This is a genomic window from Adlercreutzia equolifaciens, assembly GCF_029076695.1.
GTDB classification, from domain to species: domain Bacteria; phylum Actinomycetota; class Coriobacteriia; order Coriobacteriales; family Eggerthellaceae; genus Adlercreutzia; species Adlercreutzia equolifaciens_A.
This window is the reverse complement of sequence record NZ_JARFIK010000001.1, coordinates 115,344-230,686: the sequence shown is the minus strand read 5'-3', so window position 1 is coordinate 230,686 and position 115,343 is coordinate 115,344. Positions and strand designations below refer to the sequence as shown.

Genomic DNA, 115,343 nt, shown 5'->3' with positions numbered 1-115,343 from the left:
ACAAGAAGCCTGCCGTCGAGGCTCCCGACTACGGGGCCGCGGCAGTGCCAGGATATCGGGAGTCGGCACGCGATCGGGCGGCTCAAAAAGAGCAAGCCGGGCTTACCGAGGGCCAGGGCGCGTTATTCGCGGCACCCGATGTGATCGATCGCGGACCTGATTACGGGTATCGACGCTTGCGACTTCATCGCAAGGATGAGGTGGACGTGTACAGCGCCCAGCGCGATCGCGATCACCGCATGAGTTCCCAGGGGCGCATCTGCCTTGGGCTCGCCGTGCTCCTGGTGGTGGTGTTTCTCTTGGCCATGGCGCTGCCTCCCGGAGTCTTCGCCTTCAGCGCCTCCGAGACGTCTTTGGCTACTTGGTTCGCCTCGGTGCAGCATCGTCTGGGTGCGTTCTTCTCCTATATAACGTTCCAGGGTGCTTCTTATTCCATCGACTATACGGCCAACCGCTACCTTATTATTGCCCTGGGGGGAGCCGCCCTGGCAGTGTCGGGCGCGGTGTACCAGGGTGCGCTGAAGAACTCCCTGGCCTCTCCCTCGACGCTTGGTGTCATGCAGGGAGCCAATGCCGGGCGCATTGTGTACGTGCTGTTCTTCTACGGCTCGTCTTACGCGGGCATGAACGAGCTGGTGCGCGCTTCGGAGATTCGGGAGTACCTGTCAACGCTCAGCGTGGGTGAGTATCTGATGACCGTCTACGGCGATTCGCTGTGCTGCCTGGTGGGCAGTGCCGTTGTTGTGGTGTTCGTGCTGCTGGTCTCCCACGTGTCGAGTCAGCGGGGCGTGTCGAGCATTGTCATGGTCATCACGGGCCAGATTGTGGCCACGCTTATCGGCGCGGTTATCGCGATGCTCCAGTACTTCTTCAGCGAGACGGGTGATTCTCGTCTCGAGGTTATTCGCTCGCTGCAAGTGGAGGCGTTCTCGGACACCTTTACCATGCTGGACGTGGTGCTGGCCGGTATCCCGGTCCTCCTGTGCCTGGTGCTGGTGCTCTTCTTGGGGCAGCGTTTGAATATTCTGGCCTTCTCCGAGGAGGAGGCGCGGTCCATGGGCGCCAATACCACCGCACTGCGCTGGGGCATGGTGGGCCTCTGCACCTTGCTGACGGCAGTGGTGGTTGCCTTCTGCGGCAATGTGGGCATGGTGGGTTTCGTTGTGCCCCATGTGGTGCGGCGCATTGTCGGTCCCAACTTCAAGTACCTGCTGCCTGCTTCGATGCTGGCCGGCGCGGTGTTCTTGGTGGCCATCTATTGCGCCCTCTCGATGTTCGGCGACGGCGTGGCCACCAATATCGGCGTCTTCACGTCGCTGTTGGGCGGAGTGTTCTTTATTATCGTGGCCCTTCGTCAGAAAGGGGATGCCCGTGGCGCTTGGCTTTAAAGGTGAGCAGAGTATTCTTGAGCGCTATGAGCGCGACCGCGCTTCCCTGCGGCTCAAGACCATGGTTGCCCTGGGCGTTCTACTGGTGCTGGTGCTCTTCTCGTTGTGCACGGGCACCTCGCGCTTCGGCCTGTTGTACAGCCCGTTGGAGGTGGTGGGCTGCTACGGCACGTGGCTGCAGCTGAATGTCGTGGCGCTTATCGACCCCTCGGTGCTGCTTCATAAAACGGAGCTGCTCGAGCAGTACCCCATGTACTACGAAGTTATTGCTCGTTTGGCCTATACCTTCATTACGGTGGTGTGCGGCATGCTGCTGGCCGTGGCGGGCATGTTGTACCAGAACGTGTTTCGCAACCCTATTGCAGCCCCGTCCATGCTGGGCGTCACCAGCGGCATCTCCTTCGGCTGCATGATGATGGTATGGGTGTTCGGGCAGGCCGCCGCCTCGGCGACGTTCTACGATCTGCGTTTTGCCTTCTGCTTTGTGGGGGGTGTGGTGGTCCTGCTGATCGTGCTTGCTCTGGGCGGTTTGGTCAGCGGTAAGCGTACCCTGAACATGCTCGACGTCATGCTGGTGGCCACTATTCTCACGGGCATTTTGAACGCCGTTATCAACTACGTGGTGAACAGCGTCTTTTCCGATACGGAATGGACGGCGTACTTCGAGGTGTCCAATGTTACCGACCTTACCTTTACGCCCTTGTCTCTGGGGGTGTTGGTGGTGGTGTCGCTGCTCTGCTGCATTCCGGTGTTCTGGACGCGTTTCCAGATGAATGCGGTGGCCTTCAGCGACCAGGAGATGCGGCTTCTGGGCGTGAGCCCCGTGAAGCTGCGCCTCATCGCCTTGGCCTGCGGATCGCTGATGATCGTGGTGGCGCAAACCTACGTGGGAACGGCGGCCATGATCTCGCTGGTGGTGCCCTTCGTATCCCGCGGAATCTTCGGTGCCGAGTTTCGTCGGCAGGCTATTGGCAACGTGCTCATTGGAGCCATTGTCCTTTTGGCCTGTCGTATTCTCATTTCGTTCATTCCCTTTGTGGGCGATGGCGTGCCCCTGGGCACTATGGTGTCGCTGGTGACGCTGCCGGCCTTTGCGTGGGTCATGGTGGTGGCCCAGCGGCAATGGAACAACAACTAGTCGGGGCGACGAGGAGACGATAGGACAAAGCGCGCAGCGCGCAAGCACCGGGCACACCGGTGGAGTTTGAAAAGCAAGAACGAGAAAGGATGCCCGTCGATGATTAACGAGAGCCTCGTCCGTGAGGCGAGCGAGCGCATGGAGGCCATTACGGCAAACATCTGCAAAGTGATGTACGGCAAGGACGAGCAGGTGCGCCTGGTGGTGATGGCTCTGGCGGCCGACGGCCATGTACTGCTGGAAGATGTGCCGGGCACGGGCAAGACCTCCTTGGTGTCTGCCTTGGCCGCCTCCATCGACAGCTCGTTCAAGCGCATCCAGTTCACCCCCGACGTTATGCCGTCGGACGTGACCGGCTTTTCGGTGTTCAACCAGAAAACCCAGGAGTTCGAGTTCCGTCCGGGCGGCGTGATGAGCAATATCGTCCTGGCCGACGAGATCAACCGTGCAAGCGCCAAGACCCAGTCCGCGCTGCTGGAGGCTATGGAGGAGCGTCAGGTAACGGTGGACTCCCAAACGTTCACGCTGCCGTCGCCGTTCATGGTGCTCGCCACGCAGAACCCTATTGAGCAGTATGGCACCTATCCGCTGCCCGAAGCTCAGATCGACCGCTTTCTGATCAAGCTTTCGTTGGGGTACCCCGAGTTCAGCCAAGAGCTGAAGGTACTGAAGCGTCGCCCCGAGGACAAGACGTCTCTGGGCGCCGTGGCCAACGGGGGGGATGTCGTCAAGCTGCGCGCGGCGGTGCAGGATGTTCACGTGAGCGACGATGTGTACGTCTATATCCAAGAGATTGTGACGGCCACGCGCAATCATCCCGATGTGCTGCTGGGCTCTTCGACTCGCGGCGGCATTGCCTTGGTGGCCATGGCGAAGGCCTATGCTCTTATGCAGGGTCGCGGCTATGTGCGTCCCGAGGATGTGAAGTATGTTGCGGACTACACCTTGGCCCATCGTATCCAGCTGGGTCATGAGGCACGGGTGAAGGGCATCGATGAGCATGGCGTCATCGCCGACATTCTGGGCTCCATTGCGGTGCCCGTGAGCGCGGGCGAGTAGGAGCCCGCGGTGCCAGTGTTCCGACGGAAAGGAAAAGAGCGCAGGGCCGCCGCGCGCATACCGGTGGCGCCCGTGGCTCCCCGCGTCGCCTTCGCAGTGGTGGCGGGGCTGATTTGCATTGTGCCGCCTCTGTTCGTGAGCGATCTTATCGGGTACCTGCCGCTGCTGCTTCTGCTGTGCGCAGTGGGAGCGGCCGCGGCGTACCTGCGTTTGGTGGGAAAAAGCGTGGCCATTGAGCAGCGCGCCAGCCACTACGAGTGGATGCGTGAAGAACAGGGCAGCGTGACCGTGCGGCTGACGAATGGCTCGGCGCTTCCGCTGGTTCGCGTCGACGCGGTGTTCGCTGTAGCCGACTCGGACGGTCTCGACGTGTCCTATCTGGCGACATCTGCCGTTTTGGGCAGTCATCAAAGCGAGGAGATCGGTATCGATCTGTCTTTCGACCACGTGGGCATCCATCAGGTGGGTCTGGTGCAAGTGCAGGTATTCGATTTCCTCGGCCTGTTCTCCCGCACGCTGCGCACCACCAAGATGGTCACGCTGCGCGTGGTGCCGCGCGTCTACGAGATTGAGCGCATGCGCCTCTCGGAGAATTTGTCGGCCGACGCCAAGCGCAACGCCAAGAGCGTTCTGAGCGACGACGTCGACTACGCCTATGTGCGCGAGTATGAAATGGGCGACCCTATGAAGAAAGTGCACTGGAAGCTTTCTGCGCGCAATGGCCGCCAGTTGTTCACAAAGCTCTTCGAGGCGCACAACAATCCCGGCATCGCCATCCTCCTTGACTTCTACAGTGCCGAGAAGGATCCGGAGACCCTGCTCACCGGGTTCGATGTCATGCTGGAGGGTGCGTTCACACTGGCCAACCATGCTCAGAAGAACGGCGTGGATGTGTCCTTGGCGTTCCGGGACACCCGGGGAGAAGTGCAGATAACCCACCGTTGCACGCCGCACGAGCTGGACCTGCTCATCGGCGATATGCCGCGCCTGTCTGACAAGCCGAACCCCGGGGATGCGGCGCACATGATGACGTCGCTGGCATCCAACCCCAACCTCCAGACGGATTTCTATCTTTTCACCACCGACTTCTCGGCGTCGAATGTCCAGGCGCTTGAAAGCCTGAAGCGCGAAAAGCGCGGCGTGGCAGCAGTGGCCATTATGCCTCCTAACTTGACCGAGGTGGAGCGGGCCCAGCGTCTGGGCGCGTTCAAAGAGCTGTCGACCCACGCCATACCTTGCGTGTGGATCGACCGCGGTGACGAGGTGTGGAAGGTGGGCGTGCAATGAGACGGCATGTGATAGCGGTTGCGCCCGACTACCTGCTGTGCGTGGTCATGAGCTTTTGCTTGACGGTGGTGGCCCTTATGGGGTTCATGATCGATCCGGCGCTCCAGTTCAACGGGCCTGTCAACGGGGGTCTGTGCGCCCTGCTCCAGCTGGTGCTCTTCGCGACCAGCGCCTCGGGCGCGAAGCGCAAGGGCTTCGTCGCCCTGTACGTGGCGCTGTGTATTTTGGTTTTGGGGGTGGGCCTGGGCACGTCCACGGTGCCCGTGGCCGTTGACGAGGAGGGAAACCACTTTACCTATGCCAGCACGCTGGTGGTGGTCAATACGTTGGTCTACCTGCTCTCGCGCTCGCGAGCTCGTTTCTGTGCGCTGTGGGTGGCCGGCGTCTTGGTGGTGGCCTACGTGCAGTTCGTATTCCACAGCAACCTGTACAGCTACTCCGTGGGCTTTCTCGTGGCGGCGGTGCTGCTGTTCGCCTATCGCTCCTATCAGCTGACCTTGCAGGCGGCCTCGGCGAAGAGCGAGTCTGCCAAGGTGGAGGGCGCCGTGCTGGTCACCCAGGTGGTGGCCGTGGCGGCTGCCCTGGCGGTGGCGGCGGCGCTGTTCTTCGGCATTGTGGCGCCTTTGAATCCGGGCCATCTGACCCTCAAGCTGTTCGTGGTCGATGAGGCTCTTGAGACCGTGGAGGTCAACCATCCCGTGCGTATCGAGAAAGTGGAGGACGAGGAGCAGTGGACGGAGAACATCACCGACGAGTCGCTGTCGGGCAACAAGTCGCGCCCCGTGGAGATGAGCAGCTCCAGCAGCGCCCAGTCGCAGGCTTACATGGAGGATTCTCTGAACTTCTCCGGCTCGCAGGACACCTATAGCCTTGATGCCGAAGAGGAGTCGGAGGAGAGCCTGGTCACGTATGACATCATCTCGTGGTTGCCGGCCATTATCGTGGCTGCCGTGCTGCTGGCTTTAGTGCTGGCGGTTATCGGGCGTTTGGTGGCCCGCTGGATTCATAAGCGCACGCTGGCCAGCCTGCCCCCGCGTCAGCAGGTGGGGGCCATCTATCGCGAGATGTTGTCCAAGCTGGGAAAGGCCGGAGTGGTAAAGCCGGACTCCTCGGCCCCCATGGAGTTCGCCAAAGACTCGGTGAGCCGCGCCGCGGCCTTCAGTGTGCCGTTTTCCCAGAGCAACTGGGCCAAAGTATCCACGGCCTACGATGTGGTGCACTACGGCGGCCAAGAGCCCACGGCGCAGCAGCTCGATGAGTGCTGGGCGTTCTACAACGGCTTTGCTGACAACATGAGGCGTCAGGTAGGCGCGCTCAAGTACGCTTTCAAGTATTTCTGGGTGATCAAATGACAGACATGTTGCAAAAAATCCGCGCGGCTCGCGCAGGGTATCCGATCAAGAGGGGCGCTTGGACGCAGAGCTTGAAGAAAAAGGGCGGCCAGCTTGCGGCGGTCGTGGCGGCCGGACTTCTGGCGGCGAGCCTGCTGAGCGCCTGCTCGTCCAATGACGAGCGCTTGGCCATGAAGGTCAACGGCGAAGGACTGCCCGCGGCGGTGCTGGAGGGCTATGTCGACTCCATCAAGGAGGGCATCGAGGCCACGAGCGACGAGGCCTTCGAGGCCTATGTGGACCTCCAGGGAACGACGATGGAGGAGTACTGGACGTCGCTGCTGGACTTCTACGGAACGGAGATGGTGGTTACCCAGCGCTGCGAAGAGCTGGGCATCGATGCGTCGCCCGAGGAGATCGAGGAAGCGCAGCAGAACTACTGGCAGTTTTTGGGCGTGTCTTCCGAAGAGGGCTATGTCCAGGCCCTGGAGGCGCTGGGGACGACGGTGGACGAGATGAGCGTCTCGCTCAGCTACGGTATTCGCCAGAAGAAGCTGTTCGAGGAAGAGGTGCCTCGCGAGGCGCCATCCCAGGAGTTCATCGATGCCTATGCCGATGAGCACGGCCAAGAGTACGAGGCGGTGGACTTCTCGTATATCTACATGCCAGCGGGCAATTTGGCGAAGATGCAGGAAATTCTCAAGGAGCTGCAGGCCGACTCCGACGCCGATTTCGCTGCCCTTGCCCGCGAGTACTCGCAAAGCACCACGGTGGAAGAGAACGGCGGTGATTTCGGCTGGATTACCACGGCGGCGCTGGGCGAGCAGTTCTCCGAGCCTTTGGCAACCCTGGCGCCCGGGCAGTTGCTCGATGAGGTGCTCCTTATCGACGATGGCCTCTATATCCTCAAGAAGACCGGCGAGTATACGCCAGGGGACCCCATCGACCTGGATGCCATGCCCGACCCTATTCGCCAGCAGCTTGAGGAAAGCGCCGAGGCAAGTTACTGGGACGATCTGTGCCAGGCCTACCTTGAGGACTTGTACGACGCTGCTGATGTCGAGATTCTCATTCCCACCTACTACGACTTATAGGATGCGGCGTTGCCGTCATCTTGCGACTAAGGAGTTTCTTCCATGCGTCATTTCGTTGCCCCCTGCTTGTCTGGCTTCGCGAAGCTTTGCCTGAGTCTCGCCCTGATGGCGACAGGCTTTTCCTTTGCGCTTGGCATGATGCCTGCTGCTTTGGCCCATGCCGCCGAGGCGGAGGCCCGCGCCGCGAACGAATGGTACGGGCTCATGCTGAACCCTTCGGCGGCCACCATGGAGGACATCCTTGCCCCCTATGCCGACTATCAGGGAGCCGGCGTGGTAGCAAGCGTGGCCAAGCAGGTGGCCAACTGCGAGGCGCTCGAGGGCACGGTGGTGCTGGTCAATCCCTTCGAGCTGAATCCTTATCAGGGCGGTTCCCACAGCTACACGTTCAACGTGACGACGCTTTCCAACAAGGTGGTGAAGCCGAATGCCCAGGTGGTGCTCAAGTACCTGTGCGCCGGGGAAGGATCTTCGGCCGGAGCCGGGGCAGCCGCCGTGGCGGGGACGCGCGAGGAGCTGACGGTGACGGCCGAGGGCGACGTGACCTTCAGTCTGCAGGGCGGCGGCGTATACGCACTGGGCCCTGCGGCCGTGGTCGATGCCATCGCCATTGACCCCAGCGTGCCGGCTCAGGACGTACCGACGGTAACCGAGCCCTCCAACGTGCCCAATGATGTGACGGTGGGGGCGGGCAGTGGCTCAGCGTCGGCGGGCAGTTCAGGGTTGTCGGGAGGCTCGATCTCGACGCCGGGCACCCTGCCGCCCATTGGCGGGCGCGGTTTGGGTGCCGGCGTTGGCGCGGCCGGAGCTTTGGGTGCCGATGGGGCCGCCGATGCTGCGGCTGGTGCCCCTATGGAGGGTGCCTTGATCGGCGATACGCCGGTTGGTGATGCCGATGCGCCGCTTGGCGAGCCGGGTGAAGAAGCGGGCGACGCTGTGCCCAGTTTGTTCGAGCGTCTGTTCCTTCAGGGCGGCGGGCTCAACAAGGAGTTCGTCACCTTCCTTGTCCTGGTGGTTCTGCTGCTCTGCAGCCTGCTGGGCCTGTTCGCCTACTATTTCATCAAGCGACGGGCCTACGACAAGGCGGTGCGGGCGGCTCAGCGCGCCGAGGCCCTGGCAGCAAGTGGGTCGGATGAGGGCAGCGAGGCTTCGGGGCAAACTAAGGAGGCGACGGCGTGAAGCTCGAGATACGTGACATCGCCTGCGGCTATGGGGCTGAAAAGCCTGTTCTGGAGCATATAACGTTCTCGGTGCAAAGCGGAGAGGTGTGCTGCGTGTTGGGCCCGAACGGCGTGGGCAAATCGACGCTGTTCCGCTCCATTCTGGGCACCCAGCCCTTGAAGTCGGGCAAGGTGCTCATCGACGGCGAGGACGCGACGAAGTGGGGGCCGACGCGGCTGGCTAAACAGATTGCCTACGTGTCCCAGGCTCACATACCGCCCTTCCCCTACGCCGTCAAAGACGTGGTGATGATGGGGCGCATCGGTCAGATTCCGTCGGGCAGTACCCCGAGCTTCGACGATTTCGCCCTGGTGGAGAACGCCTTGGCGGCGGTGGGCATCGAGCACTTGCGCGACGAGGTGTATACCAACATATCCGGCGGCGAGCTGGAGCTAGTCATGATTGCCCGTGCCTTAGTGCAAGAGCCCCAGCTGCTGGTTCTTGACGAGCCCACGGCGGCCCTCGACTACGGCAATGCTATGCGCGTTATTGGCAAGATCCGCGAATTGGCCAGCAACGGATTGGCCATCCTGATGACCACCCATAGTCCTGATCACGCATTTATGTGCGATTCGAACGTGGTGCTTTTGCAGCGGGAGCTGCCCATGCGCTGGGGTCGGGCCGTTGACGTGATTACCGAGCGCAACATGCAGCAGGCCTTTGGGATTTCCGTCAAGATCGTCGAGTTCGTCGATACCCGCAACGAGATCATGCGGCTCTGCGCGCCGTCCTTCAAGGAATCGGCATAGCGCCGAGACGGTTTGAAGCGGGACAAGGCTCCTTGGTGCGGGCTAGCGGTTGTTCTGCGTGAAGAAGGACGCGATGTTGGACGGCATGGTGTTCATAATATGTTCGCTCATGAAGCTGTCGGTTTCCTGCATGCCCCCGCAGGCCCATTCGCGCACCATGGCAATAGCACTGCGCGCTTCGCGGTCAACGGCGAACTTAATGGCGTCGCCTTCGATGTCGGCCCCCTGAGCGGCTAGGTGTGCGTTAAGGACATCGCGATACAGCTTCACGTTGCACTCTTCCATGGCCACGCTGCGGGCGAACGAGCGGCCGCTGGGAATCGACTGACCGAAGCGGCGCAGGAGGCCGAAGTACTTGGTAAGCTTCTCGTCCCAAGAAGTATTCTTGTCGGAAAAAAGGCGGTAGAGCTCGCGCTCGTAGCATTCTTCCATGAGAGCGTACTTGTCTGTGAAGTAGCGGTAGAACGTCTGCTTGCTAATATCCGCCTGATTGCAAAGATCGAGAATGGTCACGTCTTCGACGGTGCGATCCTCGGTAAGTTTCAGAAAGGCGGCTATAAGCCGTTTCGGCGCGTTCACGAGATCTCTTTCCCTGAGAGGAAGCAGCATGTCTTCGACGGCTGAAGCAGCATCTGCATTCCCTGCTGTTATGTCACTTGCTCTTCAATGAAGGACTGCCGGGTGTGGCGAATAGCTCGTTCGTAGAAGCGTAAAACGCACCTGCTTCGGGAAGGGAAACACGTCGCATGCCGTATTCTCTTGTGCGGGCGGGACAAGAGAAACGTCTCATTCAGTTTGAGCAGAGAAATTATACTCGATGCAGAATAAAAAACCGTCATCTGTAAACTATTTATCAAAGAAGCGGACCACGCAGCGAGACGTGCAGGAGGCGATGCGGCCTTCGTCCTCCTACCCGCGGTCGAAAAACGGGCTCTTGGAGCTGATGCTCACCGGAATGGCGTACACCTGGCCCACGCCTTCGCCGAGGAGGCCCAGCTTCCAGGCGGCTTGGCCGGCGCTGAACATGATGCGGGTGTCCACGCCGTAGGCCTGGGCACGCGACACCGCCGCTCCCAGGGCAATCCCCACGTCCACGGCGTTGATCTCGCAGGGAGCCTCGGCCGGCTTTTCGCCGCAGGTGGCGAAGCCGCAGTAACCGCAGTTCAGCCCCTGCAGTTTGGTGCGCGTGCCCACCAGCACCACGCACTGGCTCTTGCGCACGCAGCCCGCGTCGCGCAGAAAGAACTGGTGGCCGCGCTCTTCGCCGATGCTCTCCATGGCGCATGCGAGCGCCTCTTGCTCGTCGCCGTCGACAACGGCGCACTCGATCACGTCGATGCCCTTGCCCTTAGGTGCCGTTCGGGCGGCTACCAGCATCTTCTGGGCAATGTCTAAGGCCTGGTCGTGGCGCAGCGTGCGTTCGTCGTACAGCATGAGAGCTCCTTTTCGTCGGCTTCCTGCATTCTAGCACCGCCTGCTCCCTACGATGGCACGCAACGGTCTTCCAACGGTGCGGGGCGTGTGGGGCATGCAACGGTGACCTTCCCCGTAAGATGAGCCCAACGACTCATACCCCCGGTCAGGAGGCTTCCATGCTTGAAGGCGATAAAATCCTCGTCGCGCGCGGCGAGAACCCCTGCTATCTTCTGCTCGATCAGGCCAACCGTCACGGTCTTATTGCCGGCGCCTCGGGCACGGGCAAAACCGTTACGTTGAAAGTGCTGGCCGAGGGCTTTGCCCAGGCCGGCGTGCCGGTGTTTCTTGCCGATGTGAAAGGTGACGTCACGGGCATGGCCGAGCCGGCCGACAACGCCGAGGCCATGGCCGAGCGTGCTGCGTCCCTGGGCGCCCAGGGGTGGACGCCCCGCGGCTGCGATGTGCGTCTGTGGGACATGCTCACCGCCGACGGCATCCCCGTGCGCATCACTATCTCCGACATGGGGCCCGACTTGCTCGCTCGCCTGCTTGGCCTTACCGACGTGCAGCGCGGCGTGCTGGCCATCGCCTTCCGCCTGGCCGACGACAACGGCATGCTGCTCATCGACCTGAAAGACCTGCGTGCCATGCTCGCCTACCTGGCCGAACACTCCAGCGAGGTGGAAACGCTCTACGGCCGCGTCTCCTCGCAGTCCATCGGTGCCATTCAGCGCGCCCTGCTCACCCTGGAGGATCAGGGCGGCAACATCTTCTTCGGTGAGCCGAACCTGGACATTACCGACTGGCTGGTCACCGACGACGCCGGCCAGGGCGTGGTCAACATCCTGAACGCCGCGAAGCTCATGGCCAGTCCCCAGGTGTACGCCATGTTCCTGCTGTGGATGCTTGGCGAAATCTACGAGATGCTGCCCGAAGCGGGCGACCTGCCCAAACCGAAGTTCGTCTTCTTCTTCGACGAGGCGCACTTGCTGTTCAACGACATGCCCAAGGAGCTCACGGACAAAATCGTCCAAACGGTGAAGCTCATTCGCTCCAAAGGCGTGGGCGTCTACTTCATCAGCCAATCACCCTCCGACATTCCCGATGAAGTGCTTGCCCAGCTGTCCAACCGCATCCAGCACGGGCTGCGCGCCTACACGCCGGCCGAGCAGAAGGCCGTGAAGGCCGCCGCGGCCTCGTTCCGCGAGAACCCGGCGTTCGATTCCGTGGACGCGCTGCAAGAAGTGGGCACGGGCGAGGCGCTGGTGTCGCTGCTCAACGAGGACGGCCAGCCCTGTGTGGTGGAGCGTGCCAAGGTGTTGCCGCCCGAGTGCAAGATGGGCGCTGCCTCGCCGGAAACCCTTGAGAAAGTCCGGCAGGCTCAGGCTGCCCTCATGGAGAAGTACGGCCAGGCCATTGATCGCGAAAGTGCCTACGAGAAGATAGCCGCTGAGAAGAACGCCGCCGCCGAAGCCGACGAGCTGGCCGCGCAAAAGGCTCAGCTGGAAAAGGAGCGCGCCGAGTTCGAGAAGCAGAAGGCGGCCGAAGAAGCCCGGGCAGCGAAGGCGGCCGAGAAGGAGGCCGAGCGTGCCCAGAAGGCCGCTGAAAAGGAAGCCGAGCGTGCGGCCCGAGCGGCCGAAAAGCAGCGCGAGCAGGCCATGAAGACGGTCAGCTCGGTCATCGGGCAAATTGGCCGCGAAACCAGTCGCCAGCTCCTTCGCGGCATCTTCGGTGGTTTGCGGAAGTAGCGCGACAAAGCGGGCGGCGCGTATGAAGAAAAGGCCCGGTGCGCTTTTCGTGGATGCAGACGAAAGACGTGCCGGGCTACTTCTCGTTTTTCTGCCAGTTTGCGGCAGATTCGATGCAGAAAAATGGTCTCCTATAAAATAAGGAGACGCTGCAGAGTCGTAGCGACGCTCAGATGCCGTTGTCGCGCCTTGTGAGCCCCGCCTGCTCGATGCGAGCCACGGGGTCTGGTGGCTCGCTCATCGTCAGCTATCTGTTCGTTGGCCGATCTTGCCGTCGGCCCTGATCGCCCCATCTGTCAAGGAGGAACTTCCGTGTTCGATCATTCGCCTCTTCTGACGCGTCGGTCTTTTATGGCCGCCAGCGCTTGGACAGCGGCCGCTTTTGCTTGCGGTACCGGAGGCCTTTTGGCAGGATGCAGCGGCGGAGGCACTCAGCAGTCCGCCGCGCCCGAAGAACCGGAGCCCTATGTGAGTCCCTACAACTGGGACAACTTGGTGTGGGACGGCGAAAAGCTGGCCTATTACGAGGATAACCAGGTGCGTTCGCGCTGGGGTATCGACGTGTCCGAGCATCAGGGCGACGCTATCGACTGGGTCCAAGTGGCCGCGGCTGGGGTGCAGTTCGTCTTCGCACGCATCGGCAATCGCGGCGCTACTGAGGGCGCTCTGGGGGCCGACGAGTTCTTCTACCAGAATGCCGTGCGCGCCCACGAGGCAGGGCTCGAGGTGAGCGCCTACTTCTTCTCCCAGGCACTTACCGAGGACGAAGCGCGCGAAGAGGCTGCCTTCGCCATCGACAACCTGCGCGAGACCGAACAGGCCGGGGTCACCTTCGCCACCGTCGCCTACGACCATGAGGCCGTGGAGATCGAAGGAGCCCGTGCGAACAACCTGTCGGCCGAGCAGTTCACCGCTAACGCTTTGGCTTTCTGCGAGGCTATCAAGCAGGCGGGGTATCAGCCCCTCATTTATGGGAACCAGAATGACCTTCTGCGATTGACGGCGGAAGCCCGCGCTGCCTACCCACTGTGGTTGGCGGAATACGGCGTGCCTTCGCCTACGGCTCCCTTCGATTTTGCTCTTTGGCAGTACACCAATGCCGGTGATGTGGCCGGCATCGAGACGCCAGTGGACTTGAACCTGTGGCTCGAGCCGAAATAGCTTCATCGTCAAAATCTCGCAAATTCCCAGTTCACGTTACCCGCAACCATTGGTTGTCGCGGGGAATTTTGCCCGCTTCTGGTAAATTGACCACATAAGGTGCTGGTGCAACTGGTGCGGAAACCATAGGGTGAGAGGCAAGATGTGACGAAGAAGACGCGAAAGGGAACTGTGATGAACGTCGAAATCGCCCAGCGCCTTGCCGAACTGCGCCGCGAGCGCGGGTTCTCCCAAGAGGACCTGGCCACGCAATTGGGATTGTCGCGCCAGGCCGTGTCCAAGTGGGAGCGCGCCGAGTCGGCTCCCGATATGGGCAACCTCATTGCCTTGGCCGATCTGTACGAAGTAACCATTGATGAGCTGTTGCGCGTTAGTCCGGAAGTGGAAGAAGATATGCGCTATGAGGCCCAGGAGCGCGCGACCTCGGCAGAAAACGAGGTGGTCGAAGCGGCCGCTGCGGCTCAAGAGGCCGCGGTGCGCGCTCAGTCGGCGGCGGCCGAGGCGGCTACCGTGGCCACCGCCGCCTCCAAGGAGTCGGTGGAGCCCGCGAAGGTAGTTGTGGAGGTGAACGCGTCTCGTCCGATTGCCCCGTCGATGCCAGGGGCGTCGGCCCAGCAGCCACCTTTCGTGCAGGGGGCGCCTTACGGGGCGCCGCGGCCGGTTCCTCCGATGTCTTCGACTCCCATGACGCCACCTCCCACGCCGATGGCCCCGTCTCCGGCACCAATGCCCGTACCCGCGTCGGCACCGAAGGACCCGCTGCAAAGCTTTCCCTATCCGCTGCTGTGCGCGGTGATCTTCCTACTGGTGGGCTTCTGCTTCGGGTGGTGGCATCCGGGTTGGGTCATTTTCCTGACCATCCCCTTCTATTACTGGGCGGTGAACGTTCTGGAGGCCGATCCGGGATTTCAAGAATGGAAGGCCGAGCGCGCCCAGCGTGCCGCAAGCTTCGGCGGCGCGGCGTCTGCTGAGGGCGTTGGTGCTGTCAGCGCACCCACGGTGCAGGCTGGCAGTTCGTCTGCGGCGGCTTCCGCCGCCGCGCCCGCTGGAAGCACCCCCTCGGCGGTATCGGCCTATGGGTCCCAATCGGCCCCTCCGGCATCATCTGACGCTTCCGAAGAAGAAGGGGGCGACCGATGAAACTGGCGAAGAGCACCTATGTGAAGATCGGCCTCATTGCTTTGCTCTGCCTGCTGGTGTGCGGGTGGCTGGGCGGCTGCCTGCGCGGCAATCGCGGCTGGAGTGATTGGGGAAGTCCCTGGTGGCCGCTGGGCGGCGTGGCGGGCTGCATGGCCTTTGAGCCGCTGTCCGATGTGGTCAAAGACAGTGCTGTCATTGTGACCGACGACTATGAGGGACCGGAAAACGCCCATGCCGATGCCTGGGGGCAAGGCAGCTTCGAGGTGGAGGCGGCGAAGGTGTCGGCCATCGAATTGAACTGGCTGGCTGGTAAGGTGAACGTCCGCGTGGTGCCCGACGAGGAGACCAACGGCGCTATTCGTGCTACGGAAACGTTGAGCGGGCGGGTGCCAGATCTTCTGTGGGAAGTGTCCGAGAGCGGCACGCTTTCCATCGACTACCTGCCAAGTCACGGCGGTTTGTTGGGGTGTTCCAACTCGTGGGGTGCGGGCAAGGAGCTGGAACTGCTCATTCCCGCCTCGCTGCAAGACCATTTGGAGCGCTTCGAGCTCGATGCGGCTTCGGGCGACTACACCATCGACGGCGCTTCGGGCGATGTGCTGTGCTCCCAGTTTGAATTGGATGTGGCCTCGGGATCGGTGGCGGTGAGCAATATCGCGGTCGAATCGCTTGATCTTACCTTGGCCAGCGGGCGCGTTTCCTACGAGGGCACGGTGGCTCAGATCTTGTCCGTCGAGCAGGCCTCCGGCGAGTTTCTTCTGAGCTCGACCCCGGCGCCTCCGGCTGCCATCACGGGTTCGCTGGCATCGGGCCGTATCGTGCTGGAGCTTCCGGCCGATACAGCGTTGACGGCCCAAGTGGATAAAACCACCGGTAGCTTCCGTAATGATTTCGAGGGCGCTCAGAGCGGCGAAGGGGCGGCCTGCAAGCTTGACTTCGATATTCTGAGCGGCTCCCTGGAGCTGATAGCGTCCTAGGGAGCGCAGCCCGCGCTAGCCAACATCAGCCAACAAAAAGAGGGCGACCCCACGGGGTCGCCCTCGGTGCGTTTATGCTGCGAATGAACTGCGTTCGTGCTGCAGGGGCGTTTAGAGCCGTTGGGATGGCTTAGCGCTGACCGAAGAGGTCCTCCAGGCTGCCGCCGTTGCCATAGCCGTAGCCGTTGCCGCCGCCCCAGCCGTAGCCGTAGTCGTTGCCGCCATTGCCCCAGCCATAGCCGTAGTCGTCACCGTAGCCATAACCGTTGCCGTTGCCTCGGTCGTCCTGGCCCCAGCCCTCGTTGCCGCGCTGGTCGCCGTTATCGCGCTGGTCGTTCTCGGGGGCCTGCTGCTCCTGCTGCTTCTCGGCTTCGGCCTTCTCCTGCTGGGTGGCGGAGTCGTCGCCCAGGGTCACTTCCACCTCACGCTCCTTGCCGTCGGTGTTCACGGTCAGCTTCACCGTGTCGCCGGGCTGCTTGCCGCGCACGGCCAGCATGAGGTCGGAAGCGCTTTCCACCTTCTCGCCGTCGAAGGCGGTGATGATGTCGCCGGTCTGGATGCCCGCAGCGGCAGCGCCCGAACCCTCGGAGACGGCGGCCACGTAAGCGCCCTCATCGGCCGACAGCCCGTAAGCAGAAGCGGTCTGGTCGTTCACCGAGGACAGGCTCACGCCCAGCTGCGCATGGGTGGGGTTCTCGCCAGCAATGATCTGGTTGGCCAGGTTCACGGCGTAGTTCACCGGGATGGCGAAGCCGACGCCGGAGTAGTTGCCGGAGTAGGAGGTGATCAGCGTGTTGATGCCAATCAGGCGTCCCTCGCTGTCAACCAGCGCGCCGCCGGAGTTGCCCGGGTTGATGGCCGCGTCGGTCTGGATCATGTTGGGGTAGATGGTGGTCTCACCGGTGCCGCCGGACTGCATGGACTCCTGGGCGTCCATGATCTGGGAGCGGCTGGTGGCCGACACGATGCCCGTGGCCACGGACTGCTCCAGGCCGAAGGGGCTGCCCAGGGTCATAACCCACTCGCCGATGGTCAGGTCGTCGGAGTCGCCCAACTCCATGACCGTCAGGTTCTTAGCGTCCTTCGCCTTCAACACGGCCACGTCGGAGGAGGGGTCGGCGCCCACCAGCTCGGCGTCGTAGGTCTCGCCGGCCACGGTGACCTTGTAGGCGCTACCGCCCTCGACCACGTGGTTGTTGGTGATGATGTAGCCGTCCTGGGAAAGCACCACGCCCGAGCCCTGGGAATAAGCCTGCAGGTTGCTCTCGTCGCCCTGCTGGCCCTGGCTCTGCTGGCCCATGCCGGCGAATTGGCCCATGCCGGCCGAGGCGTCCACGTACACGTCCACGGCCACCACGGAAGGCAGGCACTTGGCGGCCACGGCCTCGGGCAGGGTGACGTCGTCGTTGGTGTTGATGACGGTCTGGGTGAGGGGTGCGGTCTCGCTGCCCGTGGCCTCGGCCGTGGCGGGATTGATGACGGCGCTCTGCACGCCAAAGGCCAGCATGCAGGCCAGGGCCGCGCCGGCAAAGCCGGTCAGGAAGGTACGGCCGCCCATCTTCGCCTTGGCGTTGGGCACGTTGTTCTCCACGCTGGCCACCACGGACTCGTCCAGGTTGAAGGCCGGGGCGCTCGGCGGAGCCATGTCGGCGCTGCCGGAGAGCAGGGGCTGGTTGTTCGGGGTGTTGTTGAGGTTGTTCATTCGTATCTCCTTAAAGGGTCCAATGAGGGGGTTGTCCGTTGTGCCCGAAGGCACGGTGCTTTGTGCTGAAGCGCACACTATCACGCTCCAGCACGGTTTTCGGACGAGGGCAACCCCTTATCACGGACGAGCCACGGAGATACATCAGCGGGAGTAGTCTACCCGTTGTACGCAGGGCTTTTACGGGGCTCCTAGCCCTCGGTGGCCCTAAGAGCCTCGCATTATTGCGCGCCGGCGCGGTGCCGCGGATGCGCGGTTTCCATGGGTCTGCGGCCTCGTGTCGGTGACGACGCAGGTGCGGGTTTCGCGCCCTTACTCCTCTTCAAGAACGATGCGGTTGATACGGTCGGCCAGATCGCTTCCGCGTTCGTAGAACTGCAGGCTCTGGTTGTGGGCGAAGTAGCGGTCGGACCCGTGGTCATTGATGAAGGTCATGCCGGCGCGGCTGACCGACAGGTCCGTCACCAGCATGAGCATCTCTTGGCCTTCGCCGAAGGCGGCCTCGACGAAGCGGAAGACGTTGTCCAGGGCCAGCGAGGCTCCCTCGATGGCCGCATCCAGCTCGTCGAGCATTTCGCCGAACAGTTGCCGCACCAGCGAGAACGTGGTGCCTCCTGGCAGATCGGCTCCCAAGCGCAACGCGGTGTCCAGAAGTGCGATGGTGCGCTCGTAGGAGCGATAGCGCTCCTCGTCCAGCAGGCTGTTGGCGCGCTCGGTGTCGCGGGTGCGGGCCAGGGTTGCTATTGTGGTCTTAACAATTTCGGCAATATCATCACTTTCGGTAAGGCCACAACCGAAAACCCCTTCCTTAAGCTCGCCCAAGGCCTGGTGCGCAAAGGCTGCCGCCTTCTCCTCCAGCACGGCGCCGCGCAGCTGTCCCACCGTAGCGTCCACGATGAGGCCCATAACGGCCACGCGCTCGTCAAAGGGCGCCAGCCGCGCGCGTTCGGCCAGCGCCGCATCGGCGGTGCCGTCCAAGATGCGGTCAATCTGGTAATCCGAACGGTACTTCGTGAACAAGTCGTAGTACAGGGCGAAGCGCTTGGCGATGTCCGGGTTCTGCACGTACTGCTCCACCAGCAGCTCGTCCACTAAAATCCCCTGGGCTTCGTAGAGCTTGATCATGGCGGAAAGGTCGTCCCAGCCGCGGGCCGTCACGAAGGAGGCCCCGTCAGGGGTGGCTTCCACGGCGTAGAAGTGGCTGCGCTCGATATCCAGGTAGGTGATGACGGCCGGATGCACTTCGGCCGACACGGCGTACTCGCGCCACGTCTCGTAATCGGGCTCCACATCAATGCGCTTGAGGCGATCCCAGGTGGCAATGTCGAAGTCGTGGGCGGTGCGGTTGTACTCCGGGGGATTGCCGGCGGTTACCACAATCCAGCCATCGGGCACCTTGTGGCGGCCGAACACCTTGTACTGCAGAAACTGCAGCATGGCCGGAGTCAGGGTCTCGGATACGCAGTTGATCTCGTCCAGGAACAGAATGCCCTCGGTGCGACCCGTTTCCTCCATGGCCTCGTAGACCGAGGCAATGATCTCGCTCATGGTGTACTCCGACACCTGGTACTCCACGCCGCCGTAGTTCTTGCTGGCAATAAAGGGGAGGCCCAGGGCGCTTTGGCGCGTATGGTGCGTCATGGAGTAGGCCACGAATCCCACTTCCAGCTCGCGGGCAATTTGCTCCATGATGGCCGTCTTGCCAATGCCGGGTGCGCCGATGAGGAACACGGGGCGTTGGCGCTCCGGTGGCAGCAAGTAGTTGCCGAATTCGTCCTTGGTGAAGTAGGCCACCATGGCGTTGCGAATTTGCTGCTTGGCTTCACGGATGTTCATAGAGGCTCCTTGCTAACGGGCGTTACAGGGGTTCGTTCTCAAGCACGAAGGTCTCGTCCAGTACTACCTTCATGGCCCACGGGGGCACAGGGGCGCTGTGGGCCGCATCGTCGGAATCTAGGAACACAAAGGCGGTTTCGTAGGCGGGGCGATGCTTGGGGTAGGTGCCCTGGCCGTCGGTAAAGTAAATGAGGCCGCCCAGATCGTCCAGGTCGCCGCGCATCAGGGCCTCGTCCACATAGTCGAACACCGGCCGGAAGTCGGTGCCGCCCAAACCGCGGATTTCCAGATGGTCCAGGTAGCGGTCAAGGTCGCGCAGGCTCTCGATGCGGGCGACGTCGGTCACGGCCGCATCGCACTGGATAACGAGCACGTTCATTTTCGAGAAGAAGCTGGTCTCGTCGGCCAGGATGGCGTAGGTGCGCTCGATGAATTTCCGCACCAGGCCGTCTTTGGTGGACGCCGAGGTGTCGATGGCAATAACGAAATCGCGGATGCGCTTCTCTTCGGCAAATTCCACGGGTTCCACCAGGGGCAAGTTGCCGTAGAGGGAAAGGCCGTAGCAGTAGAACACATAGTCGAACTCGTCGTCGTTCACGCGAATCTGCTCGCCCATGCGGGCGAATTTGCGCAGGAAAGCGCGGTAGTCGTGCTTTTCGCGGGTGACCTTGCGCAGGTTCATGGCCAAGTTCGAGCCCTCGATGCCCCACAAGCGCGCGTAGGCATCCAACTGAATGCCCATTTCTAGGGCGGCGTTTTCCCACTGCTCGCGGGAGCGGTCCAGCTGAACCGTGTCCGCTAGGCGCTCGCCCACGGCGGGCGCAGCGTTTTGGGGTGCCTCTTTCTGGGCGATGTCGGCCGATCCCATGGCCTGCTCAGCCTTGTGAGAGTAGGGGGCCTCTTCGGCTTCTTCGGGCACGTCCATGTCAGTGCCGGAAATGCCGGCTTTGCCTGCGGGCGCCGCGCGGCGGCCTTCGCCCTCGGCGGCGTCGCCCTCTTCGGGGACGCCCGCGGTCCCTTCGCCGATGGCGATGGCGTGCCAGGGGCGGTGATCGTCGACGTAGAAGCGCGCGCCCAGGCGGGCCAGGTCTTCGTCGGTGGCGCCAGCCGCGCGCCGTTCGCGCAGGGCGGCGTACACGCGCTCGGCAGTCATGAGCCCTGCTTCTTCAGTCATGCGCTCCAGCTCGGGGCGGCAGGCTGCGGCCTGGGGCGTGCGCGTAGCGGGTAAGTCCAGCTGGTCGATGACCGATTCCACTACCATGTCGCAGGCGATGTCCCACAAGTCGGGCTCAATGCCGGCACCGGGATACAGGTGTAGGAACACGTTGTGGAGGATGATGTGCAGGTAGGCGCGGGCTGCCGAGGCGCTGTCCGTGGCGTAGAGGCGCGCCCACCAAGCGGGGTCGAAACGCAGGTGCGCGCCGTCGGTGGCGAAGGTGGCTCCCGCTAGGGGCAGGGGCTCCAGGCGCGCGAACGCAGCGCTCATGAAACGCAGGCTGACCAGCAGTTCGTTTTGCACCAAAGCCAGGGCGTCCAAGGCCAGGGGAGTGAGAGAGGAGGCCGCGACGCTGCCGCTAGAGTTGCGCGAAGAAGCCGACGGAGCGGAGGAAGAAGCTGCGGTCGGAGAGGAAGAAACCAGTGCCGGTGAGGAAGGAGCCAACGGCGCGGAAGTAGTGCGTTCCTGCATGGTCCCTCCTTTGCTCGCGCGTCCCCTTGCTTCGCTGCTCGTCCGTAGTGTAGCATGGCGCAGAAAGGCGGTAAACGCGGGGAGAAGCCCAATTTGGGAAGGTGCACAAAAGCTATGAGCGATCACTACCTGGTTAACCGAGACGGCGCCACTGCGTTAAGCGAGATCATTGCGCAGACGCAACAAACACCTCTCACGCTCTCCCTCGACGAGGTAACCGTCGAGATTCCCGGCCATCCCATTGAAGGGGAGAACTGGGCGCCTCAGCTAGCGCCCTTCAAACCTTGGGTGCACGATGCCGCCCTCGATGAGCGCAACGAGCTCGACGGCACCGACGGAGACCTGCTCATTGTGGGCGCGCTCGGCATGGGCATCTCCGATGAGGAGCGCGAGTCTCTGATCGGCGATGCGGTACATGGTGATGGGGTGAAGGTGGCGGCTGAGGGGGGCGATGAGTCGTCACCAACCGCTGGCATGACGCCTCATCAGCTCTGGGAAGCGGGCTTGACGCCGCCCTGGCGTGGTGAAGAGGCTACGACTGGGGTGTGCCCGCCAGCCGAGGGTGGCCAGAGGGAGGATAGCCGCGAAAGGGAGTTGCTTGTTTCGACGGGGGTAGGCACGGCAGCTGATAGAGACCGTGAAACAATGGATTTGAACCGTGAAACACCCATTGCCAGCCGTGAAACACCGAGCGAAATCCGTGAAACAATTTTGCTCAATGGCGTTGCCGGCGAAGGAGAGCGCTTCGCACTCAATGTTCCCGTGAAAGTACGCGAGGATGGCGACGGGTACGCGCTTTCTGCTGTGCATCTTTCGGTGTTGGCTGAGCATGGGCTTCCTGCCGACAACTTGGTGGTTGTCGTGCCGTCGTTCATTGGAGGACGCTCCGTGGTGCGCATTGCCTCCGAGGCCTTTGCGCGCCGTTTCACTAGTGGCGTACGGGTGCGGCTCCTGGTGGTTCCGGATAGTGTAGAGGTGGTAGGAGCCCAAGCCTTCGGCTCGGTGTGTGCCGAGACGATCTACCTGGGTCGCAACGTGCGCACCTACGATCCCGCCCCGCTCGACATGGCGCTTCCCTCGCCGCGCCTGGAAGCCCGTCGCTATCAGGTGCATCCCCAGAATGAGACGTTCTTCGTGCAAGACGGCTGCTTGTTGGAGCGCATGCAAAAGGATACCGGATCGTCGCGGTTGCTCTTCATCGAGGCGCCCTACGAGGAGGAAGTGGCGCTCCCCGCGGGCATCCGCATCATGGGTGCGGCGACTCTTGCGAAAGGCTGTCCGCCGCCACGCGTGCTAGATGCGCCCTTATCGCTTGAGCGCGTTGACGGCTCGGTACCCCCAGAGACCCTATGGCGATCGGACGATCCTGCCGCATTGAAGCACGTTGTCGCCCGCTGCGGCGGTCGCGTTACCGACTACCAAGCGGTTGAGCAGGAGGAATGCTGGTACGGATTCAGTGCGACGCATGAAGAGGATGGTCTGCCCGATGATGTGCGTACGGAAGTGAGCCGGGCGATGGATGGCGACGCTTGCACCGCGTCTGGGGCTGTGGGTTCACCCTCCGTTACCCGTGAGGCCCATCTTGTGGCTGGTCCGCCCGCGCCGGACTCGGTTTCGCGGCGTTTCTCGTCGGCGGCTCACGCGCGTGTGCAGGGGGCTGCCACGCTTTCGCCCCGCGAAATTGCCGCGAATGCAGCCAGCGCCATGGTGGCACCCGTGTCCACGGCCGATCGCCTTGCGCTGCCGCGGGCCGTGGAAGGAGCTGCGCTCACAGCCATAGCCGAGCGCGCCTTGATCACGGCGCCAGCTACCCTTGTCATCCCTGAAACGGTCCGCGCCATTGCCGATGGCAATACCGCGAAGGGAACACGCAAGCTCATGTTGTCCGAGGGGCTGCAAAGCATCGGTGCTCACTGCTTCTGCTCGCGCACGTTGGTGGGGCCCGTGCTCATTCCCTCCAGCGTTACCTCCATCGGCGAGGGCAGTTTCGAGTACGCCGTGGTGCGCTTGGCGGCCGCCGATGCCGTCGTGCACATCACCTCCGATCAGCTGATCAGCTGTTTCTTGACGGATGCGCCAGACGGCATTCCCTTCGACTTCGAGCGCTACGACGCCCAGCTGCTGGCCGGACGCGGTTTGCCCGATCATTTGGGCGCCCTGCTCCATCGTTTGGCGGTACCTTTCCGCTTGGAGTCCGCCATGGCCGCACGTATTGTGGACGCGCTGCGCGAACGAGCGACTGACGCCATGGCCGCCGTGGCTCGCGAGGGGGATATTGCCATGGTGCGCGCCTTGGCCGAAGGGGGCTTTCTTGACGATGAAGCGCTCTTCGAGCGTCAAATCGAGCGCCTGCGCGCCAGCAACCGCACCGACTGCGTGCTCTACCTCATGAACTGGCACCGCGACCGCCAGGAAGCTGCCCGCGCCACCGCAGCCGCCGCCAAGCCCCAACGGGCCCGCGACCGCTTCGCGCTGTAGGAGAATGCGTAGAAGAGTAAGCAAGAGGCGCCGCGCTCGACGTGTCTTCTTGCATTAAAGTTGTCGTATAGCTAAATATATAAAATGATATACTGCTTGAAACGAAAGGAGGGGCCATGGCGTTGTCTCAAATGAACGTGCGCATCGATGAGCAGGTGCGCATTCAGGGCAATCAGGCTCTGGAAAGTGTGGGGCTTACGCCCGCGCGTACGGTGCGCGACCTTTGGGGGTTTGCTGCCCGCAATCGCAACAATCCTGTGCGCCTCAAGCGGGTGTTGCGCTTCCTCGAAGAGGCCGAACGTGACGCTGGGGCACCTCAATCTCGTTTACAGGCAGTCGAAAACGGATGGCGCATGGCGGACGAGGGCTTGGCCGCGTTGGGCATTTCCGTCGCCGACGCTGAACCCATCTCCCTTGATGAGCTTAAAGAGCAGGCTTATCGCGAGCGCTGGGAAGCGAAGGGTCTGCTATGACCCAAGAGCACCCCGTCCTGTTGCTGGACACCAACATTTGGATGGACAACTACTTTGCGCATCGCCCTTTTTGCCAGGAGTCGCGGGAGCTTATCGCTTATGCGATTGAGGAAAATCTCACGCTGGCTTATGCGGCCACTTCGACGAAAGACCTGTTCTTTCTCGCAAGCAGCGAATTGAAGCGTTTGGCACGCCAAGCTGCAGGCTCGTTGTCCGAGGAAAGTGCCCGAGCCTGTTCGTCTCTGGCCTGGGGGTTCCTGCAGAATATGACAGAAATTGCTGTTGCCGTGCCGGTGGGGGAGCCGCAAATTTGGCTCGCCACCCACTACCGCGGCCTGCACGAAGACTACGAGGACGACCTCATTCTGGCGGCAGCCGAATCGTCGAAGGCCGACTATCTTGTCACCAACGATAAGGCCCTCTTCGGCAAAGCGTCGATTCCGACATTTACTAGCCCTGACATGCTCGCGTATTTCGCGATGCAAAATCCAGCGGCAGGGCTTTAGCGAAAAGCCCGCTTAGCACGCCTCGGGGTCCAGGCGGTAGCCGATGCCCCACACGGTTTCGATGATGCGTGGCTCAGTAGGATCGTCCTCGATTTTCGCGCGTAGCTTCTTGATGAACACGGTAATGCTGCTGGTCTCGCCCACGAACTCCCGGCCCCAGGCTTCCTCTACCAACTGCTCTCGCGAAAGCACCATGCCCGGGTTCTCGGCCAAGGCGGCCAGGATCTTGAACTCCTTAGGCGTGAGGGGCACATGAACGCCGTCCTTGGTGAGGCGATGCTGCCCCAGGTCAAGAGAGAGTCGCCCGACAGTTACCACCCCCGTGGCGGCAGGTGCGGCGGCAGGCTGCATGGCGGCGCGCCGTAAGTGGGCCTCGATGTGCATCATCAGCTCGCGGGGGTCGAAGGGCTTGACCATGTAGTCATCACCGCCCGCTGCAAAGCCAACGCCCTTGTCAACGATATCGCCCTTGGCTGAAAGGAAGATGACCGGCGTGGTTATGCCGCGCGCTCGCAGTTCGCGGCAGGCCGTAAAGCCGTCCATGACCGGCATCATGACATCCATGATAATCAGGTCGGGCCGGTCGATGGCTACCTGCTTCAGCGCTTCTACGCCGTTCTCTGCCGAGGCGAACTGATAGCCCGCGCCCTCAATCATGTCGCACACGAGCCGGGCGATGCGCGGCTCGTCATCAACAAGCAGGATCTTCATCGTCTTCCTCCTCATCGACGAGAAGGTAGGGGATGCGCACGGTGAACGTGCTGCCCTCCTTCACTTTGCTTTCAACCTCAACGCTGCCTCCGTGCAACTCGGTGAGGTCGCGCACGACGGCAAGCCCCAGGCCCGTGCCGCGATAGCGACGATTGGCTGATTGACCAGCTTGTTTGTACAGCTCGAATATCTCGTCCAGATCCTCCGGAGCAATGCCCATGCCGTCGTCGGTTACCTGCATCACAATGTCCGCGCCATCGAAGCTGACGGTCAACGTCACGAAGCCGCCTCGGTGCGTGTACTTGATGGCGTTGTCCACCAGGTTTTCCAAGACGCGGCGAAGTTTCTCCCAGTCAGCCATGCTCAACGGCACGTCGGGGTCTACCCGACAAGAAAGCGTCACGTCTTTATTGGCAGCAATGGGATCGAGGGCCTTCTTGATGAAGCAGGCAAGGTCGACGAAATCGACGGGCTCAGAGAGCAGCTCATCTTTGTGCGCGGCATGCTTCGAGATGGCCAGAATGTTGTTCACCATGTTCAGCAAGAGGGTGGCGTTCGTCTCGATTTCGGCAACCGCATCGCGCGTTTTGCCGTCAAGCTGACGGTTGTCGTTCAAGATGCGCGCATAGGCCAAAATGCTGGTCAGAGGAGTGCGCAGCTCGTGGCTCACAATGGCGAAGAACTCGTTTTTGTAGGCCACCTCTTCGCCCAGACGGTCTAGCGCAATCTTGAGTTCCTTTTTCTGGTAATTGAGCAGATCGTTCAGCACCATGAGATCGTCGGTCTTGCTGCGCACCTGTCCCTCTAGGTCCTCGTAGAGAGTTTGAAGATCGCGAGCCATGGAGTCGAAATCGCGGGTCAGGTCAGTCACTTCGTCGCAGCCGCCAATGGTGGGTCGATCGTTGTCAAGGTGGTAGCTGAAATCGCCTTCGCCCACCGAGCGTGCGGCACGGCGGAGCGAGTCAATAGGACGCAGCACCAGGCGACTCGTAACCAGGTACACACCGGCGAAAGCGGCCAGCATCATGCACAGCACCATGATGACCTGCTGCCACACGCTCGATTGAATGCCCTCAGTGTAAATGTCCATGGGCTCGGTGATGGACATAGCACCGCCCACTTCTCCCAGCTGCATGCCCTCCTTGGCGTAGCCGTACTGGTCGGGCTCGCCTACTGGGTCGCCATGGCACTCCAGGCACGATTCCGTCACGTAAAGGGGCTCCAGGTATCGAAACACCATGGTGCCCTCGCTGTCGGTTTCCACACTTGAAAAGGCCTTGAGCTCGGGGTCGGCGTTGAAAGCGTCCAGGGCTTGCTGCTCGAAGGCGTCGGGGGCGTTGGCCACCTGGCGCGGCTGGTTGTTGGTGAAGCGAATAGAGTAGTCGGTTTCCGTGGTGAACAGCATGGAGATGGACTTGGCCGCCACGACGCATACCAGGTGCTTCGTGCGGAACTGCCCGTCTTCCGTGCGATTGATGACGTTCTGATTCATGTCAACGAAGTCCCAGGCCGCGCGCATTTCGGCGGCCAGCACCTCGGCTTTTTCGCGAGCTTCGTTTTCGGCCTGAGTGGTTTGGAGATGCAGGTTCCATGCGGTGTCGATGCCCATGAGCACCACCATGATGGCACCAATGCACAGGGCTATCTTGAAGCGAATGCCGTAGCGAAATGACCGGCTGTGGTTCGCACCCCTCATGATCCCCCTCCGTAGTCGTCCCCCTATTATCGCCCAAGGGTCGAATCGGCAGAAAGCACCGAAAGGGAAGATAATACTTTTTTAATTTTTGTCCCGAATTCTTAATACAAAGTTCCATTGGGGTGCATTGAAGTGGCAGCGCGTTATCGACAAAATTAAAGGCGCCATCGAGGGTTTCGGTTTGAGGAGACCGCCCGATTATGGCCAAGGAGGGTTTTACTTAACGAGGGAGGAGAGTTCTATGAGCCAACGGTTCGAGATCATCGAGAATGAGCCGAAGCTGAGCCGCCGTGCCTTTGTGGGCGCCGCTGCGGCGACGGCTGCGGCGGCAGGCCTGGCTGGCTGCGCGCCGGCAGCGGAGCCTGCCAAGGAGCCGGAGGGGGAGAGCCTGGCCGAGACCGGCGAGGACCCCTTTGCCGACTGCTCGCTGGTGTACGGCTGCTGCTCGCCCGAGTGCCAGCACCACCTGCTGAAGGGCTATGTGCGCGACGGCAAGCTGGTGAAGGTGGAAAGCGGCGAGGTCAACGAGAGCCCCGCCTGCGCCCGCGGTTTTGCCCGCGTGGAGATGTGCAATTCCGAGAAGCGTCTGACCAAGCCCTTGAAGCTGGTGGGCAAGAAGGGCTCCGGCGACTTCGAGGAGATCTCCTGGGACGAGGCCTACGACCTTATCGAGGAGAAGATCAAGTACGCGCTGGACAACGGCGGCAGCCAGTCCATTATTGTGCAGGGCGGCTCGGGCAACTTCAGCTCGCTGACCAGCTCCATGAGTGCTCTTGGTTCCTGGCTCGGTGGCACAACGGCCATTTCCGGCAACTTCTGCTGCGCTGGCATCGATTCCGGCCTGGGCACGGTGCTGGGCAGCCGCACCACGCCGCTGCGCAACGAGCTGGAGAAGGCCGACTACATCATTGCCTGGGGCAACAATCCGGTGGTGACCATGACCAGCTACTTCAACCGCTTCCAGAAGATGATGGACAACGGTGGCACCCTGTGCACCATCGATCCCTTCTACTCCGAGACGGCCGACCAGTCCCAGGAGTGGATCCAGCCGTGGCCTGGCACCGACTCCGCCGTGGCGCTGGCCATGCTGAAGGTGGTCATTGACGAGGGTCTGACTGACGAGGAGTACATCCTGGCCCACACCACGGCTCCCTGCCTGGTGGACAAGAAGACCAACGCTCCGGCGTTTACCGATCCGTCTGATGACACCACCTATCAGGTGTACGATCCGGCAACCAAGAAGCTGGTGGCCCACGACGCCGCTGGCGTGACTCCGGCGCTTTCCGTGGCCGATACCGACATTGCCGATCAGTACGTGACCATTTACGACCTGGTCAAGGCCGAGGCCGACAAGTGGGGCAAGGAGGCCGTCGAGGCTGAGACCGGCGTTGCCTATGACGACATCGCCCGCATTGCCCGCGATTACGCCAAGGCTGACAAGGCTATTATCATTCAGAACATGGGCGGTTATCAGCGTACCGAGAACGGTGCCTATGCTACGGCTACCCAGGTGTACCTGGCGCTGTTCTGCGGCCATATCGGCCACGAGGGCGATGGCATGTACGACGCCGGTGGCTCTGCGGCCCTGGTTCCTTCGGGCGCGGCCTTCGAGACCAACCCGGACGCTGGCCAGTTCGAGGCCATTCCCTTCCCGCACTTCGGCGAGATGGTGCTGCAGGACCAGCCCACGAAGATCAACTTCATGTGGGTGGACTGTGGCAACCCGGTGGCCCAGATGCCCAACACCAACATGTGGAAGCAGGCGCTGGAGCACATTCCCTTTGTCGTGAAGGTTGATCACTTTATGAACTCCACGGGCCTGTGGGCCGACCTGGTGCTGCCGAACACGGCGCTGTTCGAGACGCCCAACATCACCCATTCCGCCCGTTCTGCCGTCATCTCCATTTCTGAGGCCGGCGTGACGCCTCCGGGCGAGGCCAAGACCGACCTGGAGATCACCGCGGAAGTGGCCAAGCGCTTCGGTTTCGAGAAGTACTTCAACGAGGATCCGTCTGTGTACATCTCTCGCGTTCTGGAGGGCTCTGGCGTCACCTATGACGAGCTTGTCGAGAAGAAGGGCGTCAACGCCTGGGATTTGGTACCCGGCTGGATTGCCTACAAGGACGGCAACTTCGACACGTCCACGGGCAAGGCGCATTTGTGGGTGCAGCAGTGGGTCGACGAGGGCTTCCCGCCCATCGCCTGCCACCAGCGCCCGGTGGAGCATCCGCTGAACGCCGACAGCGATCTGGCGAAGAAGTACCCGCTGGCTGCCGTGCAGCGCAAGACACGTCATCAGGTGCACACCATTTTCAACAACCTGGAGCAGATGCTGGCCATGGACGGCCACAAGCCCATCATCGTGCTGAATCCCGAGGATGCGACGGCCCGCTCCATTGCCATGGGCGACGATATCACGGTGTACAACGATCGCGGCGAGCACTCTGGTGTGGCCCTGGTTACTGATCATGTTAAGAAGGGCGTCGTGGTGCTGCAGAACGGCTGGGACGACACCACGGCATCGCCGACGAGCAACGTCACCAACAACGCATGGCCCACGCTGGGCACCATCCATTGCTGCAATTCCACGCTCGTCGAAGTGAAGAAGGGGGCGTAAGTCATGACCCAAGGATTCCATGTTAGCTCCGAAAACTGCTACGGCTGCAAAAGCTGCCAGGTAGCCTGCGCGAACGAGCATCTGCTGACCCCGGGTGTGTTCACCCGCCGCGTGCGTCAGTTCTACACGTCCAACCCCGTAGGCCATGCCTTCGTGTCCATGTCCTGCAACCATTGCGACGAGCCCGCTTGTGTTGAGAACTGCCCGGTGGGCGCTTACGAGAAGCGCGAAAACGGCCTGGTGGTGCAGGACCACAGCAAGTGCATCGGCTGCCAGACCTGCGTGCAGGCCTGTCCGTTCCATGCGCCGTGCTATGACGAGGCCACGTCCACCACGTACAAGTGCGACGGCTGCGTCGAGCGTGTTGCCGCGGGTCTGATGCCGGTGTGCACCATTGTCTGCCCCAGCGCCAACATTTCTATGGGTGAGATGGACGCGCTGCCCGAGGGCACCGACATCAAGGATCAAGTCGAGACAAAGCCGAACCTTCGCGTCGCCTTGGACAAGGATATCGACGCGAGCGTCTTTGCCGACATTGATAATGCGGATAGCCTGGTCGATCCTGGTATGGAGCAGGCCTAAGGCTTAAAGAGGGCGCGCCGGATCTTCCCTCCCAATTTTTCGGCGCGCCCCTTCTTTCTTACAAGGGGGTCTCTTCATGTTCTATCTTGCATGGAGAAACATTACACGCCGCCTGGGCGCTTCGGTGCTGACGGCGTTTATCGCGTTTGTGGCCGTTTTCATGGTGACGGCCTCGCTGCTGGTGGTGTCCTCGCTTGAGAACGGCGTGCGCCTATCGCGCGATCGCTTGGGAGCGGACATTATGGTGCTGCCAGCCGGAGCTTCGGGCAATACCTCCGAGGTGCTTTTCTGTGCGGAACCCGTCAATGTCTACCTGCCGACCGAGGCACTTGATGAGGCTGCTGCCGTGTCTGGAGTGGCCCAAGTGACGCCGCAGTTCTTCACCCAGACCGTTGACGAGAGCTGCTGTTCCGTGGTGGGAGTCACGCGCATTGTGGGCATCGATCCTGCTACCGACTTTGTGCTGGCGCCCTGGATTGTGGGCGCTGGCGAGGGCGGCGGCAGCGGGGAGAGCGCAGAATCGGCAGCCTTTGGGGCCGAGCTGGGCGATCGCGGTATCCTGCTTGGCGCTGCCGCCCCGGCCATCGAAGGCGGCCAAGCTTCCATCCTGGGCGAGGTTTTTCAGGTGGCGGGTGCCCTGGAGCCTACGGGTACCAGCGTGGACGAGACCATCTTCATGGATATCGAAGCGGCTCGCGCTATTGCAGCGCAGAGCCCCTATCTGACGCGCCTTTGGGCCGATGCCGATCCCTTTGAGGCGGTGTCGTGCCTGATGGTGTCTGTGGACGATGGCGCCGATGCCGCCACGGTGGCCCAAGAACTCATGGCCGCCATTCCCGGCTCGGTGGCGGTGCGCACGTCGGACATGGTGGCTTCGGTGTCTTCTCAGCTAACGGTTATCGAAGTGATTGCGCTAGTGTTCCTGGTTATGCTGGTGCTGCTGGCCGTAGTGGCCCTGGCGGGTCGATTTGCCGCCCTGGCATCGAGCCGCATGGGAGAGCTGGGCCTGCTGCGCACCTTGGGCGTGAGCCGCGGGCGTGTCGGCGGCAGCTTCGCCCTGGAAATCGGTTTAGTGACGTTGGCGGCCGCAGTGGTGGCCGTGATGGTGGCGTGCGCGGTTTCCGGTGAAGTGGTCGGGGTGCTCCATCACTCGTTCTCTATGCCTGGTGCTGTGGTGCCCGCGCAAACCTATGGGACCGCGGTGGCAGCAGGGCTTTTGTTTGCCGTGGCCTTGAGCGCCGTGGCGCTGGTGCAGCCCCTGGTGCGCATGATGCGCCACGATCCGCAAGAAATACTGGCGAGAGGGGATTTGTCATGACGGCCCTCATAGAATTGCGCGATGTTGTCAAGGAGTTCCGCTCTGATCCTCCCGTACGACCCTTGGACGGGGTGAGCTTGGCAGTGCAGCCAGGTCAGCTGGTGGCTGTTACGGGCGTGTCCGGCAAGGGCAAATCGACGTTGCTCAATGTTATGGGCGGTCTTTTGCGCTGCGATCAGGGGACGGTGCGCTTCAAGGGCAGGGACATGGGGGAGCTGCGTGTTGAGGAACTCGATGCGCTTCATCGTCGGGGCATCGGCTTCGTCTTCCAGACCCCTTCGCTATTCCAGGCATTGACCGCCCGAGAGAACCTGGTGCTGGCCGCACGAATGGCGGGGAAGGCCAAAGGACAAGGCGCTCAACAGACGATGCGGTTCTTCCACGAAGAGAATGCCGTGGACGCGGCGCTGGCGTTGCTGGGGCTGGCCGATCGTGCCGATCACCTGCCTGCCGAATTGTCCGTGGGCCAGCGACGCCGCTTGGTGCTGGTTCGGGCATTGCTGGCCAACCACGACGTGCTGCTGGCCGATGAGCCCACCAACGATCTGGATGATGCCTGGTCCGAAGCGGTCTTCGATCTTTTCCGCTCTTTTGTGTCTTCGGGCGAGAGAGCGGTGGTCATGGTGACCCACGACCTCTCGTACGCGCGCAAGGCCGATCGTGTTTACGTGCTTGACGATGGCGTGTTGTGGGAAGAAGCGGCTGGCGTGGCTGCGGAGCCCGTGCGGCCAGTGGAGAGCGTGCTGAGCGGCGAGGGCGCCGCTGCGGCTGTGGCAGCGAGCAAGGGCGACGCGACGCCCGGCGAAACCGACGCCGAGTGAGGATGGCGCGGCGGTCGTTTCGGCGGGGGCGTCCGGTGCAGTGGATGTTTCCACAGGGGAAGGCGCGAGGGTTGAGGTGGATGGCAGGGATGGCCGATGAGCGGCATGGGTGCGATGCGCACGAGGGCCGAGATGAATTGGGGGATAGCCGATGAGCGGTAAGAGCACGATGCGCACGAGGAGCAACTCCCCGTTGTCTCGCCGCAGGTTCACGTGCCTTTTGGGCATGGCGTGGGCGAGCGCCGCCCTGGGGGTGGTGCCAGGATGCGGTGGTGCGGGAGCAGGCGACGGTGCGGGTGACGAGCCCGCAGGATCGGCGCCCGTCCCGACGGCCGAAGACGGTCAGGGCTTCAGTCAAGATGAGATGGCGGCGGCCTCCGCAGGACAGGCACCGGAAGCGTTGGCGACGGGGACGGTATGCGTTGCGGAATATGCGGGCAATACGTTGGCGATTATCGATCCCGTCACATGGACGGTGACGGAGCACATTCCTGCTGGCCAGAACCCGGCGACCGCTCTGTTCGCCGCAAGGTCGGTATACGTGGGCAGCTCGGGAGGCGGTGAGCTTGCGGTAGTGCCCGTAGATCATCCCGAGACGGCGACGCATATCCCCGTGGGCCGCCAGCCGTTGGGGCTGTGCTACGACGAGAGCCGCGGCATCCTCTACGTGGGCGATTACTTCAACAACAGCATTCACGAGGTAGACGTGGCCTTGAACTCCCTGGTAGGAACTATTGCTCTGGATGTGTGCGGCTATCACAAGCGTACCGATCCGCCGGATTGCTGCCGCATTGGGCCAGGCGAGGGTCGTCGCACCGTGGCCATGGCGCTGGCGCCTCAGGGCGAGACGCTCTATTGCGCTAATTACGGTACCTATGACGTGGCGCGGATCGACTTGGAGGCCGGCCAGGAAATCGAGGCCTTCGACGGCGTCGTGGGCCCGCGGCAGATGGTGGTGTCCCGTGATGGCGCCACGTTGCTGTTGGCCGGCGTTGGTGGCGAAGAGGAAGAGCAGGTCAATGCCTTGTATGTCATTGACCGTCAGACGGGCAAGCGCGTGCGCGAGGTTCCCGTGGGGCAGTCCGTGGCGGGCGTCGCCCAGTCTTCCGATGGCGCCATCGTGTACGCTTTGGCGCGAGACGATGGGGAGTTGGTAGCCTTCGACGCGGCTCGTTGGAAAGAGCGCGGGCGCCTTACCGTTGGTGCGGGATCCGACACGCTCTTTCTCGATGCGGCCAGCCAGCAGGCCTACGTGGCTAACAGCACCACGGGCGTGTTGACGATAGTGGATGCGGGTGCCCTTGAAGTGGTCGCCCAGGTGGAAGGCCTGGCGAGTCCCAAGGGTATTGCCGTGGTTGGATAGGGGGCCGGTGTGGCCGCAAGGGGCCGACGGACGTTGCGGGGCTCTCATGCCTCCAAAATCGTGGAGGTGCCGAAAGAAAGAGGGGGACTATTCATGAACGTGAGCAAGATACTGCAGGGAGTTTCCCTGGCAGCTGCTTTGGTGGCGGCAGGGGCCGTGCTGGTTTGGGCGCCTGTGTGCTCTGGGTCTTTGGAGTTGGCGAATGGCAATATGGTTCCCATGCGCTGCTTCTACGCGGGCAAGGAAGGATTGCTGTTGGCGGTCCTTCTTGCCGTGGCCTGCATTGCCGAGCTGGCCACCAAGCGTATGTTTACAGTGGTAGTAGTGGCGCTTTCGGTGGCTCTGGTGCTCGTTACGTTTGCGGGGCCGGTTTCGGGCGGCGTCTGCGCCAGTGCCGATATGGCCTGCCAGGCCACGGCCTGGTGGTTCCGCGCCTGCGGCGTCGTGTCGACCGTGGCTGCCTTGGGTGCCTATGCGGTCAACCCCGCTCGCAAGCGCGTAAAAAGCAGCTAGGCGGGGTTATCGCGACAACGAGCGAAAGGGTGCGAGTGGGGATTGGTCGTACCTCCGAGAGTGTTGCAGTCGTGTCGGCCGCCCCTCCGAGAGCGCTGCGGTTGGATTGATGGTGCCTCTGAAGGCGCCGTAGGTGCGTCGGCCGCAGTTCCGAGAGGGCCGTAGCTGAGTGGCCGTGTTTCCGAAGACGCTACGATTGGGTCAGCCGCGCCTCCGAGAGCATCGCGGTTGGATCGACTACGGGCCCGAAGGTGACGTAGGTGGACGCGCCGCGGGCTGGTCAATTAGCGTGCGTTTTCCATCGGAGGTGCGCAAAAGGCCGGTTTTTGGTCAATCGGGGGGCGTTTTCCATCGATTCGCCCGGTTTGTGAAAAACCGTGCTTTTACAGCAAGCTTCTGAACTGGGGAAACACCAACGGGTCGCTCTCTTGATGGAAAACGCCCCCTGATTGACCACCGAATCGATGGAAAACGCGGTCCGATTGACCAAAAAGTTCCTATTGACATCATGTCGATGGAAAACACCCTCGGATTGACCAGCTTGGGGCGCCCGGGCGTACGGCGGCCCGAGGTGGTGCTCCGCTCTCTGGGGGGCCTTCGCGCCGCGATAGCCAGCAAGCCCCCTTTCCTGCCAGCAACGCCCACACGGCGCCCTACCCCTCGGCGGGTTCGAAGCTTTCTACTAGGTCGATCAGTTCCTGACGCTTGTGCACGTCCAGCTTGCTGTAAATGCGTTTCGAATGGGTGCGGATGGTGTTTTCGGACACCACCAGCATCTCGGCAATGCGGGCCACGGAATTGCCGCGGGCAATCAGTTCGGCCACCTCGGTCTCGCGGGCCGACAGGCCGTAGGCCTCGCGCACCATGGCCATTTGCTTGGAGAAGCGGTCGCGGTATTCGCTCTCGGGGTGGTTGTTCGTCTTGCTGGCTAGGTTATCTTGGGCGCCGGCCTCGCGCTGACGTTCGCGGTCTCCCGCAGGTGTTGCGGTTCCCGTTGACCCACTGGAAGTCACTGCGGTCTCGCCTTCGCGAACAGTCGCCGCGCCCGAGCCCGCGCCTGCATCCCCTGCCCCCAGCTGCACGCCCGTCGCGCTCGCTGGCGCCTGCGGGCGGCGCAACGCCATCAGCTCGATCTCGTCGGCGGTGCTCTGGCCCACGGCCGAGCGGAAGCCGCCCTGGCCGATGAAGTACATGATGCCCAAAAGCCAAATGGCCACCACAACCACCAGCACCACCGACGGAATGCCGAACACCATCAGGGACTCTACGTAATGGCCGCCAATGAAACCCACATCGTGCAGGGCGTACACAATGCCCCCGAACAGGCCGTACACGAATACCGGGTTGATGCCGCCGTCGCGGGCCAGCTGGGCGCATTGGATCATCATCAGCATGATAGCCACGCTCCACAGCGCGTACAACACCGCTGCCAGGGTGCGGGCGTACTCGGGCCCTGCCAGGGGCAGCACCAGCAGCGCGGTGGTAACCAGGGGAAAGAACACGCGGTAGGCGGCGCCTACGCTGAAGTGTAGGTTCTTCACGGTCCAGGCGGCCAGCAGCGCCACGGCGGCCACCAGGGTGGCCAGCATCGACAGCACGTTCACCAACGAGCCCACCGAGGGCTCCACCACCGCGAGCGACCGCATGATGCCGGTGCAGAATCCCAGGGCTCCAATGGCCAAAGCGGGGCGCCACAAGTGAGAGGCCACATGGCGATAAGTGCGCGGATGGTCGCGGGGGATGTCCTCGAACATGGGCTGGTCGAGGTCGATGGTGCGGCTCTTCAGCACCACGGCCAGACCGAACAGGGGCAGAAATACCAGCGGAATAAGGTAGGCTGTCACCGCTACGGGAATCAGGTACAGGGCGAAGTACAGCAGCGCGGCCCAAGCGGTGCCCACAATAAGGTTGCGATTGCCCTCCTCGGCCTCTTGGCTGGCGAAGAGACGCTGCCACAGCATATAGAACCCCGCCGACCCTAAGCCCAAAAGACCGCCGCCCACGAAGGCCAAAGGCTGGGCCGCGGAGGGAAAGTAAATGCCGCCAATAAGCAGGCACCAACCAAGAAGGTACGGTGCTACCACTACTTTCACCAAGAAGCGGCGCGTCTGATTGGGGAACCAGTAAGTGCCCGCCGCGCTGGCGAAGAAGCTGAACGTGAACACCACCGACTGCGCCAGGAAGAACCAGAACAAAACCGATGAGGTTTGGAAGTCCATGGGAAGGAACGGGAACGATCCGCCCCACACGCTGGCGGCGTTGATGGCAAGAAACAGACCATAGCCGAGCGAAGCCATATCTGGCTTGAGCATGGTTATAAAAGCCGGTATTTGCACGCGCCGTAGCCCCCTTCTGCGTATCTGATAGTATAGCGGCTTCCGCAGGTGGTGGAGAAGGGGCTCCGAAAAGGGTGACAAGGTGACAACGCTGTGAACTGGGAAAACGTGAAATTCACATGAGTTATGTGACACGGCGTGACCCCTTTGCGGCATACAATGCGAGCCAGCCGGGGCCCGTGGAAGGGCCTGGGCGGAACGTCTCGGAGGCTAATAGAGGAAGCCGCCGAGCGAAGAGGAGACTCGCGGTTCGCCATGGGTGACGGGGCATGAGGAGCCCCGGTTCGCAATCGACCCGGACGCAAGAGGAAGTCTGGGCCTGCGGCGAGCAGCGAGCGAAGAGGAAGCCCCCGGTTGCAATCCGGGGCGAGCGAAACGAGAAAGAGGGAGGGACCATGACGAACTCTGAGAAGAGCGCCCTGTCGCGCCGCACGTTCGTGAAGGGCTCGGCACTCGCTGGGCTGGGAGCTGCGGCTCTTGGCACCACGTCGCTGTTCGGCTGTGCACCGAGCGGCAAGAGCGAGGATCTGGCCGAGACGGGCGAGGAGATCCAGCCCGTCGAGGAGAAGATCTGCTGGGGCCACTGCTCCGTTAACTGCGAGACGCGCTGTGCTCTGCGCTTCCACGTGGTGGACGACGAGGTGAAGTGGGTGGAAACCGACAACACCGGCAACGACGAGTACGGCGCCCACCAGCTGCGCGCTTGCCAACGCGGCCGCTCCATCCGCCGCTGGATCAATCATCCCGATCGCCTGAAGGCCCCCATGAAGCGCGTGGGCACCCGTGGCGAGGGCAAGTTCGAGGAGATCTCTTGGGACGAGGCCATCGACACCATCGCTTCTGAGTACCAGCGCATCCTGGATACCTACGGCCCCGAGGCCGTGTACTGCCACTATGCCACGGGCGTGAACGCCGGCAACATCGGCGGCTTCCTGAGCCGTCTGGTGAACATGAACGGCGGCAGCCTGCGTCGCTACGGCTCCTACAGCTCCGCTCAGATCTCCCAGGCGCTGCCCTGGCTCTACGGCGGTCGTGCCGCCAACGGCAACTCCGACGTGGCCAATTCCAAGCTGGTGGTGCTGTGGGGCGACAACAGCTGCGAGACCAAGCAGTCCGGCGGCGGCCCTACCTATCACTACATGGAGGGTCTGGAGAAGAGCGGCGCGAAGGTCATCGTTATCGACCCGCGCTACTCGGACACGGCCGCGGCCCACGCCGACCAGTGGATTCCCATTCGTCCCGGCACCGATGCCGCCCTGGTGGACGCCTGCGCCTACGTGATGATCACCGAGGATCTGGTGAATCACGACTTCCTGGAGAAGTACTGCATCGGCTTCGACGACAGCACCATGCCCGAGGACAAGAAGGGCAAGGGCCTGTCCTACAGCGACTACATCACCGGCAAGGGCGAGGACAAGACGCCGAAGACGCCGGAATGGGCCTCGGCCATTACCCTTATTCCCGCCGACGTCATCACCCAGCTGGCACGTGACATTGCCACCACGAAGCCCTGCGCTATCTACCAGGGCAAGGGCCCGCAGCGTCGCGGCAACGGCGAGCAGACGGCCCGCGCCATTTGCATGATGGCCGTGCTTACCGGCAACGTGGGCATCAACGGCGGCAACACCGGTTCCGACCTGGACAGCTTCTACATGCCTGCCAGCTACGGCGTGCCCTCCGATGACAACCCAGTGGAAGTGTCCATCGCTACCTTCACCTGGACCGACGCCATCGACCACGGCGAGCAGATGACCGCCACCAAGGACGGCGTCCGCGGGGCCGACAAGCTGAATGTGCCCATCAAGATGATCTGGAACTACGCCGGCAACTGCCTGACCAACCAGCATGGCGACATCAACCATGCCCATGAGATCCTGGCCGACGACACCAAGTGCGAGTTCATCGTGCTGTGGGATACCTTCCTCACCGACTCGGCCAAGTACGCCGACATCCTGCTGCCCGACCTGATGCCCGTGGAGCAGCCCAACATCGTGCAGAGCGAGTACTCGGGCAATGTGGCCTACGCCATTGCCGGCGATGCCATTACCTCTCCGAAGTTCGAGCGCCGTACGCTGTACTCGGTGCTGAGCGACGTGGCCGACAAGCTGGGCCAGAAGGAGGCCTTCACCGAGGGTCGCGACGAGATGGGCTGGCTGCAGTACATCTATGAGGCCGGCGCTGCCGACGACCCCGATCAGCCCAGCTTCGAGCAGCTGATGGAGCAGCACATCTACATGGTGACCTGCCCCGACGGCGAGCACGTGGCCTTCAAGGACTTCCGTGACGACCCCGAGGCCAATCCGCTCGACACGCCCTCCGGCAAGATCGAGATCTACTCCCAGGCCCTTATGGACGCCGTGGCCGACTGGGAGCTTCCCGAGGGAGACTTCATCCACGCGCTGCCCGTGTACTGCCCCGAGGTTGAGGGCTACGACGACCCGCTGACCGAGAAGTATCCGCTGCAGCTGACCGGCTTCCACTACAAGGGCCGCACGCACTCCTCTTACGGCTGCATCGAGGTGCTGAAGAAGGCCAACCCGCAGGAGCTGTGGATCAACCCGCTCGATGCCCAGGAGCGAAACATCGCCGATGGCGACACGGTGCGCGTTACCAACGACCGCGGCATCGTGGAGATTGTGGCCAAGGTCACGCCCCGTATCATCCCCGGCACGGTGGCCATGGGCCAGGGCGCGTGGCACGACGCCGACATGAACGGCGACAAGGTGGATCGCGGCGGTTGCATCAACACGCTGACCAGCCATCGTCCGTCGCCCTACGCGAAGGCCAACCCCCAGCACACCAACCTTGTCGAAGTGGCAAAGGCCTAAGGCCCGGCCCGGATTTGAGGAGAAATCATGACTCAGTACGGATTTCATTTCAACGGCCAGCGCTGCACCGGCTGCAAAGCCTGCGTCATGGCCTGCAAAGATAAGAACGACCTGTCCGAGGACATCAACTTCCGCAATGTCCACGAGTACGGTGGCGGCACCTGGACCCAGGACGAGGCCGGCTGCTGGGTGAGCGACGCCTTCGCCTACCCCGTTTCCATCGCCTGCAACCACTGCGCCAAGCCCATCTGCATGGCGAACTGCCCCCAGGGCGCTATCTCGAAGGACGACGAGACCGGCCAGGTGTGGTCCGATCCCGAGAAGTGCATCGGCTGCGGCACCTGCATGAACTCCTGCCCCTACGGCGCGCCGAAGGTGGACATGGAGCAGATGAAGAGCGTGAAGTGCGACATGTGCGCCGACCAGGTGAAAGAGGGCAACCTGCCCATCTGCGTGGCCGCCTGTCCCCGTCGCGCCCTGGACTTCGGCGAGATCGAGGAGCTGCGCGCCACGTACGGCGACGTGGCCGAGATTGCGCCGCTGCCGGCCGCCAGCGAGACGGAGCCCTGCCTGGTGATCACCATGCCGCGCAACGGCAAGCCCGTCGGCGACACCACGGGAGCTGCCCTGAACGAGCGTGAGATTCTGTAGGGCCTCTCTGGCATCTCGATAAGACCATCCCTCCCATGGTAGGATTGTCGGCGACCTAAGAGCCCCGGCTCTGGGGTCGCCGACGCCTTTCTGGGACGATGGCGCCGCTTGAAGGGGAAGCGGAAAGCGAAGGGGGTGAGTCCATGCCGTATGCGTTTCATACCAATGCTCGCCGCTGCACGGGCTGCAAAGCCTGCGTCATGGCCTGCAAAGATCAGCACGATTTAGGGCCCGACATTGCTTTTCGCCAGGTGTACGAGTACGGCGGCGGCACGTGGGAGCGCCGCGAGGACGGCACGGTAGCCTCCGACGCCTTCGCGTACTACGTGTCGGTGGCCTGCAACCACTGCGCCAATCCCGCCTGCTCCCAGGTGTGCCCTACGGGGGCCATGCACAAGGACGAGCGCGACCTGATGTGCGTGGACGTGCAGCGCTGCATCGGCTGCGGCTACTGCGCGCTGTCCTGTCCCTATCGCGCTCCTAAGGTGGACCGCGATGCCGGCCATAGCGTGAAGTGCGACGGCTGCACTGAGCGCGTAGCGGCGGGAATGAAGCCCGTGTGCGTCGAGGCCTGCCCCCGTCGCGCTCTGGACTTTGGACCTGCGGATGAGATTGTCGAACGCTACGGCATCGAAAGCAACCTGCTGCCCCTGCCGGATGCTACCGCCACCTCTCCGCGGCTGGCCCTTACGCTTCCCACCTGCGTGGAGGCCGACCCCCAGCGCGTGGCGCGCGATGGTGCCGTGCTCAACCTGCGTGAAATCGTATAGATGCGGGTTTGCTGAAGCTCGTCGGGCTGCGAAAAGGTCCGGCGCAGAAAAATGGCTTGGGCTTGCGCCAAAGACGCAGCCCGACGAGCCTCGGCAAGCCCAGAACAGAGAGGAAGAAACGTGACCACGGAGCAAACTTCGAACGGGGACTTTGAGCCCGAAGAGAACGCGGCAGTGGAAGCTGCCGTTGCCGGTACGGATTTGGACGACGTCCTCTTCATTGGTACGGCCCTGGCGCCGTTTTTCCTGGAGGATCCCCATACCGGCGATGCCCGCGCATCCTTCGAGGCCCTGGCAGCGCTGGACGCCGAGGCGGCGGGAGAGGACTGGCCCTTCGTCGATACCGAGGAGGCGCGTTCTGCGCTGCGCCATATGCAGGAAGGGCTGGCTGCCGGCATTGACGACGAGGACCTGATGTGGGCCTATCGCCGCCTGTTTGTGGGGCCGGGCCGTTTGGTGGCACCCCCGTGGGGGTCGGTCTACACCGATCACGAGTGCGTCATCTTCGGCGAGAGCACTCTGGATTTGCGCGCCTGGATGCGCGACCACGGTATCGAGCGCATTACTGACGAGCGCACGCCGGAAGATCACATCGGCCTGATGCTGGCCATGCTGTCCTTTCTGGTCCAAGAGCGTCCCGAGTTGGTGGACGAGTACGCGGCCGATCATCTGCTCACCTGGGCACCTCATTACCTGGAGCAGCTCGAGCAGGCCGCCGAGCACCCTTTCTACGAGGGTTTGGCCCGTTTGACGCGCCGGAGTCTCGAGGGGCTGCAGCAGGAGCGCCAGCTGGACGTAACGGTTCCGCGTTTCTACCGTTAGGTGCGTCGTGGACGGGTTCTCCATTGCCTTCAACGAGATCACCCTGGTGCTGTTCACCACCTTGGCGCCGGCGGGAGCCGTGGGCTATCTGCTCATGAGCCTGCCGGTGCTGCTGGGGCGCGTGAACGAGGACGATCGCCGGCGCCTTGACCAGTACTCGTGCCTGCCGTTGGCCATTGCCATGGTGGGGCTTATTGCCTCGGCCACGCACTTGGGGAATCCGTCCAACGCTCTGTATGTGTTTACCGGGGTGGGGCGCAGCCCGCTTTCCACTGAGGTGTTCTGCGCTGTGGTCTTTTTGGCGCTGGCGGGTATGTACTGGCTCTACGCCTTCGCTGAAACGCCGCGTCGCTGGCTGCAGCGCATACTGGTGGCGGCGGTGGACGTGGCCATTGTGCTGTTTGTGGTGTCGATGGCCTTCGCCTATCAGGTGGACACCATCATTACCTGGAGTTTGCCGCTGACACCGGTGGCGTTGATCTTGAATTCCCTGGTAGGCGGCCCCATTATCACGCTGCTGGGTTTTGCTGCCGCGGGCTATCGGGGCCATGGTCCCGGTCAGGGCCGCTTGCTGGTGGCCGTGGCTGCCGTGGCGCTGGTGGCCAACACGGGTGTGTACCTGGTCATTGGGGCGCAGTTAAGCGGTATGGCTAACGAGCTGGTGTCGGCTTCATCGCTCGTACCTGGTTTCATCCCCTGTGTGGTGGTCTTCGCCTTGCTGGCAGCCGCCGGTTTGGCGGTGGCCTGGCGCTCCGTGGGTCGCGACCTCACGGTGCGCTCCCTGGTGGCAGCGTCGCTGCTGGTGCTGGCGGGCATCTTCGTTATGCGCTTTACCTTTTACATGAGCCATCTCACCGTGGGGCTGGGGGTCTAGCAACCCCGTCGCGCTATTTCTCAAACAGCACCTTGCCGTTGAGGTCCTCGATGACCGTGCGCAGGATGCGGCCGTTCTCCACGTCCATCTTTGCCAGGGTGCGCCCGTACTCGCTGCGGGGGCGGTATACGGCACCGGGGCACAGTAGGATGCTGGCCGGCCGCGCGTCGGGACCGGCTACCAGGCGAGGCACGTGGGTGTGGCCGTGAACGATCACGTCGGGCAGCGGATCGCCGGGGGCCAGCGCCGCCGAGCCCGAGAAGCTGATGCGCACGTCGCCGGGCTTGTGGCCCACCAAAAAGCGCACGCCGTCGATGACGGGGTGGGCGAAATGGCTGACGGCGCTCCCGTATTCGTCGAAGTCGTTGTTCCCTAGCACGGCAGTGACCGGCGCCAAGGTTTCCAGTTCGCGTAAGATGGCGGGCCCGCAAATATCGCCGGCGTGGATGATGGCATCGCAGTCGGCCAGGGCGGCGTAGGCCTTCGGATCCAGGGAACCGTGGGTGTCTGAAAGAATGCCGATGCGCGTCATGGATGCTCCTTCGCCTGGCCCGATGGCCATCCTTTGGTCTTTTGCATAACCGCAGGGCAAAGCCGTCGTTTCGCCTTTGCCGCTTCTCTTTATAATAACGGTTGTATCCAGTCTTGAGGATAGTGGTTGCGTAACGGCCGCCCTGGCCTCAAGGTCTTGGTTTCCCAATTATGTTCGAGAAAGAGAAAGCCGAAGCCCCCCATGAAAACCGTCGCCCAGGTGTTTGAAGACTGCCACGTTTGCGGTACGCTGCCGTTTTCGGTGGAGATGTTTCCGCCCAAAGGACAGCTGACTCTGGATGCGGCGCGCGAGGTAGTGGGCGGCATGGCCCAGGCGCGACCCGACTTCGTGTCGGTGACATGCTCGGCCGGCGGCAGCGGCAACGCGGGGCAGACGGTCCCCATTGCCCAGCTGGTGCAAGACGAGGCCGCGATTCCGTCTGTGGCGCACTTCACCTGTGTCAATGCCACGCGCGAAACAGCCCAGGCGGCCATTGAGGAGCTGCAAGAGGCCGGGGTGCGCACCGTGCTGGCCCTGCGCGGCGATCTGATCGACGGCCAGGAGCCGGCGGATTTCCGCTACGCCTGCGACTTGATTCCCCTGCTGAAGGAGGCCGGCCTTTGCGTGGGCGCGGCGGCTTACCCCGAGGGGCATATCGACTGCTTGGATCCGCGTCAGAACATCGAGCACTTGAAGGCGAAATACGAGGCCGGCGCCGATTTCTTTGTGACACAGCTGTTCTTCACCAACGACGACTTCTATCGTTTCCGCGAGGCGGCCCAGGCGGCCGGCGTGGAGGCGCCCATCACCTGTGGCATTATGCCGTTTTTGGGGAAGTCGCAAATCCAGCGCATGGTGTTCCTGTGCGGAAGCTCGCTGCCGGCGCCTATTATCAAGCTGCTGGCGAAGTATGAGGACGACCCTGTCTCGCTGCGCCAAGCGGGCATCGAGTATGCCTGTCGCCAGCTGGTTGACCTGGGGCGCCACGGCGTGGACGGCCTGCACGTGTACGCCATGAACCAGCCCGACATTGCCCAGGCCGCGGCCGCAGCGGTGGCGGCGGCCGGCCTGCGCCCGGCACTGGCGGATGCCGGCGACGTGGTAGCATTTTCGGGCGCCGCGGCGGTGACCGCCGCAGCGCTGCACGCGACCAAGTAACGGAGGGCCCTCGCCAAGGCGGCCGCCCGTTGTTTTTCCGGCAGCGCGGCAGCACGGCGAAGGCAACCCAAGAAAGGACACCATGGAGCTGACGGCTCAGGTTGATATCGACGAAGCCCTGGCCTTCCTGGGCCATCGCGGTCAGGCGCTCGGGCCCGATTTGGCTGCCCGCATCCAACGAGCAGCCGCCCTCTGCGAGGCCGAGCTAAGGCCGCGCGGCGTGTGGCAGACGCTGCCCTGGGAGGATGCGCGCCTGTTCCTGACGGGCCATGACCTTGCCGCCCACGTGGACGGCTACCCTGAAGTGGTGCTCATGGCCGCTACCCTGGGGCCGGAAAGCGAGCTGATGCTGCGCCGCGAGTCGGCCCTGAGCGCAACGGACGGCCTGCTGGTGGATGCCTGTGCCTCGTCGCTGGTAGAGCAGGCAGCCAACCGTCTGACTTGTCTCATTGTCGAAGAGGCCGCCGCCCGCGGGCTGACCGCCACGAGCCGCTACAGTCCGGGCTATGGCGACTTGCCCCTGACGTGCCAGCCGGCGTTTCTTGCCGCCTGCGGAGCCGATCGCGCCCTGGGCCTGCGCACCACGGCGGCGAACATGCTGGTGCCCACGAAGAGCATCACGGCGGTTATCGGCCTGAAGCCCGTTCTGGACGCGGAAGGGGAAGGCGTCGTCGTTCCGCAGAAGGCTCCCGCGGTGGCGGCCGGCGCGCCGAGCCGTTCTGCCGCAGCGGGAGGCGCTGGCTCCGCGACTCAAGACCGCTGCGCCACCTGCCCCCTCGCCCCCACGTGCTCGCTACGCGCTCAAGGAAGGATCTGCTATGGCAACCCCGCGTAATCTAACCGTGACCAGCGACCATCTGGCAGCTGTGCTGGAGGGCCGCGCCTACTTGCTGTGCGACGGCGGCATGGGCACGCTGGTGCAGGCAGCGGGTCTGCACACCGTTCACGAAGTGCCCGACCTGCTCAACCTCACCCATCCGCAGGACATTGCTGCCATTCAGCGCCGCTATGTCGAGGCGGGGGCCGACTGCATTACCACGAACACCTTCAGCGCCAATCGTTTGAAGCTGAAGGACACGGATGCCACGGTGGCTCAGGTGTACGCTGCGGCGGCGGCTATTGCGCGTGAGGCAGGGGCGCCTCTGGTGGCGGGCGACATCGGCCCCACAGGCGCGCTGCTGGAACCCCTGGGCCCGCTGACCCTCGATGAGGCCTACGACATTTTCGCCGAGCAAGCTTGTGCGGCCGAGGCCGCCGGGTGCGACGTGGTGCTTATCGAGACCATGGCGGATTTGCTGGAGGCGAAGGCCGCGGTGCTGGCGGCCGTGGAGAACACCTCGCTGCCGGTTTTCGCTACCATGACCTTCGGCGAAGACGGACGCACCTTCCTGGGCACCACGCCCGCCATTGCCGCTACCACCTTGTCGGCTCTGGGCGCCCAGGCCGTGGGGCTCAACTGCTCGCTGGGCCCGGTGGAGCTGGCGCCTTTGGTGGACCAGCTGGCGCCGGCCGCGCGTTCGCTGGTGATGGCGCAGCCGAACGCCGGCTTGCCGCGCCTGCAGGACGGCGAAACGGTCTTCGACGTGGGCCCCAAGGAGTTTGCCCAAGCCATGGAGGCCATTCTCGATGCTGGCGCCACCGTGGTGGGCGGCTGCTGCGGCACCACGCCCGAGCATATCCGGGCCTTGCGTGCCGTGCTCGACGGACGCCCCGCGCCTGGTCCGATCGTTGAGGCAGCGGCGCCCATATCGACGGCGCCTTCCAGCACCCCTGCCAGCAAGCTCCCCGTTCCCAATCCACGCTACGAGGCCGCCTTCGCCGTCGCCAGCGCTCAGCGCATGGTGCGCCTTCCCCAGGGGCAGGCAGCCGTGGCCGTTATCGGCGAGCGTATTAACCCCACGGGCAAGAAAAAGCTGAAGGCGGCCTTGCAGGCGGGCGACGTGGACTATCTGGTGGCCGAGGCGGCGGCCCAGCAGCGGGCTCGCGCCGACATCCTGGACGTGAACGTGGGTGTGCCCGGCCTGGATGAGCCGGCGCTGCTCACTCAGGTGGTGTGCACCTTACAGGCCACCGTGCCCCTGCCGCTGCAGCTGGACTCCTCCGATCCGGCGGCTATCGAGGCGGCCGCCCGCATCTACGCGGGGCGTCCGCTGGTGAACTCCGTGAACGGCAAAGCGGCGAACCTGGCGGCGGTGCTGCCTGTGGTGGCGCGCTACGGCTGCACGGTGGTGGGACTCACCCTGGACGAAAACGGCATACCGCCCACGGCTGAAGAGCGCCTGGCCATTGCTCGGCGCATTGTGGAAGCTGCGGCGGACTACGGTATCCCCCGCGAGGACGTGGCCATCGACTGTCTGGTTATGGCGGCGGCCACCAACCAGGCCGAGGTGCGCGAAATTCTGCGCGCAGTGACGCTGGTGAAGCAGGAGCTGGGCGTGCGCACGGTGCTCGGCGTGTCCAACGTCAGCTTCGGGCTGCCCCAGCGTCCGTTGGTAAACGCCACCTTCTTGGCGGCCGCTTTCGGCGCGGGCCTCGATATGCCCATTCTGAATCCGCTCAATGCCCGCTATCGCGACACGGTGGACACCTTCCGCGTGCTCAACGGCCAGGACGAGGGCTGCCGGTACTTCCTCGACACCTATGCAGGTGTGGCCGATCCCTACGACGGGCCCGCGTCGGGCACGGCGGAAGCATCGGCGGCCGCGGCCCCCGGCGAGAGCGCGGGAGCGCCAAGCGCCGCCGGCGGAGCGACCGGCACTGCTTCCAGCCGTCAAGGCGGCGCTGGCGCGCCATCCGCAGCCACTTGCCCCATACCCGTTACACCCACATTCGCCGACGTACCCGAATCCGTAGCCGCTCTGGCCGCGTATGCCCTGGAGGGACGGGGCGCGCCCTTGGCCGAAGCCACGGCCCAGCTGCTGGAGACCCATGATGGCCTGGCCATTATCAATGACATCTTCGTGCCCGTGCTCGATGTGGTCGGGCTCAAATACGATGACGGCACCTTCTTCCTGCCCCAGCTGATGGCCTCGGCCGAGGCAGTCAAAGCCGGCTTCGACGTCATCCGCGCCCAGCAGGAAGCCGCGGGCGCTGCGGGCCGCGATAGCGCAACGGCCGACCCGACATCCGCCGCGCACGATGCCGCGACAACCTCCCCGGACCACGCCGCGCCCTCTCCGTCCAGCCGCGCCATTGTGGTGGCCACCGTGGAGGGGGATATCCATGATATTGGCAAGAACATCGTGAAGATGCTGCTGGAAAACTACGGCTTCCCCGTCATCGACCTGGGGCGCGATGTGGCACCGCAGGCCATTGTGGATGCGGCGCGGGAAGCAGGTGCGCGCCTCATCGGCCTTTCGGCCCTGATGACCACCACTGTGGGCGCCATGGAGCACACCATCCAGCTGGTTCACCAGCAGCTGCCTCAAGCGGCGGTCATGGTGGGCGGCGCCGTCATTACCCAGGAGTTCGCCGACCAGATTGGCGCCGATTTCTACGCCAAGGACGCTGCTGAGTCCACGCGCGTTGCAACGCAGTTCTTCGGTGAAGAGGCCTAGGGGGGCGCGAAACTGTTCCCATGCGGTTATGCGTGAATTCCGCGCAATCGGGTCAGGTATTGCTATCATGGGGCCATCGCATATTGTCCGACTGACGCACAAAGGAGCCTCCATGGGAAAGAAGGACGTCGAAGCTCTGGAAATTACCTTCGAAGAGCTGCCCACGTACCTGCACACCAACCATGCGGTCTATATGGAAGTGGCCGATGGCCTGTACTACCTGACCGATGTCAACGACCGTTACTGGCGCGCCCAGGACACCAACCAGTTCAACGAGAAGGGGCACTATGTCGATTGCAGTGCCCTCGTGCCCACCATCGCCGAGTTTTTGGAGCTGCCCTTCTGCGACGGCAAGTCGGTTCAGGATCTCTTTGCCGAGGCTACTTTCTACGCCTCGGGCGACGGCAAGGACATGCCGGAGGATTTCTAGTTTCCTTTGATGAGCGGCAAGCTTTTCAAAAAGTGAAGAATGTGGTGAACAAGCACAACGGCGCAGAAATGCGTCGTTGTGCTATGATGCCGTCGAATTAACTTCCAGCGGAGCAAACCCGCTGACCAGTAACGAGAAAAGAGGAGAAAACATGGCAGAAGAATGCTCTCACGAGTGCTCCAGCTGCGGCGTTTCCGGCTGCGGCGACCGCACGGCTGAGGCCGGCCCCAGCACCCTTGAGGCCAATAAGCGCTCCAACATCAAGCACGTTATCGGCGTGGTGTCCGGCAAGGGCGGCGTGGGCAAGTCCCTCGTCACCAGCTTGCTGGCTTCCGAGATGCAGAAGCGCGGCCAGAAGGTGGCCATTCTCGACGCCGACATCACCGGTCCTTCCATCCCGAAGTCTTTCGGCGTGGACAGCCGCCTGACCGCCGACGCCGACGGCATCAATCCCGCTAAGACCGCCAGCGGCATCGAGGTCATGTCCGTGAACCTGATGCTGCCCGAGGGCGACATGCCCGTGGCGTGGCGCGGCCCGGTGGTCACCGGCGCCATCAAGCAGTTCTGGCAGGAAGTAAACTGGGGCGACGTGGACTACATGTTCGTGGACATGCCTCCGGGAACTTCCGACGTGTTCCTGACGGTGTTCCAGTCGCTGCCCGTGGACGGCATCGTCACCGTATCGGCCCCGCAGGAACTGGTGGCCATGATTGTGGGCAAGGCCGTGAACCTGGCCCGTTCCATGGACGTGCCGGTGGTGGGTCTGGTGGAGAACATGGCCTACTTCAAGTGCGACGAGTGCGGCAAGGAGCATCACATCTTCGGTGAGCCCCAGGGTGCCGCCGTGGCCGAGAAGTACCAGATTCCCGCCGTGGCCACGCTGCCCATGGACCCGAACTTCGCCCGCCTGGTGGACGAGGGCAAGGTGGAGGCCTACAACGTGGAGGGTGCCCTTGACGGCATCATCGATCAGGTAATCGCCACCGCCGAGGCTGCGGAGTAACCACGCAAAAGCACCAACCGTATCCAACGGTTCGCACAAGAACGCCCGCATTTCCCTGCGGGCGTTCTTTCATTGACGGGACGCATAAGAAGCTGCGAGAAAAATTTCTCAAAAAAGTTCTTGCGCTGCTGTCCCGTTATGCTAATATAGTCCTCGCACTTTTTCGGGGCCTTAGCTCAGCTGGGAGAGCGCATGGCTGGCAGCCATGAGGTCAGGGGTTCGATCCCCCTAGGCTCCACCAAACTTAATCGAGCGCCTACTTCGGTAGGCGCTCGTTTTTTTGTATGCCTACGGAGGATCGAGCCCCGCGAGGGGAGAGCAGCCCTGGGAGCTGTTCTTATCCGAAGGCGCGCCCCCGCAAGCTTTCCCTGATCCTGCCAGTCATTTTCAGGTTCTTTACAGGAATATGTGGGTCATTGCCCAACTCTGTGGAGTCTCTGTGATTTGCGACACCATGTTAATTAGCCGAGGAATAATAGCCCCCTAACCACAGAATGGTTACAATATCCAGTTAGCGCTCAGGTTCTGGTATGGCCCTACGCCCCGTGGGAGGGACGGCGTGTCACCGGCTGGGCAAGGATGCAGGCGCAAAGGGCGCCTACAGGAAGAAAGGTAGAGGGATTCATGAAATTCACCTCGTTTATGAAGGGCGCTGCGGTGAAGCGCGTGGGCGCTCTCTCGCTCGCGCTTGCGCTGGGTGCCGGCCTGGTGGGCTGCGGTGGCGATGGTGCCGGTAGCGGCGCTGTGGCTGCAACGGTCAATGGCCAGGACATCATGGAGCAGACGGTCACCGATTATGTGGCCGACTTCCGTCAGTCTGCCTCGCTGGAGTCTGACGAGGCCTGGGGCCAGTGGCTCGTGGCCAACAGCTACACGCCCGAGTCCGTGCGCGAAGAGGTCATCGACTACTACGTGAACCAGGATCTGTACGAGCAGGCCGCTGCCGAGTACAACGTGACGGTGGAGCAGGCCGACATCGACGAGGCCCTGGAGCAGACCAAGGCCATGTTCGAGAGCGAAGAGGCCTTCCAGCAGGCTCTTGAGGCCAGCAACATGACCGAGGAGTCCTACGTCGAGACGGTCATCCAGCCCAACCTGCTGCAGACCAAGCTGGCCGAGGCCGTGGCCGCTGCTGATTCCAGCGACGAGAACGGCGATGCCTCTCTGCAGGCTGCCCAGGAGATGGCGGATCAGTGGAACGGCTCCAAGCGCTCCAGCCACATTCTGTTCAGCGCCGACGATGAGGCCAAGGCCCAGGAGGTGCTCGACCAGATCAACGCCGGCGAGATCGACTTCGCCGAGGCTGCCAAGCAGTACTCCACTGACACCGGTTCTGCCGAGAACGGCGGCGATGTGGGTTGGGACGCCCTGAACTCCTTCGTAACGGAGTACCAGGAGGCCCTGAACGGCCTGGAGACCGATCAGGTTTCCACCCTGGTGAAGAGCGATTACGGCTACCACATCATCAAGTGCACCGATACCTTCACGGTGCCCGAGGGCGGCATCACCTCCATCGATCAGCTGCCGGCTGAGTTCCAGGACTACATCACCTACATGGAGCAGAACAACGCCTCCTCGAACTTCACCACGTGGTTCGCTGAGTATCGCGAGAACGCCGAGATCACCATTACCCCGATGCCCGAGGGCCTGCCCTACGACATCGACCTGGCTCCCTACGAGGAGCAGGCTGCTCAGGACGAGGCTGCCGCTACGGACGCCAACGTCGACACCGATGCTACGACCACCGAGGGTGACGCTGCTGCCGAGGGCGACGCTGCCACCACCGAGGGCGAGGCTGCCGAGGGCGATGCTGCCACCGCTGAGGGCGACCAGGCTGCGGCTGAGGGCGACCAGGCCGCTGCCGAGGGTGACGCTGCCCAGGGCGAGCAGGGCGATCAGGCTGCTGCCGAGGGCGACGCCGCCGAGGGCGACCAGGCTGCCACCGAGGGCGACCAGGCCGCTGAGGGCGAGCAGACTCAGGAGTAATCTGAATCTCTCTTATGCACCTGCCAAGGACCCGCGCTCAGCGCGGGTCCTTTTTTGTGCTCTTTACTTTTGCGGAATGACCACCGATAATACTGCTCGATATGCAAGAAGCATGGGAAGATACCATCGGAACCGAAGGCGGCGCTCGCGCGTCGTCCCATGATTCCAATGCCCACTGGCACATTGAGGTAGCTTCCTCGTCGGAGGCTGTCAGTTCCTTTTCGCAGCGCGCCTGGACGCTCGTTGTAGCGGCAGTTCTTCTTGGGCTGCTTGTAATCTCCCTGTTCGGCAATGTCTTCAGCGGCACTTCTTCGATGCCCATCAGCGAAAACGCCACGCCTCTTGCGGCTTCGATAGCCGGTGGCGAAGAGGCTGCGGCGTCGGGGGCCGTTATCGCCGACGATCTCACGCCCATGGCTTCGACGCCGGGAGCGTCCCAGGACGATGGGGCGGCACTGGTCATCGCGGCAGTCATGGCTCTGGCGGGAGCGGGCGCCCTGGCAGTTGGTGCCCGAATGGCGCTGAAGCCTGCCAGGAAAGACGAAGCTGAAGAAGGCCATCGTATTCGCATTTAGCTAGGAAGCTTGGGTATATTGCTTCTGTTCACAAGGGCCGAGGGCCCTTTTTTCATGCTTTCAAAGAGTGATTCTTTCGCTGCGCGAGCGCAAGGGCCCAGCGAAGAGCTCTTGACCCTCCATGGGAGGTGCGTCGGAGAAGAGCTTTGGGTTGGCATATAATGCCTGATCAAGTCACCAGTGAAGCTTTTTTCGTCATGAGTAAAGCCGCGGGGAGGGCATCTCGTCCATAAATCCTCAATAAGCGTTTCATAATGCCTCAAAAAAGTATCGAGGAAAGTCCCGCTCAACCGCTGAAAGTAACGGCAAAGTAACGTCGCCGTTTACTTGCCGTTACCTGGTTGGCACGGTGTCGAAAAGTTCTAAAATTCGTTATTAAGTATCACAATGCCCGAATTGGCTTTTCAGGCTTTTTTGGCTTTGAAGGGCTTGGGGGAAGAGGGGATAAAAATGACCTTCTACCTCCGTTTTTGGGTTGAAACGATAGAAAACGAGGAACCTTGCGAAATTCGGCGAAGCAAAAACGGAGCAATGACATGAACCACTTTGCGCAAGATAACCGCGGGAACAACACAACTGCGTCTTCGAACCCGAAGGCGGCGCCCTTCGACTCCGGTGCCCATTGGCACACGGAAGTCCCGGCGGCCCCCGCACCGGTAAATTCCTTTGCGGCTAAAACCTGGACCAAGGTTTTGTCCGTGTGTCTGTCGCTGCTGCTGGCACTGACCATGTTCGACGCCACGGCGCTGACTTCTTATGCTAGCGAGCTTAGTGACGCGGCGACGCCTATGGCTGACATGCCTGAGTCTGAAAGCGGCGATTCTGCGGGAGAGAAGGGCGATTCCGCCGAGACCTCCTTGTGGACGGCGTCGGCCCAAAGCCAGTCTCTGCCGAAGGAGGCCCTTACGGCCCTGCTGCCTCAGGGCCGTGTCTCGGCTGCTGAGGTGCTTCCTGCGGTAACAACGGCTACGGTGGCTGCGGAGGATCGCGAAGCTATCGTCGATGCCGACATTGCCTCCCGAGTGACTCCGAGTGTGCGAGCTTGGGGCTCGCCCTTTAACGTTGAGACTGGCTTTTTCGTCAAAGGCGCTCCGGTCCACGCCGAATATGATTTGGGAAATCTGGCGGACTCCCTCGAGGGCGGCTATGTGGCCGGTTCACAAAAAGGCGACCGCTTCGCGCTGACTCTCGAGGTGCCGTTCCTCTATGTCAATGATGAGGGCACTCTGGGCAAGACGTTCTCCGAGGAGGAGTGGCGTCTGCGCACTGCTCTGGCCGATGAGGTAGCTGCCGCAAAGAACGGCCAGGGCGTCGCCTCTTACGACGAGGCCCTCTCTCGCGCTCGCGAGGCGGCTAAGGCGAAGGGCGCCACCGAGAAAGCTATGCGTGCGGCTATCTTTGCCGAGAAAGTGCCCGAGGGTTGGTCGCTGTGGCAGGAGCACGATGGCTCTTATGTTCGCATGACCGACGCCGATTTGGCTGCGGGTGTGTCTGGACGCCTGGTCTTTATCTACGAGGCCAACGGAGGCAAGTTGTCCGCCGATGCCACGGCTCCCCGTTTCGATATGGGATTTGTGGGCGATGTTCCGTCTGACGAGACCGTGGCTGTTCATTACGGCTACGAGGCCCATTCGTTTACGGCGCGCGCCAATAAAAAGGGCGAAACTCCTGCTGCAGAGTACGGCGATGTAAAGCGTGCCTCCCTGGGTGCATACGGCCTTGTTAACGACGCTAAGAAGATTCGCGCCGAGCTGTCCGCTGAAGTATATGGCAAGCCGGAAATGGAGATTTCCCAGGACGGGTCCTCCTTGGGATATCTCTCGCTCCTTGCTCGGCTTCAAATGAAGGGAACCGAGGCGCGTGCGTGGGCTGTTGGCGCTGCTTTTGATGCCAATTGGCAGGGTCAGGGCGGTTTGAGTCTTCAGGAGCTTGCTGCCTTTGTCGTCGATGATGAGGGCAATGTCTCGGAGAACAAAAAGAAGAACGGAAAGGCTGATGTTAGCGACGAGTTTCTCGCGGAAGCAAAGTTTGCTGGCGTCCCTGGCGAGGGCGGTCTGATCGCTCTTGATGTTACGGGTCTCTCCGAGGAGCAACTGGCTTCTATCGATCCGTCTAAGGCAGAGACGCTGGAGGAACTGGGCCTGATCCCTCTTTCCTATACGGTTGATGCCGACGGTTTGGTGCGCGTTTCTGCCGATGGCGAAAAAGGCCTTATTGAGGCCGAAGGCAGCCGTCTCATCTATTTCGCGGTGCCCTATGCCGAGTCTGCGCTGGTAGCATCCAAGAATCCCGCGCAATCCGAGTCGATCACGGCTCAGCTTGAGATGCAGGTAGGTGTCACGGAAGGAAAGAACTCCTTTGTTTTGACTCAGCCTGAAAATGTAACGGCGGTGTTCGAACTGACGGAGGCGTCCGAAGAAGTACCCGGCAACGAGGGTGATGTGCCGGCCGAGTCCGACGATCCTCTTGGTGTGCAGCATCCTACCACCGTGACACCAGCGGATGAGGAGGATGAGCCGCAACCTGATACCGACGAAGAGGTTGCTGCCATTGAGGACGAGCCTGCGGAAATCGATCCCGAGAGAAGCCAGGCGCTGGTGGATCGCATGAACGAAGTTGGGAGTGGCCCCATCGTCTTTGGCAACGCCTTGAGCCTCAGCAGCATGCCTCTCTTCTCGCGCGGTGCCGGTATTTCTTTGATGGCCGCTACGGGTAATGAGACCATCCTGGTAGGTGGTCTGCCTGGTGGCTATATCGATCCCAACCTGAAGGTTACCCCCGGCGGTGGCACCGCCATGGGTAACAACACCTACATGATCAAGTCCACCGACTCTCCCTTCCTGGACCTCACCGCCGACGTTGGCTACGACTCCGGCTTCATGGGCCTGCCCGCCACTGGCTATGCCGACGGTGAGCGTGAGGATGCGGCACCGGTGTTCGAACTGCAGATTCCCTACTTCGTTCCTTCCGGCTCCGGCGGCCTGACGGAGGAGTATAGCTACAACGAGTGGACCGCCCAGGGCGGCTTCATCGCCAGCGGTAACGACCGCGGCCCGCGCCTGGCCCTGGTGCTGAACTCCGACTGCTTCAACGGCAAGTGGAAGATCTACGACATGGACCGCTCCGGCTCCACCAAAGGCACCGAGCTCACCGAGAGTCGTTACAAGAGCTGGTACAACTCCGAGGGCATCACCGGCACCTTCCGCCTGAAGTACATGGGCAACGCTGCCAACAAATGGCAGCTCATCAAGGACTTCAACCGTCTTTCGCTGGGCGTTACCTTCATCGGCACTATTCCCGAGAACACGGGCGGCACCATCCGATGGGGCGTTACCTACAAAGCTTATACCGACGCCAACGGTAACGTGACCATCGGCAACATCGACACGGTTATCAGCCCCGGCTCCGCTTCCGACTCTTCCACCCAGCGCAACGCCACCTTCATTAAGACGAACCTGGACTGGAACACCAACATCGAGACCATCAAGAGCCCGGTGCTGTGGGACCGCTACAACTATATGGTCTACAAGATCACCACCCGCAACGTTTCCCCCGAAGAAGACTCACAGGTGGACTACCTGTCCTACTTCTTCAAGTTCCCCTCCGCCGAGCTCACCAACACCGGTATCCGCGACGCTGACTTGGTCACATGGATCGTGGAGAACGCCCGGACCGAGAATGAGAACATCACTAAGAACCCCGACCCCCGCGCCACTGTTTCCGGCAAAGAGTACGTGGGTGTTCCGGGACAGGGCGGTGCCCTCATCTACGACATCACTAACAACCAGAACGTGGTGAACGAGCTGGACTTGGACACTTTCGAGAACGCGGAAGAACTGGGGCTGCACGAGTTGCCCTACACCACCGCCGGCATGAATGGCCAGATCTCCTTTACTGTTCCCGAAGTTGACAAGAAAACCGGCACCATCATCGATCCGGACTCGGATGATCCGCAGCCTGAGTACAATCCGCTCATGGGCGGCTCCATGTACTACGGCCCCTTGAAGACGAAGAAGGACACCACCACCAAGTGCGACCGCAAGGTGTTCCTTTTGGCGCTTCCCTACACCACTAATATGAGCCCCGACGAGTACGTGACGCTGGACACCGAGTCCACTGTCCACTTTGGCGGCCGAGGTGTGGACGACTACATGTGGACAAAGACCTACACCACCACCTCCACTTTTGCCAGCCCTTCGGCCGGTACCTCCATTGAGAAGGTGGCCCTGTCCATCGACAGCGGTGCCGAGGCGGAGAAGTGGACGGCACCGTTGGGTCACTCTGTCACCTATCGCCTTAAGAACCTGCGCATTACTGGCAACCAGCCGCTGTTCGGTACCAGTCTGACCGACGAGTTCGGCGCCCAGATTGAGGACACTCTGCCCGATGGCCTCAACTTGCAGCAGATCTCCATCCGCGTGAACAACTCGGTGGCTTCCAACACGCCGCTCACGCTGGAGAACGGTGATATCATGAATGGCCTGGTGGTGGGCACCGACCCCGATGCTCCCGCTGCTGGCACCAATCCCGATCTCAAGATGGGCAACCTTGCCGACTGGTTCGCCGTTAACCGCACTGGCCACGACGAACGCGGCGTGCTGGAGTTCCAGTACCGCGATCGCCTGGGGCAGCTGAAGTGGTACACCATGGACAACGCGCCGATGACCCGCAGCTACACCACTGGCTCCTCGCCCTACACGGTTTATACCTTCGGTAGCGCTGCCGACGAGTCCCAGAACCTCTCCACGTTGCTGGAGGCTGCTGGTATCGGCGCCATCCCGCACGGCAAAGGCGGCGTGACCGCTGGCACCACGGGTACCTTCACTGGTCAGATTCGCTTCCTCATGAAGACCCGCGTGCCCCAGTATAAGGGCCTTACGGTCATTCCCGTCACCTTCGAGGTAACGGGCGCTCTCATCACGGCGAAGTCTAATGGCGCCGGCGGCCTGTTCACTAACAACGCTCGCGTGAACTTCGGCCAGAAGCAGTGGATCACCTCCTCTTCCGAGGGTGGCCAGTACTACACGCTCATCACGCGCCAGACCAACCTGGACCCTGCCTCCTTCGAGGCCACACCCACCAACCCGCAGATTTCCGGTGGTGCTTTCTCTGGCAACAATGGTGGCGTGAACAACGTGTCCACCTTGAAGGAAACGCTGGTGAATGAGCCCAACGCTGGCTGGCGCTTTCACATCAGCAACGCCTCCCGTGCTCCCATGGAGCCAGCTTACTTGTTAGTAGGTGCCGACCAGACGCCCGCGGGCGCCATTACCGGCACCACCTATCACGGTATGTTCTACGAAGGCGTGCGCGGCGTGCGTCGTGGCTTCGAAGCTGAGAAAGTGACCATTGGCGGCAATATGTTCGACTATGGCACCATCGAGAGCGTGGAGATTAACTACTACTCCAAAAACGCCAATGATATGACCATGCGCACAACGAAATTGAGCGCTGCCCAGCTGAAGGCTTACACCAAGGACGACATGGACGGCGATGGTCTCTTGGACTGCGTGCTGCCTTCGAGTTTGTGGGGCGATCAGTACCTTATGAACGTGAAGGTCAACTTCACTTCGTTCAAGCCCGAGTACACTTATGCTGGCACGTCCACCAAGGCGCGTGGCACCATTGAAATTATTGGTACACCCAACCAGGTGCTGTCCATGCCGCTGGTGGCCCGTTTTCAGACAGACTACGATGAGGCCTCCTACAACAAGTCCGCCCAGATGACCGCCACGCTGAAGAGCGCTTACGTGCCCATTAAGCCGGGACTGGCAGTGCAGTACGGCTGGAATGGCAAGGGCTTGGCGGGCGACGGCAGCTCGGGTGGCCAGGGAGCCTATGGCTCTTACAGCCCCAGTGTTCCCTACCGTTGGGGCGACGGTGAAGGGGAGAAGACCTTCTTTAACTACACCTTTACCAACGATTCGTTCTTCACGGCACGTCGCTTGGACTTGGATCTCCAGATCAACGACAATGCAGCAAGCAGTATGCTGAAGACCACTGATGAAGACGGAACGCCGCTGCAGCGAGGTTTTGTTGGTGAAGAGCTGGTTCTTCCTGGCTTCCAGTGGAATACGTACACTACTTCGGTGGAGCGCGCCATGCCCGAAAAGCAGGGCACTACGTCTACGGGCGCTAAGGTTACCCTGAATAAGCGTGACGCGAACGGCAACATTGCCTTTAATATCGACCTGGACAACGATGGCGTCGCCGATGTGCTTATCGACGCTAACAATGACGGCGTGGTAGACGATCCTGATGATGTGTACCAATTTAGCCCCATTTACGACGAAGTTCAGCATTACGGCTGGCTGCACAAGAATGCGGCCATTTCTTCCCTCGATTTCTTCTCTATCAATATCAGTGGCGAGGCTGCCTTGAAGAATGCTAGTTTGGCGGCTACGGAAGCGGCTGCCAAGCTGATGACCTACGATGCGGTCGAGTTGCAGAATTTCCTGTATCTGGATGATGCGGGATTGGGTGACGGGCCTCAAATCAAGGCGAGCCAGGTTAACGCTTCAACGACGAAGGCGGATCGCCTGATCTCTTCCACGGCTTCTGGCGCGAACACCATTGAAGTGTGGGAACATGTGACCACCGATACCTTCACGTATACGGGCCCTGCTATCGCAGGTGAAAAGGTCAGTTTGGCAACCAATGCCACGTTGGGCACGCGCGCTACTACCGTCCGCGAAACGAAGACCATTCGTCCTGACAACACCACGGACTCTTCCGAGGAGACCAAGGTGGAGTATACGGGCAAGACGGCTACGCTGCGTGTTCCGCTGGACAAGGTGTATGCCTTCAAGAAGGATACGTCCAAGACGGTCAATGTGACGGCGCCCGAGGCAAAGAAGGACGCTGATGGTGCGCTTGTCAAGGACGAACAGGGCAATGTGGTCTACGAAAACAAGACCACCAAATTTGCCGTAACTGAGGCAAGTGTGACGGCTGAAGCTCCCGTAGCCGTTGCTGATACTATTGTCTCGGCCCGTGCTCATTTCGATCGTCTCGACGGCAAGACCACTTACAACAACGCCACTATCACTCCCTCTTGGCCGGTCTTTACCGTTTACGGTCGCGCTGATACCCTGTCCAACACGACGGCTCGCGCTGACGTGTACGCCACGACGGAAGAGTACGGCTCGGATTTGCGCGCTAGCGCCAGCCGCACTATGCCGGTGTACACTGCCGAATCGACCATGAGCGCAAAATCGTTCAAGCCCAAGAGCATTCGAAAGTGGGCTACGGGCGATAGCGCGTCAACCTCTGGCGAGACTGCTTTCGGCAACAGCACGACTGACGCTGACAACAACGAGATCGCCAACTATTCCGATGAGGTAGGCTACCGTTTCTGGTTCAACTCCACCAGCTACGCTCGTATGGACAACGCCTCCCTCACCGTTTCGGTGCGCAGCTTGTCGGACAAGCTGCCGGCTCCTATCGATGATGTGCAGGGTTTCCTTACCAAGGAGGTTACCCTGTCGCGCGCTTTGCTGGATATCGGCTCCACTTATCGCAGCGGCAACAAAACACCCGACAAGGACGACACCGCTCTGACGGGTGTCACCTTCTATTTCCGCGATCCCAACGGCACAAGTTTGCCGCTGTACAACGATGTGCTTTCCAAGCCGGGCAAGATTATCAGCCTCACCACCGAAGAAGTGCAGGCGCTGTTCGCTGCCGCTGGTACGGCTGATAAAGAAGCAGCGCAGATTACGCTCGATCTGGAATCTGATACGAAGTTCTCTGAAGCCCAGGGCTTCTATTTAGAGAAGATCGTGGCGAATTACTCCGAGATCGATCCTGTTAATTGGGATAAGACCATCACGAACCCGGAGAACAAGCAGATCTTCGTAGAGTTGAAGGGTAAGGCTAACTGGTGGTACTACCGTCAAAATAACCGCCACCTGCCTGCCCAGGCAGTGTTCAGCCAGCTGGATCGCACCATCGGCGGAACGGCTCAGAAGTCCGCCGGCACCAGCGCCAACGCCTCTATCTACAGCTACCAGACGGTGAACCCGCCGGCATTGGCCGTGTTCACCTACGGCCAGTACGGCAACTATGCCGACCAGTACATGAACCAGAACTCTCCGGGAGAGTCCGGCAACGTGACCGCTGTGCCCTATGACCGCGACTTCAAGATGTGGGTGAACCTGTTCAACGAGCGTTCCATTTCCACTTTGGACGATATCGATGTGGACGTGAACATCCCGCTGAAGTGGGAGAGCTCCGTGCAGCTTGACGGTTCTACCGAGAGCGGTTGGGTGGGCTTCCACACCACCCAGGTGAAGTTCAAGAAGGCTTGGTTCGACACCTTCTACCACGGCGGCACCATTGGCGCTATCCGCTTTAGCGGTTACGACGATTCCGGCGCCAAGACGCTGAAGACCTGGACGCTCCAACCGAACGCCGACTACCAGGGCGGCTCCGAAGAGGCTACGGCGGCGCATCCGCTGACCGGCTTTGTGGACAGCTGTACCGGGGCTGACCAGACGGCTACCACCTACACCGCCACCATCGACGGCGCGGAGTACATCCTTACCAAGAATGATGACGGCACCTACAGCTATATCGACGCTGACGGCGCCATTCAGCCGCTGCCGGAGGGCGTGGAAGTGATCACCAACACCACCACCGTGCCTGGCTCCCTGACCGCCGACCAGCAGCGCCTCCATGAGGGGCTGGCCCTGAACGCTGACGGTGACTTCATCGTAGGCGAGGAAACCCTGCGGGCCCATGGCATCAACAATCTGGTGAAGGTGGAGCTCATCTCGTGGAAGGACATGCAGGAAGACGCCTCCAGCCTGGGTCGCAACAACCAGAACATTGAGTTTTTGGGCTTCCACGACGTGAACTTCGGCGAGTGGTACACCCACTTTACCGCCAATACGCGCAACTACCTGCTGGGCATCCGCCCTGCCAGCGGCGACGTGCCCGGCACGGTGACCGATGCCGTTTGGAAGACCATCTCCTCCAAGATGTACACGCCGGTGGAGCGCAGCGACAGTTCGCAGGTTTACAGCTCGAAGATGTACTTCGACACCGTGAGCCGTGCTGGCCTCTACGACAACACCACTTATACGAGTATCGCCGACAGCCTGATAAGCGACCAGCACTCCGCCAATCCCACCCAGACTCAGAAAGCCAACAGCGCCGGCAATGCGCTGGCGAACCGCTTTACCAAGTACACAGCGGGTAGTTGGGACGGTCACCACTGGGGCCACTCCGGCGGTTCGGGCGGCGAGTCCAACGCCATGTTGGAGGTGGGCTACAAGAGCCAAGTCTCGCTGCTCTCCGACTTCCGCCAGGTGAACAGCCGCTACGATGTGCGCGCGCCGGAATACTCGGGCTGCATCATCAACGGCGGCACCTTGAACGAACAGTCCGGCCTGAGCTACGTGGGCCCGGAAACTTACAACACCGGCATGACGCTGCACGTCACCCAGCAGCTGCCCTCCACCGTGTTCGACGCCTATTACGTGAAGATCCGCTCGGTGGCCATGAAGTACCTGCAGGGTATCGACGTGGCTTACAAGGACGGCAGCGTGCTGTCGCTTTCCGCTGAAGACCTACAGGCCGCCTACGACGCTACCAACACGGTGGACTCTGCGGCTGCCTCTATGGAGAAGGAAACTTCTACGTATAAGGAGCGTAACAACGCCGGCAAGGGAACCGCCTCCACTAACGACGCGGCTGCGACCGACGCCAGCCTGGCCAACAACCGCTACTTCCGCCTGAACCTGCTAAAGACGGACGCTGACGGCAAACCGGTGGCATCCCTCGGCTCCCCTGCCAACAACTACAACAGCACCCACGATACTGGTGTTACCGATGAGGACGGCTACAAGGATCCGGTTTCCGGCTACGAACTGAAGGACGGTACCACTGTCCAGAACCCGGTTCTCTCCATCACCTATCACCTGAAGGTGAACCAGAACCAGTTCCAGGGCGATCAAAAGAATGCCTTCACCGGTCAGACCACAGTGGACAACCACGGCTATGTGGCCAATGAGCTGACTGGCGCCCCCGCTCTGAACACCCCTGACTACGGTACCTGGTACAACTTGAACGAGACCAACGCCGCCGAGTGGGTCAAGAAGATGGCTTTCGAGGTGAACGGCCGCGTGTACCGCACTATTCAGAACATGTCCATCGCCCAGGGCTCCAGCACTCCGGTGGATTACATCTCCAACCTGAGCAACGATTTCTCCAACATGCGCTCGGCGGAGTTCAACACCATCACCGAGTCCGAAGTGGGCGGCGATTACTCCGGCAACAACCGTCCCGGCCACAAAGCCCTCAAGCGTGCCAACAGCCCCTATATGAAGAAGGGCGCTACTGATGCCAATGTGGAATCCAACGGCGTGCTGAACAACGTGACCGACGGCGCCCGCACAACCTTCATTGCGCCGGGCATCCGGAGTCGCCGCAATGCTCCGGCCGGTCGCACCTACTATCCCGGTTACAGTGCGCTGAGTGCCGCCTCTTATGCGCAAGGCGATCTGAATACTGACTATCGCAGTGCTTGGGCCTATCAGGACTACCATTCCGAACACTGTTACTACTATTACGGGGCCCACCACAACCATGGCGTGAACCACCAGCGACACATGGTATCCCGCACCTTCATTACCGCGAGCGACGACGGCGTGTACACCCGTAAGGGCGTGGACACCGGTTTGGTGCTGGGCAACGACCACAACGACAACGCCACCTTCGGCGGCACTCATAACTTCAACGTGTCTCTGTACCGCGTGAACATGCGTAAGCATTACTGGACGGGCGACGACTATCGTTACCCGGACGACTGGTATGATCGCTATCTTTCTCACGCCGACTCCGTCATCCTCACGGATACCTTGCCGGAGGCCTTTAAGGAAGAGCAGCTGAACTACTACGGGTACCTGGCAAAGGGTCTATCCTTCCAAGTGCCCAATGCTAACGGTACTGCCTATAGCCTGCCCGCAGGCAATGACAGCTTGTATGCCCATCTGAAGAACTATCAAGGTGCCCGCATTACGCTGTTCACTCGCAAGACGCCCAAGTGGTCGGCGGGTACTAAGGTGCAATATCGCAAGATTGTTATTAGCCACGAGGGTATCACCGTTTACGAAAAGAACGCCGCTAACGAATGGGTGGAAAACGAAGCCGCCACGGCTCGTTTTGAGGCCCACACGGTGACCGATGCCGATGGTAAGACGGTTGATATTCCTGCCAAGAACCTCACGTACATGCTGGATAAGAATCAGGGCAAGGGTGACTTGTGGTTCCGCACCTATGCCACGGCAGACGAGGCCAAGGCGGCTGCTGTCGACGTGAGCGCCAGGGGCGATGACGGCAATTTGAACGAGGACGAGGTGGATAAGATCTCGGCCCGTACGGCCGCGCCCGAGGCCATTCAAAACCGCTTCAATACGGCTCCCGGCGGAATCGAAGCTTCCGTGTACCTTGATTTTGCCGCCAACGAGTACCTGGACTACTACGAGATCGAGGCGGGACCCTACTACGGCAGCGGCGATATTACTTCCGAGCACATTGGCCACTATGCCGAGCGCGACAACGTGGTGGATACAAAGGACTTCCAACTTATTGGTAGCCCCTACATCTACAAAAAGCAGGTGAACCCGCTTACTGGTCAGGTGACCGACGTCAAGGACGCCACGAACCGTATGGACGTGTACTTTGCTCATGACTATTCGCCTGTGTCTCCGGGGGTGGCTACCAGTGGCACGGGTTTGGATACCGATGGTAACCGCGGTACTGGCCGCCTGAAGTCTCCTGGCTGGCGCAGCGGTTGGTACGACGGCAATAATGCCGTCACCACAGGCTCCCATCGTTATTGGGATGAAGCCTACTATCTAGGCTTCCTCATTCCCTATGGCTACAAGTACAGCTTGCAGGCGGTTACCACGGACGGCAACGCCAACACCGACATGAAGAACGGTAAGCCCTCGGAGAATAGCTCCATTCTTTACGATTACTATCTGGACGAGAATGGCGACACGCCCGAAGCGGCTAACAACGTGCTCCCGAACACGGCAAAGTTCTATGCCTACTTCCAGAATATTTCCGATGGCGGAAGTGCGCCTACTACCGCTTCCCACATCAGCCGTGTGAAGCTGGAGAATACGCTGGATCCGGGCTTCCGTTTGCAGACCATTTACGTACCGCAGCAGTTTGTGGAAGTGGCTGCCAATACCAATCGCTATGCAAACTGGTTCCGAGGCGAGTCCTTCACCTTCCGGGTGTACGATGCAAAGACCGGCGCGCAAAAAGACATTGTCCTTAATTGGAACGAAATGCTGGTATTGGGCATTTTGAACCAGCCTGCGGAAGGCACGGACGACTACACCATCGATCTGGAGAAGTACCTGCGCCTTTGCGCGCGCAAGGCCCAGATGCTGGCCGACGGCAAGTCGGTCAATGACATTGTGAGCGCGTTCGGTCTTCCTGCTACCCGAGACGAGTATCTGAATATTACGGGTCTGAAGCCCAGCATCACCGACCAGAACGCCCAGCTGGCTGCGTTGAATTCGGCGGATCTGGTAGCCAGGATGCCGCAGCTGCGGACCTATAACGCTACCACGAACAACCAGTGGAATACCGACGGTTCCATTGTGACCACCAACACCATCGACGGTTATCAAGGCGATGCCGCGGTGGATTTCAACTACACCGACAGCTACGTCAGCTACTTCTCCTTTGTCTTCAATTCTCCGAATGCCGAGCGCACGAAGCCTTATACGATGCTTGACTCTGCTGAGTTCCTGGGTCGTATCGTGGACAACGATCATCTGTTGGCGCTCAACCAGAACGCAAATAAGTTCGATGTTCCCGATGTGACCAATAAGACTCTTGAAGAGGCCCTTGAGGAGCTGACCAAGGAGCGTCCCGGCACGAACTTCCCCGATGGCTTCTATAAGATGGAGAACATTCGTATTATCGAGCAGGTAATTGCTGATGGGGAAGAGGGGTCCAACACCGATATCGGAGCAATTGTCTCGCAGAGCCCCCTTGCCAAAGATACGTCTGGTAAGCCTATCCAGTCTATTGCCGGTGCCATGATTACTATTACCGTGCGTGTGGAAGAAAAGGTTGAAGAGGATACCTTCGACATCAAGACGCTGCTGGGCATGACGCAGGCTCAGGCTACGCAGGTGGCCAATGAGGCGGGCTACAGCGTGAAGACTCAGCTTACCAATGACGAGATGCTGGAAGACGGCACGCAGGTGGAAGAGGGCTCCGTCCAGAAGGTGGAGAACGTGACGGGCAAGCCGGGCAACGACGGCAAGACAGTGCTGCTCTTTATCCATGCCAAATACGGCAGTGTTCCCAATGTATCTCCGGTTATTCCCACGGGCGGCACATTGGCAGATGCCGAGCGCACGACTCTTGAGGATGCCCAGGCTGCCATGGAGCAGGCGGGCATGGCCACTACCGTTACCTGGGTGCTGCCGGCACGCAGCGACTTGGATGCCAATGACGATCCAAACGTGGACGTAGATTTGTCGCCTCTGTACAACACCGTAAAGAGCCAGTCTATTGCCGGCGGCGAGGCGCAGCTGAAGGGCACGGAAGTGGAACTGGTGGTATTTGCCCAGCCTACGGTGGTAGCCGATGTGGCATCCCAAACCGAGGCCGAGGCGGTTGCCGCTCTGGAGGCCCAGGGTCTTTCCGTGACGGTTAACACGGTGCCCATTCCGACGCCCACGGAGGAGAGTGATCTCACCTCGGAGATTGGCAAAGTGTTCCAGCAAGAACCGGCTGCAGCAGCTGAGGTTCTGCCAGGCTCCACGGTGACTATTTCCGTGTACGGCGAACCTGCTGAGGAGCAGCCGGAGCAGCCGACGGGTACCCGTGAGTTCGTCCTGTACATGCCCGAGGCGGCAGGCTTTAACGCAGACACTTCTACGCCTCTGTTGGCGAAGGTGTCCGGTACCGACTACGAGGGCAATACTGTCAACAACTTCTATCGCGTTGTTCCGGGAACGCCTTTGGCTGCCGTTTTGAACTACCCGGCTCGCGGCACTGCGTACATGGTGGAGTACTTCACTCCCATGAACGCCGACGGAAGCACCTACGCTGTACCTGACAGCCACGAGCTGGAGGTCAAGGCCGACTTTGACCAGGATGCTTGCACGCGCACGCTGGAGCCTATTTCTGCCGACGCGGTAACGCGCGTTCAGGTGGATGGCAAGATCCGTCGCCTTGAATCGATTCGCGACGCCGAAGATCGCGTTCTGTCCGGCGCGCTGTCGGTTGATGTCATCAACGATGCCATTGTCCAACTTGACGAGTACTATCAGAACTCCTTGCAGCACAAGGACTACTCCTTTACCGTGCAGTTGCCGGAGCTTGATTTGGCCAATACGACTGCCATGGGCGCTCGTGTTCAGGGTAGGGACTATCGCGGCAATACGGTGGACTTCACCGTGGCCTTTAACCTGAAAGCAGAAACGACGGGCACGGGCGATACGGCCTCTACCGTATCGGCGGCGACGGTAGGGTTGAATCTGGTGCGAGGCGATTACTCCGTCAGCTTCTTGATGCCGGTATCCAAGCCCGTGCAGAAGACGCAAGAGGTTACGGACGCTGACGGCAAGACGACAACTGAGCTCGTGTATGACGAGAGCAACAATCCCGTGATGAATACCGCTGGCATGTTTGGCAGCACGTTCACGGTGCGCAGCTACTTCGACGACAATGGGGATGCCATCTTTACTCCGGGTGTCGGCGACGCGTCCGGCACTAACTACTCTGACAGTGCCGACCAGGCTCAGCTTCCGTTGAAGGAAGTGCGCGCCGACGGTCAGCGTGTCAATATGGCTATTGTGCAGTCGGCCTTAAGCGAAGCCGATAAGACCCAGGATGTTATCGACGGGTACTTTGCTACCTTGAATGACTGGATCGCTAAGGCGGACAAGAGCGCTTATACCGCCAATCAGGGAACGACGCTGATCGATTTCGATCGTGCCATTGTGGATCAGGCGGGCGGCTATATTCCGGATAATGCCGTGGAGTATTCGCTGTACGTGGATGCTGACGGGTGGTGGTATCAGCAAAACGATCCCACCAACTCTACCCAAGTGGTGGCTCACATTACCGGTACGGACCTGCGCGGCAACGTGGTTGATAAGTATGTGGCTTTTGAGGCGAACAACCAGGTGTTCCTTAATCTGAACAAGGGCACCTACAACGTGCACTACATCACGCCGGTGAACTCCGACGGCAGCCTGTACAAAATGCCTGCCGACCACCAGCTGCTGCTCTCTTCCGAGGACGCTTCCAAGACGCCAAAGACTGCCACCATGGTACTGTTCGAGGACTTGGAGCGCGGCGAGAACGTGGTGCTGCTGCCGGCGTTCTATGAGGAAATCGATGCCATTCCCGCCCATGGTTTGAGTAGCTTGGATGGCACCGAGCTCGACCCTGCCAGCTTCCGCGCCACGGCCCAGAAGCATATGGCGGATGCCCTGAAGCGCTTGAACGATTCCAAGGTGTCTATCGGCAACAGCTCCAATCCCTACGCTTTCGCTTATACCGGCACGTATGTAGATCGCACAACGGAAGACTTCCGCGGTGCTACGGTGACCACTAACGGTACCGACAAGAGCGCCCTGACCGATGCGACAGTGGGCGAGGCGACGGGTAATGGCAATTGGGACGACACCTCCACGCCTGCTTTTGATAAGAAGGGCAATGGCTATTACCAGGTGCTTCACAACAATAAGCTGACGGTAGTAGAGAGCGCCATGCAGACCAAGGACCCCAACCACGATACCCTGCGCTGCAATTACTCTCATCCGGAAGTCGGCTACACCCTGCGCCATCGCCTGGGCATGATGGAGACCAGCTACCTGCGCGGTACCAAGTTGACGATTCCTTACGAGGACGCCAACAAGATCAAGCACAGCTGGATCTTCGCCTACGATCAGGACGACCGTGGTGCCAACTACCCGGCCAGCTTCCGCCAGAATGGCAATGCTACCGACATTCCCAACGGTCAGTTGTACTCTGGCGACTATGTGGAGTACACCTTGAAGATTAAGGCGGGCAAGCGCGATCAGTACGATGGTCTGGCGCTGCCGCTGCAGGCCATCGACGGCCGTTTCCAGACTGGTGCCGGTCAGCGCATCGTGGGCTGGGAGATCGTGGAATGGAACAATGCCGCTGGCGCGAAGGTCACGGGCAACAACGACTCCAACACCGCCAACAAGCTGGGACTGACGGCGCAACTGGTGGCCTCCGATGCCGATGGCAACGCAATTGAAGTGCGCGATGCGGCACCTTGCACCGACCTTTCCAAGTACAGCTACACCAATAGCGACGGTGAGACGCTGGACGACGACGGCGTCAACAATCACCTGCTGCTGTTCAAGCTGCGGGGCGAAGAATCCGATGAGTTGAAACAGGGTGAAGCTGTTACCATCCGCGTTATCACCCAGATGACCGAAGAGAAAGAGACCAGCGACGCCGCGCTTGACGATCCGAACGGCGCCTGGCGCAACGACAAGCCCTCGTATTCCGAGGGGGCCAATCGCGACGTAACCGCCCGCTTCTACGCGGTAGCAGCGCCGCGTCATGGCTACGCCCAGTACAAAGCTGCCTACAACGGCACCGATGTGACGGGCCGCACTTCAGGCAGCTCCATCATGTACGCCAATAGCAACATGGCAAGCCCCAATGTGTTCGGCACCGTGCAAAGTTTCAACGAGACTACGGGCACTGGTTCCATCGGTTCGCCGGAGTGTCCCATTTACTACAGTTTCGCCAACATTGACGTAAACCTGAAGGGCCTTGCCGACGACAGCGTCAAACAGCAATTGGCTGCTTACAACTACTCTAACGTACGTTTCCATACGCATCCGCAGAACAACATTGCCGTCTCCACGGCGTTCACAGGGAAATCGCCCACCAATGCCAACAAAACGGCAGAGGCCGATGGCAATCCTATGCGGGTATCTGTGAGCGGCATCTCTAACACTACCGCCCATACCGGCGACATGACGGTGACGGTGTCCTTCATGCAAGATGTGGCTACGGCTACGGGTGCCGTGACGGGCTATAAGAAGATGTTCGAACTGACTGGCGCTCCTAGGGTAGCCGCCACTGACGGTTTACTAGTAGACGATGGGTACCAGGGCCTGCCCAATTCCAACCTTGATCGCATGTTCCCCGCTACCGCCACGGTGGCCGTGGGCGATGATGCCGCTCAGGTTGGCGCCGGCAATATGCCTTACGATGCCACTAATCGTCCGCGCATCAAAGTGGAGTACTTCGTGCCCCAGACCAAGTTGATGGTTTTGGAGAATGCTTCCACTGGTACCGCCGCTAACCCGGCCAACGGTCAGGCCAACGGTGGCCAGGGCGTTCAGGACGTCGTTACCAATGACTATCTGGACTATCGCCCCACGGTGGGCGGTGTTGCCGGCAGCGAGCCCACGGGCTCTGCCAATGACGGTACGGCTGTTAACCTGCGCGGAAATTGGTACTCGGAGGAAGAGCTGGCAAAGATCTTTGACCCCAGCAGCAGCCTCGAGGCCACCGATGAGGGTCACACCGCCAATGCCAACGTCTTCCGCGACGTAACGGCGGTGCGCTGGACCTATTACGATGTGCCCGGCTACTCGCTCTACAACGGCAGCGGCATCGGCACCGCCTCCGGCTACGCGCTTCCCAACGTCTATCTGGATGGTGTGGCCCGCTACCAGGACATCCGCTTGGACAACACCGGCGCCCTCATTTCCTCTGCCACTGAAGAGGCCAACAAGTGGACGGGCACCATGAAAACGGACTTGGCCTTTACGCATTTCCATAATGAGAACACGGTGCTCTCGTTTATTGAGGATGACGGCAACCGGCCCGACCCCGCCTCCATCACGTACGAAAACGATCCGTTGAACACGCCTGAGGCGTTGGATCACGTGGACACGGCTCTGCGCGGTTCCGAGGATGCTGTGACTCACGGCACTCTGCTTACCAAGCAGGACGAGAACAAGGACACCACCAAGGTGGTTTATCGTCGCACGCCGGTGATGCGTTTCCAGAACCAGGCGTTCCAGAGCGAGGACCTGGTGAACGCCGCTAGTGGCTCGAAGTACCTGCCCTGGTCCGGCAAGAAGGGCTCCAATTCCACCTATTATCCGGAAGCGGCTCAGAAGACCAGTTATGTGCCCGGCGAGACCTTCTGGTACAAGGACACCCTGGTGAACGTGCCCATGGGCACCAACTCCGGCGTGACCGAGCTGGAAGGCGAGCTGTACAATCCGGTCATCTACGAGCGTATCCCCGTGGACTACCTGAAGCAGGCGGCCGTGGAGGCGGGCGTGGCTGGCGAGGAGATTAACGCCGACTACATGGCTCAGCTGCTGGCCACTCGCATCAAGTGGACTAATCGCGACGATGAAGATGTGTACGATTCTCGTACGCGCGGCATGAAACTACAGGTGACCGCCATTGACGAGGGCTCTCAGAAGGATTTGGGCGGCATGATGGTATATCGTGCCAATGGCTCTACGTCTTACAACTACTTCGCCGACATGGATCCGCGCAACTCCAGCTACAACACTCATTTCGTCACCTTCAAGATTGAGTGGGTGCCTGCAGGGGAAGTGGAGCCGGACACCGGTTCCGTAGTTTCTCCGGTGGACCAGGCCTCGCGTCCGGTGGATGAGATTCAGCCAGGTTCCACCCGCATGGAGGTGGGTGACGTCATCGAGCTGTGGTTCCCGGTACAAGCGGCCATCGACGGCCTGCCCCAGGTGTACCAGGGCAAGGGCGTGGTGAATCAGGTGCCGGATCTGCTGAACGCCAACAGCAACTCAGGCATGGAACCGGCCTATTTCCCGCGCGTAGGCGAGTATCACTACAGCAACTACCAGGCCAACAGCTCCAGCTGGGACGGCCGCATTAACCCGCTGAACAACAGTCCGAGCGCCAACTCCTTCAGCAACAATTACTTCGGCCATGCTATGGTCGAGCAGTGGTGGGGTGCGGTGCGCGTGGCCAACGAGTACACCGCTATGGATATGGACTACCTCATGCATGAGGCGGCCTTCAGCGGCGACAAGGCCGAGCAGACCGACCTGTGGGAGATGTTCGACGGTTCGCTCGTCTACATCCCCGGTGTCGAGAACAGCCATGTGGACTACAACGACTGGGGCATCAACGCTGTGGGCGTGAACGGCGGCGGTAACGGTTCTTCCGGTATGTCGCTGGGCGTGTTCCTGGACGAGGATGTGGCGCTCCGTCGCAACAAGCAGATCGTTCGCTATAGCCCCACTATCCCCGCCGGCTCCACAGTGGCGCAGGCCAAGGGCGTGATGCCTGGCACTACCACCGTTACTGGCAACGGTGTGCTGCCCGGGTCTCCGCGCTACGAGACCTGGTGCAACATCGGTGGCACCTGGGGCAACAACGGCAGCTGGTCTGCCGGCATTAACTACGGTAACGGCATGTCCGGTTCTGCGATGGGTAACAACTCGCTGTTCGGCTTGACCAGCGACAACGGCAGCGCATTCACGGTGCGTCGCGTGCGCGACTGGTACCAGTACGTGCTGCAAGGCCGTATTGTGGGTGACACCATCGCTACCGATGGCGGTGATCCCGTGCGCAAGGAAGTGGCCTACGCCGGCAGCGAGGCCGAGGCCACGCCACTTGTGTGGAGCCAGACCCGCGTGCATCTGCAGAAGGCGTGGCTCGCCACCTCTTCGCAGTTCGTGACCAGCCTGGAAGCCAAGGCCAGCCGCCGCTACACCTCCGGCGAGGACGCGACCATTGGCTGGTACCAGGGCGACGAGTACGGCTACGGCTATAACGAGATCGAGAAGGACGTGCGCGGCATTAAGCGCAACCACTCCGTGACCGCCCTTGAGTACAACCAGGACTTCACCAGCCGCCTGACTGCCTACAACTACGGCGATCGCAACCTGGACGGCGTGGAGTTCACCTACATCATGCCCCGTGGCGTGGAGCCGAAGATCGACGTAGCCGACGACCATACCGACCTGTCCGACTTGGCCGCGGTGACCCAGATGATCCGCTCCAAGGTGAAGGCGCAGCTGCTGAACGCTACCACAACGGTGGGCGGCAGCTACACGAGCGATATCTACGCCAACGCTTCCATGGTGGACATCCCCGACAGCGCCATTGAAGTGGAAGTGCTGCAGACCCCTTACAGCGCCTATGCCGGCTATGACGCCCCCAGCACCTGGCAGGACCCCTATCTGAACGGCGGTGGAGTGGTGGCTACCGCCAACACCCAGTTCGGCACGTACACGAATGTGGGCGCCGACGCAACTCAGTTCCTGACGGAGAAGTACATCGCCAGCACCGAGGATCCGCGCGGTTTGCAGCTGGACGTGTCCGCCGAGGCGGGTGCGGACGGTGCCGCTGTGGCTAATCTGAGCCACCAGAGCGAGTCCTACCGCGACTCCTCCCAGCCGTGGGTCATCCGTGTAACGGTTAACCAGGCGCTGGGCAAGTGGTTCGGCCGCAACGCCGACGCCTCTGCCACCAACGCCTCCGACGCCGATGGCGTGAACGTGAACGGCTTGGATTCCGCTTACGCCATGGGTGGCTATCAGATTCGCGTGAACATTGCCTCGCACGTGTTCGGCAACAACGAGTCTGAGAACTGGTACGACCGCGTGCTGGTGCGTCCGGTGGACACCGCGACCGTTTCTGCAGCGGAGAAGCTGAACGCCGGCGAGGAGCCCAGTCGCTCTTCTGCTTACTACAACATTTATGACATCGACCATTTCGAAGGCAAGCACCGCAACGGCACGGCCTATATGCAGGACATGGGAATGGACTACAAGTTCACCATTTCCCAGCTGTATCACCTTCAGGATGTCGATCAGCAGTTGGCGGGTTCTCCCAATATGCCTTCTGTTGACGGCTATACCATTCAGAACAACACAGTGCGTGTTACTAACGATGATGGAACGCTGCCGACGGACGACTCCCGCAACAATGGCGTGCAAGCCACTAACGGCGATGCTGCCAATGGCATGTGGCGCTACGCCTATAAGGTGCCGGAAGCAACCTATGACACCGACGGCAATGCCGACAGTCCGGTGCTCTACGCCCAGACCGGTACCCGCGCTCTGCAGCGCAAGCCGGTGGTGCGCGTATGGAACTCCATTGGCGAGGACGGCGTGGGCCGCGATGTGGATGAGTACTACATGGCCTCCGAGAGCGAGACCCGCCAGCTGAACGTACATGTGGAGAATCGCCATTGGTGGGATTCCGTAGCGGCAGCCGTGGACAACGATTCCTATTACTGGCATAAGGACACCGCCCGCACCCACAACTACACCATGGACGGCGGCCAGAAGGGCTCCCTGCAGCTGCCAGTGGTGACCATTGTGCTGCCGGAGGGCATGATTCCCATGCACCGCAACAAGACCGGCGCCCGCCAGCCCTATGGTATGTGGCCCGGCGTAGTGCAGGAGTTCAAGCTACAAGACTGGGATATTGCCAACACCTACAACGCCACGGCGCTGAACCAGGATGGCACCGCCAACAACACCGACGTTGGCAAGGCTGGCAACGAGACCGACGAGTACAAGCAGCAGAACTTCTACGCCACCGTCACCTACGAGCCCATCATGGGCGACGACCTGACCACCACCTATCGCTTCGTGGTGCGCTTCGAGGCCAAGGCTAACGATCTGAACTGGACCGGCCAGGAGATCGACGGTGTGAACGTGCAGGCCCACACCATTCCGGCGCTGGGCATGGACACCTTCAAGTTCGATATTGCCACCACTAAAGAACCGGAGTGGAGCGAGCAGCCCAACAATATTGAGATGGGCCGCGCCACGGAGTCCATCCGTACCTACGTGTCCTCTAAGATGACCGGCTACAAGTTCATCACCGACGAGGATCTGCGCAGCCCCTTCACCGTGGGGTCCCCCGCTTATTGGGGCGGATTCACCCATGGCGGCAGCGGCACCACCTACCTGGATCAGAATTCCTCTTGGGTGGCGGACGCGCGCCTGGACGGCACCAAGGCCACTTACATTACCCACTGGAACGGCGGCACCAACCAGGGCATGGGCAACATCGCCGACTTCCGCGGCGACACCTATTACTGGCTGGACGCCACCCGCTACCTGGCCTATGGTTTCGACTACGAGAAGAACCTGGCTTGGGACGGCTGGCACTTGCGCGACACGTTCTTCAATGGCATGTACCATGAGTTTGCCTATATGCGCAATTTCCGTACCAGCGCCAATGGCACCTATAACGACACCTTCTCCATCGGCGCGCTGCCCCAGAATTACTACTTCAGCGGTAGCGCGGCAGCTGGTTCCGAGACCATTGACGGCGTTTCCCGGAACCGTTTCGTGGGCTACATGGGCAGCTATACTGAGACCGGCGGCACCACGGTGAACTATCACGAGCTAGACGGCGAAGTCACTATCTCTACAGCTCGCACGCCACTGCTCTCTTACGCCGACGGCAACTCCGTGACCGGGAGCGCCGCTGGCATCAACGTGTCCGAGTACCGCAAGCGCACCCAGTACGCCCTTACCCAGGACACCACTCTGGGCCTGAATGGCAACAACGTGGCCACGGTGACCGAGAAATTCGCCACCAAGAGCAAGGGCACCACCACTAACGAGGCGGGCGAGACCGTGGAAGCGGTGAACGAGAATTACGCCACCCACACCGACGCCGGTGTGTTCGCCGCTATGCGCGTGCGCCTGAAGACCCCGACGCTCTCGAGCGCCTTTGAAGTGGAGAAGACGCCCACCGACATGCCGACCGACGATTTGAGTAGCCCGGCAGCGGCCAACAACTCCACTGCTTCCGCCACGACCGGCAAGGGCGCTACTGACGGCCAGACGCTGGACAACGCCGGCGCGGTTACTGCCACTGGCAAGGAGAACCAGTCCAAGCCCTTCGAGTACGACGACGAACTGTGGTTCGCCTCTACTCTTAAGGTGGGGCCGGAAAGTGCTGCTGACGTGGGCGGCACTGGTGCGCTGAATCATGCCAAGCTGGTCTTCAGCGTGAACCTGCCCAGCCAGGTGACTTTCTACGACAAGCAGAAGCTGCTGAACCTGCTGGATAGTTATCAGTCCACCACCGAGCAGGATGAGAGCCAGCTGCCTGGCAACACCGTGACCACGGTCGAGGGGCCTTTGGCGCTTCTTAACCTGACGAGTGCACTGTACAAGGCCACGCAGCCTTCTGCGGCGGATCAGGCCAAGGCCTTCGAGCGCCTGTTCACCAGCTACGAGGGCGACGACTATCCGTTCTACGTGGAGTATGTCCATACCAACTACACTTATTCCGACGAGATGGCAGACGGCAACATCCCCACCGGTCGCATCCTGCGCACCGCCAACGGCACCAAGTACGAGAAGCTCACTCCCAAGCAGCTGATCGAGAAGGGCTGGACGGTGAACATCCGCGTGCAGCCGGACTACGACGCCAACAACTACAGCGCCAGCGACTACGGCAAGGACGACGTGGACGATCCGACCGATCCGGTAAAGCCTGGCACGAAGGTGGAGAACGAGGACGGTAGCTGGACCACTACGGAAGCCGGCTCCACCTCTAAGGCTCGTTCGCATCAGGGTGAGGTACTGGTATTTGAGCTGGCACCTCCCGATGATGCCCAGGACGATGAGTTTGCTCGTCATCAGTCTCAGCTGGAAGCCTACTGGGACGGCACCCGCGCCGACGGCTGCCTGGAGATGGGCGACTCGGTGACGCTCAAATTGCGTACCCGTATCGACAATTTGGGTGATGAGGACAGCGCCATGGAGGGTCTGGTGACTGACGGTAACGTGGCCAACTACCACGCCCAGGTGAATGCCATCCGCTCTTGGGTGTCCGACAAATCCACTGCCTACATTACCACCGAGGCCCGCGATTTGAGCTTCCTGGATCGCCTCCGGGGCTGGACCCACAAGTTTGCTGAGGACACTCCTAATCCCTACGTCACAACGACTGAGGTTGACGCTGATGGCAATGAGGTAACCGTAGAGGGCAAGAGTGCTGCCGATCCCATTTACCATGTGGTGAAGACCGGCGACGGCACCTGGCGCTATGACCTGTTTACGGGCGACACCTTCAAGGCGGGGGAGACCTATGCCCGTCCCATCGTGGCGTCGGACTCCGAATACCGCTACGGCGTGGGTGACTTCAACAATCAGAACCCCTACTTCTTCAAATACCGCAAGAACGTGAAGCTGAGCTACGACGCCGCCGCCTACGACAACGCTATGACTGGCGACCACGTTGAGATGGTGGACCTGGACCACGACAATTGGTACGAGGATTCTGGCATCATCGAGCGTCACCTCACCAATTCGGCAGGTTTGTTCCGCATTCGCAAGCCTTCCGCCAGCGTTCGCGGCGATACCGCCGTGCTGCGCACCGAGGTAACCAGCTCCGACTTTGCCGGCGTCTCCTTTGCGGACGACGGCCATGACGGCGGCGATAACCAGTTCTACGTCACCCAGGCCATCAACACCGGTGGCCCGGTGAACAGCTTCATCGTAGACTGGCAGGTGCCCTGGTGGTCTACCGGCTCCTCCACGGTCACTGATGCGCCGTTTGGCAACACTGTGGCGGGCCATAGCAAGTTCGCCGTCGGTCGCGTGACGCCGGCTATCCACGAGGTCCAGTCTGGTATCTGGGAAGTGCCTGGCGCCAACAAGTATATGCTGAAAGATCCCGACGCCGAGGATGAAGACGGAAACGTTGTGCCCGGCGCCACCCATGAGGTAACTGCTAACTACGTCGAATATCAGGATCTGAGCGGCGTGACCGTGGACGGCAACAACGTGTCCGAGTGCTACTACAAGGACTATGTGGATGCCGACGGCAAGGCAGTGCGGATCTACCTGGGCTTCGACGCCAACGGCAACCCCAACCGCCTGTTCTTCCTGAAGACTCATGCCAATACCGGTGTGATGAGCGAAATCTCCAGTCTGGCTGCCTTCAACGGCAAGAGCATGGTGGACTACTACGGAAAGGACCCGGCGTTTGCCGACCTGTTCTACAACGCCACGGCTGGCGCCGCTACCGTCGTGCGGGCCAAGAGCGTTGTGTCCAGCAGCCTAAAGGAGAATGGTGACACTGCCACCATCCAGCTGGCGGACGGTGACGGCAATACTACCGCACTCAACCTCACGCACGGCTACATCTATGGCGAGGAGATTCCCTTCGATCCGAAGGAGGAGATCTTCTACCTGCGCTACAAGAAGCAGGACGGCTCTTCTGCTTCTGTGAAGCTGAACCTCTCCGAGGATGAGAAGAACATCTACGACTCCAACGACATCATCTTCTCCACCAGCACTGGCGAGTACAAGTTCCGCGCGAAGGTGGAAATTACCTCCGAAGAGCAGGTGGTGACGGACCAGTGGGGTGTTGAATCCACAGTGACCAAGTGGTATTTCACGCTGCTGGAAATCAAGTGCGTTGCGGGCGATGCCGACGACGTGGAGTTGCCCGAGGGCGGCATCGAGCTTACCGACGACGTGGAGAATCTGTCCCCGAAGCCGGACTATTACATCACTCATACCACCGACTTCGCTAATCCGCCCTCTGATCCGCAGATGACTTACAAAGAAGTGACCGCCAACGAGAGCTTTGAGTACGTGCCCGCGGCCGGCAGCCAAGAGGAAAAGGACATGGCGGAGAAGAAGGCGCTGGAGCAGAAGCTGCGCGTGTTCGTGTACGTGCGCGTGGCCAGTGCCGACATCTCCTCCTTCAACAACGGTTACGAAGAGCAGAACGGCCCGCTGTGCGTGGATCGCGAGAACTACGCGCTGCCCGGCACCGACGCCGACCGCGATTACTGGTACGGCGAAGATGACAAGGTGGCTGGCGACCACAATACCGCCGATGGCGATAAGAGCACGTGGGTGCTGGTGGGTGCCAAGAATGGTTACTCCGTCGCAGACAAGACAAACCATGTCATCGACCTGTACTCCGAGCCGGCGTTGGCCGAGTACGGCCTGGAATCTGGCGTATACGATGTGCGCCAGGTGCGCTGGATCATCAAGGCGGCCGATGGTACCACCGAAGGCGCCGGCAACGACCTGCCCACCTACGAGACACCGGTGCCCCATGGTTTCCGTCTGGCAGTGGACGCCATGCCCTATGACAACTCCAGCGCTACCACCAAGGCGGCGACTGAGGGCATTCAGGAAGCCGACGATATCGATCCCAACCGCATGAACACCGGCTGGGAGTGGCGCAAGAACGACGACGGCAGCTATCGCACCCGCGAGGGCATGACCTGGGTGAAAAAGGCGGACGGCACCTGGGCCTATGAGCACTCCACCGACATCAAGACCACCAAGGCCAAGACCTTCCTGCCGCTCTCTATTACCCAAAATGCCGCCGGCGTGTCTGGATCCGCCTTCGTAGTGGACGACCCGTCGACGGAAACCGATCAGACGACCTACTCCGAGCACGAGGGCAATCCTGCTCATGACCATTCGCTGCGAACAGCCTCGGTATTTGCAGCCGACACTTCCCAAATGAGCACTGCGCGCATGCAGGTAGTTGCGGACGAGAACGTTCCTGCCAGCGTGGCTAACAGCCTCGCCCTGGCTCTGGGCTCAACAAACTCGGTCTCGACTCTTTCTGCGACGGCGGCCTCGGTTAACCCGAGCAACGATGGGGTTGCGCTGCTGGCGGAAGAGGGTCACGATCATGATGAGTGCGATCACCCGAAGGACGAGAACGGGTACTGCGCATATCACCATCCTTCCGACGGCGATCCGAACAACCCGGAAAGCTATTGCGCCAAGTACCACAACGTGAAACTGGATACCAAGACCAACAAACTGGTGTGCCTGGAGCCGGTGTGCGACCACTACGACACCAACCCGGAGACCGGTGAGACTAAGCAGTGGGATTGCTGCCCCATCCGTCCGACTGTAAGCGACGGCAACGGCAATACGTCTGTGTGGTCCACCGCCGCTCACATCAACCACTTCGTTTCCGCGGTGCCGCGCTACGACGACACCAAGTACGTGGAGACGGAACGCGACCGTGTGGGCTTCTACCGCGACCCTGAGTACCCTTATCTGCGTGTGTTTGCCACGCAGGCCTACTACAACGGCACCGGCGAGTCCAGCTATAGCTGGAACACCGGCAAGCCCGCCATCGAGGTGGATAACTCTCGCATGATGCGCTTCACCATCACGCTGAACAATCTGAACAAGGCACAGCTGAAGTACTTGGGCGTGGGCGGCAGCCCGTCGGTTGACTATTGCACTAACCCGCAGATCTCCATGCTGCTGCCCTTCATCGAGGGTTTCGGTGCCGCCGCCGGTATGGATGTGAATAGCTTCCAGTACATTCCGTCGAATGCGGTGGACGCCAAGACACCGGCCGAAGCGCAGGCGGGTACGGGCAGCCTGTCCTCTGCGTGGCTCATGGGCACTGGCATCGAGGTCGACACCAAGAACGACTACGTGTTTGTGAAGGAGCAGGGCACGCCCGGCATGTCGGACTTCGTGGCCGGTTCCATCCAGCCGGTGGCGAAGGGCACTGCGGGTGCCTACGAGAAGTGGGTGTTCGGCAACACCGAGGCCACCAAGACCACGGTGTACGTGTACCGTCACACCGACGAGGACGGCAACGCGGTGACCGATCTGTACATGGGCTCCTACATCGATCGCGACGGTCGCCTGCGTGAGGGCTCGGTGTCCCGTCTGGTAGACCCCACCGCCCTTGAGGACATCAGGCAAAAGGTCGAGGCGGGCTACGTGCTCGACAAGGACAACAACATTGCCCAGGCCACCGACGACAATGGCCGTCCGCTGTTCTACACCGATGCAGAGGGCAACTACACCGATGCCGACGGCAAGCAGCTGGGCCCCAACGACGCGCCCGTGCCCATTCCGGCCACCCGCGTGTACTGCCCGCTGAACTCCAAGTTCTCCAGTGAGTCCATCCGCGTGAACACCTACGAGATGGAGGACGGCGAGATCCTCTACGACGAGGTGGAGCTGAAGGGCAACGGCGACCCTCAGTCCGACGGCCAGGGCGGCTATATTGATGCTGACGGCAAGAAGGTGGACGAGCAGGGCTACTTGCTGGATGAGAACGGTGATCGCATCTGGGGCCAGGAGCCCATCACCAAGTCCGTTACCCTGAAGACCGCCGAGACCATTAACGACGCGGTACCGGTGTGGACCTACCGTGTGGCCACCTTCGACGACCAGCTGAACTTTAAGAGCACCCTGCCCGTGTCCTCCACCACGCCGCAGTTGAACGATCCCTCGCTGTACCATGTCGTGCGCAACGACGATGGCGGCATGCGCGTCGAGGACAAGATCGGCAACGTGGTGTCTGTGAAGGACGAGGACGGCAACGAGATCAAGCAGGTGAACTACAACCGCAAGTTCATCAACTGGCGCTTCACTGGCGAGACACGCCACGGCGCCAACGGCGATTACACCGCCCGCGGCCGCCTGGGCATGGGCCAGGGCATTGTTATCGAGATGCTGATGCCTATCCGCCCCGATGCTGACGCCTCTATCCCGCAGGAGCTTTTGACCACTACCGCCTTCGGCTACAAGGAAGGCAACTTCAACGGCTACGTGCCGGCGAACCAGGATACCACCGACCGCGTGTCGCTCATCCGCGACGACCGCGACGTGAACCTGGACGGCCAGAACGACCAGAAGCAGATTGCCCACCAGCTGACCGCCGTAGGCTTCAAGAGCAACGAGAACATCGCCCAGAAGCACACTTCGACGACCATTCTCGACTCTCTGAAGACTAAGGACGGCGACGGCCCGGCTGCCGTTCCGGAGGGTACCGGCTACACCTACACCATGAGTGCGGTGAATACCGGTACCAGTGAGGAGTCCGCCACGGGCAACATCTGGACCCAGTTCCTGAACGTGTTGCCCTACGAGAACGACATGCTGAATATCCGTAAGCAGCAGCGCTCCAGCACTTGGTCCGGTTGGGTGACCGACCTGGATTCCATCCAGCTGATGCGCTTCGACCCGAAGGACCTCGCGAACCCCGAAGGGCGCATCATCCCGCTGGACGACGAGCGTGCCAGCTGCTGGGTAGGCCCGTTCGCCATTAGCCGCGACGGCAGCTCTATCACCCGTCTCTCCCAGGGTGCCCTCACTTACAAGGTGGACGCCAACGGCAGCGTGACCTTGAAGACCGGCTTGGACGACACGGAGAATCCCACCGTCATCGGCATCGCGCATCCCACCTATCCGCTGGGGGAGAGCTCGGTGAACCGCCTCATTCAGAACTGGATGGACACCAAGAGCGCCAGCGACGAGATGATGGAATCCATCGGTATGGTGAATATCAACGACCTGCGCAACTACATTCAGAATAACCCCGAGGAAGAGGCGGAGCTGCTGAAGGGCATCCAGTTCATCTGGACCAAGGTGATTGACCAGAAGATGTACCTGTCCGCCCTGGGCTGGATTCGCCTGACGGTGGACATGCGGGCGCCGCTGAACCTGCCGAAGTACAACGGCAACATCACCGGCATCCCGGACTTCGACATGAATCTGGACGAGGACGCCAACAACGCTGATGCGGCGGCGCGCCTGGCGGAAGTGACCCAGTGGAACTCCTTCGCTCAGCGCATCACCCGTGACGGCACCCGCGACACCAACCGCTCGTTCATCGAGACCCATCTGGCCGGTACCTTTATCGACGCACCGGACAACAAGGGCTACATTGGCGATTACGTGTGGATCGATCCGAACTGGAACACTGACCTGGACGACGCTGAGGGCACGCTTGTGGGCCTCGATGGCTACGGGCGTCGGGTTCCGCTCGATCGCAAAGGCAACCCGCAATACAGCGCTGATATCGCATTGGATGCCAACGGGGTTCCGATCAACGTACTCGATCGCGTCCAGCGCAAGACTACGTACCACACGGGCTCGAACGGCCGCTCCATGTTGGCCACCGAGAAGAGCTTCACGGTGGTGGACCAGGTGACGGAGCCGTCGCTGGAGGACTTCAACTCCATGAAGCCGCTGTACCGCTACATTGATAGCACGGGCGCTCCGCAGGATGTTAAGACGCTTTACCGCGACGTCGACTTCGACGGCGAGGTCGAAGATCCGGGCGTAAACGGTGTGTATATCGAGCTGCTCAATGAATACGGCAACCCGGTGAACCGCGATGGCGTAGTGGCTGTGCGCGTGTGCGACGAAAAAACGAACAATGAAGAGCGTTGGGTCGAGGGCAACCCGGTAACGGGCGCGCCGGTGCTCAACGAGACGGAGAGCTATACGGCCGCCACGGGTGGTGCTCCCTATACCTATACGACGGAGAGCGACTACTATGACAACGACGGCTACTACATCTTCTCGAGCCTTGAGCCGGGCAAGTATCGCTTGCGCTTCACCTTCCCCGAAGAGTACAAGACTTACGCTCTGACTACGAAGAGCATTGGTCCCGATGAGGATGGCGATGGTGAGCCCGACGTGGCCATGACCATCGATCGCTCTAACAACAAGCTCGTGGCCACGAGTGCCGCTTTCGAGGTTAAGGCCGTGGAGTACGATCCGGATAAGTTCAAGGCAGGCGAGTGGGATCCGGTTCATGCCGCCTATGACGCTGCGGCCACGAGTTACGACGTGGGCATTGCCCGTCCCGTTACCTACACGGGCACGGTGTTCCGTGACGATATGCAGGAGAACCCGGAGAACCCGGAGGTTCCCTACACCGAGGAGGATCCGGCCGACATCAATGGTGTGCTCGACACCTACGGAGTGGACCTGGATCTGGCTGATCCGATCGACGCCATGAATTCTGGCAAGGCCAACAAGGAGCTGCGCCTGGCCAACATGAAGGTCACCCTGTTCGAGTATGAGAAGATCACGGATCCGGTTACTGGCGCCGAGACCGACCGCTACGGATGGGGCCTTGATCCTGAAGATGGCCAGTGGAAGAACGGCGTGGTGCCGGCGAAGGACGCCGATGGCAACGACGCGACAATTGTCACGGGTGCCGATGGCAACTTCTCTTGGACACTTGTGCCCGACAAGCAGTACATCATTGTGGCCGAGGACACTCGCCAGCGCCTCTTGAAGCCGACTATCTACGCGTGGGATGACAGTGCTTTGACTTATCCGACCATTACCTGGAATGGGGCTGCCAAGAAGTGGCAGACGGGCGTGTGGGACAACGACTTGCGCCTTGAGCAGGGCGTGGCACGCACGAAGCCCTTCATGTCGAAGGTTCCCGTGGACGAGAACGGCGTTATGCTGCTCGAGGTTCCCGGCAACGCCAACGAGGGCTATCAGGTTCAGCGCAAGTTCGCTTTGGGCTGGGTGGATGGCACCAAGGGCTATTTGGGCAACTATATCTGGAATGATGCCAACTACGACGGCGCTCAGGGTATGAGCGAAGAGGGCATTGGCTCGATGAAGGTGATGCTGGAGCAGTACTGGTGGAAGCCGAGCAACTACGAGGCCATGCAGGCCGATCCGACGGTGGCACCTTCGGCCGATGGTGCCTGGGAGGCTGTGCCCTCTGCCAAGCAGCCCAAGACCACAGTGGAGACCACCACTCCTTCGGGCCAGTATGTGTTCAAGGGTGTTTCCACCTATGTTACCGACCCGCTGGACAACTCCAATAAGAGCGAGGAAGAGAAGCTGAAGTTCCTGGCTGGCTATCGCTTGCGCATCGATCGCGCTACGCTGGCAACCCATGCGCGCGACTGGGCGCTGACCGTCCATAGCCCCTTCCGCTCCTCGGCGCTGCTTGGCCAAGAAACGGCGGTGGATGACGAGCTCGATTCGGATGCCAGCTTCGCGGTGACGAACAGCATCTTCCCGGGCAACTATGATATGAATAGCGGCGATGAGTACATTCGCTACGATTCCGTGAATGCCACGTGGGCCACTTTCGATCCGACGAACCTGAAAGATCAGGTTGCAGCGGGCAAGGCTACCGGTACCGAGAGCGTGGCCTTTGACCGCGCGAGTGGTGCCTGGTGGTTCGTGGACCGCGATGACAATCGCATTGCGCAGACCACCCGTTTGGGCGCCATGATCGATCTGTCCCTCTCTGCCGACGGCAAGAAGTGGGAGTGGGTTGACGAGACGGGCAACGCCCACAGCAAGTCCGCTAACGCTGCGGGCTATTATCTGAACGAGGATGGCCTGACCGTGGATCAGGACGTGTCGGTGGACTCCATGATTGTGGTTGCGAAGGAGCTCGAGAGTGCTTCAGGGGCTCTGCCGGACGGGGTCTCCGAAGACACCGTGCGCAGTGTGGCTGGCAAGCTTCCCGGTTCTCTGACTGGTCGTGAAATGACCATACGCTACGACCTGGCGACGACCGCCGATCCTATCTGGCATTGGGATGCGGGCCTGGTTGAGGTGCCGCGTTCCAGCGTGGCGGGTCGCGTCTGGCGCGATGACAATTATGACGGCGTTCAGGCGATGACCGGCGACGGCACCTATCGTCTTGCCGATGAGAAGCCCGAGACGACCGATCCCGAGAGCGAGGCCTATGATCCCGACGCGGCGCAGAAGTTCGCTGAGGCCGACGGTACGTTCTCGCCCTGCGAGCCTGGCCTGCCCGACCAGACGGTACTGCTGACACAGTGGTATTGGGTACCTGGTCCTACAACCGAAGACGGCGCGCCGACGGGCAAGTGGGTTCAGAACAAATCCTTCGGCAGCGACTTGCGCACGAAGCCGGTACTCAGTGCGTCCGTGGTGAAAGACGATGACGGAGCGGCTCATAAGGCTACGGCGGTCGGGGGCGGCGTCATCGCTCAGACCACCGGCGCTGACGGATCCTATCGCTTCAATGAACTGCCCACCGCGTATACGGCTTCGGACGGTACGCACTATCTGGCTGCTTATCGCGTGGCCTTGCGAGACACCATTGTCGAGCAGGACGAAATGTCCGATGGCTCTACCGAAGACGTTCCCTGGCTGCTGACGCGCTACCATGTCGACGACAACGAAATGGTGGATGCCGACGTCGCGTCGCTGAAGGGCAACCACACGGCTATGGGCATTGCCATCGAGGGCCGCGAAACCTATCGCGACGCGCAGGGCGTGGAGCACAAGCTGACACGTGCCAATAGCGGCCAGATCATCCTCGCGGACACCACCGATACGGTGTATACCAACGTCAATTCGGTGACGGGCAAGACCCTGAAGAAAGAGTCCCAAGTGGCGCTTCCCGCCAGCGAGGTGGCGGTGGGCCTGGAGGATCTTGCCGGCTATGGCCAGGCGCTCCAGTACGACTGGCTGTTGGCGCGCGAGGGAACCATGGGCGAAAAAGACGATGACGACCAGTTCATCGAGCGCATTGTGGACGGCGGCGACGTAGGCGAGCTGGCTCCGCCGCGCCAGGACATTGTCGGCGTGTTCTGGAACGACGAGAACAACGACGGTGTTCAGACCGAGGGCGAGGAGGGCATCAACGAGGCCCGCGTGACCCTGGAGCGCTACGTGCCCGGCGAGGACGGCCTCTGGATGCAGGATCCCACTTGGGAGACAGGCGAGGGCGGAACGTGGGAGGACTACGAGACGAGTCCGGCCACGACATGGGAAGGCGACAGCCGCCACGTTCAGCGGACGCAGACCCAGGAGGGCCCCGATGGCGAGGTGCAGGACGGTGTGTATCGCTTCGAGAACCTGCCGGCCTACTACATCGACGACAATGGCGATCGCAAGGTGTATGGCTACCGAGTGCGCTATACCGATGCCGGCTACCGTCAGCGTGCCTGGATGATTGCGAAGTACCAGCAGAAAGACGATTTCACCCAGGACTCCGACCTTATCAACACGACGGCCAACCTCATGAAGGACCGGGAGGTCGACGTTTTGGTGAAGCGTGCCGACGAGACTTCGGCCACGAGCAACATCGTGGAAGGCATTGCCTCCAACAACGACAACCAGGATAAGGGTCTGATGGCGCGCGATGAGATTCAGGTTGAGCCGGGCGCCGAGACGGCGGCGAGCACGCCGATGCTGCGCACCCTGTCCGTGGGCGTTGCAAGCGTTCTGGCCACAACGATGGCGGCTACGGTCCAGGCTCTGGACGACGAGCCGGCAGCGGGCGGCGCTGAGCTGTATGACGTGGCTGCCGGTATCGACTGTGGCTATAATGACGCGGCACTGCTGAAGCGCAAGGCGGGCACCATCGAGGGCGTGGTGTTCCGGGATAGCAACTACGACGGCGTTGCCGACGAGAACGATGAGCCGCTGAAGAACAAGCGCGTCTATCTGCGCGCTTGGGGCCTGCAGTTGGTGAAGGACGAGGATTGCAAGTGCGACAGCGATGATCACACGGCGGCCGAGGGCGAACTGCCCGGTTCCTCCGGCGTTGTCGCGGCGCTTACGGTGGCTGGCGAGCTGCTCGAGGGCTATCACTACGAGTGGGTGGCTGAAGACGAGGGCGTGGAAACGACGCTCACGGACGAGGACGGCCACTACGCTTTCAAGAACCTGCCGGCGGCTACGCGCCACGTGAAGACGGGCAATGAGGGTACCTGGCAGGATGATAAGGGCGGTGACCGCGATGTACTGGTGACCGACAACTTCGATGAGTGGTATCTGCTTGGCTACACGCTCGAGGTAGAGGGCGAGGCCAGAGAGAATTTGGATGGCAAAGCCGAAGAAGACTCGGAGGTGGATGAAAAGGACACCACAGTGGTGGGTCTGCCGGTGACCCGTCTAATGGGTGACGGTAGCGAGGAATCGCCGGCTCCGCTGGCTGCCTCCAAGGTGCATCGCACCAAGGATAATGAGACCTTGAACGAGCGCTTGGCCAACAAGCCTGGCTATGCTGACAACCGCTACGTCATTACGACTAACCAGGTGAACAACCAGGGCGAGAACCTGTCGGTATTGGATGGCCGCTTGGTACTGGCTGATCAGGCGACGACCGACGAGGACGCCGTGGGTGCTACCGATCCGACGTACTACGTGAATGCCAACGGCCTGGAGTTCGACCTGTCCACTATTCGCAACGCCGAGAACATGAATGCCGGCTTCGGTCCCTTCGGCACGGCGAGCTTGTCCGGTGTGGTGTGGGTCGACGACAACAATGACGGTATCCGCAACTACACCGTACCGCTGGACGATCCCGAGGACGGCGAGGACGGCGAAGCAACAAAGAAGCCCACTTCGGTGACCGGCATGGAAGCGCCCATGCCTGGACAGTACGTTTACCTGACCCAGGAGTATCTGGATCCGAAAACCAACAAGTGGGTATTCAATCCTGACTTTGGCGATGGCACTAAAAACCCAGAAGTGGGTCATGTGACTGCTACAGAGAACTCGGTGAAGGTAAGCACCGTTTTGGCCAATACTGAGTACAAGATCGGGGGCTTCGTCGATGCCGACGGTAATCCGGTGAGCATTTGGTTCACGAAGGCGGACGACCCGCACGTCGACTACGAGACTGTCTTCCCGTGGCCTGGCGAGGCCGGCATGTTCATCGATGGCATGACCGTGACGGTGGGAGGAAATAAAGAAGAAGGCGACGAGGGCACCGAGGGCGGCGACTCCGAGGGCGATGGTTCCGAAGGCGACGGCGCCGAGGGCGGCGACGGCTCTGAGGGCGGCGACGGTGAAGTGACCGAGCCCGAGCCCGAGCCCGAGAAGCCCGTGGTGACCTACACGCTGTCCATCAAGCCCAATACCGAGTATAGCCTGGTGTGCCGCCAGATGGGCTCCAGCGGCAACTATCTCGAGAGTGCCAAGCCCACCTTTGTGGCCACTAAGGGCGAGTCGAAGCTCGAGAACGTGGTGTTTGCTCAGGGCCCTGTGGTGGCGGCTGCTACGAAGATCACCTTTGCTGAGAAGCCTCTGTGGTGGAACGGCCTGGCCGACCGTCCGGATTTCGAGGGCATCGAGACTATGGAAGAGTGGAACGGCTGGGAGTATGCCGCGGTTCCTAAAGACTACACGGATGACCAAATCGACAACCTGCCGGGTGAGTCCTGGTTCCATAAAGACGGCGCTGGCATGGTGACTATCGCGGGCCTGAGCCAGCACACCCATTACAAGCTGGTGGCTCGTGTGCGCGCCTTTGACGAGTTCGATATTCCCAGTGTGTTGTCCAAGAAGGTTGAGGACGCTCAGGCTGAACTTGAGGCGCTGGGTCTGGTGGTGAGCACTGTCGAGGAGTACTCCGAAACTGTGCCCGCCGGTGCTGTGGTGCGCATGACCCCGGCGGCTGGCAGCATTGGTCGACCTGCTCTGTCGGTGACCCTGGTGGTTTCCACGGGGCCGCGTCCGGAAGTGGTCGTGCCTGATGTGACGGGCTTGAGCCCCGAGGATGCGAAGGCTGCCCTGGAAGAGCTTGGCTTGGTTGTGAGCGATGAGGCTCCTGCGGAGGAGCACGACGAGACCGTCGAGGCTGGCATGGTGCTGCGCACCGAACCTGCGGCTGAGGCCACGATGCTCTTGGGCGACAAGGTGAGCCTGGTGCTGTCGCTGGGCCCGGCCTCGGTGGAGCCCGACGAGGGCGATAACGGCGCCGAGGGCGACAACGGCGGCAACACGGACGGCGATAACGGTGACGGCAACGAGAATGCTGGCTCTGGCACCGGCAACGGTGAAGGCTCCGAGGAAGGTGCAGACAGCACCGAGGGCGGCAGTGACGAAAGCTCCGAGGCCGGTTCCGACAACGGCGAGAATGTGGAAGGCGAGTCGATCGAGGGCATGGCCCTGCTGTTCGGTCTGATGCGCTCGGCGGCCGTGCCGCTCTTCGATGGCGAGGACATCCCGGCCGTGGAAGACGAAGAGGGCACGGACGAAGGCGATGGCGAGGGCAAGGCGCCCAGCATCGCGGAGCATACGTTGTACCAGGAACAGGTGGACGGCCAGGCCCAGATACTGAAGACGCTCCCCAAGGTGCAGGGTGCGGCCAACGGCTACGAGCCCGAAGATGGCAGTGGTGCTCAGAAGATTCTGCCGCCGGCTCCTCCGGGGTCTCAGTCGGATGTGACGAAATCCAACGGCGTATACGAGTTCAAGGATCTGCAGGTCTTCCTGCAGCGGGACAAGGACGGCGCTTTGGTGGATTACAACACCCCCGGAGCCACTGACGAGGTCATCCCGGTGCGCTACATCGCCTACATGGCGGAGTTCTCGGGCGACGACCCCACCCTTGACTACGAAGAGACCATCTTCAACGTGACGGGCCGCCCCGCGGGCAACGACTCCGACGTGACCCGCAATGAGGAAGGCACGCTCACGTTGCGTCAGGCCATCACGTACCAGAAGGGTATGACTATCAACGACGGCTACGTGTACCTGAACCGCGAGAGCACCAACGAAGAGGGCTCGGTCTACGGTTCTCAGTACGACCTGAACGCCACCTGGATGAGCGGTGCGGCGGCGCTGGACGTGTGGGCCGCTGATGAGGCAAGCGCCACTAAGCAGGTGGCCTTGGACGTGCCCGCCCCGATCGGTGCCAATATGGACGCCGGCTCCAAGGGCGACAAGAAGGAGGAGACCTATCCGGGCAGCAGCTTCGATACGCCCGAGCGCGGCTCTATCTCCGGTATTGTCTGGAACGATGCCAACAACAACGGCATCCGCGAGGATGACGAAGAGGGCATCGTCGGCGCCACGGTGCAGCTGACCCGCTACTGGTTCAACACCGATACGAACACCTGGGTGTTCGATGCGGCCTTCAACCGCGCGGTAGACGCCAACGGCTCGGTGACCCGCCCGGGCAACGCCTTGGTGTACCTGCCGGAGGGCAAGCAGGAGCGCACCTGCCAGATGGTGACCACCACGGCCTTCGAAGCCGCGAAGCAGGGCCAGACGGTTACGCGCCCGCAGGGCTCCTACGCCTTCGAGGATCTGGAAGTGGCCGGCGTGCAGGTGGTCGGCAATGTCCAGCGCGACGTGGTGTACGGCTACCGCGTGAACGTCACGGACATTCCGAGCAACTTCGCCGTGGCCAAGCGCGACAGCGGCGACAACACCGCCGTCGACTCCGATCTGGACGAGGCCACGACGCGCCTGGTGCCCGAGGGTGCTCTGGCCGTGGGCGGCCTGATTGTGCTGGCCCAGCCCATGGAGAGCCTGAACGCCTTGGCGGCCGAGGGCCCCGAGGGCACGGCCTGGTCCACCATGGAGGCTCAGGACAGCACCTTCAACGATGCGGGCCTCGTGCCCTTCGACACCGTGGAGGTGGGCGGCCACGTGTGGATCGACGCCGACGGCGACGGTCTGCAGGCCAACGACGACGAGCTTTTGGTGGGCAAGGAGCTGGTGCTCGAGCGCTCGGTGGGCTCCTTCGCCGACGCCCTGGAGACCGGCTGGATGAGCCGCGCCACCGATGGCGCCGCCGGCAGCGATCTGGACGCCGAGGGCAACCCGCTCACTGGCGCCGGTCGCTATGACGACATCCAGTGGGTCCTCGAGGACCTGGAAGCCGAGGCTCAGATTGCCACCATGACGGCCGACGAGCGCCAGAAGCTGGTGGCCTTCGATGAGGAGGATCCGCGCGCCGGTCTGGATCGCGCCGAGGACGACGGCATTCTGTCCGAGGGCGTGTGGGAGGACGTGGCCACTACGACCACCGACCTGCAGGGCTCCTACCTCTTCGGCGAGCTGCCGGTGACGGACGAGTACGGCCGTCCCTATAGCTACCGCGTGCGCATCGTGAAGCCGGACGAGACCGAGTGGACCGTCCTGAACGCGGGGAAGAACGACAACCGCGACAACGACGTGGCACACCTGAACCTGCGCGGCCAGGAGGCCGAGGCCACGGTGGGTATCACCGAGCCTCTGACGGTGGTGCGTACCCTGCCGGCGGCCAATGCTTACGGCTTGGTCTTCCAGGCTCAGGAGGCGTACGATTGGACCCGTGCTGCCGGCCGCGCCGTCGATCCGGGCTTCGAGCCCCAGGAGGGTTGGCTCACCAAGGTGACTACCACCGATTGGCAGACCAACATCCTGAAGCGTCTGCTGCCTCAGACCGGCGACACCACTACGCTGCTGCGTCTGATTCTGGGCGTGATTGCCGGCTTCGCCGCCATCATGCTGCTGCTGTCGCTGCTGAGCCGTCGCAGGGAGGAAGAGCAGGGCTTGGGCACTGTTGACGTGACGGTGTAGGCTACCGTTTAGCTGCACCGTAGACGCTGGCTTCTTCGAAGGGCCCGGAGGAAACTCCGGGCCCTTCGTGTGTCAGAACCGTGCCATGAGGAGGGATAACGTGCCGTCAATACCAGAGAGACGGTGGATACGCCGAACCTGCCCGCACAATGATGCTTATTTACGCTATTCTGGTCATATATAACGCGCAGAGCCTTCGACGGGCTGGGAAGAGGTGCCGACGGTGTATTGCAGCTTTTGCGGGAAAGAGATTCCCGACGAATCGACCTTTTGCGGCTATTGCGGCAAAAAGCTGGTGTACATCGGCGATCGCCCCGATTTCGAAGAAGACGGTTGGATGCCCGACGACGGTGAGGGCGCCCCGTATTTCGTCGTCCCCCATTGGAATTTCTACGGCGCCGCTACGCTGTGGGATGAAGAAGACGCCGAAGAGCCCCGTTCCGAAGAGGAAGCCGAGCCTGAGGGCGCTACGAGTGGAGAAGCGGCCTCTGATGATGCGGCGTCGGATGCCGACGCAGAGGTTGAGGAGATGGATGAGGTCGCTGACGTTGCGGCCGCCGAAGCCGATGCAGAGGTGGAGGAGTCCAAAGAGGGCGACGACGCCGAGGAGACGACCGAGGACGATGCTGACGACGAGGCCTTCGAGGAAGACGTCTTCGAAACCGACCTGGGCCCCGGTCCCGTATTGCCCGCCACCCAACCGCTTTCCAAGGAGGCCTTCCGGAACGCCGCTTCGAGCGGCGTGTACGTGCCCGCGCGGGCTGGTTCGGCGCAAAACGGCAAAGGCCGAGTAGCCGCCCCCGCTGTGGTGGGCATTGCCGTGGCGGCCCTGCTGGTGGGCGCGGTGGGCGCCTTTACCTTGGCAGATCCTCTCATGGAGTCGCTGGGTCTAAAGCAAGCCCCGGCTGCCGAGGCTCCCGCCGATAACGCCTCTGAGCAGGATGGCACAGGCGCCGATGGTGCCGCGGGCGAGACGCCCGAGGCGAACGAAGGAGACGCAAACGTCCCGGCCGAGGGCGATCAGGGCGAAGCCCAGGAGCAGGAACCGGCGGTGGAAACGGGCTTCGGATCCGCCAAGAAGCTGGTAGCTGCTCTGGAAACGCCGCTCTTCGATGCCCTGGGCGAGAATTTCTCCCATACCTCCATGCGCCTGTTGGCCATCGACGAGCTTGACTTTATGGTGCCCGCCTACGCTGAGGCCCTGGCCCGCGAGGCTGGGTATGCCACGGTTTCCGACTACGCGCGCAACGTCGAGGACGGTGACGCCAGCCAGTTCGGCAATTATGCCGGGACCTGGTCGTTCAAGCTCGAGCGCGGCAAGAAGTGCTCGGCGCGCACCATCGAGCGCATGGAGCGTCAGTACCAGCTGGCAGGGCTGGACCTGACCATCACGAAGGCATACAAAATCGAGGCGGTTACGGCCAACTATCCCTCGGACTACCAAAGCGAGAATGTCGACGATGAGGGCCTGTACCACAAAGTGACGCCCTACACGGCCGTACAGGTCGATGGGCGCTGGTATCTCTACACCGATGCCCTGGTGCCCGTTGATAGCGAGAAAGAGGAGTAGGGGGCTTCATGAACTGCCAATATTGCGGTCAGCCGCTTTCCGAGGACATGCTGTTCTGCACTCGCTGCGGTCGCCCTACGCCCTTGGCGGAGGAAACCGAGACGGCGTTCGTAGAGTCTCCCGAAACCACGGGCCCGCTGCCGCGCCTCGACGAGGAGGGCAATCCGGTAGTCGAGGCAGCTGAGGTTGACGAGACTGTTGCCGAGGCGGGCGAGGGCGAAGCGACGGCTGAGGCCGAGTCGGATGACGCTGGCGTGCAGGAAGAGGGCATCGTCGTTGCCGTCAACGGCGACGTTGCCAAGGACACCTCCGACGCCGAGCCCTCCGACGAGGTAGCCGCTGCGACGTTGGCTGACGATGAGGCTGCGGCCGATGTGCACCCTGACGACGGAGGTCAGGACGAGGCGGCTGAGGAATCCGATGATGCCCTGGTAGCCCCGGCGCCCGTTATCGCGGTGCATAAGAGCCGCGTGCCCCTGGTCATCGTCAGCATCATTGTGGCCCTCGTGGTGGGGTGCGCTTGCTTCGTCGGTGGGCTCTATGTGGCGAAGATGGGCCTCATCGAGGGCTTCCAGCCGGCGGCGGAGACGGCTCCAGCGCCGGAGCCGAGCGCTGAGAAAGAGGCCGCGGCCGCAGCGGCTGCCGCGGCTGAAGAGGAGGCAGCGGCCGAGGCCGAGGCCCTTGAGGAGGACGCCCCCGGCGCTGCCACCGCCGAAGAAGTGGCCGTGGCCGTGCAGGAGGGCTGGGAGGCCATGATCGCCGACGACTTCAACGAGGAGGCCTGCAACACCTGGATGCAGACGGTCATTGCCCTGCAGCCAACAGGGGTGGTGGAGGCCTACGATGCCCTGGTGGGCGTCGAGGGTGATTCGCTGCTGCCGCTGTATCTGTACGACGGCTTGCCCGAAGCCAACAAAGACGCCATCGAGGGCTTCCTTCAGGGCGATAGCGCGGCCGTGGCCGTGAAGAGCACCGTGGCCGACAAAACATCGCTGGCGTCGCTGAACGTGTACTTCGGCGATTTGGGCCAGAGCGTGGCCGGCCAGGTTGACGCTCTCGATCTTCCCTTCGACGCTTCCGAGGCCTTTGTGCTGGGTCTGGAGATTGCCCCTACGGGTGAAAGCTCACAGAGCAGTGAGACCCTTGCCATCAATGAGGGCACCCATGGGTACATGATCTACGAGTTCCAGGACCGCTGGTACCTGCTGGCCGCCCAGCTGGAGCGCGTCGACGTCTAGGAGCCGTGCCGCGCGTGAGTTCGGCTGCCCGTTCTGTTGCTGATCGTTCTTTCGGATTTGGCGGTCGAAGCACCCTCGGGTGACTGCGGCTGCCATCTTCCTGCTTCTGCCAGAGGCGTTCCGTGAAAGGAGCCGCTATGCTGTTCGCCGACATTACTCTTCTCGACGAGAACTTCGAGGTGCAGCCCCATCGCTGGGTAGGCGTGCGCGAGGGCCGGGTGGTCTATGTGGGCAGCGTGCCGCCTGCGCCCGATGAGGCGGCATCCTTCGGCGAAACCTATAACGGTGCGGGCAAGCTGCTCATGCCGGCGCTCTACAACGCCCACGCCCATGCACCCATGACCCTTCTGCGCGGCTACGCCGAGAACCTGCCGCTGCAGCGCTGGCTCGAGGAGAAGTGCTTCCCCTTCGAGGACAAAATGACGGCTGACGATTGCTATTGGGGCACCGTGCTGGCCTGCGCGGAAATGGCCCGCTTCGGGGTGGTCAGCTTTTCGGACATGTACTATGCCACGGAAAAGCGCTGCCAGGCGGTGCTTGAGGCGGGCATGAAGGCCAATATGTGCGAGGGCTTGGTGGCCTTCGAGGACAAGCCCTATGTCGACTATCCCATTGCCGCGCAAATGGAGGCGCTGGTACGTGACTGGCACGGAGCGGGGGAGGGCCGCATTCGCATCGACTACAACATTCACTCCGAGTACTTGTCCACCGAGCGCGTGTGCCGCGACATCGTGGATATCGTGCGTGGAACCGACTTGCGCCTTCACATCCACCTGTCGGAAACCCAGAAGGAAGTGGCCGAGTGCCGCGAGCGCCACGGTGGCCTCTCGCCGATGCAGTATTTCGAGGAGCTGGGCTTGTTCGATTTGCCGGTGACGGCGGCCCATTGCGTGTGGGTCGACGAGGACGACTTGGATATCCTGCAGGCCCACGGGGTGTTCGTGGCCAACAATCCTGCGTCCAACATGAAGCTGGGCAGCGGGTTCGCGCCTATTCCCGAGATGCTGCGCCGGGGCATTCCCGTGTGCCTGGGCTCCGATGGCATGGCCTCGAACAACAACCACAACTTGTTCCACGATATGTACCTGCAGGCACTCATCTACAAGGGGGCCAGCCTTGATCCCACGGCCGTCACGCCCCAGCAGGCGCTGGCCGCGGCCACCCGCGTAGGGGCCTTGTCCCAGGGGCGCCAGGATTGCGGTGTGGTGGCCGAGGGCATGCGGGCCGATCTGTGCGTGCTGGACATTACGGGCCCCTCGTGGTGCCCCGCGCCCGATCCGGTGTACAACGTGGTGTACGCCGGCAGCGGCAGCGACGTGGTGCTGACCCTGTGCGACGGGCGCGTGATCTACCGCGACGGCGCCTGGCCCACCATCGACGTGGAAGAGGCCAAGGCCCAGTGCGCCGCGCGTACGGCCCGCATTATCAGCGAGCTGTAGGAGTAGCAGGAGGCAAAATTTCTGCCACGTGCAGGGCGGCGCTGCGCTAAAGGTGGTGTCGTTGTCGGTTAAAGCGAGGGGTAGTGGGTAAAGTTTTGCTCTCAGAATGCCCCGGCTATCCACAGGGCTCTTCCCGTCTGCAGCTGGCAAGTTAAAAACCCTGTTGCAGCCAACGAAAAGGCCGGAGGGCGGGTGCCCTCCGGCCTTTGCTACTTGGCGTCCGGCGCTCTTGGTGGCAGCCGCTAGTTGCCGGCGGCGCGAGCGGCCTCGTAGACCTCCACCAGCTTCTTCGTTACGTCGTGGGGCGCCTGCTCGTAGCCTTCGAGCTCCAGGGTGTAGGAGCCGGAGCCGCGGGTCATGGAGCGCAGGTCCTTCGTGTAGTTGATCACCTCGGCGTAGGGAGCGCGCATCTTGATGATGGTCTCGCCGGCGGCGAAGCCCGCGTCGGTGCCCACAATGCGGCCGCGGCGCGTGGAGATATCGCCCATGATGGTGCCGGCGTACTCTTCGCCCACCGTTACCTCCAGCGTGGCCCAGGGCTCCAGGATGATGGGATCGGCCTGGGCGCAGCAGGCGCGGAAGCCGATGCGGGCCGCCGTCTTGAAGGCCATTTCGTTGGAATCCACGGAATGGTAGGAGCCGTCGAATACGGTGCACTTGATGTCCACCATGGGGTAGCCGGCCAAGAAGCCCTCTTCCATGGCCTCGCGCACGCCCTTGTCCACGGCGGGAATGAGGCCGCCCGGAATGGCGCCGCCCTTGATCTCGTCCACGAACTCGTAGCCTTCGCCGGGGATGGGGGCCACGCGCAGCCAGCAGTCGCCGAACTGGCCGGCACCGCCGGTCTGCTTCTTGTGGCGTCCCTGGGCCTCGGCCGACTTCGTAATGGTCTCGCGGTAGGGGATGCGCACGGGCACCAGCTTCGCCTCCACGCCCGACTGCTCCTTCAGGCGCGCCAGCAGCATGTCCACCTGGGTCTCGCCCATGGCGTGGATGATGGTCTGGTGGGTGTCCTCGTCGCGCGTGATGCGCAGCGTGGGATCGGCTTCGGCGGCGCGGGCCAGGAAGGTGCCCAGCTTGTCCTCTTCCTTCTTCGAGACCGCCTCGATGGCCACGGGGTACAGCGGCTCGGGCAGGGGCAGCGGCTCGATGGCGATGGTGCCCTCGCAGGACAGGGTGTCGCCGGCGCGCACGTCGGTCAGCTTCGGCACGACCACAATGTCGCCGGCCTTCGCGCTCTTCACGTCCATGGGCTCCTTGCCCATCATCACCTGGATCTTGCCCAGGCGCTCTTTCTTGCCCGTGCGGCCGCACACCAGCTCCAGGCCGGGCTCCAGGTAGCCGGAGATAACCTTCAGGAAGGTAAGGCGCCCGACGAACGGGTCCGAGATGGTCTTGAAGGCGAAGGCGCAGGGCGGCTTGGTCTCGTCGATGCGCACAGTGACGTCGTCGGCCATCTGGAAGCGGCCGTGGCTGCGCGGGTGCGGGAAGTAGGTGCAGATGTCCTCCATGAGGCCCTGGATGCCCTGCTTGATGATGGTGGAGCCCACGAACACGGGGATGACCAGCTCCTGGGCGATGGCCTTGTCCAGCAGGTTTTCCAGCTCCTCCTGGGTCAGCTGCTCTTCGCCGTCCAGGTACTTCATCATCAGCTCGTCGTCGGCCTCGGCCACCAAGTCGCACAGCTTGTCGCGGGCGTTGCGGGCCTCTTCCTGGTATTTCGCGTCCAGGGTGTCCACGTCTTCCACGCGCTCGGCGGTGCCGTCGGCGTCGAAGTAGCGAGCCTTCATGCGGATGATGTCGATGACGCCCTTGAAGTCGGGGCCCTGGCCGATGGGGATGGTGACCGGGCCCAGGCGGCCGCCGAAGCGAGCGTGCAACAGCGCCATGGCGGCGTCGAAGTTCGCGCCCTCACGGTCGATGTGGTTGATGTACACGGCGCGGGACAGGCGCATGTCCTCGGCTTCGCGCCACAGCTTCGTGGTCATGACGCCCGGGCCGTCGACGGCGTCCACCACGAACAGCGCCATTTCGGCGGCCTGCATGGTGGCCAGCGTGTCGCCGATGAAATCGGGATGGCCCGAGGTGTCCAGCACGTTGATCTTGTAGTCCTTGTAGGGGATGGGCGCAATGGAGGTGGAGATGGTGAACTTGCGCTTGATCTCCTCGGGATCGTAGTCCAGGTACGACTTGCCGTCATGGGTGGTGCCCATGCGCGGGGTCTTGCCAGAAACGAAGAGCATGGCCTCGGCCAGTGAGGTTTTGCCGGCGCCATCCTGTCCCACCAGGACGATGTTTCTGACGTGTTCGGGAGCCGGAGCTGCCATGGGCGACCACCTACCTTCCTTATAGCGGGACGCGCGCGCCCTCTGCGCGCCGCATTCCCGAGGATGTACCGAGTACCCGTTCGCCCGAGCCGAAGATGGCGCCTGCCGGCCGAGGGTGCCAGGCGGATGTCAGTGCCCGAAGACTCTCGGGCGCTCGCGTGGCAGGCGTCTCCTGCAGGTGCCTGCGATTGGCGGAAGGCCTAAGGTCCGCGAGCCGGAGCCGACATCTGCTGACCTGAGACGTCTCCCGCAGGTGCCTGCGATTGGCGGAAGGCCAGCTGGCACGAGCTTGCTTGCCCACGGCTGGCGGGGAACCGGGGTGTCCCAAGGCCAGGTGCGCCAGGGTGCGGCGCTCGGCTGTCCGTGGCTGGGGCATCGAGCGCCCGACTGCCTCTGCAAAAGACGAGTTGCTCCTCACCCTCCCATGGGCCGCTTGTTGACACAGCGACAGCGAGCGGCATCTTTTCGGCGGCGAACGGTATTTTCCTCTGACGCCATATTAGCAGAGCCGCAAGGAGCTACAGCTCCCATTGCCGAATTTCTCCCCCAGCTTTTGACGACCATGCCCGAGGCGACGAGGGTCCTTCAAGTCCCAGGCCTCTTACGGCAGTGAGAGGGGGGTTCTCGCCTCCCGCTGGCCTACCGCAGCGAGGGGACTTCACGTCCCATGGGCCGCGAACTCTTGCTCGTCAGCAAGCCTTTCACTAATCTCCAGCGACGGAAGATGCTAGTCAATGGGCCACCGATCGTTTCGGGGTGGCAGGAAAGCGCCTGATAGTTGGCAGCCTACCGGCTCTCGGGCCCCATTGATGGAAATCGTTCTGCGATTGACCACTGATAGTCTGCATTTCCGCTGCCGGGTGGCGTAAGTTCCAGAATGCGTCACTTTGGTTCCTTTCGCGTAGGCAAAACTGTCCACTTCGGTTCCCTCTGTTTGAGAAATCCCAGGTCGCACGAGTTCGATTGCCGTCGCGGGGAGACCAAAGCGGTTGGTTTTGGAATCTAGTGCGACTTCTCCCCGAATAGGCAGCGGTGATGGTGCGCTTTGCTGCCCAGCATCGTGAGGTCCCGGTACTTCCCTGGAGACTCCGCACCTCCTCTGGAGGCCTGGCCGCTCTTCCCAGGAGATTCCGCAACCCTCCCCTGGAGGTGCCGCAGCGCCCCCGAAAGATCCCCCCTCTGGAGGCTTCGCGCCTCCCTGGAGGTTCCGTGCCCCGTTGGAGGTTCCAGCCCTTCTCTGGAGGCGGGGATTGCGGCGGGCTTTGCCGCGCAGCATCGTTAAGCCCCTCAGGGCACGACCTCTCGGAAAGCGGTACGGGCCAGGAGCTCGGCAACGTTTCTCCTCGAGCGCCATGTGGGTCTCACGCAATGATCCCCTAGAAAGGAGGCTCTATGAGCAAGCTTCTTCTGTTTGGGTCATCGGCTCTGATCTACTACGATCATTGTCGATCGTTGCCCCGCGTTTCCGTTTCAGGGCCGGATCTTGCCGCCGCCGATTTTGCGCCCACGGCTGCGATGGTGCGTTACGCCCTTCGCGCGGTACCGTCCCTTGCCGTGCCTCTTCATGTCAGTGTTTTCGCCGAGCACGAACGGCGGCAAAAAGTGGCGCGTTGCCACGTGGCTCCGACTTCGGTGCGAGATGCCTCCTTTGGTCGAGTGGCTGAAGGTCTCTTCGTGCCATCTCCCGGTTTGGCCTTGGCCCAGTACGGTCGCGGACGGACGCTGCCCGATATGGTGTTGCGGGGCATGGCGCTGTGCTCGTGCTATGCCCTCGATGAGCAAGATTGCCTGGTGGAGCGCATTCCTCTTACCGACCCGTCAGCCTTGGAGCGTGCAACGCGGCTCCATCGGGATGTCCCTGGCTGTCGTCTTGCACGTGAGGCGCTTCCCTGGATGGTGTCGGGTGCCGCATCCCCGCGTGAAGCGGCCCTGGCTGCCATTCTCGCTCTTCCGCCTCGTTATGGCGGCTACGGATTTCCCAAACCGAAGTTGAATGCGCGCATCGACCTTCCCCGCAAGGCCCAAGGTCTTGCCGACACTGCCTATTATGTGGCCGACTTTCTCTGGGAGGAGCAGCGCGTCGTCCTTGAGTACGACAGTGATGCGTTCCACCTGACTTCTGAGCGCCATCATCATGATACGGTGCGTCGCGGCGTGCTCGAGTCCTTAGGCTATCGGGTGATTGGCGTAACACGCATGCAGCTCAATGTGCGGGGCGAAATGGACAAGGTGGCTGTCGTGCTGTCTCGGGCGCTCAAGCGACCTTTGCGGATTCGCGCCCAACGGTTTCGTTCGCAGCAAGCCGAGCTTTGGCGAATTGCCGGCCTCGGCGCCAGCAGCCAATGGCAGTGAGGTGCTTTGGGGTGCTGATGAGGGGGAGGTGGACGCCCAAGGCAGACGCTTTGGTGTTCGGAGGCTTAATGGGGCGGAAGCGAGGTTGCGAAATCAGACGCTTTGGTACCCGACGAGCCATGAAGGTGGGGCAAAGCTCCAGAGCTGGATGCTTTGGTACCCAGCGAGCCATGGGGGTGAGGGCGAAGTTCCAGAAAAGAGTGGTCTGGTACCCGGCAGACTGTGGGGGGATGGGGCACGGTTCCAGAACCAGGCGGTTTGGTACCCATTGAGCCATGGGGGTGAGGGTAAGGTTCCAGAACCGGGCGGTTTGGTCCCTTCGCTGGTGGCACAATTGGTCACTTTGGTACCCATGTCCCGCAAAAGCCCAGGTCAGTTTTTGCAGTCTGCAGAGCACGGGGAACCAAACCCCCCGTTTTGGGAACTTGGGTTGGCCGGCTGCCCCTCCTGGCCCCGCGTCCCCATCTCGCCTCGGGCTTGGGGCGAGGGCGCCTCAAGCCCGCACCCGGAGCCGCCCTTGCGCCTGGAGCCCCCCGCTGCTGCTGCCCTCGCGCCTGCGTTCCGGGCCGCCCGCCTCTTGTGCTTGCGCCTGGAGCCGCCCGGGCCCGCCCCCCCCTCGCGCCCGGTACGCGCCCGCAGCCCCACGGCTCTCCTCGCACCCGCGGCGCCTCACCTCGGTACCCCGCCTACGCGGGCATTTTCCAAAAAACTTCCATAGCTGGTGAAAATTTTTCTTGACACAGCTAGTCAGCCTTAGTATCGTATCGACCCGTTACGCATTTTTCAATTTTGCGATGGATGTGAAGGAGGAACAGCCTCGTGGCAAAGGATAAGAAATCCGCTCCCACCAGCCTTTACAGGGATCGCCGAAGCTTCGCGAAGATTCCGGACGTTATGGACGTCCCCAATCTGATCGCCATCCAGACGGAAAGCTTCGACTGGTTCAAGAACGAGGGCCTGGCCCAGGCGTTCGCCGATGTGTGCCCCATTGAGAACAACACCGGCGACATGTGCGTCGAGTTCGGCAAGCATCATTTTGGCGAGCCCAAGTACACCGTGGACGAGTGCAAGGAGAAGGACGTCTCCTATCAGGCGCCGCTCTTTGTCGAGATCCGCTTCATCAACCGCGAGACCGGCGAGATCAAGGAGCAGGAGGTGTTCATGGGCGACTTCCCGCTCATGACCCCGCGCGGCACCTTCATCATCAACGGCACCGAGCGCGTCGTGGTTTCCCAGCTGGTTCGTTCGCCGGGCGTGTACTTCGCCTCCGAGCGCGACAAAACCTCCGACAAGACCATCTACAACGCGAAGGTCATCCCCTCCCGCGGTGCGTGGCTCGAGTTCGAGACCGACAAGCGCGATCTGCTCTCCGTGCGCATCGACCGCAAGCGCAAGCAGCCGGCCACCCTGCTGGTGCGCGCTCTGGGCCTGGCGGAAACCCGCGAGGAGATCATCGAGCTGCTCGGTTCCTCCGAGATGGTGCTGCGCACGCTGGATCGTGACCCGGCCACCACGAAGGAAGAGTCGCTTATCGAGCTGTACAAGCGCTTCCGTCCTGGCGAGCCGCCCACCATCGACTCGGCCCGTACGCTGCTTGAGGGTCTGTTCTTCAACCCGCAGCGCTATGACCTGGCGAAGGTCGGCCGCTACAAGATGGACAAGAAGCTGGGCTTCACGCCCGAGGAGAACGACTCCTCCACGCTGACCGATGAGGACATCGTCCGCACCATGCGCTACATCATCGGCCTGCACAACGGCGACGAGGGCTTTGCCACCGACGACATCGACCACTTCGGCAACCGCCGCATCCGCTCCGTGGGCGAGCTGATCCAGAACCAGTTCCGCATCGGCCTGTCCCGTATGGAGCGCGTGGTGCGCGAGCGCATGTCCATGCAGGAGCCCGACGAGATCACGCCGCAGTCCCTGGTGAACATCCGCCCCATCGTGGCCGCCATCAAGGAATTCTTCGGCTCCTCGCAGCTGTCCCAGTTCATGGACCAGACGAACCCCGCCGCCGGCATTACCCACAAGCGCCGTCTGTCGGCTCTGGGCCCGGGCGGTCTGTCCCGCGAGCGCGCCGGCTTCGAGGTGCGCGACGTTCACACCTCGCACTACGGCCGCATGTGCCCCATCGAGACGCCTGAAGGCCCGAACATCGGCCTGATCGGCTCGCTGGCTGCCTATGGCCGCATCAACCCCTACGGCTTCATCGAGACGCCCTACCGCCGCGTGGTGGACGGCAAGGTCACCGACGACATCGACTACCTGACCGCCGATGAGGAGGAGAACTTCACCATCGCCCAGGCCAACGACTTGTTCGACCTGGAAACCCGCGAGTTCGGCTACACCGACGAGGACGGCGTGTTCCACAAGTCCACCCGCGTTCTGGCCCGTACCACCGACACCAACGGCGTGTTCGGCGAGGCCATGGACGTGCCGCCCGAGCAGGTGGACTACATGGACGTGTCCCCGCGCCAGATGACCTCGGTGGCTACCTCGCTCATTCCGTTCCTCGAGCACGACGACGCCAACCGCGCCCTCATGGGTTCGAACATGCAGCGTCAGGCCGTGCCGCTGCTGCGCCCCTCGGCGCCGCTGGTGGGTACCGGCATCGAGCACCGCATTGCCGTCGACTCCGGCGAGATCCTCGTGGCTCAGCGCCCCGGCGTGGTGGACTACGTGGACGGCCAGACCATCATCATCCTGAACGATGACGGCGAGTACGACGAGTACCTCATTCCGAAGTTCCAGCGCTCCAACCAGTCCGGTTGCATCAACCACCGCCCCATCGTTCGCAAGGGCGACGAGGTGCAGCCCGGCGACGTGCTGGCCGACGGCCCCTCCTGCGACGGCGGCGAGCTGGCCCTGGGTCAGAACCTCATGATCGCCTACATGCCTTGGGAAGGCTACAACTACGAGGACGCTATCATCGTGTCCGAGCGCGTGGTGGCCGAGGACCTGCTTACCTCCATCCACATCTCCGAGTACGAGGTTGACGCTCGCGATACGAAGCTCGGCCCCGAGGAGATCACCCGCGAGATTCCGAACATCTCCGAGGACATGATCTCCGACCTGGACGCCGACGGCATCATTCGCGTGGGCGCCGAGGTGTTCCCGGGCGACGTGCTGGTGGGCAAGGTCACCCCGAAGGGCGAGACCGAGCTCACCGCCGAGGAACGCCTGCTGCGCGCCATCTTCGGCGAGAAGGCCCGCGAGGTGCGCGATACGTCGCTGAAGGTGCCCCACGGCTCCGGCGGCCGCGTCATCGGCATCTACCGCACGTCCCGCGAGAACGGCGACGATCTGGCCCCCGGCGTGAACGAGCTTGTGCGCATCTACGTGGCTCAGAAGCGTAAGGTCCAGCAGGGCGACAAGCTGTCCGGTCGTCACGGCAACAAGGGTGTTATCTCCCGCGTGCTGCCCGTGGAGGACATGCCCTACCTGGCCGACGGTACTCCCATCGACGTTATCCTGAACCCCCTGGGCGTGCCTTCCCGTATGAACGTGGGTCAGCTGCTTGAGAACCACCTGGGCTGGGCCGCGAAGTGGGGCTGGTCCGACGCCGAGGACACCACCGAGGTCGTTGAGGGCCCCATTCACGTGGCCACGCCCGTGTTCGACGGCGCCACTGAGGAGGAAATCTCCGACGCCATCGTGAAGGCCAACCGCAACCTCATCAACATCAACCATGCCAAGTACGGCGACATGGCCCGCGACGAGCTGGTGCCCCAGCTCACTCCCACCGGTAAGACGTGGCTGTACGATGGCCGCACCGGCGAGAAGTTCCGCGAGCCCATCACCGTCGGCCAGACCTACATCCTGAAGCTGGGTCACATGGTGGACGACAAGATCCACGCCCGCTCGACCGGCCCCTACAGCCTCATCACCCAGCAGCCGCTGGGCGGCAAGGCTCAGTTCGGCGGCCAGCGCTTCGGCGAGATGGAGGTGTGGGCCCTGTACGCCTACGGTGCCTCCAACGTGCTGCAGGAGATCCTCACGGTGAAGTCCGACGACACTTCGGGCCGCGTGAAGAGCTACGAGGCCATCGTGAAGGGCGAGAACATCCCCGCCCCCGAGGTGCCCGAGTCCTTCAAGGTTCTGGTGAAGGAAATGAAGTCGCTGTGCCTGAACATCGAGCTGGAGGGCCACGATATGCAGCCCATCAGCGAGGATGAGCACGACGATATCGACGTGGACCAGGCGCTGTACGCCGCCCTGGCCGCGGATGCCAAGAAGACCGAAGACGAAGAGGCCAACGCCATCGACGCCATTGCCGCCGAGCTGGGCGATCTGATGAGCGGTCTTGAGTCCGACCTGAACACCGATCTCATCGGTGGCGGAGAGGAGGCCTAAGCATGACGGAATTCGACGTCAATAACTTCGATGCCCTGCGCATTTCGCTCGCTTCCGCCGAAGACGTGCGCGGTTGGTCCCGTGGCGAGGTAAAGAAGCCCGAGACCATCAACTACCGTACCCTGAAGCCCGAGAAGGACGGCCTGTACTGCGAGAAGATCTTCGGTCCCACCAAGGACTGGGAGTGCGCCTGCGGCAAGTACAAGCGTGTGCGCTTCAAGGGCATTGTCTGCGAGCGCTGCGGCGTTGAGGTCACGCGCTCCAAGGTGCGCCGCGAGCGCATGGGCCACATCGAGCTGGCCGCGCCCGTGTCTCACATCTGGTACTTCAAGGGTTCGCCCTCTCGCCTGGGCTATCTGCTGGATATTCCGCCGAAGGAGCTTGAGAAGGTCCTGTACTTCGCCAGCTCCATCATCACCTCGGTGGACAAGGAGGCCCGCGAGGAGGATATCGACGATCTGCGCGACGAGCTGGCCGCCGACCTGGAAGAGCTGGACGCCGAGCGCGACCGTCTCATCGAGGCCACCCGCAAGCTGTCCACCGACTACGTGCCGGAAGAGGACGACTTCGTGGACGACCTGGACGACGACGAGCGTCTGACCCCCGAAGAAGTGGACGAGGAAATCGCCGACATCTACGAGGAGTTCAACGAGCGCAAGGCCCTGCGCCAGGACGCCTTCGACGCCTTCCTGAAGATCGAGCCGAAGCAGCTGGTGCCCGACGAGGCCCTGTACCGCGAGATGCGCGCCAACTACCGCGACTACTTCACCGGCGGCATGGGCGCCGAGTCGGTGCGCGACCTGCTGGACGCCATCGACCTGGAGGCCACGTCCGAGGAGCTGCGCGAGGTCATTGCCACGGGCAAGGGCCAGAAGCGCGCCAAGGCCGTGAAGCGCCTGAAGGTGGTCGACGCCTTCCTGAAGTCCGACAACAAGCCTTCCGGCATGATTCTCGACGTCATCCCGGTTATCCCGCCCGACCTGCGCCCCATGGTGCAGCTGGACGGCGGTCGCTTCGCCACGTCGGACCTGAATGATCTGTACCGTCGCGTCATCAACCGCAACAACCGCCTGAAGCGCCTGCTGGACCTGGGCGCTCCGGAAATCATCATCAACAACGAGAAGCGCATGCTGCAGGAGGCGGTGGACTCCCTGTTCGACAACGGCCGTCGCGGCCGTCCCGTCACGGGCCCGGGCAACCGTCCGCTGAAGTCCATCTCCGACATGCTCAAGGGCAAGCAGGGCCGCTTCCGTCAGAACCTGCTGGGCAAGCGCGTTGACTACTCCGGCCGTTCGGTAATCGTCGTGGGCCCGCAGCTGAAGCTGCACCAGTGCGGTCTGCCCTCCCAGATGGCTCTGGAGCTGTTCAAGCCCTTCGTTATGAAGCGCCTGGTAGAGCTCGAGTACGCTGCCAACATCAAGGCCGCCAAGCGCGCCGTGGACCGTGGCGCCAGCTACGTGTGGGACGTGCTGGAAGAGGTCATCGCCGAGCATCCCGTGCTGCTGAACCGCGCCCCAACCCTGCACCGTCTGGGCATCCAGGCCTTCGAGCCGGTGCTGGTCGAGGGCAAGGCCATCAAGCTGCACCCGCTGGTCTGCACCGCCTTCAACGCCGACTTCGACGGCGACCAGATGGCTGTGCACGTGCCCCTGGGCGCCGAGGCTCAGGCCGAGGCCCGCGTGCTCATGCTGTCCTCCAACAACATCAAGTCTCCCGCCCATGGCCACCCGCTGACCGTGCCTACCCAGGACATGATCATCGGCCTGTACTACCTGACGGCCGTGCGCGACGGCTTCCCGGGCGAGGGCCGCGTGTTCGTCGATCCGGAAGACGCTCAGAACGCCTACGACGCCCGCGCCGATCTGGACCTGCAGGCCAAGATCCAGGTGCGTCTGCCGCGCGACATGAAGGTGGCCACCGCCTTCGGCGAGTTCGAGGATCACAAGGCCGGCGAGCGCATCGAGACCTCGGTGGGCCGCATCATCTTCAACGACGTGCTGCCCGACGACTACCCCTTCTTGAACTATGAGATGAACAAGAAGGAGATCAGCCGCCTGGTGGAGGACGTTACCAACACCTACGAGCTGTCCGAAGTGCCGCCCATCCTGGACGGTCTGAAGGACGCTGGCTTCCACTACGCTACCCGCGCCGGCGTTACCGTTTCGGTGTACGACGCCACCATCCCGCCCTCCAAGCCGGCCATTCTGGCCCAGGCCGACGAGCGCGTGGCTGCCATCGATGACGACTACGAGATGGGCCTTATGTCCAACGAGGAGCGTCACAAGCAGGTCGTCGACATCTGGAACGACGCCAACGAAGAGGTCGGCGAGGCCATGGCCGAGAACTTCGACAAGTTCAACCCCATCTACATGATGGCCTTCTCCGGTGCTCGAGGCAACATCAAGCAGATTCGTCAGCTGGCCGGTATGCGCGGCCTGATGTCCGACCCGAAGGGCGAGATCATCGACCGTCCTATTAAGGCTAACTTCCGCGAGGGCCTGTCCGTACTGGAGTACTTCATCTCCACCCACGGCGCTCGTAAGGGTCTGGCCGACACGGCTCTGCGTACTGCCGACTCCGGTTACCTGACCCGTCGTCTGGTGGACGTGGCCCAGGACGTTATCATCCGCGAGATCGACTGCGGCACCACCGAGGGCGTGCCCTACCACGTGCGCAACGAGAAGAACGAGGTGGACGAGAACCTCATCGGTCGCTGCCTTCTGGAGGACGTGGTGGATCCCGAGACCGGCGAGATTCTGGCCGATGCGGGCACCTACCTGCACTCCATGGCCCAGCTGCGTCAGATCGATGCCGCCGGCATCGAGCAGGTGGTTATCCGCACCATCATGACCTGCCATGCCGAGCACGGCGTCTGCCAGAAGTGCTACGGCTGGGATCTGGCCACGGCCCGTCCGGTGAACATCGGCACGGCCGTGGGCATCATCGCCGCCCAGTCCATTGGCGAGCCCGGCACCCAGCTGACCATGCGTACGTTCCACACCGGCGGCGTTGCCGGCGAGGACATTACCCACGGTCTGCCTCGTGTTCAGGAGCTGTTTGAGGCCCGCAAGCCCAAGGGCCAGGCGGTGCTGGCGGAGATCTCCGGCGTCATGCAGGTGACGGGCGACAAGATGTCCAAGACCATCACCATCCACGACCAGGAGGGCAACTACCGCGAGTACGTGGTCAGCGCCCGCGCCCAGCTGCTGCCGGGCATCTACGACGGGTGCGAGGTGCGCGTGGGCCAGCAGCTCACCAAGGGTTCGGTGAACCCCCACGACCTGCTGCGTCTGACCGACCCCAACACCACGCTGCGCTACATCGTGGGCCAGGTCCAGGACGTGTACGTGTCCCAGGGCGTGGACATCAATGACAAGCACATCGAGGTTATCGCGCGCCAGATGCTGCGCAAGGTGGCCGTCATCGACGCCGGCGACTCCGACTTCCTGCCGGGTCGTCAGGTGAATCGCTTTGAGTTCGAGAAGGTGGCCAACGAGCTGATCGCCGAGGGTAAGGAGCCCCCGGTGGGCCAGCCGCTGCTGCTCGGCATCACCAAGGCCTCGCTGGCAACGGATTCGTGGCTGTCCGCCGCGTCGTTCCAGGAGACCACCAAGGTGCTGACCGACGCCGCCATCGAGGGCAAGACCGATTACCTGGCCGGCCTCAAGGAGAACGTCATCATCGGCAAGCCCATCCCGGCGGGTACCGGCCTCAAGCGCTACCGCGACGTGCGCCTGACCTACAAGGGCCGTCCGGTGGAGCGCGTCAACGGCGATTCGCTGCCCGACTTCGCACCGGATGCCCTGCGCGAGATCGAGGAGCTGCTGCCGCAGCCCCAGGATTGGTCGCTCGATACCGACGGCTACTTCAACTCCACGGGCTCCTTCGGCGGCTACTACAGTGCTCTGTCCGGCCACCGCGGTCATAACCTGTCCGACGAGGATGCTCGCCTGTACATTTACGACGATCTGGGCGTGTCCCAGCGTTGGGCGAACAAGTTCTCCGAGGCGGGTATCGAGACCGTGGCCGACCTGCTCGGTCACACCGAGGAAGACCTGCTGCGCATCGAGGGCATCGGCGTGAAGGCCATCGAGGAGCTGAAGGAAGGCCTGGAGGCCCGCGATCTCATGCATGTGATCGAGGACGACCTGGCTGCCTCTTCGGACGACATGAGCCAGCTGCTCGACATGGTGTTCTCGCCCGACGACACCATCCTCATCGGCGGCGATGAGCCGGCGACGTTCAACACCGACGGCGAGGAGATGCTCGGCGAGGCTCTGCCGCCGCGCTCCTACCAGCGCAACCTGGAAGAGCTCGACGCTCTGCTGGGTTCCGTGGGCTCGCTGGGTGGTCTGGGCTTCGGCGTGACCAGCGCCGAGGACGAGGCTGCCAGCAACGCGGCCATGGAGGACGGCGAGGAATAAGGCTGTTCCGCCCGTTCTTTGGGATGGGCAACCTGATGCGTCACCCAGAAAGGGGCGGTCCGAGGACCGCCCCTTTTTCGTGCCTGGGGAAGCTCTGGGGAAACGGGCGCGCCGCAGGGGAACGGGGCAGAATGCGGTAAACTAGGGCGCAACGTCAACGCAGAGCGAAAGCGAACTTCATGACCAAGAAAATCTATGTGCCCGAGGGCGAGGAGGCTCCTGCGTCCCAAATTGGCACGTCCCTTGAGGTGCTGGCGGCCACCATCACCGCGCGCCGCAATGCGGGGGAGGAAAGCTACACCTATCGACTGCTTACCGCGTCGCCCGACAAGGTACTCAAGAAAGTGATGGAGGAGTCGGGGGAGGTGGCCTTGGCGGCCAAGGACGTGGAAAGCTGGGCGACCTCGTCGGTGGCGGCGGCCCTTGCCTTCGAAAGTGGGGCGGGGCGCCCAGTGGAGCCCGACGAGCTTTCCGTGCAGCTTCCGCCGGAGTACGACGAGGCCGTGAACCATCTGCGCTACGAGGCAGCTGATGTGGTGTACCACCTGATGGTGGTGCTTGAGCGCTACGGCATTTCGATGGACGAGCTGGCGGCTGAAATGAACGCCCGCATGGCCGAGGACGAGATTGCTCTTCATGAGGGTATGGTTCGCCTGCGGCCCGAACATGTCAATCGCGGCAGATAGCTGCTGTGATGCCGCCGTCCTGGAGCGTGGTGCGGCCACGGATTTTGCGGACGGCATTGCTTGTTTTATCCCGCTGAAGCTGACGAAAGATAAGGATGCAACTATGGCCCGACTGTTTGGAACCGACGGCGTTCGCGGCGTCGCCAATGTGGAGCTGACCTGCGAACTGGCCTACCGATTGGGGCAAGCTGCCGCTACGTTTTTGGGGAAGTCCATTGTGGTGGGACGCGACACGCGCCTGTCTGGCGACATGCTGGAGGCGGCTCTGGTGGCCGGCATTACGAGCGCGGGTGGCACGGCGCTGCTGGCCGGGGTCATTCCCACGCCGGGCGTGGCGCTGCTGGTGCGCGAGATGAAGGCCGCTGGCGGTGCCGTCATTTCTGCTTCGCATAACCCGCCTGAGTACAACGGCATCAAGCTGTTCGACTCCCAGGGCTACAAGCTACCCGATGCGGTAGAGGACAACATCGAGGCGTTCATTGCGGCGGGCGGTCTGGAGGGCCAAGTGGAAAGCGCCCGCATTGCCGCCGATGCCGCCGCGCAGATAGCGGCCGAGGAGGGCCAGCCGGCCGAGGCGGTCGGCTACGTGGCCTCCGAGATTGCCATGCCCTCGGGTGGCGCGCTTGGTGTGGCCATCCCGCTGGAGCAGGGCTGCGAAATCTACATCGATCACGTGGTGAAGTCCATCCAAGATCAGGGCATCTCCTTCGAGGGCCTGCGCATTGCCCTGGACACGGGCCATGGCGCCTCGTGCCTGACGAGCCCCGAGGCCCTGCGTCGTCTGGGCGCCGAGGTGCTGGTCATTAACGACGACTACAATGGCTGCGACATTAATGTGCAGTGCGGCTCTACCCACCTTGAGCCGCTGCGCACGCTTATGGCGGAAAGCGGCGCCGATGTGGGCATTGCCCACGACGGCGATGCCGATCGCGTCATGCTCATGACCCCCACGGGCATTGAGGTGGATGGCGACATGGTAGAAGCCGTATGCGCTCTGGACATGATGGAGCGCGGGGTCCTGGCCGGCAACACCGTGGTATCCACCGTCATGGCCAACTTCGGTTTCGTGCGCGCCATGAAGGCCGCGGGCATCGAAGTGGTGCAGACCAAGGTGGGTGACCGCTACGTGCTGGAGGCCATGCGCGAGCACGGCTTCTCCATTGGCGGCGAGCAGTCGGGTCACATGATCATGCTCGACCACAACTCCACGGGCGATGGTCTCATGACGGCCTGTCAGTTCTTGGCAGCCGTGCTGCGCAGCGGCAAGCCGGTGGACGAGGCTATTCAGGTGATGGAGAAGATTCCTCAGACGCTCATTAACGTGCGCGTGAAGGACAAGCACGCCGTGGACGGCAACGAGGCCGTTGCCGCAGCCGTAGCCGCGGCCGAAGAAGCTCTGGGCAACGACGGCCGCGTGCTCCTGCGTCCCAGCGGCACCGAGCCTGTGGTGCGCGTCATGGTGGAAGCGGTGGACCCCGCCGCTGCCCAAGCCCACGCCGAGGCCATCGCCGCCGTGGTGGAGGCCAACGTGTAGGGACAGTGCATCCGAGATCGAACGGGCGGCATGCGGCAGGACGTATCGCCCCAGCTGCTCAAAGAGTCGAACCACTAGCAGAAAGAAGCGGCCCCGCAGGTTGTCCTGCGGGGCCGCTTGGCGGAAGGGGAGGGTCTCCGCCGCTGAAGAATGCCTCTGCGCCTGGATGGCGTGTCTAGATGCCGGCCACAGCGTTCTTGGCAGCCAGTCGTCCGTAGCACAGGGCCCCGGCATGGTTCATGCCCATGGTGGTGTTGGGGTAGATGTGCCAGAATCGGCTGCCCATGATAGTGCCGCCTACGTACAGGCCAGGAATGGGCTCGTTGTTCATGTCCACCGCATGCATGTTGTAGTCGCAGCACACGCTGCCGTAGAAGGTCTGATAGCCCAGGGTCGGCATCTTGGCCGCATAGAACGGCGGCTGCTTGACGGGGTTCATGCGGTCAGCACGCTTTCCGAAATCCTCATCGACGCCCTTGTCGCACAGCTCGTTGTAGCGGTCAATGGTGGCCTTCAGCGTGTCGGCCGGCACCTCCATGGCCTCGGCCAGCTCCTCGATGGAGTTGCAGATGCAGGGCGTCATGGCTTCCACCTCGCTGCGCGTGATCATACCGATGGGATCGAGGAACAGTCCCATGGGAATGTCGTCGAAGTTGTCCACAACCTGCCAATAGCAGCGATGGCCAACGGGCATATGGGAAATTTGGTCGGGGTAGTTGTCGTCGAAAATCTGCCAAATGCAGCGTCCGTTCACCCGTGTTACCTTCTCGCCGATGATCTCGCCAGTGACATCCTCGTTCATGAAGCGCTCGCCGGATCCGTCGACGAACAGCAGAGGGTCGCAGCCCAGAGATCCGCCGTAGTGATCGTTGGGGAAGGCATGGGCGTAATCGGTGCGTGCGCCGACCCAGTGGGCCATCTGCAGGCCCTCGCCGACATTGGTGACGTTGCCCTTCGCGTCGGTGTCGGGCCAGCCGAGCCATTCGCCATCCTCCAGAACGCGGGGCATGTAGTACTGGATCATCTGCTGGTTTCCGCCGTAATCGCCCGTGCCCAAAATGACGCCCTTGGATGCATTCACCTGATACAGGTTGTCGTCGACATCGGCGTAAATCACGCCGGTTACGCGCCCGGATTCATCTTGCACAAGACGCTTGGCCCAGCAAGCGTAATTCACCCGTGCGTTTTCCTCGATGATCTTGGCCACCGCATCGCCTACCTTTGCATGGGTGGGCTCTACCTGCACCACACCTGCCGACATGGGATAGCGCTCGTCGGCGAAGTCCCAGTTGGGGTTGAGCGGCTTGTTGAAAGGCACGACATAGGGTTCGCCGGCGCGCACGGCCTCCATGCGCTCCTCGCTGACGTCGTCGAAATAGCGTCCGACAATGGCCGCCAGACCGGCAGTGCAATTGTTGATGAGCGCGTAAGCGTCCAGCTCGGTCTCGCCGACGGTCTCGTTGGGGTTGACGATGGTGTGCGGGCAGGCGGACAGATACCAGTCGAAGTCCTCGCCACAGTGATGAAGCAGGTAGGACCACATGCGGCGGTCTACGCGCTCGCGGTGATCGCTCATAACCTGGTCCACCAGGGCATCAATTTCCTCATCGGAAATTTCGTAACCCGCTTTCTTCTGCGCCTCGGAATTGATGGCGTGGAACTGGTGCGAATGCACGTGGTGCGTCTCGCCCTTTTCGATGACAAACACGTCGGCGCCCTGCTCAATGGCCTCGCGGGCGGCGGAAAGGCCCGTGAGGCCCAGGCCTACGACGACGATTTCAGCATCGAAGGTCTCTTTGATGGCGGATTCGTCGATGGGCTCGGGGTCGGCGAGGAACGACGGGGTGAATTTGCCGTTCTCGTCGAAGGTGCCCCATTCGGATCCCGCGCCCGTGCCAGGTAGCGATTCCTCGGCCGCGGCACTGCCGGCGTCGCTTTGAGGCGAGCAGGCGCCAAGGGCGCCTGCTGCCAAGGCGGCAGCGCCCGTAAAGGCAGCTCCCTTGAGGAAGTCGCGACGGTTCAGGCCTCCCGATTCCGGATGGCGGCAGTCTTGTTCGTGCGTAGTCATACCCTGATTCCCTCCTTGATTGCATGATCGTTGTGCTCCGCCCCTTGCGGAACGGTTCGCAGCATGAGACTCGCGGAGAAAAAGGGCAATCGACAGGATGGGGAAATGGAAGCTTAAGTCTCTCAACAAAATGTTGAGATGGATTTGATCAGGGAAAATAGCGAAAACTAGGACGTGATGTTTTCAGGACGGTCCGTGTGGTCAATGAGAGCGAGCAGCTCCTCTTGGGAGCTGATGCCAAGTTTGCGATAGATGTTGCGCGCATGGGTGCGGACGGTGGTTTCGGAAATATAGAGCGTTTCGGCAATGTAGGCATAGCCGTGGCCGCGGCCGAGAAGCACGAGCAGCTCGGATTCGCGGGGCGTGAGTCCGAAGACCTCGGCAATTTTCTCGCAACGGGCCTGAATAAACTCATTGAAGAATTCGCTGGCTTGATGGCGGGAGGCGCGGTTTTCTCCGCCGCCCCAGGCCAAAAAGAGAATAACGGCGCTCATGTACAGAATGAACAGCACAACGGAGATCACGTTGCCTTGCAGGCCAAAGGCGTCGAACGAGAAGGCTCCCCATAGCGAGAGGCCGGCAACGAAGGCCAGCGATCCGCCGAACACGGCGTATACGGAGAGGCCGTTCGTACGGGCGGAAAGGAGGAGGAGCGCCCAGGTGCAGAGAAGCATGCAGGCTGATCCGGCATTCTGCAGGTTGGCCACAAGGAGGTTCCAGTAGGGAAGCGGCATCTCTTCCAGGGAGGGCGTGATGAGGAAGATGGCGGCCGTGATGGGCATGACAACCCAGAAGAGTTTGCTCGCCTGGTCATAGTGCGAGATGCGAAATGCGGCCGATCCAATAAGGGCCAAGGCGATGACGGGGCCAAGAGAAGTTGCTCCAGCGATGGATTCCAAGCTCTGAGCAGCAGCAAGGGGAGCGGCCTGCATCCAGAGGGACCCCAGGAGAAACGAGCAAATACCCAATCCGCAAAGCGGCGCCCAGCTATGGCGGACTAGGCCGACAAGACGAGTGCGAAGACTGAGGTGATCGGCGGAGCCGCAATCGGCAGCCAGTGGAGTGCGGCACCGTATGAACTCGAAGAGCGCGCACACAAGCGCCCCGCAAAGATAGACGGTGCACCAGGCGTATTCGATGGCGGGGGATGGGCTCAGTTGGGCAACGCTGTTGGCGATCACGCCGCAAAAGAGGGCTGCTGTGCCCCGCCGCAGGGCATCGATGAAGTGGTAAGAGGCGTAGATTTCCGTCCATGCTAAGGCGACAAACAGGCAGCCAGCGCCGAACAGAAATCCCGCTGCTGTGTCGAGGGATCCGAAATCTAGGGCCGATAAGCTTCGCAGCACGCCGCCCACCAATGCGCTGCCGAAGCCTAGCACCAGGCTGGCAAGAAGAGCGAACCGCTTCAATGATCCTGAGCTGCGTTGGTGGGCCCAGGCGCCCAGTGCCAAGGCAAGCAGGCCAGCGCAGAGGATGCCCAGCGAGGAGCTGAAAAAGAACTCGCCTGGCGTTGTGCCAGCGTGGCCGATTATGCCAATATAGGAGGCGAAAAGAAGGCCGAATCCCAGGGAGGGGAGGGCGGCGCGGTCGATTCGAGAGCGGTTGCTCTGCGGCTCTTTCGGCTCTTCGTTTGGCTTCACGGACCTTCTCCTATCCAATACCTCCGTAGAAGATGCCCAGCACGATGACGACGGCAGTGATGCCGACGAACACATAGCGGGTCATGAAGGTGAACCAGTTGCCCAGCGGTTTTTCACGGCCCAGCTCCGCCTGCTTCTTCGCGAAGCCCTTGGGGCATACCCAAAAGAACATGACAGCGGCCAGGAAGGCGCCGACGGGGATGACATAGATGGAAATGACGTCCATCCATTCGGACACGGTAGAGCCGCCCTCCAGGAACAGGCCCACGGCTACGGCCGCCACGGCCACAATGCCCACCGAGGCAGCGCGGGGCAGCCCCAGTTGCGCTTGCAGAGCTTCCACGGGCGCCTCGAACAGGTTCATCAGACTGGTAATGGCGGCAAACACTACCGCCACGAACAAGATGACGGCAAAGACGCTGCCGAAGGGCATTTCCTGGAACACCTGGGCCAGCGTGATGAATAGCAGCGGCGGTCCGGAGGATACATCGAGGCCGAAGGCGAACACGCCGGGCACCACCACGCAGGCAGCTACCAGACCGGCGATGGTGTCAAAAATGGCCACGTTGCGCGCAGAGGACACCACGTCGACGTCCTCCTTCAAGTAGCTGCCGTACACCAGGGTGCCGCAGCCGGCCAACGACAGGCTGAAGAATGCCTGACCCAAGGCGTACACCCACGTGGTGGGGTTCAGCAGCGCTTCCCAGCGAGGGATGAGCAGATACTCGTAGCCAGCAGCGGCGCCGGGCAGGGTAGCCACGCGAATGGCGATGATGACGAACAGCACGAAGAAGGTGGGCATGAGCACCTTGTTCACCTTCTCGATGCCGCGGGAGACGCCCAAGATCATGATGATGAACGTAATGGCCAAGCCCAGCAGATGGAAGCCCACGTTGCCGAAGTCGGAGGCGATGGCGCCAAAGAAAGCGCCCATGTCCGTTTGGGCCATAAGCTCGCCGTCAAGGGAGGCTACCAGGTAATTGCAGGCCCAGCCGAGCACGACCGCGTAGCCGATGGCGATGGCCAGGGAGCCCAGCGTGGGGATCAGGCCGATGATCTTGCCGATGACGCGCCCGTTCTTCACGCCGCGCATTT

At 61.8% G+C, this 115,343-nt stretch carries 55 protein-coding genes and 1 tRNA gene (2 of these 56 cut by a window edge); 43 read left to right on the top strand and 13 right to left on the bottom strand.

The window, feature by feature from the left end; translation table 11 throughout:
- The 8 genes from PZH32_RS00720 to PZH32_RS00685 form a co-directional block, all read left to right on the top strand.
- Nucleotides 1-1,388, top strand: partial view of a FecCD family ABC transporter permease gene (locus tag PZH32_RS00720; RefSeq protein WP_275205719.1) — the 3' portion only. It extends 49 nt beyond the left edge of the window; the window shows 1,388 of its 1,437 coding nt (coding positions 50-1,437); the start codon falls outside the window, past its left edge; the stop codon is at nt 1,386-1,388.
- Nucleotides 1,372-2,526 (top strand): iron chelate uptake ABC transporter family permease subunit, encoded by a 1,155-nt coding sequence (locus tag PZH32_RS00715; protein ID WP_275205718.1) that lies wholly within the window; start codon nt 1,372-1,374, stop codon nt 2,524-2,526. Before PZH32_RS00720 ends, PZH32_RS00715 begins: the two co-directional genes overlap by 17 nt.
- Nucleotides 2,527-2,625: 99 nt before the next feature.
- A complete protein-coding gene (locus PZH32_RS00710; protein ID WP_275205717.1) occupies nt 2,626-3,585 on the top strand; it encodes an AAA family ATPase in 960 nt (319 codons plus the stop codon).
- A gap of 72 nt (nt 3,586-3,657) precedes the next feature.
- Nucleotides 3,658-4,872: a DUF58 domain-containing protein gene (locus tag PZH32_RS00705; RefSeq protein ID WP_275205716.1), complete on the top strand. Its 1,215-nt coding sequence runs from the start codon at nt 3,658-3,660 to the stop codon at nt 4,870-4,872.
- On the top strand, nt 4,869-6,224 hold the full coding sequence (locus tag PZH32_RS00700) for a DUF4129 domain-containing protein (RefSeq protein ID WP_275205715.1): 1,356 nt from the start codon (nt 4,869-4,871) through the stop codon (nt 6,222-6,224). Before PZH32_RS00705 ends, PZH32_RS00700 begins: the two co-directional genes overlap by 4 nt.
- Nucleotides 6,225-6,295: 71 nt before the next feature.
- The gene (locus PZH32_RS00695) at nt 6,296-7,297 is read left to right on the top strand and encodes a peptidylprolyl isomerase (RefSeq protein ID WP_275205714.1); all 1,002 of its coding nucleotides are present in this window, start codon (nt 6,296-6,298) and stop codon (nt 7,295-7,297) included.
- 42 nt (nt 7,298-7,339) lie between these two features.
- Nucleotides 7,340-8,476 carry a hypothetical protein gene (locus PZH32_RS00690; protein ID WP_275205713.1) on the top strand — a complete coding sequence of 379 codons (1,137 nt, stop codon included), beginning with the start codon at nt 7,340-7,342 and terminating at the stop codon, nt 8,474-8,476.
- Nucleotides 8,473-9,267 (top strand): ABC transporter ATP-binding protein, encoded by a 795-nt coding sequence (locus PZH32_RS00685; protein WP_275205712.1) that lies wholly within the window; start codon nt 8,473-8,475, stop codon nt 9,265-9,267. The genes PZH32_RS00690 and PZH32_RS00685 overlap by 4 nt, the downstream gene beginning before the upstream one ends.
- 42 nt (nt 9,268-9,309) lie before the next feature.
- On the opposite strand, the gene PZH32_RS00680 is transcribed toward PZH32_RS00685, so the two are convergent.
- On the bottom strand, nt 9,310-9,846 hold the full coding sequence (locus tag PZH32_RS00680; protein WP_275205711.1) for a TetR/AcrR family transcriptional regulator: 537 nt from the start codon (nt 9,844-9,846) through the stop codon (nt 9,310-9,312).
- Between the two features lie 330 nt (nt 9,847-10,176).
- Nucleotides 10,177-10,701 (bottom strand): ferredoxin domain-containing protein, encoded by a 525-nt coding sequence (locus PZH32_RS00675; protein ID WP_275205710.1) that lies wholly within the window; start codon nt 10,699-10,701, stop codon nt 10,177-10,179.
- Nucleotides 10,702-10,859: 158 nt separating this feature from the next.
- On the opposite strand from PZH32_RS00675, the gene PZH32_RS00670 reads away from it, so the two are divergent.
- The 4 genes from PZH32_RS00670 to PZH32_RS00655 all read left to right on the top strand — a co-directional run bounded on the left by PZH32_RS00670 (nt 10,860) and on the right by PZH32_RS00655 (nt 15,709).
- A complete protein-coding gene (locus tag PZH32_RS00670; protein WP_275205709.1) occupies nt 10,860-12,431 on the top strand; it encodes a helicase HerA-like domain-containing protein in 1,572 nt (523 codons plus the stop codon).
- Between the two features lie 312 nt (nt 12,432-12,743).
- The gene (locus tag PZH32_RS00665; protein WP_275205708.1) at nt 12,744-13,592 is read left to right on the top strand and encodes a GH25 family lysozyme; all 849 of its coding nucleotides are present in this window, start codon (nt 12,744-12,746) and stop codon (nt 13,590-13,592) included.
- 174 nt (nt 13,593-13,766) lie between these two features.
- On the top strand, nt 13,767-14,732 hold the full coding sequence (locus PZH32_RS00660) for a helix-turn-helix domain-containing protein (RefSeq protein WP_275205707.1): 966 nt from the start codon (nt 13,767-13,769) through the stop codon (nt 14,730-14,732).
- On the top strand, nt 14,729-15,709 hold the full coding sequence (locus PZH32_RS00655) for a DUF4097 family beta strand repeat-containing protein (protein WP_275205706.1): 981 nt from the start codon (nt 14,729-14,731) through the stop codon (nt 15,707-15,709). Before PZH32_RS00660 ends, PZH32_RS00655 begins: the two co-directional genes overlap by 4 nt.
- Before the next feature lie 130 nt (nt 15,710-15,839).
- Here PZH32_RS00655 and PZH32_RS00650 read toward each other — a convergent pair whose 3' ends face one another.
- The 3 genes from PZH32_RS00650 to PZH32_RS00640 form a co-directional block, all read right to left on the bottom strand.
- Nucleotides 15,840-17,411 (bottom strand): S1C family serine protease, encoded by a 1,572-nt coding sequence (locus tag PZH32_RS00650; protein WP_275205705.1) that lies wholly within the window; start codon nt 17,409-17,411, stop codon nt 15,840-15,842.
- 312 nt (nt 17,412-17,723) lie between these two features.
- Nucleotides 17,724-19,247 carry an ATP-binding protein gene (locus PZH32_RS00645; RefSeq protein WP_275205704.1) on the bottom strand — a complete coding sequence of 508 codons (1,524 nt, stop codon included), beginning with the start codon at nt 19,245-19,247 and terminating at the stop codon, nt 17,724-17,726.
- Between the two features lie 22 nt (nt 19,248-19,269).
- A complete protein-coding gene (locus PZH32_RS00640) occupies nt 19,270-20,934 on the bottom strand; it encodes a vWA domain-containing protein (protein ID WP_275205703.1) in 1,665 nt (554 codons plus the stop codon).
- Between the two features lie 114 nt (nt 20,935-21,048).
- On the opposite strand from PZH32_RS00640, the gene PZH32_RS00635 reads away from it, so the two are divergent.
- The 3 genes from PZH32_RS00635 (at nt 21,049) to PZH32_RS00625 (ending at nt 24,391) form a co-directional block, all read left to right on the top strand.
- The gene (locus tag PZH32_RS00635; protein ID WP_275205702.1) at nt 21,049-23,412 is read left to right on the top strand and encodes a hypothetical protein; all 2,364 of its coding nucleotides are present in this window, start codon (nt 21,049-21,051) and stop codon (nt 23,410-23,412) included.
- A 116-nt stretch (nt 23,413-23,528) separates the two neighbouring features.
- Nucleotides 23,529-23,885, top strand: coding sequence for a type II toxin-antitoxin system RelB/DinJ family antitoxin (locus PZH32_RS00630; protein ID WP_275205701.1), 357 nt, complete (start codon nt 23,529-23,531; stop codon nt 23,883-23,885).
- Complete coding sequence (locus PZH32_RS00625; RefSeq protein WP_275205700.1) at nt 23,882-24,391, top strand: type II toxin-antitoxin system VapC family toxin; 510 nt, start codon at nt 23,882-23,884, stop codon at nt 24,389-24,391. Before PZH32_RS00630 ends, PZH32_RS00625 begins: the two co-directional genes overlap by 4 nt.
- Before the next feature lie 12 nt (nt 24,392-24,403).
- On the opposite strand, the gene PZH32_RS00620 is transcribed toward PZH32_RS00625, so the two are convergent.
- Nucleotides 24,404-25,102, bottom strand: a complete 699-nt coding sequence (locus PZH32_RS00620) for a response regulator transcription factor (protein ID WP_275205699.1) — start codon at nt 25,100-25,102, stop codon at nt 24,404-24,406.
- The gene (locus tag PZH32_RS00615; RefSeq protein WP_275205698.1) at nt 25,083-26,798 is read right to left on the bottom strand and encodes a c-type heme family protein; all 1,716 of its coding nucleotides are present in this window, start codon (nt 26,796-26,798) and stop codon (nt 25,083-25,085) included. Before PZH32_RS00615 ends, PZH32_RS00620 begins: the two co-directional genes overlap by 20 nt.
- A 241-nt stretch (nt 26,799-27,039) precedes the next feature.
- On the opposite strand from PZH32_RS00615, the gene PZH32_RS00610 reads away from it, so the two are divergent.
- The 6 genes from PZH32_RS00610 (at nt 27,040) to PZH32_RS00585 (ending at nt 34,012) form a co-directional block, all read left to right on the top strand.
- Complete coding sequence (locus PZH32_RS00610) at nt 27,040-29,415, top strand: molybdopterin-containing oxidoreductase family protein (RefSeq protein ID WP_275205697.1); 2,376 nt, start codon at nt 27,040-27,042, stop codon at nt 29,413-29,415.
- Between the two features lie 3 nt (nt 29,416-29,418).
- Nucleotides 29,419-29,997, top strand: a complete 579-nt coding sequence (locus PZH32_RS00605; protein WP_275205696.1) for a 4Fe-4S dicluster domain-containing protein — start codon at nt 29,419-29,421, stop codon at nt 29,995-29,997.
- 76 nt (nt 29,998-30,073) lie between these two features.
- Entirely contained in the window at nt 30,074-31,315 is a 1,242-nt protein-coding gene (locus PZH32_RS00600; protein WP_275205695.1) for an ABC transporter permease, read from the top strand.
- Nucleotides 31,312-32,136: an ABC transporter ATP-binding protein gene (locus PZH32_RS00595; RefSeq protein ID WP_275205694.1), complete on the top strand. Its 825-nt coding sequence runs from the start codon at nt 31,312-31,314 to the stop codon at nt 32,134-32,136. The genes PZH32_RS00600 and PZH32_RS00595 overlap by 4 nt, the downstream gene beginning before the upstream one ends.
- Nucleotides 32,137-32,329: 193 nt before the next feature.
- On the top strand, nt 32,330-33,499 hold the full coding sequence (locus tag PZH32_RS00590) for a YncE family protein (RefSeq protein WP_275205693.1): 1,170 nt from the start codon (nt 32,330-32,332) through the stop codon (nt 33,497-33,499).
- Between the two features lie 93 nt (nt 33,500-33,592).
- Nucleotides 33,593-34,012, top strand: a complete 420-nt coding sequence (locus PZH32_RS00585; protein ID WP_275205692.1) for a DUF4418 family protein — start codon at nt 33,593-33,595, stop codon at nt 34,010-34,012.
- A gap of 653 nt (nt 34,013-34,665) precedes the next feature.
- Here PZH32_RS00585 and PZH32_RS00580 read toward each other — a convergent pair.
- Entirely contained in the window at nt 34,666-36,348 is a 1,683-nt protein-coding gene (locus PZH32_RS00580) for a response regulator transcription factor (RefSeq protein ID WP_275205691.1), read from the bottom strand.
- 395 nt (nt 36,349-36,743) lie between these two features.
- On the opposite strand from PZH32_RS00580, the gene PZH32_RS00575 reads away from it, so the two are divergent.
- From PZH32_RS00575 to PZH32_RS00555, 5 genes are all read left to right on the top strand, one after another.
- Nucleotides 36,744-39,176, top strand: coding sequence for a DMSO/selenate family reductase complex A subunit (locus tag PZH32_RS00575; RefSeq protein WP_275205690.1), 2,433 nt, complete (start codon nt 36,744-36,746; stop codon nt 39,174-39,176).
- A gap of 27 nt (nt 39,177-39,203) precedes the next feature.
- Nucleotides 39,204-39,827, top strand: coding sequence for a 4Fe-4S dicluster domain-containing protein (locus PZH32_RS00570; RefSeq protein ID WP_275205689.1), 624 nt, complete (start codon nt 39,204-39,206; stop codon nt 39,825-39,827).
- 143 nt (nt 39,828-39,970) lie between these two features.
- Nucleotides 39,971-40,597 carry a 4Fe-4S dicluster domain-containing protein gene (locus PZH32_RS00565; protein WP_275205688.1) on the top strand — a complete coding sequence of 209 codons (627 nt, stop codon included), beginning with the start codon at nt 39,971-39,973 and terminating at the stop codon, nt 40,595-40,597.
- A gap of 120 nt (nt 40,598-40,717) precedes the next feature.
- Nucleotides 40,718-41,419: a Tat proofreading chaperone DmsD gene (gene dmsD, locus PZH32_RS00560; RefSeq protein WP_275205687.1), complete on the top strand. Its 702-nt coding sequence runs from the start codon at nt 40,718-40,720 to the stop codon at nt 41,417-41,419.
- A 7-nt stretch (nt 41,420-41,426) separates the two neighbouring features.
- On the top strand, nt 41,427-42,293 hold the full coding sequence (locus PZH32_RS00555; protein ID WP_275205686.1) for a dimethyl sulfoxide reductase anchor subunit family protein: 867 nt from the start codon (nt 41,427-41,429) through the stop codon (nt 42,291-42,293).
- A gap of 13 nt (nt 42,294-42,306) precedes the next feature.
- Here PZH32_RS00555 and PZH32_RS00550 read toward each other — a convergent pair whose 3' ends face one another.
- Nucleotides 42,307-42,825, bottom strand: a complete 519-nt coding sequence (locus PZH32_RS00550) for a metallophosphoesterase family protein (protein WP_275205685.1) — start codon at nt 42,823-42,825, stop codon at nt 42,307-42,309.
- Between the two features lie 201 nt (nt 42,826-43,026).
- Here PZH32_RS00550 and PZH32_RS00545 point away from each other — a divergent pair, with 201 nt between their 5' ends.
- The 12 genes from PZH32_RS00545 (at nt 43,027) to PZH32_RS00490 (ending at nt 94,864) form a co-directional block, all read left to right on the top strand.
- Nucleotides 43,027-43,983 (top strand): methylenetetrahydrofolate reductase, encoded by a 957-nt coding sequence (locus tag PZH32_RS00545; RefSeq protein WP_275205684.1) that lies wholly within the window; start codon nt 43,027-43,029, stop codon nt 43,981-43,983.
- Between the two features lie 82 nt (nt 43,984-44,065).
- On the top strand, nt 44,066-44,818 hold the full coding sequence (locus PZH32_RS00540; RefSeq protein ID WP_275205683.1) for a hypothetical protein: 753 nt from the start codon (nt 44,066-44,068) through the stop codon (nt 44,816-44,818).
- Nucleotides 44,802-47,540 carry a homocysteine S-methyltransferase family protein gene (locus tag PZH32_RS00535; RefSeq protein WP_275205682.1) on the top strand — a complete coding sequence of 913 codons (2,739 nt, stop codon included), beginning with the start codon at nt 44,802-44,804 and terminating at the stop codon, nt 47,538-47,540. Before PZH32_RS00540 ends, PZH32_RS00535 begins: the two co-directional genes overlap by 17 nt.
- Before the next feature lie 112 nt (nt 47,541-47,652).
- Nucleotides 47,653-47,970: a CDP-alcohol phosphatidyltransferase gene (locus PZH32_RS00530; protein ID WP_275205681.1), complete on the top strand. Its 318-nt coding sequence runs from the start codon at nt 47,653-47,655 to the stop codon at nt 47,968-47,970.
- A gap of 151 nt (nt 47,971-48,121) precedes the next feature.
- Complete coding sequence (locus PZH32_RS00525) at nt 48,122-48,973, top strand: Mrp/NBP35 family ATP-binding protein (RefSeq protein WP_275205680.1); 852 nt, start codon at nt 48,122-48,124, stop codon at nt 48,971-48,973.
- A gap of 165 nt (nt 48,974-49,138) precedes the next feature.
- Nucleotides 49,139-49,214 (top strand) — tRNA-Ala (locus tag PZH32_RS00520).
- Nucleotides 49,215-49,597: 383 nt separating this feature from the next.
- Nucleotides 49,598-50,959, top strand: a complete 1,362-nt coding sequence (locus tag PZH32_RS00515) for a peptidylprolyl isomerase (RefSeq protein WP_275205679.1) — start codon at nt 49,598-49,600, stop codon at nt 50,957-50,959.
- Between the two features lie 101 nt (nt 50,960-51,060).
- Complete coding sequence (locus PZH32_RS00510; RefSeq protein WP_275205678.1) at nt 51,061-51,534, top strand: hypothetical protein; 474 nt, start codon at nt 51,061-51,063, stop codon at nt 51,532-51,534.
- A gap of 536 nt (nt 51,535-52,070) precedes the next feature.
- A complete protein-coding gene (locus PZH32_RS00505; protein ID WP_275205677.1) occupies nt 52,071-90,617 on the top strand; it encodes a PASTA domain-containing protein in 38,547 nt (12,848 codons plus the stop codon).
- Between the two features lie 223 nt (nt 90,618-90,840).
- Nucleotides 90,841-92,187, top strand: coding sequence for a zinc ribbon domain-containing protein (locus PZH32_RS00500; protein ID WP_275205676.1), 1,347 nt, complete (start codon nt 90,841-90,843; stop codon nt 92,185-92,187).
- An 8-nt stretch (nt 92,188-92,195) separates the two neighbouring features.
- Nucleotides 92,196-93,425, top strand: coding sequence for a zinc ribbon domain-containing protein (locus tag PZH32_RS00495; protein WP_275205675.1), 1,230 nt, complete (start codon nt 92,196-92,198; stop codon nt 93,423-93,425).
- 137 nt (nt 93,426-93,562) lie between these two features.
- Nucleotides 93,563-94,864: an amidohydrolase gene (locus PZH32_RS00490; RefSeq protein WP_275205674.1), complete on the top strand. Its 1,302-nt coding sequence runs from the start codon at nt 93,563-93,565 to the stop codon at nt 94,862-94,864.
- A gap of 242 nt (nt 94,865-95,106) precedes the next feature.
- Here the strand turns inward: PZH32_RS00490 and fusA are convergent, their stop codons facing one another.
- Nucleotides 95,107-97,191, bottom strand: a complete 2,085-nt coding sequence (fusA, locus tag PZH32_RS00485) for an elongation factor G (protein WP_275205673.1) — start codon at nt 97,189-97,191, stop codon at nt 95,107-95,109.
- Between the two features lie 1,392 nt (nt 97,192-98,583).
- On the opposite strand from fusA, the gene PZH32_RS00480 reads away from it, so the two are divergent.
- The 5 genes from PZH32_RS00480 to PZH32_RS00460 all read left to right on the top strand — a co-directional run bounded on the left by PZH32_RS00480 (nt 98,584) and on the right by PZH32_RS00460 (nt 110,540).
- Complete coding sequence (locus tag PZH32_RS00480) at nt 98,584-99,543, top strand: DUF559 domain-containing protein (RefSeq protein ID WP_275205672.1); 960 nt, start codon at nt 98,584-98,586, stop codon at nt 99,541-99,543.
- 894 nt (nt 99,544-100,437) lie between these two features.
- Entirely contained in the window at nt 100,438-103,896 is a 3,459-nt protein-coding gene (locus PZH32_RS00475; RefSeq protein ID WP_428994015.1) for a DNA-directed RNA polymerase subunit beta, read from the top strand.
- Between the two features lie 2 nt (nt 103,897-103,898).
- Complete coding sequence (locus PZH32_RS00470; RefSeq protein WP_275205670.1) at nt 103,899-108,320, top strand: DNA-directed RNA polymerase subunit beta'; 4,422 nt, start codon at nt 103,899-103,901, stop codon at nt 108,318-108,320.
- A 179-nt stretch (nt 108,321-108,499) separates the two neighbouring features.
- Nucleotides 108,500-109,006 carry a phosphoribosyl-ATP pyrophosphatase gene (locus tag PZH32_RS00465; protein WP_275205669.1) on the top strand — a complete coding sequence of 169 codons (507 nt, stop codon included), beginning with the start codon at nt 108,500-108,502 and terminating at the stop codon, nt 109,004-109,006.
- Between the two features lie 103 nt (nt 109,007-109,109).
- A complete protein-coding gene (locus PZH32_RS00460) occupies nt 109,110-110,540 on the top strand; it encodes a phosphoglucosamine mutase (RefSeq protein WP_275205668.1) in 1,431 nt (476 codons plus the stop codon).
- A gap of 175 nt (nt 110,541-110,715) precedes the next feature.
- Here the strand turns inward: PZH32_RS00460 and PZH32_RS00455 are convergent, their stop codons facing one another.
- From PZH32_RS00455 to PZH32_RS00445, 3 genes are all read right to left on the bottom strand, one after another.
- Nucleotides 110,716-112,608 (bottom strand): FAD-dependent oxidoreductase, encoded by a 1,893-nt coding sequence (locus PZH32_RS00455; protein ID WP_275205667.1) that lies wholly within the window; start codon nt 112,606-112,608, stop codon nt 110,716-110,718.
- 167 nt (nt 112,609-112,775) lie between these two features.
- Nucleotides 112,776-114,248, bottom strand: coding sequence for a helix-turn-helix transcriptional regulator (locus tag PZH32_RS00450; RefSeq protein ID WP_275205666.1), 1,473 nt, complete (start codon nt 114,246-114,248; stop codon nt 112,776-112,778).
- Between the two features lie 10 nt (nt 114,249-114,258).
- Nucleotides 114,259-115,343 carry the 3' portion of a sodium-dependent transporter gene (locus tag PZH32_RS00445; RefSeq protein ID WP_275205665.1) on the bottom strand. 325 nt of this gene lie beyond the right edge of the window, so the window shows 1,085 of its 1,410 coding nt (coding positions 326-1,410); its start codon lies off the right edge, out of view; its stop codon occupies nt 114,259-114,261.

Coding starts and splice junctions, on each gene's coding strand:
- PZH32_RS00460 (WP_275205668.1), top strand. CDS start 109,110: ATGGCCCGACTGTTTGGAACCGACGGCGTTCGCGGCGTCGCCAATGTG.
- PZH32_RS00525 (WP_275205680.1), top strand. CDS start 48,122: ATGGCAGAAGAATGCTCTCACGAGTGCTCCAGCTGCGGCGTTTCCGGC.
- PZH32_RS00595 (WP_275205694.1), top strand. CDS start 31,312: ATGACGGCCCTCATAGAATTGCGCGATGTTGTCAAGGAGTTCCGCTCT.
- PZH32_RS00475 (WP_428994015.1), top strand. CDS start 100,438: ATGGACGTCCCCAATCTGATCGCCATCCAGACGGAAAGCTTCGACTGG.
- PZH32_RS00655 (WP_275205706.1), top strand. CDS start 14,729: ATGAAACTGGCGAAGAGCACCTATGTGAAGATCGGCCTCATTGCTTTG.
- PZH32_RS00700 (WP_275205715.1), top strand. CDS start 4,869: ATGAGACGGCATGTGATAGCGGTTGCGCCCGACTACCTGCTGTGCGTG.
- PZH32_RS00545 (WP_275205684.1), top strand. CDS start 43,027: ATGAAAACCGTCGCCCAGGTGTTTGAAGACTGCCACGTTTGCGGTACG.
- PZH32_RS00505 (WP_275205677.1), top strand. CDS start 52,071: ATGAACCACTTTGCGCAAGATAACCGCGGGAACAACACAACTGCGTCT.
- PZH32_RS00640 (WP_275205703.1), bottom strand. CDS start 20,934: ATGCAGGAACGCACTACTTCCGCGCCGTTGGCTCCTTCCTCACCGGCA.
- PZH32_RS00515 (WP_275205679.1), top strand. CDS start 49,598: ATGAAATTCACCTCGTTTATGAAGGGCGCTGCGGTGAAGCGCGTGGGC.
- PZH32_RS00470 (WP_275205670.1), top strand. CDS start 103,899: ATGACGGAATTCGACGTCAATAACTTCGATGCCCTGCGCATTTCGCTC.
- PZH32_RS00510 (WP_275205678.1), top strand. CDS start 51,061: ATGCAAGAAGCATGGGAAGATACCATCGGAACCGAAGGCGGCGCTCGC.
- PZH32_RS00455 (WP_275205667.1), bottom strand. CDS start 112,608: ATGACTACGCACGAACAAGACTGCCGCCATCCGGAATCGGGAGGCCTG.
- PZH32_RS00605 (WP_275205696.1), top strand. CDS start 29,419: ATGACCCAAGGATTCCATGTTAGCTCCGAAAACTGCTACGGCTGCAAA.
- PZH32_RS00690 (WP_275205713.1), top strand. CDS start 7,340: ATGCGTCATTTCGTTGCCCCCTGCTTGTCTGGCTTCGCGAAGCTTTGC.
- PZH32_RS00540 (WP_275205683.1), top strand. CDS start 44,066: ATGGAGCTGACGGCTCAGGTTGATATCGACGAAGCCCTGGCCTTCCTG.
- PZH32_RS00625 (WP_275205700.1), top strand. CDS start 23,882: ATGACCCAAGAGCACCCCGTCCTGTTGCTGGACACCAACATTTGGATG.
- PZH32_RS00600 (WP_275205695.1), top strand. CDS start 30,074: ATGTTCTATCTTGCATGGAGAAACATTACACGCCGCCTGGGCGCTTCG.
- PZH32_RS00535 (WP_275205682.1), top strand. CDS start 44,802: ATGGCAACCCCGCGTAATCTAACCGTGACCAGCGACCATCTGGCAGCT.
- PZH32_RS00465 (WP_275205669.1), top strand. CDS start 108,500: ATGACCAAGAAAATCTATGTGCCCGAGGGCGAGGAGGCTCCTGCGTCC.
- PZH32_RS00620 (WP_275205699.1), bottom strand. CDS start 25,102: ATGAAGATCCTGCTTGTTGATGACGAGCCGCGCATCGCCCGGCTCGTG.
- PZH32_RS00675 (WP_275205710.1), bottom strand. CDS start 10,701: ATGCTGTACGACGAACGCACGCTGCGCCACGACCAGGCCTTAGACATT.
- PZH32_RS00670 (WP_275205709.1), top strand. CDS start 10,860: ATGCTTGAAGGCGATAAAATCCTCGTCGCGCGCGGCGAGAACCCCTGC.
- PZH32_RS00530 (WP_275205681.1), top strand. CDS start 47,653: ATGGGAAAGAAGGACGTCGAAGCTCTGGAAATTACCTTCGAAGAGCTG.
- PZH32_RS00585 (WP_275205692.1), top strand. CDS start 33,593: ATGAACGTGAGCAAGATACTGCAGGGAGTTTCCCTGGCAGCTGCTTTG.
- PZH32_RS00495 (WP_275205675.1), top strand. CDS start 92,196: ATGAACTGCCAATATTGCGGTCAGCCGCTTTCCGAGGACATGCTGTTC.
- PZH32_RS00660 (WP_275205707.1), top strand. CDS start 13,767: ATGAACGTCGAAATCGCCCAGCGCCTTGCCGAACTGCGCCGCGAGCGC.
- fusA (WP_275205673.1), bottom strand. CDS start 97,191: ATGGCAGCTCCGGCTCCCGAACACGTCAGAAACATCGTCCTGGTGGGA.
- PZH32_RS00480 (WP_275205672.1), top strand. CDS start 98,584: ATGAGCAAGCTTCTTCTGTTTGGGTCATCGGCTCTGATCTACTACGAT.
- PZH32_RS00650 (WP_275205705.1), bottom strand. CDS start 17,411: ATGAACAACCTCAACAACACCCCGAACAACCAGCCCCTGCTCTCCGGC.
- PZH32_RS00490 (WP_275205674.1), top strand. CDS start 93,563: ATGCTGTTCGCCGACATTACTCTTCTCGACGAGAACTTCGAGGTGCAG.
- PZH32_RS00615 (WP_275205698.1), bottom strand. CDS start 26,798: ATGAGGGGTGCGAACCACAGCCGGTCATTTCGCTACGGCATTCGCTTC.
- PZH32_RS00550 (WP_275205685.1), bottom strand. CDS start 42,825: ATGACGCGCATCGGCATTCTTTCAGACACCCACGGTTCCCTGGATCCG.
- PZH32_RS00570 (WP_275205689.1), top strand. CDS start 39,204: ATGACTCAGTACGGATTTCATTTCAACGGCCAGCGCTGCACCGGCTGC.
- PZH32_RS00610 (WP_275205697.1), top strand. CDS start 27,040: ATGAGCCAACGGTTCGAGATCATCGAGAATGAGCCGAAGCTGAGCCGC.
- PZH32_RS00575 (WP_275205690.1), top strand. CDS start 36,744: ATGACGAACTCTGAGAAGAGCGCCCTGTCGCGCCGCACGTTCGTGAAG.
- PZH32_RS00635 (WP_275205702.1), top strand. CDS start 21,049: ATGAGCGATCACTACCTGGTTAACCGAGACGGCGCCACTGCGTTAAGC.
- PZH32_RS00710 (WP_275205717.1), top strand. CDS start 2,626: ATGATTAACGAGAGCCTCGTCCGTGAGGCGAGCGAGCGCATGGAGGCC.
- PZH32_RS00630 (WP_275205701.1), top strand. CDS start 23,529: ATGGCGTTGTCTCAAATGAACGTGCGCATCGATGAGCAGGTGCGCATT.
- PZH32_RS00645 (WP_275205704.1), bottom strand. CDS start 19,247: ATGAACATCCGTGAAGCCAAGCAGCAAATTCGCAACGCCATGGTGGCC.
- PZH32_RS00565 (WP_275205688.1), top strand. CDS start 39,971: ATGCCGTATGCGTTTCATACCAATGCTCGCCGCTGCACGGGCTGCAAA.